Annotated in this window: 100 protein-coding genes and 1 pseudogene; 34 read left to right on the top strand and 67 right to left on the bottom strand. The window is 45.7% G+C overall.

The features are described 5' to 3' along the window. From HMPREF1139_RS06770 to dut, 3 genes are all read right to left on the bottom strand, one after another. Positions 1 to 1,077, bottom strand: a 1,077-nt coding sequence (locus HMPREF1139_RS06770; protein WP_009650749.1) for a retention module-containing protein, incomplete at its 3' end; no start/stop codon positions are given. Between the two features lie 79 nt (positions 1,078 to 1,156). Further along, positions 1,157 to 1,897 (bottom strand): EI24 domain-containing protein, encoded by a 741-nt coding sequence (locus tag HMPREF1139_RS06775; protein WP_009650758.1) that lies wholly within the window; start codon positions 1,895 to 1,897, stop codon positions 1,157 to 1,159. Next, the gene (gene dut / locus HMPREF1139_RS06780) at positions 1,894 to 2,589 is read right to left on the bottom strand and encodes a dUTPase (RefSeq protein WP_009650678.1); all 696 of its coding nucleotides are present in this window, start codon (positions 2,587 to 2,589) and stop codon (positions 1,894 to 1,896) included. The genes HMPREF1139_RS06775 and dut overlap by 4 nt, the downstream gene beginning before the upstream one ends. Positions 2,590 to 2,722: 133 nt before the next feature. Between dut and HMPREF1139_RS06785 the strand changes: the two genes are divergently transcribed. Further along, positions 2,723 to 2,911 carry a hypothetical protein gene (locus HMPREF1139_RS06785; protein WP_011991851.1) on the top strand — a complete coding sequence of 63 codons (189 nt, stop codon included), beginning with the start codon at positions 2,723 to 2,725 and terminating at the stop codon, positions 2,909 to 2,911. Here the strand turns inward: HMPREF1139_RS06785 and HMPREF1139_RS06790 are convergent. Then, positions 2,908 to 5,130: a putative bifunctional diguanylate cyclase/phosphodiesterase gene (locus tag HMPREF1139_RS06790; RefSeq protein ID WP_232209610.1), complete on the bottom strand. Its 2,223-nt coding sequence runs from the start codon at positions 5,128 to 5,130 to the stop codon at positions 2,908 to 2,910. The two genes, HMPREF1139_RS06785 and HMPREF1139_RS06790, sit on opposite strands and share 4 nt — an antisense overlap. A gap of 221 nt (positions 5,131 to 5,351) precedes the next feature. Here HMPREF1139_RS06790 and HMPREF1139_RS06795 point away from each other — a divergent pair, with 221 nt between their 5' ends. Further along, the gene (locus tag HMPREF1139_RS06795; RefSeq protein WP_231931861.1) at positions 5,352 to 5,888 is read left to right on the top strand and encodes a hypothetical protein; all 537 of its coding nucleotides are present in this window, start codon (positions 5,352 to 5,354) and stop codon (positions 5,886 to 5,888) included. Here HMPREF1139_RS06795 and HMPREF1139_RS06800 read toward each other — a convergent pair. Both HMPREF1139_RS06800 and ciaB read right to left on the bottom strand, forming a co-directional pair. Next, positions 5,881 to 8,202 (bottom strand): EAL domain-containing protein, encoded by a 2,322-nt coding sequence (locus HMPREF1139_RS06800; protein ID WP_009650739.1) that lies wholly within the window; start codon positions 8,200 to 8,202, stop codon positions 5,881 to 5,883. The genes HMPREF1139_RS06795 and HMPREF1139_RS06800 overlap by 8 nt on opposite strands. 13 nt (positions 8,203 to 8,215) lie before the next feature. Then, a complete protein-coding gene (gene ciaB, locus HMPREF1139_RS06805; protein WP_009650731.1) occupies positions 8,216 to 10,042 on the bottom strand; it encodes an invasion protein CiaB in 1,827 nt (608 codons plus the stop codon). A gap of 271 nt (positions 10,043 to 10,313) precedes the next feature. On the opposite strand from ciaB, the gene HMPREF1139_RS06810 reads away from it, so the two are divergent. Together HMPREF1139_RS06810 and HMPREF1139_RS06815 are read left to right on the top strand one after the other, a co-directional pair. Next, complete coding sequence (locus HMPREF1139_RS06810; protein ID WP_009650725.1) at positions 10,314 to 10,727, top strand: acyl-CoA thioesterase; 414 nt, start codon at positions 10,314 to 10,316, stop codon at positions 10,725 to 10,727. 115 nt (positions 10,728 to 10,842) lie between these two features. Then, positions 10,843 to 11,490, top strand: a complete 648-nt coding sequence (locus tag HMPREF1139_RS06815; RefSeq protein ID WP_009650696.1) for a Crp/Fnr family transcriptional regulator — start codon at positions 10,843 to 10,845, stop codon at positions 11,488 to 11,490. A gap of 140 nt (positions 11,491 to 11,630) precedes the next feature. On the opposite strand, the gene HMPREF1139_RS06820 is transcribed toward HMPREF1139_RS06815, so the two are convergent. The 11 genes from HMPREF1139_RS06820 to HMPREF1139_RS06870 form a co-directional block, all read right to left on the bottom strand. Further along, positions 11,631 to 12,497 carry a formate/nitrite transporter family protein gene (locus HMPREF1139_RS06820; RefSeq protein WP_009650692.1) on the bottom strand — a complete coding sequence of 289 codons (867 nt, stop codon included), beginning with the start codon at positions 12,495 to 12,497 and terminating at the stop codon, positions 11,631 to 11,633. A 167-nt stretch (positions 12,498 to 12,664) separates the two neighbouring features. Beyond that, complete coding sequence (locus HMPREF1139_RS06825) at positions 12,665 to 13,117, bottom strand: hydrogenase 3 maturation endopeptidase HyCI (RefSeq protein WP_009650730.1); 453 nt, start codon at positions 13,115 to 13,117, stop codon at positions 12,665 to 12,667. Continuing rightward, complete coding sequence (locus tag HMPREF1139_RS06830; protein ID WP_009650684.1) at positions 13,117 to 13,461, bottom strand: formate hydrogenlyase maturation HycH family protein; 345 nt, start codon at positions 13,459 to 13,461, stop codon at positions 13,117 to 13,119. Before HMPREF1139_RS06830 ends, HMPREF1139_RS06825 begins: the two co-directional genes overlap by 1 nt. Then, complete coding sequence (locus HMPREF1139_RS06835) at positions 13,458 to 14,282, bottom strand: NADH-quinone oxidoreductase subunit B family protein (RefSeq protein ID WP_009650704.1); 825 nt, start codon at positions 14,280 to 14,282, stop codon at positions 13,458 to 13,460. The genes HMPREF1139_RS06830 and HMPREF1139_RS06835 overlap by 4 nt, the downstream gene beginning before the upstream one ends. Continuing rightward, entirely contained in the window at positions 14,279 to 14,818 is a 540-nt protein-coding gene (locus HMPREF1139_RS06840) for a formate hydrogenlyase complex iron-sulfur subunit (protein WP_009650701.1), read from the bottom strand. The genes HMPREF1139_RS06835 and HMPREF1139_RS06840 overlap by 4 nt, the downstream gene beginning before the upstream one ends. Continuing rightward, positions 14,815 to 16,551 carry a hydrogenase large subunit gene (locus HMPREF1139_RS06845; RefSeq protein ID WP_009650660.1) on the bottom strand — a complete coding sequence of 579 codons (1,737 nt, stop codon included), beginning with the start codon at positions 16,549 to 16,551 and terminating at the stop codon, positions 14,815 to 14,817. The genes HMPREF1139_RS06840 and HMPREF1139_RS06845 overlap by 4 nt, the downstream gene beginning before the upstream one ends. A 2-nt stretch (positions 16,552 to 16,553) precedes the next feature. Then, a complete protein-coding gene (locus HMPREF1139_RS06850; protein ID WP_009650669.1) occupies positions 16,554 to 18,029 on the bottom strand; it encodes a hydrogenase 4 subunit F in 1,476 nt (491 codons plus the stop codon). A gap of 2 nt (positions 18,030 to 18,031) precedes the next feature. Further along, positions 18,032 to 18,676: a hydrogenase 4 membrane subunit gene (gene hyfE, locus HMPREF1139_RS06855; RefSeq protein ID WP_169767380.1), complete on the bottom strand. Its 645-nt coding sequence runs from the start codon at positions 18,674 to 18,676 to the stop codon at positions 18,032 to 18,034. Between the two features lies 1 nt (position 18,677). Further along, positions 18,678 to 19,598: a respiratory chain complex I subunit 1 family protein gene (locus HMPREF1139_RS06860; RefSeq protein ID WP_009650736.1), complete on the bottom strand. Its 921-nt coding sequence runs from the start codon at positions 19,596 to 19,598 to the stop codon at positions 18,678 to 18,680. A 9-nt stretch (positions 19,599 to 19,607) separates the two neighbouring features. Next, on the bottom strand, positions 19,608 to 21,575 hold the full coding sequence (locus tag HMPREF1139_RS06865; protein ID WP_009650740.1) for a proton-conducting transporter transmembrane domain-containing protein: 1,968 nt from the start codon (positions 21,573 to 21,575) through the stop codon (positions 19,608 to 19,610). Between the two features lies 1 nt (position 21,576). Beyond that, positions 21,577 to 22,146, bottom strand: coding sequence for a 4Fe-4S dicluster domain-containing protein (locus HMPREF1139_RS06870; RefSeq protein ID WP_009650659.1), 570 nt, complete (start codon positions 22,144 to 22,146; stop codon positions 21,577 to 21,579). Positions 22,147 to 22,665: 519 nt separating this feature from the next. On the opposite strand from HMPREF1139_RS06870, the gene mnmG reads away from it, so the two are divergent. The 6 genes from mnmG to HMPREF1139_RS06900 all read left to right on the top strand — a co-directional run bounded on the left by mnmG (position 22,666) and on the right by HMPREF1139_RS06900 (position 33,411). Next, on the top strand, positions 22,666 to 24,525 hold the full coding sequence (gene mnmG, locus HMPREF1139_RS06875) for a tRNA uridine-5-carboxymethylaminomethyl(34) synthesis enzyme MnmG (protein ID WP_050998743.1): 1,860 nt from the start codon (positions 22,666 to 22,668) through the stop codon (positions 24,523 to 24,525). A 25-nt stretch (positions 24,526 to 24,550) separates the two neighbouring features. Continuing rightward, the gene (locus tag HMPREF1139_RS06880) at positions 24,551 to 25,720 is read left to right on the top strand and encodes an MFS transporter (protein ID WP_009650661.1); all 1,170 of its coding nucleotides are present in this window, start codon (positions 24,551 to 24,553) and stop codon (positions 25,718 to 25,720) included. 99 nt (positions 25,721 to 25,819) lie between these two features. Then, the gene (fumC, locus tag HMPREF1139_RS06885; protein ID WP_009650676.1) at positions 25,820 to 27,217 is read left to right on the top strand and encodes a class II fumarate hydratase; all 1,398 of its coding nucleotides are present in this window, start codon (positions 25,820 to 25,822) and stop codon (positions 27,215 to 27,217) included. Positions 27,218 to 27,444: 227 nt separating this feature from the next. After that, a complete protein-coding gene (locus HMPREF1139_RS06890; protein ID WP_009650721.1) occupies positions 27,445 to 31,668 on the top strand; it encodes a 2-hydroxyacyl-CoA dehydratase in 4,224 nt (1,407 codons plus the stop codon). A gap of 104 nt (positions 31,669 to 31,772) precedes the next feature. Beyond that, on the top strand, positions 31,773 to 32,693 hold the full coding sequence (locus tag HMPREF1139_RS06895; RefSeq protein ID WP_009650713.1) for a DUF1176 domain-containing protein: 921 nt from the start codon (positions 31,773 to 31,775) through the stop codon (positions 32,691 to 32,693). A gap of 22 nt (positions 32,694 to 32,715) precedes the next feature. Further along, positions 32,716 to 33,411, top strand: coding sequence for a suppressor of fused domain protein (locus HMPREF1139_RS06900; RefSeq protein ID WP_009650735.1), 696 nt, complete (start codon positions 32,716 to 32,718; stop codon positions 33,409 to 33,411). An 81-nt stretch (positions 33,412 to 33,492) separates the two neighbouring features. On the opposite strand, the gene HMPREF1139_RS06905 is transcribed toward HMPREF1139_RS06900, so the two are convergent. Further along, positions 33,493 to 34,659 (bottom strand): PepSY-associated TM helix domain-containing protein, encoded by a 1,167-nt coding sequence (locus tag HMPREF1139_RS06905; protein ID WP_009650673.1) that lies wholly within the window; start codon positions 34,657 to 34,659, stop codon positions 33,493 to 33,495. Further along, positions 34,659 to 36,623: a TonB-dependent receptor domain-containing protein gene (locus HMPREF1139_RS06910; protein WP_009650738.1), complete on the bottom strand. Its 1,965-nt coding sequence runs from the start codon at positions 36,621 to 36,623 to the stop codon at positions 34,659 to 34,661. The genes HMPREF1139_RS06905 and HMPREF1139_RS06910 overlap by 1 nt, the downstream gene beginning before the upstream one ends. A 106-nt stretch (positions 36,624 to 36,729) precedes the next feature. Between HMPREF1139_RS06910 and HMPREF1139_RS06915 the strand changes: the two genes are divergently transcribed. Beyond that, positions 36,730 to 37,668, top strand: a complete 939-nt coding sequence (locus HMPREF1139_RS06915) for a helix-turn-helix domain-containing protein (RefSeq protein WP_009650677.1) — start codon at positions 36,730 to 36,732, stop codon at positions 37,666 to 37,668. Here HMPREF1139_RS06915 and HMPREF1139_RS06920 read toward each other — a convergent pair. Then, positions 37,635 to 39,413 carry a sensor histidine kinase gene (locus HMPREF1139_RS06920; RefSeq protein WP_009650708.1) on the bottom strand — a complete coding sequence of 593 codons (1,779 nt, stop codon included), beginning with the start codon at positions 39,411 to 39,413 and terminating at the stop codon, positions 37,635 to 37,637. The two genes, HMPREF1139_RS06915 and HMPREF1139_RS06920, sit on opposite strands and share 34 nt — an antisense overlap. Continuing rightward, complete coding sequence (locus tag HMPREF1139_RS06925; RefSeq protein WP_009650691.1) at positions 39,400 to 40,062, bottom strand: response regulator transcription factor; 663 nt, start codon at positions 40,060 to 40,062, stop codon at positions 39,400 to 39,402. Before HMPREF1139_RS06925 ends, HMPREF1139_RS06920 begins: the two co-directional genes overlap by 14 nt. A gap of 167 nt (positions 40,063 to 40,229) precedes the next feature. On the opposite strand from HMPREF1139_RS06925, the gene HMPREF1139_RS06930 reads away from it, so the two are divergent. From HMPREF1139_RS06930 to HMPREF1139_RS06940, 3 genes are read left to right on the top strand one after another with little or no spacing between them, the layout of a single operon-like run. Continuing rightward, complete coding sequence (locus HMPREF1139_RS06930; RefSeq protein WP_009650743.1) at positions 40,230 to 42,602, top strand: hypothetical protein; 2,373 nt, start codon at positions 40,230 to 40,232, stop codon at positions 42,600 to 42,602. A 41-nt stretch (positions 42,603 to 42,643) separates the two neighbouring features. Further along, entirely contained in the window at positions 42,644 to 43,264 is a 621-nt protein-coding gene (locus tag HMPREF1139_RS06935) for a thioredoxin fold domain-containing protein (protein WP_009650732.1), read from the top strand. Continuing rightward, entirely contained in the window at positions 43,261 to 43,728 is a 468-nt protein-coding gene (locus HMPREF1139_RS06940; RefSeq protein ID WP_009650670.1) for a thioredoxin family protein, read from the top strand. The genes HMPREF1139_RS06935 and HMPREF1139_RS06940 overlap by 4 nt, the downstream gene beginning before the upstream one ends. Before the next feature lie 103 nt (positions 43,729 to 43,831). Here HMPREF1139_RS06940 and HMPREF1139_RS06945 read toward each other — a convergent pair whose 3' ends face one another. Then, positions 43,832 to 44,938 (bottom strand): PepSY-associated TM helix domain-containing protein, encoded by a 1,107-nt coding sequence (locus tag HMPREF1139_RS06945; protein ID WP_018137520.1) that lies wholly within the window; start codon positions 44,936 to 44,938, stop codon positions 43,832 to 43,834. A gap of 15 nt (positions 44,939 to 44,953) precedes the next feature. Next, positions 44,954 to 46,852, bottom strand: a pseudogene (locus HMPREF1139_RS06950) (TonB-dependent receptor domain-containing protein). Positions 46,853 to 47,193: 341 nt separating this feature from the next. Between HMPREF1139_RS06950 and petA the strand changes: the two are divergent. Genes petA through HMPREF1139_RS06965 form a run of 3 tightly spaced genes read left to right on the top strand, consistent with a single transcriptional unit; the run spans position 47,194 to position 50,003 of the window. Further along, complete coding sequence (gene petA / locus HMPREF1139_RS06955) at positions 47,194 to 47,697, top strand: ubiquinol-cytochrome c reductase iron-sulfur subunit (RefSeq protein ID WP_009650717.1); 504 nt, start codon at positions 47,194 to 47,196, stop codon at positions 47,695 to 47,697. A 9-nt stretch (positions 47,698 to 47,706) separates the two neighbouring features. Further along, positions 47,707 to 48,951, top strand: coding sequence for a cytochrome b (locus HMPREF1139_RS06960; RefSeq protein ID WP_009650694.1), 1,245 nt, complete (start codon positions 47,707 to 47,709; stop codon positions 48,949 to 48,951). 2 nt (positions 48,952 to 48,953) lie between these two features. Beyond that, positions 48,954 to 50,003 (top strand): c-type cytochrome, encoded by a 1,050-nt coding sequence (locus tag HMPREF1139_RS06965; RefSeq protein WP_009650712.1) that lies wholly within the window; start codon positions 48,954 to 48,956, stop codon positions 50,001 to 50,003. A gap of 146 nt (positions 50,004 to 50,149) precedes the next feature. Here the strand turns inward: HMPREF1139_RS06965 and HMPREF1139_RS06970 are convergent, their stop codons facing one another. From HMPREF1139_RS06970 to nifJ, 10 genes are all read right to left on the bottom strand, one after another. Then, entirely contained in the window at positions 50,150 to 51,703 is a 1,554-nt protein-coding gene (locus tag HMPREF1139_RS06970; RefSeq protein ID WP_009650759.1) for an ABC transporter ATP-binding protein, read from the bottom strand. After that, positions 51,684 to 52,517: a nickel ABC transporter permease subunit NikC gene (nikC, locus tag HMPREF1139_RS06975; protein WP_009650711.1), complete on the bottom strand. Its 834-nt coding sequence runs from the start codon at positions 52,515 to 52,517 to the stop codon at positions 51,684 to 51,686. The genes HMPREF1139_RS06970 and nikC overlap by 20 nt, the downstream gene beginning before the upstream one ends. Further along, positions 52,514 to 53,446 (bottom strand): ABC transporter permease subunit, encoded by a 933-nt coding sequence (locus HMPREF1139_RS06980; RefSeq protein WP_009650683.1) that lies wholly within the window; start codon positions 53,444 to 53,446, stop codon positions 52,514 to 52,516. The genes nikC and HMPREF1139_RS06980 overlap by 4 nt, the downstream gene beginning before the upstream one ends. Then, a complete protein-coding gene (gene nikA / locus HMPREF1139_RS06985) occupies positions 53,443 to 54,984 on the bottom strand; it encodes a nickel ABC transporter substrate-binding protein (protein ID WP_009650733.1) in 1,542 nt (513 codons plus the stop codon). The genes HMPREF1139_RS06980 and nikA overlap by 4 nt, the downstream gene beginning before the upstream one ends. Positions 54,985 to 55,185: 201 nt before the next feature. After that, positions 55,186 to 55,677, bottom strand: coding sequence for a flavodoxin FldA (gene fldA, locus HMPREF1139_RS06990; RefSeq protein WP_009650744.1), 492 nt, complete (start codon positions 55,675 to 55,677; stop codon positions 55,186 to 55,188). Positions 55,678 to 55,688: 11 nt separating this feature from the next. Next, positions 55,689 to 56,408 (bottom strand): hypothetical protein, encoded by a 720-nt coding sequence (locus HMPREF1139_RS06995; RefSeq protein ID WP_009650745.1) that lies wholly within the window; start codon positions 56,406 to 56,408, stop codon positions 55,689 to 55,691. A gap of 3 nt (positions 56,409 to 56,411) precedes the next feature. Then, complete coding sequence (locus HMPREF1139_RS07000; protein ID WP_009650746.1) at positions 56,412 to 56,726, bottom strand: DUF2325 domain-containing protein; 315 nt, start codon at positions 56,724 to 56,726, stop codon at positions 56,412 to 56,414. A gap of 132 nt (positions 56,727 to 56,858) precedes the next feature. Beyond that, complete coding sequence (locus HMPREF1139_RS07005; RefSeq protein WP_009650718.1) at positions 56,859 to 58,574, bottom strand: hypothetical protein; 1,716 nt, start codon at positions 58,572 to 58,574, stop codon at positions 56,859 to 56,861. Positions 58,575 to 58,947: 373 nt separating this feature from the next. Further along, positions 58,948 to 59,640: an aspartate/glutamate racemase family protein gene (locus HMPREF1139_RS07010; protein WP_009650714.1), complete on the bottom strand. Its 693-nt coding sequence runs from the start codon at positions 59,638 to 59,640 to the stop codon at positions 58,948 to 58,950. 282 nt (positions 59,641 to 59,922) lie between these two features. Next, positions 59,923 to 63,537: a pyruvate:ferredoxin (flavodoxin) oxidoreductase gene (nifJ, locus tag HMPREF1139_RS07015; RefSeq protein ID WP_009650761.1), complete on the bottom strand. Its 3,615-nt coding sequence runs from the start codon at positions 63,535 to 63,537 to the stop codon at positions 59,923 to 59,925. Between the two features lie 637 nt (positions 63,538 to 64,174). Here nifJ and HMPREF1139_RS07020 point away from each other — a divergent pair. The 8 genes from HMPREF1139_RS07020 to HMPREF1139_RS07055 all read left to right on the top strand — a co-directional run bounded on the left by HMPREF1139_RS07020 (position 64,175) and on the right by HMPREF1139_RS07055 (position 73,523). Further along, complete coding sequence (locus tag HMPREF1139_RS07020) at positions 64,175 to 65,347, top strand: sugar transporter (RefSeq protein WP_009650667.1); 1,173 nt, start codon at positions 64,175 to 64,177, stop codon at positions 65,345 to 65,347. A gap of 484 nt (positions 65,348 to 65,831) precedes the next feature. Then, the gene (locus HMPREF1139_RS07025; RefSeq protein ID WP_009650705.1) at positions 65,832 to 67,454 is read left to right on the top strand and encodes an HAL/PAL/TAL family ammonia-lyase; all 1,623 of its coding nucleotides are present in this window, start codon (positions 65,832 to 65,834) and stop codon (positions 67,452 to 67,454) included. Positions 67,455 to 67,465: 11 nt separating this feature from the next. Beyond that, positions 67,466 to 68,626: an Opr family porin gene (locus HMPREF1139_RS07030; RefSeq protein ID WP_009650672.1), complete on the top strand. Its 1,161-nt coding sequence runs from the start codon at positions 67,466 to 67,468 to the stop codon at positions 68,624 to 68,626. A 109-nt stretch (positions 68,627 to 68,735) separates the two neighbouring features. Further along, positions 68,736 to 70,298: a flavocytochrome c gene (locus HMPREF1139_RS07035; RefSeq protein WP_009650716.1), complete on the top strand. Its 1,563-nt coding sequence runs from the start codon at positions 68,736 to 68,738 to the stop codon at positions 70,296 to 70,298. Further along, on the top strand, positions 70,292 to 70,684 hold the full coding sequence (locus HMPREF1139_RS07040) for a cytochrome c3 family protein (RefSeq protein ID WP_009650671.1): 393 nt from the start codon (positions 70,292 to 70,294) through the stop codon (positions 70,682 to 70,684). Before HMPREF1139_RS07035 ends, HMPREF1139_RS07040 begins: the two co-directional genes overlap by 7 nt. Positions 70,685 to 70,694: 10 nt before the next feature. Further along, on the top strand, positions 70,695 to 71,264 hold the full coding sequence (locus HMPREF1139_RS07045; protein ID WP_009650662.1) for a cytochrome c3 family protein: 570 nt from the start codon (positions 70,695 to 70,697) through the stop codon (positions 71,262 to 71,264). 8 nt (positions 71,265 to 71,272) lie between these two features. Continuing rightward, positions 71,273 to 72,850, top strand: coding sequence for a sensor histidine kinase (locus HMPREF1139_RS07050; protein ID WP_009650698.1), 1,578 nt, complete (start codon positions 71,273 to 71,275; stop codon positions 72,848 to 72,850). Beyond that, positions 72,840 to 73,523 (top strand): response regulator transcription factor, encoded by a 684-nt coding sequence (locus tag HMPREF1139_RS07055; RefSeq protein WP_009650748.1) that lies wholly within the window; start codon positions 72,840 to 72,842, stop codon positions 73,521 to 73,523. Before HMPREF1139_RS07050 ends, HMPREF1139_RS07055 begins: the two co-directional genes overlap by 11 nt. 474 nt (positions 73,524 to 73,997) lie before the next feature. Here the strand turns inward: HMPREF1139_RS07055 and HMPREF1139_RS07060 are convergent, their stop codons facing one another. From HMPREF1139_RS07060 to HMPREF1139_RS07150, 20 genes are all read right to left on the bottom strand, one after another. Next, the gene (locus HMPREF1139_RS07060) at positions 73,998 to 74,648 is read right to left on the bottom strand and encodes an HAD family hydrolase (RefSeq protein ID WP_009650682.1); all 651 of its coding nucleotides are present in this window, start codon (positions 74,646 to 74,648) and stop codon (positions 73,998 to 74,000) included. A gap of 69 nt (positions 74,649 to 74,717) precedes the next feature. Continuing rightward, on the bottom strand, positions 74,718 to 75,731 hold the full coding sequence (locus HMPREF1139_RS07065; RefSeq protein WP_009650658.1) for an OmpA family protein: 1,014 nt from the start codon (positions 75,729 to 75,731) through the stop codon (positions 74,718 to 74,720). Between the two features lie 169 nt (positions 75,732 to 75,900). Further along, a complete protein-coding gene (gene rpsI / locus HMPREF1139_RS07070; protein WP_009650750.1) occupies positions 75,901 to 76,290 on the bottom strand; it encodes a 30S ribosomal protein S9 in 390 nt (129 codons plus the stop codon). 2 nt (positions 76,291 to 76,292) lie between these two features. Beyond that, positions 76,293 to 76,721, bottom strand: coding sequence for a 50S ribosomal protein L13 (rplM, locus tag HMPREF1139_RS07075; protein ID WP_009650679.1), 429 nt, complete (start codon positions 76,719 to 76,721; stop codon positions 76,293 to 76,295). Between the two features lie 80 nt (positions 76,722 to 76,801). Continuing rightward, the gene (locus HMPREF1139_RS07080) at positions 76,802 to 79,603 is read right to left on the bottom strand and encodes a RecB-like helicase (RefSeq protein WP_009650734.1); all 2,802 of its coding nucleotides are present in this window, start codon (positions 79,601 to 79,603) and stop codon (positions 76,802 to 76,804) included. Then, positions 79,600 to 81,951 carry a PD-(D/E)XK nuclease family protein gene (locus tag HMPREF1139_RS07085; protein WP_009650742.1) on the bottom strand — a complete coding sequence of 784 codons (2,352 nt, stop codon included), beginning with the start codon at positions 81,949 to 81,951 and terminating at the stop codon, positions 79,600 to 79,602. The genes HMPREF1139_RS07080 and HMPREF1139_RS07085 overlap by 4 nt, the downstream gene beginning before the upstream one ends. 261 nt (positions 81,952 to 82,212) lie before the next feature. Beyond that, positions 82,213 to 82,695: a 4-hydroxy-3-methylbut-2-en-1-yl diphosphate synthase gene (locus HMPREF1139_RS07090; protein ID WP_009650710.1), complete on the bottom strand. Its 483-nt coding sequence runs from the start codon at positions 82,693 to 82,695 to the stop codon at positions 82,213 to 82,215. After that, positions 82,688 to 83,269 (bottom strand): hypothetical protein, encoded by a 582-nt coding sequence (locus HMPREF1139_RS07095; protein WP_009650680.1) that lies wholly within the window; start codon positions 83,267 to 83,269, stop codon positions 82,688 to 82,690. The genes HMPREF1139_RS07090 and HMPREF1139_RS07095 overlap by 8 nt, the downstream gene beginning before the upstream one ends. After that, positions 83,266 to 83,367, bottom strand: a complete 102-nt coding sequence (locus HMPREF1139_RS11880; protein WP_018137494.1) for a hypothetical protein — start codon at positions 83,365 to 83,367, stop codon at positions 83,266 to 83,268. Before HMPREF1139_RS11880 ends, HMPREF1139_RS07095 begins: the two co-directional genes overlap by 4 nt. A gap of 2 nt (positions 83,368 to 83,369) precedes the next feature. Next, on the bottom strand, positions 83,370 to 83,582 hold the full coding sequence (locus tag HMPREF1139_RS07100; protein WP_009650715.1) for a DUF4006 family protein: 213 nt from the start codon (positions 83,580 to 83,582) through the stop codon (positions 83,370 to 83,372). Next, positions 83,582 to 84,445, bottom strand: a complete 864-nt coding sequence (locus HMPREF1139_RS07105) for a c-type cytochrome (RefSeq protein ID WP_009650755.1) — start codon at positions 84,443 to 84,445, stop codon at positions 83,582 to 83,584. Before HMPREF1139_RS07105 ends, HMPREF1139_RS07100 begins: the two co-directional genes overlap by 1 nt. After that, positions 84,445 to 84,645 carry a cytochrome c oxidase, cbb3-type, CcoQ subunit gene (locus HMPREF1139_RS07110; RefSeq protein ID WP_009650665.1) on the bottom strand — a complete coding sequence of 67 codons (201 nt, stop codon included), beginning with the start codon at positions 84,643 to 84,645 and terminating at the stop codon, positions 84,445 to 84,447. Before HMPREF1139_RS07110 ends, HMPREF1139_RS07105 begins: the two co-directional genes overlap by 1 nt. 9 nt (positions 84,646 to 84,654) lie before the next feature. After that, the gene (ccoO, locus tag HMPREF1139_RS07115) at positions 84,655 to 85,320 is read right to left on the bottom strand and encodes a cytochrome-c oxidase, cbb3-type subunit II (RefSeq protein ID WP_009650729.1); all 666 of its coding nucleotides are present in this window, start codon (positions 85,318 to 85,320) and stop codon (positions 84,655 to 84,657) included. Further along, complete coding sequence (gene ccoN, locus HMPREF1139_RS07120) at positions 85,320 to 86,804, bottom strand: cytochrome-c oxidase, cbb3-type subunit I (protein ID WP_009650757.1); 1,485 nt, start codon at positions 86,802 to 86,804, stop codon at positions 85,320 to 85,322. Before ccoN ends, ccoO begins: the two co-directional genes overlap by 1 nt. A 113-nt stretch (positions 86,805 to 86,917) precedes the next feature. Beyond that, positions 86,918 to 87,598 (bottom strand): response regulator transcription factor, encoded by a 681-nt coding sequence (locus tag HMPREF1139_RS07125; protein WP_009650656.1) that lies wholly within the window; start codon positions 87,596 to 87,598, stop codon positions 86,918 to 86,920. Then, positions 87,591 to 88,820 (bottom strand): PAS domain-containing sensor histidine kinase, encoded by a 1,230-nt coding sequence (locus tag HMPREF1139_RS07130; protein ID WP_009650756.1) that lies wholly within the window; start codon positions 88,818 to 88,820, stop codon positions 87,591 to 87,593. The genes HMPREF1139_RS07125 and HMPREF1139_RS07130 overlap by 8 nt, the downstream gene beginning before the upstream one ends. Then, entirely contained in the window at positions 88,813 to 89,478 is a 666-nt protein-coding gene (locus HMPREF1139_RS07135; protein WP_034966304.1) for a sulfite exporter TauE/SafE family protein, read from the bottom strand. The genes HMPREF1139_RS07130 and HMPREF1139_RS07135 overlap by 8 nt, the downstream gene beginning before the upstream one ends. A 4-nt stretch (positions 89,479 to 89,482) precedes the next feature. Next, a complete protein-coding gene (gene carA, locus HMPREF1139_RS07140; protein ID WP_009650697.1) occupies positions 89,483 to 90,601 on the bottom strand; it encodes a glutamine-hydrolyzing carbamoyl-phosphate synthase small subunit in 1,119 nt (372 codons plus the stop codon). Beyond that, positions 90,601 to 91,152 (bottom strand): DUF507 family protein, encoded by a 552-nt coding sequence (locus HMPREF1139_RS07145; RefSeq protein WP_009650666.1) that lies wholly within the window; start codon positions 91,150 to 91,152, stop codon positions 90,601 to 90,603. Before HMPREF1139_RS07145 ends, carA begins: the two co-directional genes overlap by 1 nt. A 62-nt stretch (positions 91,153 to 91,214) precedes the next feature. After that, positions 91,215 to 91,655: a hypothetical protein gene (locus tag HMPREF1139_RS07150; RefSeq protein WP_034966307.1), complete on the bottom strand. Its 441-nt coding sequence runs from the start codon at positions 91,653 to 91,655 to the stop codon at positions 91,215 to 91,217. 316 nt (positions 91,656 to 91,971) lie between these two features. Here HMPREF1139_RS07150 and HMPREF1139_RS07155 point away from each other — a divergent pair, with 316 nt between their 5' ends. Then, positions 91,972 to 92,214 carry a helix-turn-helix domain-containing protein gene (locus tag HMPREF1139_RS07155; RefSeq protein WP_009650702.1) on the top strand — a complete coding sequence of 81 codons (243 nt, stop codon included), beginning with the start codon at positions 91,972 to 91,974 and terminating at the stop codon, positions 92,212 to 92,214. A 473-nt stretch (positions 92,215 to 92,687) separates the two neighbouring features. Then, the gene (locus HMPREF1139_RS07160; RefSeq protein WP_009650719.1) at positions 92,688 to 93,287 is read left to right on the top strand and encodes a hypothetical protein; all 600 of its coding nucleotides are present in this window, start codon (positions 92,688 to 92,690) and stop codon (positions 93,285 to 93,287) included. Positions 93,288 to 93,310: 23 nt separating this feature from the next. Here the strand turns inward: HMPREF1139_RS07160 and HMPREF1139_RS07165 are convergent, their stop codons facing one another. From HMPREF1139_RS07165 to HMPREF1139_RS07175, 3 genes are read right to left on the bottom strand one after another with little or no spacing between them, the layout of a single operon-like run. Further along, entirely contained in the window at positions 93,311 to 94,075 is a 765-nt protein-coding gene (locus HMPREF1139_RS07165; protein ID WP_009650753.1) for an ABC transporter ATP-binding protein, read from the bottom strand. Beyond that, a complete protein-coding gene (locus tag HMPREF1139_RS07170) occupies positions 94,059 to 95,033 on the bottom strand; it encodes a FecCD family ABC transporter permease (protein WP_009650689.1) in 975 nt (324 codons plus the stop codon). Before HMPREF1139_RS07170 ends, HMPREF1139_RS07165 begins: the two co-directional genes overlap by 17 nt. Further along, positions 95,033 to 96,067 (bottom strand): ABC transporter substrate-binding protein, encoded by a 1,035-nt coding sequence (locus HMPREF1139_RS07175; protein ID WP_009650695.1) that lies wholly within the window; start codon positions 96,065 to 96,067, stop codon positions 95,033 to 95,035. The genes HMPREF1139_RS07170 and HMPREF1139_RS07175 overlap by 1 nt, the downstream gene beginning before the upstream one ends. A gap of 239 nt (positions 96,068 to 96,306) precedes the next feature. Between HMPREF1139_RS07175 and HMPREF1139_RS07180 the strand changes: the two genes are divergently transcribed. From HMPREF1139_RS07180 to HMPREF1139_RS07190, 3 genes are read left to right on the top strand one after another with little or no spacing between them, the layout of a single operon-like run. Further along, positions 96,307 to 96,951: a MerR family transcriptional regulator gene (locus HMPREF1139_RS07180; RefSeq protein ID WP_009650709.1), complete on the top strand. Its 645-nt coding sequence runs from the start codon at positions 96,307 to 96,309 to the stop codon at positions 96,949 to 96,951. Then, the gene (locus tag HMPREF1139_RS07185) at positions 96,948 to 100,406 is read left to right on the top strand and encodes an acyl-[ACP]--phospholipid O-acyltransferase (RefSeq protein WP_009650681.1); all 3,459 of its coding nucleotides are present in this window, start codon (positions 96,948 to 96,950) and stop codon (positions 100,404 to 100,406) included. The genes HMPREF1139_RS07180 and HMPREF1139_RS07185 overlap by 4 nt, the downstream gene beginning before the upstream one ends. Then, positions 100,403 to 101,386, top strand: coding sequence for an amidohydrolase family protein (locus HMPREF1139_RS07190; RefSeq protein WP_009650726.1), 984 nt, complete (start codon positions 100,403 to 100,405; stop codon positions 101,384 to 101,386). The genes HMPREF1139_RS07185 and HMPREF1139_RS07190 overlap by 4 nt, the downstream gene beginning before the upstream one ends. A 54-nt stretch (positions 101,387 to 101,440) precedes the next feature. Here HMPREF1139_RS07190 and gdhA read toward each other — a convergent pair whose 3' ends face one another. The 7 genes from gdhA to HMPREF1139_RS07225 form a co-directional block, all read right to left on the bottom strand. Next, a complete protein-coding gene (gdhA, locus tag HMPREF1139_RS07195) occupies positions 101,441 to 102,799 on the bottom strand; it encodes an NADP-specific glutamate dehydrogenase (protein WP_009650722.1) in 1,359 nt (452 codons plus the stop codon). A gap of 79 nt (positions 102,800 to 102,878) precedes the next feature. Beyond that, positions 102,879 to 103,301 carry a hypothetical protein gene (locus tag HMPREF1139_RS07200; RefSeq protein WP_009650724.1) on the bottom strand — a complete coding sequence of 141 codons (423 nt, stop codon included), beginning with the start codon at positions 103,299 to 103,301 and terminating at the stop codon, positions 102,879 to 102,881. A 21-nt stretch (positions 103,302 to 103,322) separates the two neighbouring features. After that, entirely contained in the window at positions 103,323 to 104,222 is a 900-nt protein-coding gene (locus HMPREF1139_RS07205) for a DMT family transporter (protein WP_009650703.1), read from the bottom strand. After that, positions 104,206 to 104,715 carry a hypothetical protein gene (locus HMPREF1139_RS07210; RefSeq protein WP_009650655.1) on the bottom strand — a complete coding sequence of 170 codons (510 nt, stop codon included), beginning with the start codon at positions 104,713 to 104,715 and terminating at the stop codon, positions 104,206 to 104,208. The genes HMPREF1139_RS07205 and HMPREF1139_RS07210 overlap by 17 nt, the downstream gene beginning before the upstream one ends. Before the next feature lie 44 nt (positions 104,716 to 104,759). Further along, on the bottom strand, positions 104,760 to 105,431 hold the full coding sequence (locus HMPREF1139_RS07215; protein WP_009650699.1) for a DUF799 domain-containing protein: 672 nt from the start codon (positions 105,429 to 105,431) through the stop codon (positions 104,760 to 104,762). After that, the gene (locus tag HMPREF1139_RS07220) at positions 105,421 to 105,828 is read right to left on the bottom strand and encodes a DUF4810 domain-containing protein (protein ID WP_009650685.1); all 408 of its coding nucleotides are present in this window, start codon (positions 105,826 to 105,828) and stop codon (positions 105,421 to 105,423) included. Before HMPREF1139_RS07220 ends, HMPREF1139_RS07215 begins: the two co-directional genes overlap by 11 nt. Then, a complete protein-coding gene (locus HMPREF1139_RS07225; protein WP_009650664.1) occupies positions 105,813 to 106,487 on the bottom strand; it encodes a CsgG/HfaB family protein in 675 nt (224 codons plus the stop codon). Before HMPREF1139_RS07225 ends, HMPREF1139_RS07220 begins: the two co-directional genes overlap by 16 nt. A 436-nt stretch (positions 106,488 to 106,923) precedes the next feature. Between HMPREF1139_RS07225 and HMPREF1139_RS07230 the strand changes: the two genes are divergently transcribed. Next, positions 106,924 to 108,003, top strand: coding sequence for a DegT/DnrJ/EryC1/StrS family aminotransferase (locus tag HMPREF1139_RS07230; RefSeq protein WP_009650693.1), 1,080 nt, complete (start codon positions 106,924 to 106,926; stop codon positions 108,001 to 108,003). Beyond that, on the top strand, positions 107,996 to 108,928 hold the full coding sequence (locus HMPREF1139_RS07235; protein ID WP_009650707.1) for a Gfo/Idh/MocA family protein: 933 nt from the start codon (positions 107,996 to 107,998) through the stop codon (positions 108,926 to 108,928). The genes HMPREF1139_RS07230 and HMPREF1139_RS07235 overlap by 8 nt, the downstream gene beginning before the upstream one ends. Before the next feature lie 478 nt (positions 108,929 to 109,406). Here the strand turns inward: HMPREF1139_RS07235 and HMPREF1139_RS07240 are convergent, their stop codons facing one another. From HMPREF1139_RS07240 to HMPREF1139_RS07250, 3 genes are all read right to left on the bottom strand, one after another. Beyond that, the gene (locus HMPREF1139_RS07240; RefSeq protein WP_009650688.1) at positions 109,407 to 109,979 is read right to left on the bottom strand and encodes an NAD-dependent epimerase/dehydratase family protein; all 573 of its coding nucleotides are present in this window, start codon (positions 109,977 to 109,979) and stop codon (positions 109,407 to 109,409) included. After that, positions 109,976 to 110,293, bottom strand: a complete 318-nt coding sequence (locus HMPREF1139_RS07245; RefSeq protein WP_009650686.1) for an ArsR/SmtB family transcription factor — start codon at positions 110,291 to 110,293, stop codon at positions 109,976 to 109,978. Before HMPREF1139_RS07245 ends, HMPREF1139_RS07240 begins: the two co-directional genes overlap by 4 nt. Before the next feature lie 368 nt (positions 110,294 to 110,661). Next, positions 110,662 to 112,002, bottom strand: a complete 1,341-nt coding sequence (locus HMPREF1139_RS07250) for an MATE family efflux transporter (RefSeq protein WP_009650706.1) — start codon at positions 112,000 to 112,002, stop codon at positions 110,662 to 110,664. A 438-nt stretch (positions 112,003 to 112,440) separates the two neighbouring features. Here HMPREF1139_RS07250 and HMPREF1139_RS07255 point away from each other — a divergent pair, with 438 nt between their 5' ends. Both HMPREF1139_RS07255 and HMPREF1139_RS07260 read left to right on the top strand, forming a co-directional pair. Further along, on the top strand, positions 112,441 to 113,220 hold the full coding sequence (locus HMPREF1139_RS07255; protein ID WP_009650752.1) for an acyl-CoA dehydratase activase: 780 nt from the start codon (positions 112,441 to 112,443) through the stop codon (positions 113,218 to 113,220). Then, positions 113,207 to 114,364: a double-cubane-cluster-containing anaerobic reductase gene (locus HMPREF1139_RS07260; protein WP_009650723.1), complete on the top strand. Its 1,158-nt coding sequence runs from the start codon at positions 113,207 to 113,209 to the stop codon at positions 114,362 to 114,364. Before HMPREF1139_RS07255 ends, HMPREF1139_RS07260 begins: the two co-directional genes overlap by 14 nt. Before the next feature lie 93 nt (positions 114,365 to 114,457). Here the strand turns inward: HMPREF1139_RS07260 and HMPREF1139_RS07265 are convergent. Beyond that, the coding region (locus tag HMPREF1139_RS07265; RefSeq protein ID WP_156795029.1) for a restriction endonuclease subunit S at positions 114,458 to 115,028 on the bottom strand (571 nt) is incomplete at its 5' end.

Below are 115,028 nucleotides of genomic sequence, written 5' to 3' on the forward strand. Positions count from 1 at the left end.
CTCGTTACCTGCTTTATCAGTAGCTTTAATCGTTACGGTGTCATCTTTACTTAATGGAGTAGTAAAGGTAGCTGTGTAATCTCCATTAGCATCAGGTCCAGTCACTGTGGCTGTCTCACCGTGTGGGCCAGTGACAGTTACGGTAGCTGTAGGATCATCTACTTTAAATTTAACCTTGGTCTCATCAGGTGTGCCATCAGCTGGGGTATTAGTATCGGTATTAGTTACCACTACATTGCTTACTACAGGAGCTGTGGTATCTATATTAAATCCATCGCTCACAGGTACAGAGCTGTTGCCTGCCGCATCCGTAGCTACAATGGTAACCGTGTAATCTCCATCGGCAGCCAAAGGATGAGACGGAGTCACCGAGTATGTGCCGTTTGCCGTTTGAGCCGGAGTCAAATTTATGGTATCTACTACCGCTCCGTTAGCGTCTTTTATCTGAATGACCGCGCTTGCATTAGGCTCGATCGCTCCAGTGATAGTAGGAGTAGCGCTGTTGCCGTCTTCTACGTTTATAGTGACGAAAGGAGGCGTAGTGTCGAGCGCTTGAGCACTGGCCGGGTTTCTATTTGTGCCGCCTATACCGCCACCAACGCCAGCATCATTGTAAATTCCACCGTTTCCTTGAGACGACCCGCTTAAATTTTCAAAATTCGCAGAGATATTGCTCTCGTGACCGCCTGTCTCAAACACTCCGGCAGCCAAAGACACTCCGCCGCCTGTCGATCCGCCGCCTGCGCCTGCGCCACCTGCTGCAGTCTCTTCTAGCTTACTTAGATCATCACCTGCCAAGATAGCCTGCTGAAGCGCGCTCGCATCGGCAAACGCCTCCGCTCCGAAGCTCTCTACTTGAGCCACGCTTTGATCGATCTTTATCGTATCGTCGCCAAGGAGCGTAAATTCCTTACCATTGTTCATGCTGACCACTACGCTTGAGTCGCTACCCTCAGTATGCACGACCTCGCCCAGCATTATTTCGTCGCCGACTCTTAGCACCCTTTGGTTGCCCTGTACGTCTATCGCAACGACCGTGCCACTTACTTGTTTTACGATACCTACTGCATTTGCCATGATTATCCTTTTTGAAATTTTCCCTTATTTTATAAAAAATGAGGCGGGTTGTCTATTGGACCTAGGTACAATAAAGCGACTAAAATTTCAAAACGGCTTGTCTTCGATAGAGCAGATGAGATAAAAATATAACGAAAAATAGCTGCAAAAACAGCCCCGCAAGCGGCACGAGGGAGACTAGATAAAACGCTACGCAAGCAAGCATGAAGCTAAGCCCTCCGCCCTCTAGCCAAAGCAGCTCGAATTTTGGCGCATCGAGTGTGTTTGAGCCCACGTCGATAAGCAGCAGTTTATAATACAAATAAAAAAACGGCAAATTTATGATGAAAAGATTTAAAAACGGCACCAAAAGCAGCGGCAGGCAAATGAGCAAGATCCCGAGAAAATTCAGCACGACTTTAAGGCTTAAATTCAGCACCCTTGCAGTTGAAATTTCGCTTTGTCTGACGATGTCGTAGTGTCTTTTGTTTATCTCTTTTGTCACGACCGGAGTCATGAAGCCCGCTACGATAAGGGCGATGACGACGCTAAAAATTACCACTAAAAACGAGCTTAGGATATAAAAAAACGCGCTTATCACCCATTTTGTCGCGCTAAAGCTCAAAATTTTAAGCCAAAAAGAAAGATATGGCGTATCCTCGCTCAAAAACGAGTAATCGCCAGTGCTAGCGCCCTCTTGTAGCGCGCTAAAAAGCTCGCCGCCTCCAAAAAACATCAGCCAAGTAAGCAACCCTGCGCTCAAAAACAGCGGCAACAGCGACAAGCTTATAAATTTCGCCGTCCAAAAGTCCCTAAAGCTAAGGCGAAAAAGCTCTATCATTTTACCTTGTCGTATTCGCTTTGAAGCGCCTTGTAAATTTCATCGATGCTGGTGACGCCGGAGCTTAAAATTTCGCTCATTACGGTGTTGTCTTCGCGGCCGTTCCAGACTTTTTGATACGTGCCTTCTTTGTAGCCGTTGTTTTGACGGAAGCGATTTAGCACGTTTTTAGCGATGTAGCACTCATAAAGCGAATACAAATTTACCCCGCATTTTAGCGACATCGCGAAGTAAATTTTGAGCATATCGTAGATGTTGTATTCAAAGCCGCTGCACTCGTGGATCAGCATCTCGACGTCGTTCATTATCTCATAGATACTTTCGCTAGCGACGTCTAGGGGCTCTTTGCAAAACTCGGCAAATCCGCTAGCCGCGCAGATATTTTGCGCCAGATCCTCGATGCTGCCCAGCTTTTTTAGATAATAAGTCTGCAACATCAAGCTCATTATAAAGTGCCATATATCAACAACCTCGACACGTAAATTTTGCTCGTCGGTCTTGGCCTCTATGCTTTTCCAGTGTTTCCACGCAAAGCTGTCGATGAGCTCGGCACACTCCATATAGATGCAGCGCCTCCAGCTGATGAGCTTGTTTTTGTTCGTGTATCCGTTCTCCCAGCCCTCGCCGTTAGTTTCGTCGTTTAGGCTTTGCTGAAGTTTTAGCATTTGCAGTATTATTTCAAATTCGCTCATTTCAAACCTTTAAAATTTTAGTCGATTATAACAAAATTTGTTAAATGAAGCCGAGCTTGCCAAGCTTGACGCAAATCATCATAATCATAAAATTTTAAAGATAAAATACGCCAAATTTTCAAAAGGAGAAAAAATGAGAGAAAAAGAGATGGTAGTTTGCAACGTTTGCGGACTAAAAAGCACGGAAGATACCAACGCAGTCTTCATCCGCGCTCACAAAAACGGCGAAGAGGTCGATATCTGCACGAGCTGCGTCCCTAGCGTGATCCACGGCTCCGGGATGGTCGTAAAATCAAACGAAGAGATAAAGGCTGAAATTTAAACCGCATTTATGATTTGAGGATTTTGTCTTAAAAATTCCTCAAATTCTTCCGCGCTCATCGGACGAGCCAGATAGTATCCTTGACCTTCTTTGCACTTTAGCTGTCTTAGCTCATCTAAAATTTCAACATCCTGCACGCCTTTAGCCGCGCTCGTTAGCTTCATGGAATTTGCCAGATTTATTATGCCAGCGACGATCTGTGCGTCTATCTTGCTAAATGCCATCTGAGTAACGAAGTCGGCTGCTATTTTCAGGCGGTTTATGCTGTATTTTCTGATATACATCAGCGAGGTGTAGCCCGAGCCGAAGTCATCGATACAAACGTCTATCTCGTTGCTTTTTAAAAGCTCGAAAATTTTATCTAAAATTTCAGGCGGGTTCATCCACAGCGCTTCGCAAAATTCAAGCTCGAAAGATCTCGGGCTCACACCAAAATTTTTTGTCATCTGCAAAAAGCTGTGTATGAAATTTTCAGACGTACTCTGCGTCGTAGCCACGTTTATGCTGATTTTGGGGATATTTAGCACGTCTTTTTTCCAGCGGCTGACATGCTCGATCGTCTTTAAGGTCGCGTTCATGCAAATAGTGTTTAATATATCGCCGCTGCCTCTAGCTATACCCATAAAATCGCTCGCCTCCATCAGCCCGTAGTCTTTTGAATACCACCTAAGCAGCGCCTCTGCGCAAACGATCCTTGATGTATCCAGGTCAAAGACGGGTTGAAAATACATCTGAAAATCTTTTTGTAAATTCGCCTTTCTAAGCGCGATCTCAAGCATCGAGTCAAGATGTATCTTGTTGTCTATCTCGTCGTTATAGACCATCGGGTTTGAGGCTGGATTTTCCTTGGCGTAATACATCGCCCTATCGGCATTTTTGATGATGGCTCTAGGCTCGGCCTTGCTCTTTTGCGTGACGATATGTATGCCTATGACGCATTTTATCGCGAAGTGATAACGATCTATTTGCATAGGCTCTTCTATCGCGTCCTTTAGCGAGATGCCAAATTTCATGCGCTTAGTCTCGCTACCAAGCTCCATTTTAGATATCACGATAAACTCGTCCGCACCTATCCTGGCCGTAGTCTCTTGCCTGTTGCAGATGCCAGTTATCCTCCTGGCTGCTGTCTTTAAAATTTTATCTCCGACCTCGTGGCCGTATGAGGCGTTTATGGCTTTAAAGTGGCTTATGTTGATGTAATAAACCGCCAGCTCCTCATTTGCTTGCAGCTCATCGCTCGCTCTTTTTAGCTCGTTCATCAAAAAGCTCCTGCTGCCAAGCCCGGTGAGATAGTCTTTGTCCGATATGTCTTGAAGCCTTAAATTCGCAAGCATGAGCTCGTTCGTGCGCTCATGCACGAGCTTTTCCATCTCCTGATGTAAAATTTTCTCGTGTTCTAGCATCTTTTTACTAGCCATCGCGCTTTTGATGTAGTAGCTAATAAGCGCGTTTGAAACAAGGAAAAATAACGCCAGTAGCGACAGCATCGAGCCAAAGTCACTTTGTAGCAAAAGAGGCAAGACGGCGATGATAGGCAGCCATTTAGAGCCGGTCATCAGGCCTATGTCTGCGGTCGTGACGCGCTTATTTTCGGTCTTTAGATAAAACGAGCCGATCATGAGGATGATAAAAGGGATCATATATAAAGAGGAGTAGCTAAAGTCATAATTTTCTATCGTGATTTTGTTGTAAGCTACGTATAAATTTATCATCGTAAATAAGATCCCAAATACGATGAGATAAAAGCCGCTGACCCTGATATAAAGCAGGTTGCTAGTAAAAAGCTCGCTTAACACAATGAACAAAATGGCGAAATTTAAAGCCATGGCGCACAAAGCAGCGGTACTAGTCACGCTGTTTAGGGCTTTTAGGATATCGATGTCGCCCACGATGCTGTATGAGAGCGTGCTAACCAACAGTAAAACGCTCACGATATCAAGAAGCACGACCGATTTTTCCTCGGTGTTTGAAAATTTTATGAAAAGAAAGACGCCAACCGCGCAAAATACACCAAACATCGGCAAAAGATACGAGACGTTCAGATAGGCATACTCGCTTTGCGGCCTTATGAGCACGCTTGACTCAAGTGTCCACAAGGCCTCGCAGACCGTCCAAAGAAGCACGCTAAAGCAGGCGATTATCCAGTGGATCCTGGGATTTACGGGCTCTATCATCGCGCGGTAGATGTTTGCCGTGATAATGCCAAGACCGATTAGCATGAGTAGATTTTGAACAAGCCCGTAGCCCAAAAACGCTGAAATTTGCGCGGCTATGAATAAAATCCCCGATAGATAAACGGCTTGTTTTTGGCTCTTTGTAAGCGGCGTTTGCGATGCTAGAAAAATGGCTTTTCTCCTGCGTGAATTAAGCTCAAATTATACTAAGTCAATCCTTGCTTTTAGATATAATTATGCAAAATTTTAAATTTCAAGGCAAGCACATGCAAAAAGACATCGTTTTAAAAAGTGAAAATTTACTGGACTATCAGGCTTTCATACTCTTTTTCTCAAGACAGGCCAGGAAGCAATACCTGCTAAATACCTTTGGGATTTCAGGCGAGGCGATGCTCGCCGGATTTATCGTAGATATGCTCGCAAAGACGCAAATTTTTACTATCGTCGGCATAGTATTCGGGCTATTTTGGCTCGTTTTTTACCCGATATTTTTAAAAAATAGGCGAAAAGCGGCGCTTAAAAATTTATCCCTCACGCACAATGAAAAGCATATGAAATTCGAAGTCAATGAAAATTTCATCGCCTTTTATGAAAATGAGCCCTCAGAAAATGAGAAATTCAGCTTTGCAAGCGTGAGTGAAATTTACGAGCTTAAAAATATCTTCATCATATTTTTATACGAAAAGATCCACCTCATCATCCCAAAAGACGCAGACAGCGCGAAGATGATCGGCCTCGTGGCCAAAAACGCGAACAAGCATATATTAAGGCTTGAAAATTTTGAGTTCAAAAGCCTCAAATAGAGCTTTTGATAAGCTCTTCAAACTCCGCGGCGCTCATAGGCTTGCCCCAAAAATACCCCTGCACCTCGTCGCAGCCGCAGCTTTTTAAAATTTCAAGCTGCGTCGCGTCCTCGACGCCTTCTGCGATAGTTTTTACGTTTATGTTCTTTGCCAGCGAGATGATGCTGGTCGCCACGTCCTTGTCTATCTCGTTGCTGGCGATGTTATCGACTAGCTCTTTAGCGATTTTTAGCTTATTGATAGCGTATTTTTTGATGTAGCTCATCGACGAAAAGCCCGTGCCAAAGTCATCTATCGAGATGCTTATGCCGTTTTGAGAAAATACGCCCAGCACACTTTGCATTATCTCCTCGGCATTTACGAGGCTAGCCTCGGTTATCTCGATATCAACGCATCTTGGATCGATGTTAAATTCCTTTATGAAGCCCAGGATATCCGAGGCGAAATTTACGTTATCTACCTGCTTTGGCGAGACGTTTATGCCGATTTTTAGGGCGGTGGCGTATTTTTGATTCCATGCGCTCATTTGCTTGATCGCCTCTTTGGCGACCCATTTGCCGATAGAATTTATAATGGAGCTTTGCTCGGCGATCGGGATGAAAAGAGCGGGCGAAACAAAGCCTTTTATCGGCGAATTCCACCGTATGAGCGCCTCGGCGCCGATCAGCTTTTTGCCTTCTATCAGATACTGCGGCTGGAAATTTAGCCTGAATTCTCTGTCAAAATTTATGGAATTTAGCAAAATTTCTATGTAGTTTTGCTCTTGTATCATATCCTTGATATCATCGTAAAATACATGCTCGCAAAGCGTGTTTTTCTTGGCGGAATTTAGCGCTACGCCCGCTTGAGCGATGAGATCCTCGGCTAAAATTTCACTAGTTGCGGTCGTGCTTATACCTATCTTGGCGCTAAGTGAAATTTTATAGCTTTCGATGAGGATAGGCTGACTTATGGCTGCATGCAGGCGGGTCAAAAACTCCCTGAAATACCCGTCGCCCTTTTGCTTAGCCACCACCATGAAGTCATCTCCGCCAAATCTAGCCAGCAGCGAATTTTTAGGCAAAACGGACTTGATGTTTTTCACCACGCGTGCCAGCACCTCGTCGCCCACATAGTGACCGTAAGAGTCGTTCACGCTTTTAAAATGGTTTATATCGATGCTGTAAATATCGATATTTTCGCCAAGAGCTTTGGTCTTTATCATCTCCTCGAGCTTAAGCAGGAAAAACGGGCGGTTGAGAGCGCCTGTTAGAAAGTCATATTCGCTGAGCTGCTTTAGGCGTTTGTTCGTCTGACTAAGCTCCTGCACGCGCTCTTCTATCATTTTATCCAGCTTTTGTTTGACGTTTTGCTCTTTGGCGATTAGGAGTTGGTTATTTCTCACGCTTGAGATACTATGCGTCAAAACGGCGTAAGCTAGCATCAAGATCATTATAAATATCCCCCAAGACAGGTCTATCTTGCCCGATATCACGATCGCAAAAGCCAGGACGACAAACAGCAGCAAAAGCTTGTTTATCAAAATTCTATGAAAATCCTCCCTGTTTTTGCGAAATTTCAGCCTCGCCTCGCCTCTTTTTAGATGAAGTGCGGCTAGGAAAAATAAAACGAAAACGAGCTCTAAAACCAGCTCGTAGTTCGTATTTGTAAGATCTTTGCCGTTTGCAGTCATCACGGAGTAATACATATCATAAACGCAAAACAGCCCGAGTGCAGCAAGACATAAAAAGAAAGAGAGTCGTCTTTTCATGGTGTGCACCGAGAAATACACGATAAAAACGATACAAAACATAACGATATCTACGAAAATATAAACCAAGTGAAAGGCAAAATCAGTGCTTAGCACGAAGCTTAGATCGCGGTCAAACACCACAAACCAAAAAAAGCTCGCATATATCATCAAGATCACGCCCGCATCGATGAGCGCCTGCGTCCAAAGGCCGCTTTTGTTGCTGCGGATAAAGATCGCCACCGAAGCTGCTAAAAACAAGATGAAAGGGATAAAGTAGATGACCTGGATAAAAAATAGCGCCTCAAGCGAGCTGTTTTCGTGGCTCATGTTGTAACCCGCCCACAGCACATCGGCTACGACCCAGCCTATCACGCCTAAAACTATCCACACCCAATACGAATTTAAATTTTTAGTCATTTTTAGGCGATATAGCATGATCAGCGCTATCGAGACGTTTAGCAAGATAGAGGTCACGTCGCAGTAAAGCTGCTTGCCGAAATTTAAAACCACTGCGTATGCGCAAAATAAGACCCCGATATATAAAAACGCCGCCTGGTGGCCGTTGCTTATCTTTTTTAGCATTTAGTTCGCTTCCTTAGGCTTTGATATTTTGCCATCTTTCCCACTCGCCGCTCTCGTCAAGCTCGTTGCCGATAGCCTCGTATCGCTCATAAAAATGCAAAACGAATTCGCGCGTCGCGTCATCTTTTGGCAAGAAGCTAACACCGTCTTTTTGGCAAAATTTAGCTAAAAATTCGCTCGCATCGGCCTTTTTGGCATAATGTCCAGCTAGGCGCAGATAGTTTTGCAAGCATGCGGCTTTGAAATTTTGATACGCCGCCTCACTCATATCTACTTGCAAGCTTTTACCGTCAAATTTAAGCACTTTGCATGAAAAAAGCAAGCTTAGATGTATGAGCCCCTCGCAGTAATACGCCCTCACCTCATCAACCTTCCTCCAGCCAATAAGCCCCACGGCACGCGCTATGAGCTCGTGAAAAACGGCCTTTATAAAGCGCTCGTCCTCATGCATAAAAAAATTCACCAGCCCGCCGGTCGTGGCCTTATATTCCTCGATAAATTTAAACACACCGCTTTGATTCATCGCAGCTTCGGTATCCTCGGCGATGAAAAGTATATGACCAAACTCATGACCGATAGTCGAGATCTCATAGACTTTTTTCCAAATTTCAGGCTTTAAAAATAAAATTTCGCGACCAAAGTCCAAAAATTCACGACTGAAAATTTCACTGCTAAGCTTCATAAAAGGCTTTGCTTTCGCACTCTCATATACGTGATCTACAAAAGCGAAAATTTTCTTACCGCATTTTGCGCTCACGCTCTCGTCGTTTGGCACGACCTGCGCGCTAAAAAGCCCGTTTAGCTCTGCAGCGTAATAAATCATCGGTACGCTGATATAAAGCTGCGTGCGCTCGATATTTTCGTTCACCTGCTCGTTCATCTGCATATCGGCTAAGCCGATCTGCTCGCAGACATTTGCGTAGGTTTGCTTCATATTTTGCTTAAATTCCGCCTCATTCACGCCGCTTTGACCCGCCAGCCTGATGTCCCACTCAAGGGCGACTGCGTGCGTGTATGCGTCCTCGTAGTATTCTAGCGGATGACCCGGCTGCAAAGCGCCCCTTACGCTCATCCACGCTATCTCGGCCTCCTGCCATGCGGCGATGACACGGTCGTTTTCACGCTCGCAAAAGGCGTCTTTTAGCCTTTCAAGATACCTTATATAGGCGTTTTGATCGTCATTTTTGGCTAAAATTTTTAAATTTTTTATAGCCTCTTCAAAAGCCGCCCTCACGCGTGCGACCTCTTTTTCAAACGCCACGGCGTAAGGTACGAAACTAAAATTTTCGCCGTTTTTGACGACTGCACCGTAGCTCCTGTCGGCGCGCTTGCCCTCGGGGTCTGGCTGAAAAAGCGAATTTCGTAAGATAAATTCGTTCGCCTCGTCAAGACTAGGGAATTTCGCCTCGAATTCTTTGTTCGTACCGTCTATGATACGCTCTTGCCAGCTTACTTGCCAGATATTTAGCGCTAGACCGATCTCGTGCATGCCCTGGATGAAAGCAACGCTGAAATCGTCTAAAATTTTCTCCTCTTTTATGCGTTTGATGAGCTCTGCGTGGCGCTTTTCGTATAGATCTTTCACGAAGTCGAACATGCGCCCCAATATGCACTTTTGCTCATCGTCGCTGAAATTTAGCTTTTTTAGCTCGTTTTGTAAGGGGTCGACTTTGAGATCGACTATACGCCTAAGTAGCGCCACTCGCTCGCTCTTTTGACCTTTTAGCCCGCAAAGTGCGAGGGCTGCATTTACTATTTCGTTGTCTAAATCTTTATAAAGTGCGTTCATTTGGGCTTTTTGCTCACGCACGAGCTCGTTTAGTCTTTTAAAATCGTTCATTTTTCAACCTTCAAAAAAGAGAAATTTTATCATAAAGCGTCAAAATTTGCTACAATTTGCGAAAAATATAAAATTTAGGCTTTTTGACGATATAAATTTGCCAACCTTTAAGCGTAGCCAAATAGGATGAGCGGCGACATTGCCCTCCGAAAATCAGGGAAGCTGTAAGGCTGACCGCGATTTTCGTGCTACACGTTAGGCACTCTGTCGCAAGCTCATCTTATTTGCGAAGCTTCTAGAAAATCGTCAAAAGGCCCATCAAAGGTCAAAAATGCAAAATTTAGAGGATTTTGGCGAGCCGCGTATAAAGCTGGTCGCACTCCCAAAAGACACCAACTCCGCAGGAAACATCTTTGGCGGCTGGATAATGAGTCAGATCGACCTTGCCGGCGCACAAGCCGCTCGCGAGGTAGCGCCCGAGCGCGTGGTGACGATCTCGATGAAAGAGGTGATCTTTAAACAGCCGGTATTTGTGGGCGATGTCGTCAGCTGCTACGCCAAGATCATCGGCGTAGGCAAGACCTCTATCACGACGCAGATCGAGGTGACGGCGCTTAGGCTAAATAAGGGCGGCTTTAGAGAAAGCGTGCATGTAACAAGCGCCACTGCGACTTACGTGAGCGTGACGAAAGACGGCGAGAAAAAGCCGATAGATGAGAACCTAAAAAGGCTTCATGGGTTTTAAAATTTCATCGTTTGCGCTACTTGGTAAATTCAGATATTTACGACATAAATTTAAAATTTCAACTGCTTTGAATGATAAATAATGTAAAATCCGAGTTTATATCCAGAGAAAGAACATGAAAAAATCACGCTTAGGCCTACTGCAAACGCAAATTTTGGAAATTTTGAATAAAAGCGAACTTGATAAATTCGAGCTCGAGAATTTGCCAAAGGCAAGTACGATCTATACCGACGACATAAAGGTAGTCATACTAAAAAGCGGACTGGCAAAGCTATCGTTTTTTGAAGAGGGAGAGGAATTTATCCTTTATCATCTGCAAAACGACAATATCGCGGTGCTTGACGAAAACTGCGTGATAGAGATACTAGAAGACAGCAAAATTTACCTCATAGACGCCGAGAAATCGGCTGAAATTTTAGGCAACGCCGACTTTGCCAGAGCCTTTTACAAGGCGCTTTTAAACGTCATAACCCTGCAAAATCAAATCATAAAGTCCATACTATTTGAGGACGCGAAGGGCAGGATCGCAAATTTCCTCATTGAGCTTGCAAACGAACAAGACCTAAAGCAAAACGGCTATCACTACGTATTTTTGCCATTTTCTCTAAAGGTGCTCTCAAGCTTTGTCGGACTCAAACGCCAAAGCGCATCGACTGCGTTTAACGAGCTCATAAAAGATGACATCATCAGGAAAATCACTCCGCACGAGTTTCTCATAATCGACTATCAAAAACTACAAAGCTATACCAGCTCGAATATCTGAGCGCTTGTAACAAATAAATTTGAGTGTAAATTTAGTAGTTTACTCTGCTTCGTTGTATTCGCAGCTTTCAAAGGATCAAAATAGCAAGTCTATACCCGCCGGCTAGCATGTAGCCAAGGCGAGTATAGATGAAATTTAGATCAAGCTTTCTTTTTCATATCGAATTTATTTGCCATAAATCCGACTAGACCGACAAAGAATAGTCCGCCGACGATGTTGCCAAGCGTGACAGGGACGAGGTTCTTACCGATGAAGTTGCCCCAGTTTATCACGTCTAGCTTTTCAGCGCTCATACCATGTCCCAAAGCCGTAGCAGTCGCTACCAGATCGCCTCCATTAGCGGCTAGATAGTGTCCTTTTGCGATGATGGCTTCTGTGATGATGAACATATTTGCCACGCAGTGCTCCATCGAGCAAGCGACGAATGCGCCGATCATCCACATAATGGCAAAAAATTTGCCAGCAAGGTCGTTTTCAGAGGTCGCAGTCCAAATAGACATACAAACAAAGACGTTACAAAAGATACCGCGCAAAAACAGCTCATGAAATGGTGCGTTAATCTTGCCCACAGCCGCAGGGATGAAGTGCTGGAGTATGTAGCCGTCGTATTTTAACGGCAAGCCCGAGTAATAATACATATAAGCGATCAGCGCGCCACCTACGAAGTTAAACACCCAAACGATAGCCCAGTAGCTAAAGGTTTTGCCTAAATTTAGCTTGCCCTCATATGCGCTAACGCCGCTTAGCACGGAGCTCGTGAAAAGATGCCCGCCGTAGAAAACGACCATCATAAGACCACAGCTAAATGTGATACCGCCTATGAAATTTGACAGGCCGATGGACTGATTTTCAGCCATGCCAACGGTCGAGTGAGCCCAGAAAATATCGCCCATCGCGATCGCAGCGCCCGCCATGATCGCTAGGAAGATCACGGTCGGCAAGGGCGAATGCGCCTTGTGTTCCATCGAGCTAGATACGGCTTGCGCGGTGTCTGCAGGATTTAACATGTTATCTCCTTTTATTGTTCTTTAAATGGCTTAAAGACTGAATTTACGGCTTTAGACCGCAAATCTACCAACAGGTCTGCTTTGAGATTTGACTAAATTTACAAACAAGATAAATTTAGCCAAACCATCAAGGCAAACCGACTACCTTAAACGAATCAAAGCCAAATTCAGCCCTGCTCGCTTAAATTCCTCTCGATCTCCAAAATTCTCTCGTAAGCTTTTTGGGCACTATTTTTCGCGCTCTTGCTCAGGCCTTCTTTAAAATCAAGCACGTTCTCAAGTAGCACGCTAATGCCTAAAAAAAGCGTCTTAGGACAAATTTTACGCAAATAGCTAAGCAGCACCGGAGTAGGCAGGTTGTGCGTCGAGTAGATATAGTCACGTTCGTCACTAAGGTCGAAAAACTCGATCTTGCCGTCGTCAAATCCACTCATCGCATCGACTACGATAAGAACGTCCGGAGCAAATTCGCGGATATTTGCAAATTCGTTCTCAGGCACGTCCTCGCCGTAAAATACTCTCCAGTCGCTTAAATTTTGCGTGACTATCCGTCCGACCTCATTTCCAACGTCATCATCACCACGCAGAGGATTTCCTATGCAAAGAAGGGCTTTTCTCATCAAAAATCCTTTCTAAGCACAAGATATCCTTCGCGTAAATTCATCAAAACCTCTTTAAGCTTACACTCGCAAAGCTCGGGCAATAGCTTGGCTATATGCTCGGCAAAAATTTCGACTTCGAAATATTTGCTTAAATTTCCGATCTTGAATTTCACGTATTCGCCGGAATTTTGCAAGATCCTCTCAAACTCGGCGTCGTCGATCTCCAGGACCTTCTCGCTAAAGTCGATCGTGCCTACGCCGTGCCCTACGCAAGTGGAGAAAATTTTGATCTCCTTTAGCTCGCGCGGGAGCTTGTCATTATCGTCCATATGGCGTTTAGTAAGCTTAAAAACTTGTATCATCTCTTGCTCCAAACCTCGCTATCTACGTCGATAGCAAACTGAGCGCCGGCTTTGGCGTATTTTAGATAGACGTCGTTATGTAAAAGCGCCATGCACTCGGCATATCTTGGATCTTCCTCTTTCTTGATCGCCTCGAGCATAGCCGTGCGAGCGGAATTTGGATCATGCACGTCGCTGGCAGTTTTTATGGCAACCATGTATTTATCAAAGAGCGTCCTACCAAATATATAGCTCATCAGCCTCTTGCTCTCGGCTTGTAAATCGCGCTCGAAGAGGATGTCTCCGATGACTGACTTTTCTACCGGAGGCGGCAAGGTGCTGTCATCTTCGTAGCTTTTTTTATGAAGCTTTTGATCGATGATGCCAAGAGCCATGCCAAGTCCGTAGATCACACTTGCCGGATGAGGAGGACAGCCCGGGATATAGACATCTACCGGGATGATCTTGTCTATGCCGCCCCAAACGCTGTATGCGTCGTGGAAAATTCCGCCGCTGCTACCGCAAGCTCCAAACGCTACCACGATCTTTGGATCGGGTGCCGCCTCGTAAGCGCGAAGGAGCGGATAATACATCTGCCTAGTCACAGGGCCCGAGCAGATCAAGATATCTGCGTGGCGAGGGTTGGCTACTAGCTTGAAGCCAAAGCGCTCAGGGTCCCACATCGGCGTGATGGCGGCGAAAATTTCTATCTCGCAGCCGTTGCAGCTGCCGCAGTCTATCCTGTAAACGCTGAAGCTTCGTTTGATATTTTTTAAATGCTCTAACTTCGCAGTTAGGTCGTTTACCGTTTTAATGTCCTGCGGGACTTGATACATACTCATTTTATCGCCTCCTCTATGCCCCTTGTGAGTCTGTGAGCAGACTGCGCTTTTTTGCACTCAGGGCAGGTAAAAAGATATTCGTTCGCGTCATCTAGTCTGCCGGGGAGTAAATTTGCCGTTTGTAATTTCTCAAGCGTGAAATTTATCAGCCTTTTTGGCGTGAAAGGCTTGCCGCAGCACTTGCAAGTTTGCATCTCCAGCTCGCCTCGTTGTATGAGCGCACTTTTGTCAAATTTCACCGCTAGCTCGAAGCTATCGCTTAGCCTCACCGCTCCGGTCGGACAAACCTCGTCGCAGCGTCCGCAAAATATGCAGCGTCCGCAGTCAAATTCCCAAACGAGCCTATCTTGAGTCTCGTTCATCTTTAGCTCGATAGCGTTTGACGGACACGCTATACCACACGCCGCGCAGCCTATACAAAGCTCGTAAGTGTAGTTTGGCTGACCGCGGAAATTTTCAGGCACGATGTATGGCTCAAAAGGATACGCATAGGTCGCTTTGCCGTATTTTTCGGTTATGTCAAATAACTTCATCATCTTAAATCCTTTTTACTAACCCCGCCGATCTGGCAGAATTTCTTAAGGTCTTTTTCGGTCAAAATTTTGCTCTTTTTGCTCCTTACATCCACTACCGTGACACGCTCGGTGCATGAGTAGCAAGGATCGAGCGAACAAACGATGAGCGCAGCGTCGGAGATGTTGTTTCCGCGGAATTGATAGCGAAGGCTCGGCCAGTTGTTATACGTAGCCGCGCGGCATCTCCAGCGATAAACCTTTTGCGCGCTTCCTTGCATGATCCAGTGCACATTTTCGCCGCGTGGCGCTTCGTCGTGGCCAAGGGCAAAATTTTCAGGCTTGATCATCGTTTTTGGATCGATCATTATCGGTGTTTGAGGCATCATTTCAAAGCACTGACGTATGATGTGGATGGACTGCTTGAGCTCTTTATACCTTACGATCTCGCGGCTAAGCACGTCGCAGCCATGCTCGACGGCGACTTCAAATTCTATTTGCTTAAAGAAATCATACGGATGATCGTAGCGGTTGTCGCGCTTAAAGCCAGAGCCGCGCATATTAGGACCTACCGTGCTAAAGTCGCGGGCTATGTTACGATCTAATATACCAACGCCTCTCCAGCGTCCGATCTGGCGCTTATCCTCCATCACGGCATCCCAAATTTCAGAAATTTGAACGTCAAGTTTGTTGATGATCTCGATGCCCTTTTTGATCTCGTGATTTGTCATATCGCGTCTTAGTCCACCCATGATGACGTTGCCGTATGTCTTACGACCGCCAGTAACAAGCTGAGCTAGCTCCATAGAGTACTCGCGCACCCTAAAGATATGCATGAAAGCGTTGTAGTTGCCCGTTACTTCGCAGGCTAGGCCGATATTTAAAAGGTGGCTGTGAAGGCGCTCGATCTCAAGGCAGATGACGCGGATAGCTTGTGCGCGAAGTGGAATTTCAAGCTTGATAGCCTTTTCTGCAGCCTCGATACAAGCGATCGCGTGAGCGTAACCGCAAATTCCGCAGACGCGCTCTGCTAGATAGCCCATTTGATCATAGTTCATACGATTTTCTGCGAGCTTTTCCATACCGCGATGCTGATAGAAAAGGCGGTAGTCGGCGTCTATGATCTCATCACCGTCGCAAAATAGCCTGAAGTGTCCAGGCTCGTCGCTCGTGACGTGTAAAGGTCCAAGCGGTACGTCTACTACGGCATCTCCCGTCGGAAATAAAAATTCCGCATCAGGCTCGTCTCTGTGATCGACCGGATCAGGGCGGTAGCGGTAGTCCATCGCATCTTTTCTAAGCGGGTGAAGGCCGTCCGGCCAGTCATCGCTTAAGACCAAGCGGCGGCGATCAGGCAAGCCCTCGGCTACTAAACCAAACATATCAAAGGCCTCTCTCTCATACCAAACGCAAGCTGGCACTAGCGGAGTGACCGAAGGAAATGTCGGATCTACGCCCGGTATCAATGTCTTTACGGTTATGAAGCATTTATCCTCGGGCGCAAAATCATCGTCCGCAGTCATCTTCGAGCCTTCCATAGATAAGGCGTAATAAAGCGCGAAACAGCCGTTTATCTCGCGCTCATCGTTTGGTATCATCGTGCTTATAAAGCCGCCGATATCGTAATACAGCGTCTTTACAGCCAAAGGCAGATCGTTGCGCTCTACGAGGACGGTCACTTGATCGTCGGCTTGGCGAGTCACTTCGAGGATCTTTACCTTCGTTCTTAAAATTTCTATAAATTTATCACCACGCATTTTTAAGCTCCCATCATTATTTTAACGCCGTTTTCGACCAAGGTGTAAAAGCTATCTACATGCCATACACCAAAGATGATAATAAGCGCACAAAGCGCGATAAGCGGTAAATTTTCCATGAAGCTCATCTCTTTGTTATGGACTATCACGCCTTTTGGTTCGCCAAAGCTCGCCATATTAAAGTGCGCGAAGTCAGCGACGAAGATAACGACAAGCGCGATGGCAAACAGCGCTACGGCGACGTATTGGCCGCTCATTATCGCGCCTTTAAAGACCGTAAATTCGCTGACGAATATCGCGAATGCAGGCACACCGACTAGCGAACAGACAGCAGCGCCAAACATCACGGTAGTTATCGGAGCGATCTTTATCATGCCGCCCATTTTGCTCATATCCTTGTGTCCGTAAATTCTAGCGATGTTGCCGGTAGAGCAAAACGCTAGCGCTTTAGTGAAGCTGTGAGCTAAGCAGTGGAATATCGCTGCAAAAAGCCCGAACGCTCCGCCGATACCAAGAGCAAATGCTATAACGCCCATGTGAACGATAGAGTGATACGCGAACATCCTCTTTACGTTGTGCTGTCTGATAAGGAAAAAGCCCGCTATGAAAAGCGTGATAGTTCCTGAAACCAGCATGACACCTTGAACGAACTCAGGACCTACGGCTTGAGCTGTGATAGCGTAGTATCTTAAAAGCGCGAGCATCGCACATTTTAAAAGCACACCTGAAAGCAAGGCTGAAATAGGAGCCGGGCCTTCGGCATGCACGTCAGGCAGCCAAGTATGTGTAGGCGCAAGGCCCGCTTTCGTTCCAAAGCCGATAAGTGCGAAAACAAAGATGAGCTTTGCCGCATCGGGATTTAAATTTTTAGCGTTGCTCATTATGCTGGTAAAGAGCATAGACCCTTTGCCGTCTGCAAGCGTGCTAAACGTAGCAGAGTAAAGAAGCACGGTCGCATAAAGTGCAAAAGCCAGACCGATAGAGCAAAGAACGATGTATTTATAGCCGCTCTCTGTCGATTTTTGATCTTTATGGATGGCGACGAGAAATACTGAAGCCAAAGTCGTAGCCTCGATCGCAGCCCACATAAAGGCGACGTTGTTACAAATGACGCTTAATGTCATCGTAAAGATGAAAACATGGCAAAGAGCGTAGTATTTTCTAAGCTCGCTTGTGTGGATGTGTCCGTCCTCGAGCTCCCATTTCATATAGTAGATCGAATACAAATTCACCAAAAAGCCGGTTACGGCGATGAGGATCAAGAACACACAGCCAAGGCTGTCTAAAAATAAAAATTTGTCGTAGCTATATAGTGTGCCTTCGCTTAAGACCTTAGCCACATTGCTAAGCAAAGCCACAGACGTAATAGCCGAAACCACCACGTGAAGAGTGCTTAAAATTCCGTAGCTTTTAGGACTTAGGAACAAAAGCAACGCACCAAGGAGCGGTAAGATAAGTATCAAAGTCAAACTATCCATCTCTAACCCCTTAAATTTGACGCCTTAGACGTATCAAGGCTGTCATAAGCTTTATAAAATCTGATAGCAAGAACGCTCATTATGATGACGGCGAATATCGCATCTGTCAAAATTCCAAGCTCAACTAGCTCGTGTGAGTTGTAAGCCATCAAAGCAAGGCTTAGATGTATGCCGTTTTCAAACAAGCAGTAAGCCAAAATTTGCTTGATGAAAGAATTTCTTAGCATGAAGCCAAAAATTCCCATCATGAAAATCGTTCCGGCTGCGATGAGCATGATCTCCTCTTTGATAAGAGAAAATTTCAAAAATATCGGATGGATGCTCATAGAAAGCGCCAAAGAAAATCCCATCGCTATGATAGGACTTACGAAAAATCCCGCTACCGGCTCGTCCTCGCTGACTACATTTAGTTTTTTGATGAGCCAAAGCAAGATACCAGGCACCAAGATGACTTTCGTAAAGAAAGCTACGATCGCCCACATGCTTAGCTGCTCGGCGTCAAATTTCTTTGAAAGCAAGAAAAATATGCTCACAAGAAGCAAGGTCTGAATAGCATAAACGATGACGGAGAGCTTTAAATTTCTAAGCCCGAATACCGCTAGGGATGTCACTATCATACAAATCGCTAATGTATCTAATACTCCCATCTCACACCCCCACAACATAAAGCGTTAAAGCTACAAACGAGATCGCTAGAGCACCAAGAGCGTTTCTGCGTAAGCTCGATGTCATTTTAAAGCGCGGTCCGAAGTTGTCGATAAAGACCGCAGCGACGTAAAAGACTCCGGTTTTGATCACAAATACTATGATGGCTAGGAATGGATTGCTAAAATTCCAAGGCTCGAAAATAGTAAGGAAAAGGCCGATCATCGCAAATTGTTTTAAGATAAGCGCTGCTTGAACCAGCCCAAGATCGCTACCTGCATACTCGCCAAGCAGGCCTTCTTGAAGCTCTTGCTCGGCCTCTGCCAGGTCAAACGGCTTTCTGCCGGTCTCAACATACATACACCACAAAAATGCGATAGAAGCGACCGCGAAACTTGGGATCTGATATCCGATCACGCCGTTTCTTACCATCTCTTGAATTTCGACTAAATTTGAAGTCTTAGCCGCTAACATCACGACGATGAGGCACATTATCATGACTGGCTCGACATAAACGGCTAGCATTTGCTCCCTACCGCCACCGGTAGCAGCAAAAGGGTTGCCGCTATCAAGCGAAGCCGCACCGAAAACGAAACGTAGCAACGCACCTAGATAGAGGATGACAAAGATATCCGAATACGCTCCAAATACCGTCTCTTTGCTGTATGTTATAGGTATAGCCGCCAGTATAGCCGCAGATGTTGCGAACAAGAAAAACGGCGCCCATCTAAATACCCAGTGAGAGCACTCAGGAACAGTCCTTGAGCGTCTAAATAGCTTTATGATGTCGCGATATGTTTGGAAAAAGTCGCTACCTTGTTTTGACTGGAGTTTAGCACGAAGCTTTCTTGCCATGCCGTCAAACAAAGGCGCGACTAAAACGATAACTACGACTTGAAATATCATTAAAAGTATAGTTTGCATGTTCGCCTCCTAAACCAAAAAGTAGCCGATGGCAAGTATAGCGCAGAGATAAACAAGGATATAAAGCGTATATACGTTCGTATAGCCGCTTTGGACTATGCCTATCTTGTCGGCAAATTTCATGCACCATTTGATGACCGGCTCATATATCATTCCCCACCAGATATCTTTTGGATGGTTGTGATACTCTATCGCGTCGAAATAATTTCTGGTAACGACTTTTTTGTTGCCTTTAAAGAGCCACTCCATTATCTTTCTAAGATCGCCGGTGAAAGGACCGCCTGTCATTTGCATGCGAGGGCTGTATTTAAATCCGCAAGCCCAAGGATCAGTCTCTCTTGGTTTGCTTCTGTTCGCTTTCATAACGGCAAGGATGATAAATGGCAGTATCATAGTAGAACACAAGATGATAGCAATGAGCGGAGTAGAGACTACACTTCCTAAAGGCGAAGTGATAGCTGTTGAGCCAAGGCTAGCGTCATATCCGCTTACTGTGATGGAATTTACAGCTTTCATGATGTAATCAACTATCACGTTAGCACCCACGCCAAAGCCAACGCAGCCTATCATCAAAACGACCATTCCAAGCACCATGCCTATCGGGCTTTCTTTAGCATTTTCCCAAATTTTCTTATCGCGCGGTGTGCCTGCGAAGATGACTGCATAAAGCTTCAAGTGCATACCGACCAATACGCCGGTCAATGCAAGCGCTACGACTGAAAGCGTAAATGCGTATCTGACTAAAATGCTATCTCCCATCGCACCTTGAAGCATACCTTGATATGTGAGCCACTCTGAGACGAAGCCATTTACCGGTGGGAGTGCGGCGATACCCATGATACCTATAAACATACCAACAGCCGTCCAAGGCATCTTTTTAGCTAGACCGCCAAGGATGTCCATGTTTTGAGTATGTGTCGCATGGATAACCGAACCCGCGCAAAGAAACAATAAACCTTTGAATATCGCGTGGTTTACTACGTGATAGCAGCCTGCTAAAAAGCCGATGGCGGCTAATGTCATATTTCCTGCTGCAAGACCGTAAATTCCGGTGCCTAGACCAAGCAAAATGATACCGATATTTTCGACTGAGTGATAGGCAAGAAGTGCCTTGAAGTCGTGTTGGCAAAGTGCGTATAAAACGCCAAATAGCGAACTGGCCGCACCAAGTATAAGAATAGCTAAACCAAAATAGATGCTAAGCGGCAAATAAAGCGTAAATTTAACTAAAGTGAATAACGCGACCTTTATCATAACGCCACTCATGAGAGCTGAGACGTTTGACGGAGCGGCCGGGTGAGCTTGCGGTAGCCAAACATGAAAAGGCCACATACCGGCTTTACTACCAAATCCTACTAAAAATAGTATGAATGTAGCCGCAGATGCGCCCATCGGCATTTTGACGTTCATAAATGTGCTAAATTCTGAGCTACCGGCGTAATAAGCGATGATGAGCAGACCACAGGTTATACAAAACGCACCGATTTGCGCGATACCAAGATAAACCATGACCGCTTTTAGCGTATTTTTACCATCGTTTACCAGGATAAGGAACGACGAAACCAGCGTCATAAGCTCCCATAAAACGACAAAGCAAAATACATTGTCCGCGCTGATTACTAAGAGCATAGACAAAATGAACGTGCTGAATAAACACGCAAAGACGCCTACATTTGCTTTTTTGACGTATTCATCAGCGTAGCTCATGCCGTATACGCTACTGGCAAAGCCGATGAAAACGACGACGAAACTAAAGAAATTTCCAAGCGGGGTCAATGCAAATTTCGGTGCATAGAGGAAATCTCCGATCAGCGTGAAGCTGTCGTTCATACCCATATTCGCCACGAAATGGCACATCGCATAAAAGCAGCTTAACGCGCTAAGGCCAAAGCCCACTTTCACAGCCGCTTTTGGCGCACCGTAAAGCAAGATACTGATGACGGCGCTGACAACAAATAGCATATAAACAGTTACCATCTTATGCTCCTTGTCCGTTTAGAATTTTTTGCGCGAAGGCGTTTGCGACTTCGTATTCTATTCTATTGCCGAGTTTATGTTTGCCGCTTTCAGGATCGATCATGATGATCGCACTGGTCGGACAAACATCGACGCATGCAGGGCCGTTCTCGCGTCCGTAGCACATATCGCATTTTATAGCGATATTTTTTGCGCCTGATTGACTCTCGATCTCAAGGTAGTATTTTGGCTCGACTGCGTAATTAACAGAAGGCATGAGCTCAGCACTGGAGCTTATCGCACCGTAAGGACAAGCGATGGTACACATCTTACAGCCTATACAGATCTCCTCGTGAAGCTCGATGCAGTTATCGTCAAAGCGTAACGCGCCGGTAGGACAGACGTTCGCACAAGGCCCGTCGTCGCACTGCCTGCACTGAACAGGCATGACACCGCCTGCTTGCCTTAGCACGCTCAGCCTCGCTTTTGAAAGCTTGCCGCGTTCGTATGCGCTTTTAAAACAAGCCGCCATACACGTAGCACAGCCTATACAGCGCTTCGCATCGGCTATCACAAATTTATGTTGTTTCATAAATTCCTCCTAATACAACAAGGCTGTTACGCCTTGATTACTTGTAACTTGATTTTTAATCACCTGATTTGAAGAGATATGTAAATTTTTTCTTGCAGACTGGAATTTCACCCTTTTGCTAGCGGTTTGGGTGCAACAGGTCTTGCAAGAGAGGTTAGAATTTAACATATCTCAAGCACTCCTTCCTAAAATATTTACGGTAATTTTATACTTTTTCGCGATCAAATTCTGTCAGCTATCTGACGAATTTTATATTTTTCAAACTAAATTTTTATTTTATATTATTTTAAGAATATAGCTTTAAATAGCTATATTTAGGGGCTATACTATAAATATGCTATTTTTATAGTATCTATATTTTACTTTATGGTTACAAGTAAATGACATTTTCTTTAAGATAAAATATTAAGTCTATAAGCAAGGCTTAAATTTCATAATAGTAAATACCAACAAGATCAAATTTATTCGCTCGTCAGCCATTTTTTGTTAAAATCGCTTCATTTTTTCAAAGGTAAATTTATGGATAAATTTGACGTGATAGTCGTTGGCGGCGGGCATGCAGGTATCGAAGCCAGTCTGGCGGCTGCAAAAATGGGTAAAAAAACGCTTTTAATAACGATCCTAGCCGAGCAAATCGGTGCAGCCAGCTGTAATCCCGCAATAGGAGGCCTCGCCAAAGGGCATCTGGTAAAAGAGATCGACGCGCTGGGCGGGCAAATGGGGCTCACGACCGACGCCGTTGGCATCCAGTTTCGCGTGCTAAATGAGAGCAAAGGCCCGGCAGTGCGCGGCTCGCGCGCTCAGATCGATATGGATCGCTACCGCGTGTATATGCGAAATTTGCTGCTAAATACGCCAAATTTAGAAATTTCCCAAGAGATCGCGACTGAAATTTTAAGCGCAAACGAGCAAATTACGGGCGTAAAAACCCATCTTGGCAACGTCTATGAGACTACAAAGCTCATCATCACGACTGGCACGTTTTTAAACGGGCTCATCCACGTGGGATTTAATAAGCTTAAGGCCGGTCGCGTCGGCGAGCTAAGCTCTATAAATTTAAGCCAAAGCCTGCGAAATTTAGGGCTTGAAATGGGACGGCTAAAAACGGGCACATGTCCTAGGATCGACGCGAAGACAATCGATTTTAGCGTGCTTGAAAGGCAAGAGGGCGACGCGAAGCCGGCGGCATTTTCATTTAGGACGCAGCACTTCGCCCCCGAGCAACTGCCCTGCTACATCGCCTACACGAACGAGACCACGCACGAAATCATCCGCTCAAATTTTGACAAAGCACCGCTCTTTACGGGGCAGATCGAGGGTATCGGGCCTCGCTACTGTCCGAGCATAGAGGATAAGATCAATCGCTTTGGAGACCGCGACAGACATCATCTTTTCATCGAGCCACAGACCCGCGAGGCGAGCGAATACTACATCAACGGCTTTTCAACGAGCCTGCCTTACGACGTTCAAGTCGCGATGCTGCGCTCCGTGAGGGGCTTTGAAAACGCGCGCATCGTGCGGCATGGATACGCGATCGAATACGACTACGTCGTGCCTACGGAGCTAAAACACAGCTTAGAGACCAAAAAAGTGCGCGGGCTGTATCTAGCCGGGCAGATAAACGGCACGACAGGCTACGAGGAGGCGGCGGCTCAGGGGCTGATGGCGGGCATAAACGCCGCGCTAAATTTAGACGCCAAAGACCCGCTCGTTTTGCGCCGCGATGAGGCGTATATCGGTGTTTTGATCGACGATCTAGTCACCAAAGGCACGAAAGAGCCCTACCGCATGTTCACGAGCCGTGCGGAGTATCGCCTGCTGCTACGCGAGGACAACGCAATCTTGCGCCTTGGCGGATACGGCAGGGAGCTCGGGCTCATTGACGATGAAACGCACGCTAGGATCGAGCAGATCCGCGTAAATTTAGCCAAAGGGCTTGAAATTTTAAACACGAGAGAATTTACGCCATCAAAGCAAAATTTAGAATTCCTTGCGGGGCTGGACGAGGACGTCATCAGCGAGAAAGTCACACTGCAAAAGATCGTCGCCAGAAAGAGCTTCACGAGCGAAAAGCTACGAAAGCTGGACGCGTTTTTTGAAAATTTGGACGAGGCGAGCTTGGAGCAAATTTTAACAGAGTGCAAATACAGCCACTACATCGCCGAGCAAAAAAATCAGATCGATAAAATGAAGGATATGATGAGCGTGAAGATCCCTGAAAATTTCAGCTTCCGCGGTATCAGCGGGCTAAGCAACGAGGTCGTGGAAAAGCTCGAGAAATTCGCCCCTCCGACACTCTTTGCCGCGAGTGAAATTTCAGGCATTACGCCGGCTGCGATCGATATTTTGCATATTTATATCAAGATGAGTCAAAGATAGCCGCCAAGCGGCACAGGAGCGAAGCATGGCGAAAAATCACATATACTTGCTCACGCTTGGGCACGCCGCAAACGACATGTGTCAGGGCGCTTTGCCCGCACTCTTGCCATTTTTCATCAAGGCCTACTCGCTAAGCTACGAATCAGCCGCCACGCTGATCTTTGCCTCTACGGTATTTTCATCGATCCTGCAGCCCGTTTTTGGCTATTTCTCGGACAAAATTTCAAGATCCGCGCTCATATCACTAGGTCTCGTGCTCTCCGGACTTGGTATCTACACGATGGGATTTGTAAGCTCATACGGCGCACTCCTCAGCGCTGCGATCGTCTCTAGCATAGGAAGTGCGCTGTTTCACCCGGAGGCTGCAAAAATGGCAAATGCGATTTCAAGCGCCGATAAAAAGGCAAAAGGCATCAGCATATTTGCCGTAGGCGGCAACATCGGCTTTGCCGTAGGTCCGCTGATCGCCGGCTTTTGCGCATATCACGCCGGACTGCACGGACTTTTGGTATTTGGCGTCATCACGACTCTGGTTGCGTTCGCATTTTTACTTGCGATGCCCGCTATAAAAAATCTAGCCAAAGATGTCGCAAGCAGCGAGCCAAAAGGCCAAAATTTAGCCAAAAACGACTGGCGCTCGTTCTCAAAGCTGACAGCGGTCATATTCTCGCGCTCGGTCATATTTTTCACGCTAAACACCTTCATACCGATATACTGGGTGCATGTATTACATCAAAGTGAGAGTAGCGCGAGCATGGCGCTGACGATACTCTTTTCGTTTGGCGTCGTGGTGACTTTAGCAGGCGGCGCGCTGTCTGATAAATTTGGTCATATAAAAACGCTAAGATACGCCTACATAGCGATGGTGCCGATATTGTTTGCATTTACTCAAAGCACGGACGCCACGCTTTGCACGATATTATTATTTTTCGTCGGCATTGCGATATTCGTGCCGTATTCGCCTACGGTGCTACTAGGGCAAAGATACCTCGCCAAAAACATAGGCTTTGCCTCAGGCGTCACACTGGGACTTGGCGTGAGTGTGGGCGGCATCGTCACGCCGGCAGTGGGCGTGATAGCCGATAAATTCGGTCTTTATGCAGCTATGCAAATTTTATGGATGACCGCTATTATCGGGCTTGTTTTTTCATTTATGCTTACACCAAGCTCGCAGCGTCCGCAGGCTCATATATAAGGGCAGGCACTTCATTTTCTAATAACAAACATCAAAATTATAAGCATGATTTTATAAAATTCTTAATATACTTTTTTAAAATTTTCTAAAGGAGAAGCAATGGATTTTCGCATGGAAAAAGACACGATGGGCGAGATCAAAGTCCCAAACGACAAGTATTGGGGCGCACAAACGCAGCGTAGTTTTGAAAATTTCAAGATCGGCACAGAAAAGATGCCAAGCGAAGTGATCGAGGGCTTTGCGTATCTAAAAAAGGCGTGCGCACTCGTAAATAACAAGCTTGGACGGCTTGACGAGCCTAAAAGCAAAGCCATAGCGCAGGCATGCGATGAGATTTTAAACGGCAAGCTGTGCGGAAATTTCCCGCTTGCAGTCTGGCAGACGGGCTCTGGCACGCAGTCAAATATGAACCTAAACGAGGTCATCGCAAACCGCGCGAGCGAAATTTTAGGCGAGGACTTTCGCGCGAAAAAGCTCGTGCATCCAAACGACGACGTAAATAAGGGGCAAAGCAGCAACGACACCTATCCGACCGCGATGAGAGTGGCGTTTGTGCTGGAGCTTGCCAAGAGATTTTTCCCATCGATAGAAAAGCTAAAAAAGAGCTTAGAAGCAAAGAGCGAGGAGTTTAAAGACATCGTAAAGATCGGGCGCACGCACCTGCAAGACGCCACGCCACTCACGCTCGGGCAGGAATTTAGCGGCTACGCGCACATGCTGGCTAAAAGCGAGCTTTTAGTAAAGGACGCGGTAAAATACCTCTGCGAGCTAGCCATCGGCGGCACGGCGGTGGGCACGGGGCTAAACACGCACCCGCAATTTAGCGAAATGGTAAGCGAGGAGCTAAACGAGCTCACAAAAAGCCCGTTTAAATTTATCTCGCACCCGAATAAATTTCACGGGCTCACCAGCCACGACGGCGAGGTGTTTTTAAGCGGTGCGCTAAATGCACTGGCGGCCGATCTCATGAAGATCGCAAACGATATCCGCTGGCTGGCAAGCGGGCCAAGGTGCGGCATCGGCGAGCTAAATTTACCTGAAAACGAGCCCGGCAGCTCGATAATGCCCGGCAAAGTAAATCCGACGCAGTGCGAGGCGGTGACGATGGTCGCCGTGCAGGTCATGGCAAACCACGTGGCGGTCTCTATGGGCGCGTCGCAGGGAAATTTCGAGCTAAACGTCTTTAAGCCGGTCATCGCCTATAATCTTTTGCAATCAATCCGCCTGCTAAGCGACGTGTTGGTGAGCTTCAACGACAATTGTGCGGTCGGCATCACGCCAAATCGCAAGGTGATCGATGGCTACTTGCATGGCTCGCTTATGCTAGTAACCGCGCTAAATCCATACATCGGCTACGAAAATGCCGCAAAGATCGCCAAAACAGCGCACAAAAATGGCACGACACTTCGCGAAGAGGCGATAAATTTGGGCATCTTGACCGGCGAACAGTTTGACAGCTACGTAAAACCAGAGGAGATGACGCATCCGAAAAAGTAAATTCAAATAAGGAGGCGAACGCCTCCTTTAAGTATAAATGCGCCGCTTTGATAGCCGCTCTATCAATTTGACACCGTTAAACGAACGATTTATTAAACACAGCCAAAATTTAAAATTTCATCTTTTATAGATACGGGATAAATTTAAATTAAAAATCAGCTTCATGATGTAATAATTATTATTTATTGACCGCGCGATCAATGAGCCAAAATTTACCAGGAGAGTTTATGGGTTCAAAATTTAAAGTAGGCATCGACATAGGCTCGACGACGATAAAGTTAGTCGTCCTGGATCATGAAAATAAAATTTTATACAAAAACTACGCACGCCATTTTTCAGAGATCACGTCCGCACTACAAGAAAATTTAAAACAGCTAAAAAATATAATAAAAGACGATAAATTTTCCTTTGCTATGACCGGCTCTGCCGGTATGGGTATCGCCGAGGGGCTCGGGCTTGCCTTCGTGCAAGAGGTCATCGCCTGCGCGGCTGCGGTGCGCGCCTTTATCCCGCAGACCGACACAGTCGTCGAGCTTGGAGGAGAGGACGCAAAGGTGACTTACTTCGGCGACGCTCCGGAGCAGAGGATGAACGGCGTTTGTGCGGGCGGCACGGGCTCATTTATCGATCACATGGCGACTCTGCTCTCTACCGACGCGCTTGGACTAAACGAGCTAGCCGGCAAAGGCGAGCGAATTTACACTATCGCCTCAAGGTGCGGGGTCTTTGCAAAGACCGACGTGCAGGCGCTGATGAACGACGGGGCGCAAAAGTCCGACATCGCGCTTTCCGTGCTGCAAGCGGTGGTGAATCAAACCATCTCAAACCTCGCTCAAGGTCGCCCGATCGGCGGCAAGGTCGCATTTTTAGGCGGTCCTTTGCACTTTTTGTCCGTGCTTAGACAGCGTTTCATAGAGACGCTAAAGCTCACCCCCGAAAATACCGTAGAAGTCGAGGATGGCAACTACTTCGTCGCTATCGGCGCGGCACTTTACAAAGAGGCTAAAGAGCTTGATGTAAAGCAGCTCGAGCTTAGTCTGGCAAAAGCCGAGCAGGCGGCGGCAAAAGAGAGCAGACAGGCGGATTTCACACTCTTTGAAACGCAGCAAGAGTATGAAAATTTCAAAGCTCGCCACGACAAGGACAAGGTAAAACGCGGAAATTTAGCGAGCTATCAAGGAGCGATCTTTGTCGGCATAGACGGCGGCTCGACGACGACGAAGCTGGCTGCTATCGGCAAGGACAAGGAGCTGCTTTACACCGCCTACGGCAGCAACCACGGCTCGCCGTTAAATTCCGTCATCAAAGAGTTAAATGAGCTTTACGCCGCGATGAATGAAAACACGCATATCGGCGCGGTGATGACGACTGGATACGGCGAAGCGATCGTAAAAGCCGCTATCCACGCAGACGGCGGAGAGGTCGAGACCTTCGCACATCTGCGAGCGGCGCAGGAATTTTGCCCCGATGTCACGTTTGTGATGGATATCGGCGGCCAGGATATGAAGTGCTTTTACGTAAAAGACGGCAGTATCGGCAACATAACGCTAAATGAGGCCTGCTCGGCGGGATGCGGCTCGTTTATCGAGACCTTTGCGCACGGGCTTAAAATGAGTGCGGGCGAATTTGCGCAAAAGGCGATCGTCTCAAAGGCCCCTGTCGATCTTGGCACGCGCTGCACGGTGTTTATGAACTCCAAGGTCAAACAAGCGCAAAAAGAGGGCGCGTCCGTGAGCGACATCTCGGCAGGCATAGCATTTTCCGTCATCAAAAACGCCCTTTTTAAGGTCATGCAGCTAAAAGACGTGAGCGATCTAGGAGATCACATCGTGGTGCAAGGCGGCACGTTTTACAACGACGCGGTACTTCGCTCAATGGAAAAGCTCTTAGCTCGCGACGTGATAAGACCCGACATCTCGGGCATCATGGGAGCTTACGGAGCAGCTATCTTAGCGCTTGAAACGGGCATAGAAAGCTCAAGCGTGCTCCTAGCAAACGAGCTGGCAAATTTTGAGGTCACGACGAGCTCATATCGGTGTAAAAAATGCGGCAATCAATGCCTGATCACAAAGCAGGCCTTTAAAGACGGAGGCTGCTATTTTACGGGCAATCGCTGCGAAAAAGGCATCGGCGTGACTTTAAAACAAGAAGAAAAAGCCCCAAATATCTACGACTTCAAATACAAACGCCTATTTTCATACTACAAGCCGCTAAAAGACACCGCACGCGGCCGTATAGGGCTGCCTAGAAGCCTAAATATGTATGAAGACTATCCGTTTTGGTTTACCTTTTTCACAAAGCTTGGCTACGAGGTCGTCCTCTCCGGCAAATCCTCCGCGCAGCTTTATTACAAAGGCATGGCGACCGTGCCCTCAGACTCGCTTTGCTACCCGGCAAAGCTCGTTCACGGGCATATCATGGATCTGATAGAAAAAGGCGTGCAGACGATATTTTATCCTTGTGCGCCGCACGATATCTGCGACCACTCGGCGGAGGCCAAATTCAACTGCCCGATCGTCGCCTCATACGCTGAAAATATCCGCACGAATATGGACATACTAAAAGAGAAAAACATCCGCTTCCTTCAGCCGTTTTTGCCGCTAAATGACAAGGCGCGACTCATAGAGCGTTTGGCGGAAGAATTTGGCGAATTTAAAATTTCTAGTAAGGAGATAAAAGCAGCGGTCGAGGCCGGGTTTGAAGAGCTTGAACACTACAAAAACGATGTGCGTGAATTTGCCCTAAGCGTGCTAGAGGAGCTTGAAAAAAGAGGCAAGTCTGCCATCTTGCTCGCCGGGCGTCCTTATCACATCGACCCTGAGATCAATCACGGCATCCCGGAGATGATCCAGTCGTACGGCCTGCCGGTGCTCTCGGAAGATGCCATTTATCACATCCCGATAAATTCTGAAAATTTAAAGATCGTAAATCAATGGAGCTACCATGCAAGGATCTATCATGCCGCTCATTACGTAGCCCAGCATGATAACATCACTCTTATCCAGCTTAGCTCCTTTGGGTGCGGGCTTGACGCGATCACCACGGGACAGGTCAAAGCTACCCTGGAAGAAAATCATAAAATTTACACGATGATAAAGCTGGATGAAGTAAGCAACCTAGGCGCTGCGCGCATCCGCCTGCGCTCACTGATCGCCGCACTCGCGCGTAAGCAAAAGGTAGCATTCACGCCGGCTGCTAAAACAGATAGACCGCGCTTCACACCGGAGTGCATACAAACGCACACGATACTGGCCCCGCAAATGGCGCCTATACATTTTGAGCTTCTAACCTGCGCACTAAACAAGCACGGCTACAACGTCGTGATCCCGCAAATGCCCGAAAAAGCGGCTATCGACCTTGGGCTTCGCTACGTGAACAACGATATGTGCTACCCCGCTATCGTCATCATCGGGCAGCTCATTGCCGCGCTCAAATCAGGCGAGTGCGACCCGGATCACACGTCCATAATGCTCTTTCAAACATGTGGAGCGTGCCGTGCGACGAACTACCTTAGCGTCTTGCGTCAGGCGCTAAGATACGCGGGTTTTGCACAAGTGCCCGTGTTTGCGTGCTGGGGGCTGGAGACGGACGCGTTTGAGCTAAACAGGAGCTGCATGCTAGACGCCGTCAAAGCCGGAGTTTATGGTGATCTTTTACAAAACGTCCGCAACCGCACCCTGCCCTACGAGATCGTGCCAGGCTCGGCGCAGCGGCTATACGATAAATGGATGAAGCGCTGCGCGGACGAGATAAAAAACGGCAATTATTTTAAATTCAGCAAAAACATCAAAGCTATCGTCAAAGATTTTGAGGCGCTGCCGATATATGAGCATCTTTGGAAGCCAAAAGTAGGCGTAGTGGGTGAAATTCTAGTCAAATATCACCCGGTCGCGAACAATCACATCGAAAAAATTTTGATAGACGAAGGCGCCGAGGTCATCATGCCTGAATTCGTCGATTTTTTCCTCTATCTGGCATACGATTCGGTCGTCGAGCACAAGCTTTTGGCGGGCAAATTCAAGGATAAATTTTTCTCGCAGATATTTATCAGCGTGCTTGAGTTTTTCCGCCGTCCGATGAAAAACGCCCTGCAAAAAAGCTCTCGTTTCCGCGCTCCGCTAAGCATAGACGAGATAGCGCGCCTAGCTAGCAGGCACGTCTCGCTTGGCAATATGGCTGGCGAAGGGTGGTTTCTCACCGGCGAAATGGTAAAGCTCATCCACGAGGGCGTGCCAAACATCGTCTGCCTACAGCCTTTTGGCTGCCTACCAAACCACATCACGGGCAAAGGCGTCATACACGAGCTTAGAAACTCCTACGAGGGTGCAAATATCGTCGCTATCGACTGCGACGCCGGCTCAAGCGAGGTAAATCAGCTAAACCGCATAAAACTGATGCTGGCCCTCGCCAAAGAAAAAGAGCCCGGCAAGCAAGAAAAAGAGGTCATTTAAGGCAAAATGAAAATTTTCATCAAAATTTTACTGCTATTAGCCATGATATTTGCCGTTTCTAACGCCAAAGACGAGACGCTTGAATTTTTTATAAAGACTGGTTCGTGATCTGTGACAACACCACCACATGCCGTATATTTGGCGAGCAAGTAACCAACTGGGGCTACACGCTTTCAGTGCTTTTCACGCGCCCAGCTGGAGCGGATTCCAAGATTACGGGCGAAGTAAAGTATAACTACTACGAGAGAGATGATTTTGACGTGAAGCTTTTCATAAATGGCAAAAATCACGGAGAGGTCGAGCCAAAAGAGGTCAAAGATAAATTTGGCAGCGAGATGGTAAATACCCTAGATGACGATCAGGTGCATGCGCTTATCGCCGCACTCAAGGGCTCGCCTAAGATCGAATTTAAAAATTTAGACCAAGATATCTCCATGCAGCTTTCGGCCGAGGGCTTTAACGCCGTTTGGCTAAAAATGCGCGAGTGGCAGGGGCTTTTGAAGGGACAAAGACCGCGCGAGCCAAAGCCAGAGCCCGTGATAAAAAAGGTCAAATTTATAGGCGAGCTACAAAACGTGACGAGGGATGACCTGAGATTTGAGCAAATTTTTAAAATTCTAAAAAAGCTGCCCGAGTCCGAGAAGTGCGATATTTTTGACAGCGACTCGCCGTGGTTTAAAGACGACTCTTTTATGCAGATACAAGAAATAGACGAAAACCGCACGCTAGTGCAAGCCAGATGTCAGATGACCGGATATATCCCAACCGCGTTGGTCGTCGTGGTCATGGACGATGATCTTAGCCAAGTGAGCTTTGTTACGACTGATTTTAACGGCACAGATGAAAACGGCGATCTAAGGCACGAAAGCAAAGTCTGTGGTGGTAGCGAGTGGTATCATAAGACGGCGGTCTGGGATGGTGAGAAATTCGTCGTCGTAGAAGATCGTTTTAGCGGACCTTGCAGTAGCGGTGAAGCAGGCGGAGCGTGGAACTTTCCTATCATCACGGGCAAGGTGGCGGAATAAATTTAAGCCAGAAGGAAACAAAATGACGCAAGAGGAGTACAAAGCAAAATTCAAAGAAGACAATGCGGTCGGCTGGGACGCAATAGATACGGCGCTAGCTAAAATTTACGACAAGAGCAAAGAGCGCCACTACGCCTCGAGGCTACCAGCCAGGATCGGCGGGGAAGACCACTTAGACGGCGTGAGCATATTTGACTGTGACGAACAGGCGTTTCACCGCCATATCATCAGCTTTGGCATGAGCGAGCTGTATTACGAGCCAGAGAGTGCGGGCAAAGATTTTAGTCACTGGGGGTTTGAATTTACCATGCGAGTCGTGCCGTTTGCGCTTGATCAAGACGCTAAAACCCCCGACGGCTCAGTAGTAAAAAACGAGCCACACTGGATCACAAACGTCATGCTAAACCTCGCAAGATACGTCGATAAAAGCGGGAAATGGTTCGAGGCGTATCACTTCATCCCTGCAAATTCGCCTATCAGACTCGACACCGACACCAAGCTAGTGGGCTTTGCCTTTGCACCAGACCCAGTGCTAGGTAGCATAGACACGCCAAACGGCGGAGTGGATTTCCTCCAAATGGTAGGCATCACGCAAAGTGAGCTAGACTGGCTACTACAAGATCCAAAGACCACGCGCGTAAAGCAGCTCATCGACAAAATGCGCGCGGACGATCCGCTACTGATCACCGATCTAACGCGAGTGAGAGAATATGCGTGAATTTAGCTTTAAAGCGTAGGCGGACGCGCCCAAATTTTGCCATGAGATTTGCCGAGCGCTGGCTTGCAGCATAGCTTAAATTTATCGCGGCGCGCCTTTCTTGCGTATGCGCTTTAAACTCATCCAAAATCCGCTCACTATAAAAACCACGACCAAAAGTGACGCGACGCAAAAGATAAATTTACCCGCCTCGCCGAAGGTGTAGCCAGCGTGCAAATTTAGGACACCTTTATGCAGCAAAAATGCTCTGGGCATCCTATTTTGCGCGTCGTCGTATCTGGCATGACGTAAAATTTTGCTCTGCCCCGCGTCAATGCTCATCATGCTAAATTTCGTGTCGTCCGCCGCGTCCTTGTCAGTGTAGCGAAGGCTGTAAATTTCGCCCTTTGGCGGGATCATCACGTTAAGCATCTCGTAGTTTTCGCCGCGCTCTTTTTTAAACAGCTCAAAAACGGCGTCAAGCTCTTTTAGCTTTTTAGCGTCCGTTAGCGCAAAGCCCTTAGCCTGCGTAAATTTAGGCGCTTTATAAATTTGCTCCTCACCAAACGCCCTATTTGTGAGCTTTGCCAGCCATTCGTAGGAAAAATATAGCCCCGTCACGCTTATCACAAAAAGCACCGCCACCGCACTCATACCAAGGCTGCCGTGCAGCTGATAAAGCAGCGTGTAGCCTCTGGCGCGTAAATTTATCCTAAACGCACGGGTAAATTTACGCCTGAAATTTGGATAGTAGATGACGACGCCAGAGACTAAAAGCAAGATGAGCGCGACAGTCGAGACCGCCACGATGTGCTTGCCAATTAGCCTTAAATTTTCATCCCCGCTTAGCCCAAGTCCTAAATTTACGTGTAAATTTAAGATAAGCCCGATAAATTTATTGCCAAAATTTTCGCCCAGCGTCTCGCCAGTGAATGGATCTAAAAAATATGAGTCAAATTTGCCATCTTTATCGATGCCAGAGATCACGATAGCCGCGTCTTCATCGCTCTTTCGTCCGATAAAGCTAAGGTAAAACTCGCCCTTTTGTGCGCTAAATTTAGCCAGCACTTCGCTTACTTTCATCCGGCTAGGCAAGAGTGCTTTTACGTGCGAATTTCTGGCATTTAGCGCGTCAATGATCTCGTCGTGATAGGAGATGATCGCGCCCGTGACGGCGACGATGAAAAGCGGCACGCAGCAAATCAGCGTCAAAACAAGATGCAGATTAAACCAAAATTTATTTTTCTTTAAAAGCGTCAAATTTGCCATCAGAAATTTACGTTAAAGCCAAGTTGAAATTTCGTGCCATCGACAATGAGCAGGTCATATCTGCCAGAGCGCGTCGTGACAAATTCGTTGAAAAGATTATAAACGCTAAAATTTATGCTCGTATTTTTGCTTAGTTTGTAGCTCGCACCCGCGTCAAACAGCGCATACGAGCGGATGTCCTCGTCGTAGCTTAGGCTATCGCGCGATTTGCTCATGTAGTTTAGCTGTGTCCAGAGATTTAGCTCCTTGCTCGCGTCGTAGTCAAGCCCGATTTTTAGGACATGCACGGGCAGATTGTTTAGCGTTTTGCCTTTTTCGCTACCCGTTTTTTGCTCCGAGTGGGTGTAGGTGTAGCTCGAATTTAGGGCTAAATTTGAGAGTATCTGCCACTGGGATGAGAGCTCGATGCCCTTTATATCAGCCTTGCCGATGTTTATCGTATCCCAGATGCCCCTTGCGTAGGTCTTGCCATTATGCACGCACGGCGTACCAGGGCGCGGGACGCAGATACGCTGCGTGCTGATGCCGTCTTTTAGCCTAGTGTAAAAGCCCATGAGCGCGAAGCTAAATTTTTCATTATCGTCATACGCCACGCCAGCTTCGTAGCTTACGCTGCTTTCTGGTTTTAGATCGCTCCTGCCTAGCTGCGCGCCCATACCGCCAGCAAATGGCAGTGCAAGCCCGTCGGTGCGCTGCTTGATGTCGGGGGTCGCATAGCCAGTGGAGACGCCGCCTTTAAATGAAAAATTTTCGTTTAGATGATAGACCACATAAGCGCGCGGCGAGACATGCCCGCCATAGTCTTTGTCGTGATTATACCTCACGCCAGCGGTCAAATTTAGCCTATCCGTGAGGTAAAACTCATCTTCACCAAATACCGAAAAATCATGCCTCTTTACATTTGCCGCGTCCGCTGTGGTCGCCTTTTCGTTTAGCTTTTCGTGTCTAAACTGACCGCCAAGGCTTAGGGTGTTTGAGTCAAAAAAATATGTCCCCTTTGAGTTTAGCGTCGTGGTTTTTAGCGTCAAATTTTGCTGTCCGTTTTCTTTCATTTTATCATGCGTCAGGCAGCTTTCTAGCAGGAGCTTGTCGTATTTGCCAGTGTGTGCTAGCGAAGCGGTGAAGCCCTTCATCTCCTCGCGTGCGACATCGTTGTTTGAGCCGCTAGCCCCTAGCGTCTTGCCCGCTGTTCTTTTGTATTTATTTGTGATCTTTGCAAGATCTAGCGTGATCTCGTCATTTGGCGTGGCGTTATACATAAATTTGACGCCAAAATTTTCATCGCTGTTTTGCCTGTTGCCATAGCTTAACGTATCTTCAAATTTTTTAAAATATCTACCATAAAGTGCGACGCCAAATACGTCTGGCACGAGCGCGCCGTTTAGATAAAAGCCCGTTTGAAAGTCGTTTTTTATCTCACTTCGTTTAGCAAACGTATAGTAGCCATTTACGTTACCCACAAGCTCGTTTGAAAAGCCCTTGGTGATGATATTTATGACCCCGCCTATCGCGTCCGTGCCATATAGCGAGCTCATCGGTCCTCGCACAACCTCGACACGCTCGATCGTGTTTGCGGGCGGTAAGAAATTTTGCGAGCTACCGATAGCTCTAAGCCCCTTATATGCGCTATCGCTGGTCGCTGGTCGTCCATCGATCAAAATTTTAGTGTATCGCGACCCAAAGCCTCGCACCGTGATACCGCGCCTGCTCGCCGCACCCAAGGTCATACCAAACACGCCAGGCACGTCCTTTACGATACTTTCGACATCTTGGTGATTTTTCTTAGCGATTTGCTTTTGCGTGATTACAGAGATCGAGGCTGGCGCGTCTTTTATGTTTTGCTCAAATCCAGTCGCGCTCACGACTGTGACCTCATCTAGTCTCACCTCGGTCGGCTCGTCGCCATAAACAAATCCGCTCGTCACGCTTAAAAGCGCAAGTGAAATTTTAAGCCCTTTACGCATGAAAACCCCTTATAAAAATTTAAATTTCATTTTACTATAATGAGATAATTATTATCAATACTATCTGAACACCGCAGGGATAAAATTCAAACGCTGGAGGGATAAAATGGATTTTAAAGATATTTTAAACGCAGGACCCAATCAAAAATATATCGAACGAGTGTTTGAAGATAGCGACAAAAGGTGCAAGGTCGAGCTTTTTGCAAACAGAGACGACATAGGCTACTGTAAGAGCGACATCCTATGCAACGACCACATAAGGCGTTATCACGAAAAGGGGCTTGAGTACGCATTTTTATTTTTCAACGATACGCTAGATCCCTTGTGCTTCAAAGTCGGTCAAAGCTCTTTCGTATTAAACGGCGGTGAGTTTTGGATAGGCAGAGTAAATAGCGAATTCTCAGGTGTTTTCGAGTATCAAAACAAGCGATACGGCGGGCAATGCATATTTATGGATAAAGCTCTTGCCGATCAGATAGAGGCGTTTAAAAATTTAGACTGTAAAAACGGCATGGCGATAAAAAACCTCAAAGCAGCTCCTATGCAAATTTTGATACTAAAAGAGCTTGCAAGCTCTAAAATTTATGGTGGGAAGATGAGAGAGATCTTCATGGAGGCTAAAATTCTAGAGATGATTTATAGATGCTTTGGTGAGGCTAGGAGTGATGAAAGAGGCGAATTTAGTGCAGATGAGGTCAAAATTTTAAACAAAGCACGGCAAATTTTACTAAGCGACCTGCAAAATCCTCCGTCAATAAAAGAGCTCGCACGCCTTTGCGCAACGAACGAATTCAAGCTAAAAACGAGCTTTAAAAAGTACTTTGGAACGACCATTTACGCACTTTTGGCAAACGAGCGACTGGGCGTTGCAAAAGAGCTTTTAAACCAAAACGACATCAGTGTAAAAGAGGCGGCAAATATGGTCGGATACGCGAGTGCACCGCACTTTGCTAAGATCTTTAAAGCAAAATTCGGCGTGCTACCAAACGAGCTTTTAAAGCAAAGGAATTACTACGAGACGACCTCGTCATCTACGTCGTTTTGAACGAAAGAGCCCTTTAAAACTATCCTAAATACCGCTCCGTCGTTTGTATTTTGCACGCTCAAAGAGCCGCCAAGCCTCTCTTTTACGATCGTATTTGCGATGTATAGGCCTATGCCCGTGCCTTTGTCTTTTTTGGTGGTGAAATAAGGATCGAAAATTTTCTGCATTATCGCGGCGTCAATGCCGCCGGCGTTATCTTCGATCTGTATTAAAATTTCATCCTCTTTTTTCGTGGCGGTTATCTTTATGAGCCCGTTTTTAAGGGCTCTTTCGTCGATAGCGTCTTTTGCATTTATGAGGATATTCATCAAAACTTGTGAGAATTCGTTCTTGTTTGCAAGGATGAAAATATCCTCCGCGCAGGATACTTCTAGCCTTATGTGGCTGTGCTCGATGATCGCACCGATGATGCCCAGGATGTCCTCTACCGCGCTTTTTACGCTAAATTCTCTCTTTGCATCGTCCTTTTTATAAAAATTCCTGAAATTTTCTACCGTGCTCGTCATAAATTCTATCTGGCGGAGCGAATTTTCGACCGCCTCGTAAAAGCTCTCGTCGCTCATCTTGTTTTTTCTCTTAAAGGCTCTTAAATTTTGCAGTATCAAGGAAAGTCTCGTAAGCGGCTGCCTCCACTGATGAGCGATGTTGCCGATGAGCTCGCCAAGCTCGGCAAATTTGTTTTGATTTTGCAAGAGCCTATCTTTTTGAGCGATCTCAAGCGTCTTTAGAGTGATCGTGTTGTCTAAATTTGTAGCCAGCTCGCCAAGCTCGTCGGCACGCTTAGCGACTGCGGCAAAGATCTCTCTGATAGGCCTCGTCAAAACGAAGGTGAAAATGACCGACATAATGGTCGCAAAAATGAGGATGGAGGCTATCATTTTGTTGTTTTCCATGTCGTTTAGGCTAGGTTTCGAGCCCTCCATAACAAGGTAAAATTTTTGCTTGCCGATGAAAAACGGCTGAACAAATACGTTTTCATATATGAAACCGTCCGCACCGGAGCGATAAATTTCGCCCGCAAGCTCCTTTTTAAAGTCATCTTCTATCTTTCTTTTGTCGGCGTAAAGCGACCAGTCGAATTTAGGATCTTTATGCTTTATGTAATACCCCTCGCTATCGATCAAAAACACATCGTAGATCATCGACATCGTGAGACTATCGATAAAGCCATCCATAAAGGCGTCTATAACGAGCTCGCCTTTAAATTCATCGTCCGCGTATATCGGTACCTCAAGCCTGAGAGATGGTCTTTTAAATTTCTCGTCAAGCCTGAAATTTAAGGCTATCTCTCCCTCTTTCGCCTTATTTGAGTGAAATTCCTCTTTGAATTTTGAAATTTTATAAGCTTCGCATCCTTCGCTCGTTCGCTCATACCCTAAAATTTTATATCCGGTTTTGCTGACATAGACGATACGCGTATAGTCTTTATTGGCCTGCATGATCGCTGAAAACAGCAGATTTAGATAATCTTGATCGCCGCTTACGCACTCTAAAAATTTTTTATCCGCCGCTACGGCTTTTATCGCGCCCTCTTTGGATTTTAGATAGGCCTGAGCTTTCATTATCTTGTCGCTGCTTTGCATCGAGATTTCGCGCTCGAATTTTTTGTAGTTTAGATCGTATGAAAAGTAGATATGGATGCCGATTATCGAGGCCATCAAGATCACCGTAAATACGATATACGAGACGAAGAGCTTGATACTGAAATTTCTTTTTTGGTTGGAGAGTTTTTTAAATTCGATCATATTTTTCTATCTTGTATCCTATGTTTCTTACGTTGATGATGAAATTTTCGCCCAGTTTTTCTCTGATCTTTTTTATCTGCGTCCTTAGAGTATTGTCGCAGACGTCCTTATCCTCCCAAACGTAATCCTTTATCACCTCGGGGCTCATCGTAAGCCCGATATTTTTTACCAAAATATATAAGAGCTTCTTTTCTTGTTTATTCAGCTCGACCGGCGCGCCATCGCAAAAGAGCGTCATATTGGCGACGTTAAAACTGTAAGATCGCGTTATCTTCACCATGTCGTGATCGGCGTTTTTATAAAGTATGTTGTTTATCCTGATCTCAAGCTCTTCTAGCATGAAGGGCTTTTTGATATAGTCGTTGCAACCTAGATCAAAGCCTTGCTTGACGTGCTCAAGATCACTTTGCGCGGTGACGTAAATGACCGGAGTATCGATGCCCTCTTTTCTGATCGCTTTTAGGGTCTCAAAGCCGTTTAAGATGGGCGTATTTATATCAAATAAAAATATGTCGAAATTTGACAAAACGGCATTGTCTAAAAGCTCCTGTCCGTTAGCGTAAAATTCTAGCTCGTGCCCCTCAAGCTCGAAGTAGTTTTTCAGCTGATCGCAGATGATTTGATCATCTTCAAGAATAAGTATTTTCATGCCCCGCTCCTAGCCTCTTTTTAGTAAAAATTTTAGCACATTTTTTACTAGCCATATTATAGATAGTAAAAGTGCTTTAAAAGTGCTCGGCGAAATTTGAGCGAGGCACTTTTAAAGCACTTTGATATTTTAATATTTCGATAATAAATTTTCACAAGGAGGAACAGATGAAAAATATGGCTTTAAGATGCTTTCTTGGCGCTTTATTTTTGATCGCATCTCCTCTTTTTGGGGCGCAGAGCATGGACGCTCCGAAAGAAAAGATGCAGGTTCAAAGCGTCGAAGGCGGCGATAGCTGCGTCAAATGCCATGAGGGTATCGAGTCCATCAGAGATGCGAAATCGGACATGATGGCGCAAATTCTCGCCATGGGGCAGGCATTTAACGACAGCGGAGGCTGTGCGGTGTGCCACGGCGGCGATCCGGATAAAGGCACTTTCGAGGAAGCTCACAAGGGCGCTCCTGCGGCTCATCCGGGCGGGTTAAAGGACTTTGTAAGAGACCCGGGCTCCATCTGGATAGCCGATAAAACCTGCGGGATGTGTCACGCAGATACGTTAGCAAACGTCCAAAAGTCTTTGATGATGACCGAGGCCGGTAAAATTCAAGGAAATTTACACTCCTGGGGAAGTCAAAAATCACAAAAAGTGATATATGGCAACCACGCCGTCAAGGACGAGGACGGCAAAGAGCCTGCGTGGGGCACGAAAGAATACAAAGAGTATATGGTGCGCCTAATCGACAAATATCCAAATCAGTTCCCGACCGAGCTTAAACAAATCCCACTTGCGCCTCAGGGGGCGGATGATTTTAAAGGCAAGAGCGAAGATGAAATTTCATATATGGCCTCGCTCACCTATCAGCGCTCGGGCTGCCAGGCCTGTCACGTGGGCGTAAGGGGCAGGAAGATAAGGGGCGATTGGCGAGGTATGGGATGCTCGGCCTGTCATATACCTTACGGCATAGAGGCGTTTTACGAGGGCAAAGACCCGACCATCGACAAGAGCGAAAAAGGGCACTTGCTGACTCACCAAATGCAATCAAGCAGAGAGGTCAAGGTAAAAACCGCAAAGGGCGTAGAATTTAGCGGTATCCATCCGGTTACCTGCGGCAGTTGCCACAGCGGCGGCAAGAGGATCGGCGTATCTTATCTTGGACTCATGGAGCAGCCTTACGGCACGCCGTTTAAAGACGGAGTCAAAGACCAAGACGCATATCACGGCTCAAAGTATAAACACATCAAAGAAGACCTGCACTTTGAAGCGGGCATGACCTGCCAAGACTGCCACACTTCGATCGACGTGCATGGCGACGGAACGATATTTGGAACGACCTTGGCACAAGTGGAGATCGAGTGCTCCGACTGCCACGGCACGAATGATAAATTCCCGTGGGAGTTAAGGCTAGGATATGGCGAGAATTTCAAGATCAAAACATCTGACAAGCCAAGAGGTCTGGCTCAAAATTTACAAGATTGGATGAAACAAGGAACGGTCTATGACAAAGAGGGCGGATATCTACTCTCTGCAAGGGGCAATCCTCTAGGCAACGTCGTAAAAGTAAAGGGCGAAACTAAGGTCATCGCTCACCTTGCAAGCGGAAAAGACCTTGAAGTGCCGCTCGTAAAAAATCAGGTCCAAAAGAAAATTTGCAAGTCAAAAGCCGCCTATGTCGCGATGAATGATGTAAAAGCTCATATGAATCAAATGGAGTGCTACACCTGCCACGCTACTTGGGCGCCGCAATGCTACGGCTGCCACGTAAAGATGGACTATGGCTCCGGCAAAACCAAAACCGACTGGATAGCCTCGGCTTCAACCCACTTTGCAAACGGCGAAACGAGCGAATCTACTATCGGGGCTAAGGGCAATCAACTCTTTGGAACATTTAGTCAGTCAAGGACATACACCAGGTGGGAAAACCCTGCTCTTGGCGTAAATGGCGAAGGTCTCATAACCCCGATAATCCCGGGCTGCCAAGTCATTTACAGCATCATAGGACCTGACGGCAAAACGGTCACGCTAAACAAACGCGCAAAAGTCGCCGACGACGGAGCTATGCTACCGCCTGACATGTCGCCTACTCAGCCACACACTATAAGTAAGGTCGCAAGGACTTGCGAGTCGTGCCACTCCGACCCTAAAGCCATAGGATATGGTATAAATGACGGGCAGTATATGACGGATGCGGATAAAGACTTGCACCTGGATATCCAAGATCTGCGCACGAAAGAATTTGCGACCGAGCACACGGCGCTTCAGCTAAAAGGTATCGAGGGGCTAAACTACGACTTATCGCAAGTCGTTACCAGAGACGGCAAGCTGCTTCAATCAGTCGGCACTCACTGGCCAGACGCCAGAGCGCTTGACAAGGCACAAAGAGACAAGATCGAAAAAGTGGGCGTTTGCATAGGATGTCACCAAAATATGTCTAAAAAGGAAATTTGGGACAACCTCAGCACGAACAAGACCTTAAACGCCGACGAGCACGTCCAAAAGATGAACGAGCTGGCCACCAAAGCCGCCAAGGTCAAAAAATAATGTAAAGGGAGCCGTGCGCTCCCTTTTTCAAGGAAAGAGATATGAAGCTAAATTTAGGCGTATTACCGGTTTTGCTAGCCATTTTGATAGCGGGCTGCAACGACGTTAAAGCAACACAGCAAACCACGAAGCAGGCGGATCAGCTCGTAAAACAAAAGCCCGTCATCTACGATAAAAATGACGCCGTCATAAACGAGGTCTTTAAAGACGTAGCCAAAATAGCGCCGTCTGATAAGCCAATGATAATCATCTTTGGCACGAATACCGATCCCTACACCGACAAGCTAAAGTCCGACATAAACGCATCGACGCAGCTTAAAGAAAAGCTGAAAAACGAATTTTCGTCGTATTATCTAAAGGCGCATAAAAATTTAAATCATAAATTTTACCACGACGGCGAGTTTATGGACGTAGATACGAAGACGCTACTATCTATCTACGCTATCGACGCGACTCCTAGTATCATCTTTTGCGACAAAAGAGGCAAAACCATCCTGATCGTGCCGGGATACATGCCGCCAAAGCAGTTTTTACAGACTATGAATTTCATCAAAAGTGGCATATGGGAAGGCAAGAATAGGAAAAACGGCGAAATTTATGAGGCGCTAAGGCAATACTACATAAAAAACGGCATCGACGTGACTAAAAAGGCGGACAGATGAGAGCTCTTGCGCTTTTTCTCGCGTCGCTTTGTCTTGCCTTTTGCGCCGATATGCAAAATTTAACGAGGCTTGCTGCGGACGGTAAAGGCATGGTCTTGATATTTGAGAGCAAAGACTGCGGCTACTGCGAAATTTTAAAAAATGACTTTGAAAAGGACGAACGCTTACTAAATTTGGTGGGTGATTTTAATATCTATCGTATTGACATAAACGAGGACAAAAGCTACATCTTTGCAAACGATAAAAGAGCCAAGAGCACGAAGGAGTTAAAATACTATCTTTACGTAAATTCCGCGCCTTGCGTCATGATCTTTGATAAAGATTACAACAAAATTTTCGCGTTTCAAGGCTATGCCGATCCGCAGCAGATGAGTGTTTTTATGAAATTCGTAAAAGGGCTCAATGAGGGTAAATACAAAGCTAGCCAATGGCAAAAATTTCTAAACGAAAACGGAGTGCTGTAAAACAATAAATACCCACTAGAGTGCTAAAATTTGGCTTTACCAACTTTTACGATCACCTGACATGCGCTGATTTTAGTAGCTTTGTACAAGCGGGTGCATAAATTTAGCCGATTCTCACTCTGCCTTTTAGGCGCTTCAAACTCATCAAAAATCCGCTTACGATAAAAACTACGACCAAAAGAGATGCGATGCAAAAGATAAATTTGCCCGCCTCGCCAAAGCTGCGCCCCGTGTGTAAATTTAACATCGTTTTTCGTAGCCAAAGGGCGTCTTTACCGCCGCTACTAGCTCGCACGCGCTTTAAAAGTGCGCCGTTTCTTGCGTCTATCAAAATCTCACCTACGTTTTCTTTGTCGGTTTCATTTAACGGCACGTAAAAGATCCTAAATTTGCCCTCTCCTTGCGCAAATAGGCTAAATTCCTCGAAATTTTCGCCGACCTCGCTTCTAAAAATTCGCTCCGCCGTGTCAAATTCGCTTAAATTTAGCTGTGCGACCTTTTTCGCCTCGGGCGGGACGAAGTCGCTTTTTGGCGCGGACAGATCAAAAGCGCCGTTTATGAAATTTGACGCCGTGCGCGAGCTGAGATAAACGCCACTTAACGTCACTAAAACGAGCACCGCCGAAGCGTAAATGCCAAGCGAGCCGTGAAGTTTGTATAAATTTTTGCCGATAAAAAGCCTTGCGCTCCGCCTAAAAAACGGAAAATATAGCCAGATGCCAGAAAGTGCTAGCAAAAATAAAGCCAGAGTGGCAAGTAGCACGATGTCTTCACCAAGCGTGGCTAGCTCGCCGTTTATCAGCCCAAAGCCTAAATTTACGTGTAAATTTACGAGAATTTTCTCAAATTTATCGCCCGCGTCCGCACCGATCATCTCGCCCGTGTAAGGATCTATCAAAAAAGCGTCGAAATTTGCGTCATAAACGTCGGCGGCTAAATTTAAGCCATTTCTAACGAGCAAAATTTTAAAAGAAAAATCCCTGTTTTTCTCGCCGAAGCGGTTTAAAATTTCTGAAATTTTTGGCGGATCGCTGACGCCTCGGGCTAAATTTAGCGTCAAATTTTCGCGGTTTAAGACTTCTGAAATCTCATCCGCGTATGAAAGTAGCGCGCCCGAGATCGCCACCACCAAAAGCGGCAGCGAAAAGACGAGAGCTAGGATAAGATGAGCGTTAAAGCAAAATTTACCGCGTTTAAAGATCCGCCTCACGCCCACCCTTTAAATTTAGAAATTTACGTTAAAGCCAAGCTGGAATTTGCGTCCGTCCATCACGATCGCTTTGACCGGCTTTTGATCTATGAGCTTTTTATCGAAAAGATTATAGACGCTAAAATTTATACTCGCGTTTTTGGTGATTTTATAATTCACCCCGATATCGGTCAATGTGTAAGAATTCGTGCTTAAATTTACGCCGTTTTTGATCTTGCCTATGTAATCGACCTGCGCCCAGAAATTTAGCTCTTTATTAAAGTCGTAATCAAGCCCTGTTTTTAGCATATGACGTGGCAGATCGTTTAGAGATTTACCCTCGTTGGAGCCACTTTTTTGCTTTGACTGTGTATAGGTGTAGTTTGTGTGAAGGGCTAAATCCCGGAGGATATCCCAGTCAGCGGTGAGCTCTACGGCGTTTATCTCGGACTTGCCGACATTTACCTTTTCATAGATAGAAAAATAGGTCTTACCTTTGTAGGTGCAAGTCCAAGTGGCGGGATTGTAAAAATTAGCCCCGCTTCCCCAGCCACCGCATAATACGGCGTCGTCGATCTTATCTTTAAAGTCGGTGTGAAACGCCATCGCCTAAAATTTTAAATTTTGATTGTTGTCAAATGAAAATCCCGCTTCGTAATTCACGCTGGACTCCGACTTTAAGCTGCTTCTGCCTAGCCTTATGCCACGCCCTTGGTTGATCGGTATAGTTATACCATCGGCTCTATCGTCGATATTTGGCGTAGAGTATCCGGCCGAAACGCCGCCTTTTAGCGAGAAGTTATCGTTTATATGATAGACGATATATCCGCGCGGCGCGATGTGCCCGCCGTAGTCTTTGTCGTGATTGTATCTTAGCCCTGCTAATAGCGTGAGTGCGTCAGTGACGTAAAACTCATCCTCACCGAATATAGAAAAATCCCAGCGTGATAGGCTGTTGTCATCAACGAGGCTTTTTGACTTTTGTTTATAGTCGATCTTTTCATGACGATACTGCACGCCAAGTGTTAAGGTGTTCGAGTCGAAAAAATACGAGCCCTGAGAGTTAAAAACGCTGGAACGCAGCTTTATATCGTTTTGCGCGTGGTCGGAGTCTGATTTTGTGAGGTCTTGCATGATGTAGGTATCAAGGGCTAGCTTGTCGTTGTATCTGCCACTATGAGAGAGTGAAATTTGCGTATTTTCGTCGTTTTCGTGCGACTTGTAGCCAAGGTACGATGTCCTGCCGACCGTCCTTGTATTGATGCCTTTGGCACGCTTTAGATCAAGTACCAGCGCATCGTCATCAGTAACGTTATAAATGAGCTTTGCACCGTAGTTTTGTTCGGAATTTTTTGGATTTTCGTAGTCGTATTTATCCTCGAATTTATGAAAATATCTGTCGTAAAGCGAAAAGCCCAAGACATCGGGAATTAACGCGCCACTTAGATAGATACCCGTGGAGTAGTCATTGCCTATATCTTTATGCTTTGCTAGCGTGTAGTAGCTGTTTATATTGCCTGTAAATTCGTTTGAAAAGCCCTTGGTGATGATGTTGATGACGCCACCCATCGCGTCAGTACCGTAAAGCGAGCTCATCGGACCCCTGATAACTTCCACTCTTTGGATGGTGTTTGCAGGTGGTAAAAAGCCCTGAATCCCGCCCTGCGAGCCAAAGCCAGGAAAGCCGCTTTCATTTGAGATCGGACGACCGTCGATCAAAATTTTAGTATATTTTGAGTCCATGCCGCGCATCCTGATGTCGCTTTTGCCCTTCATAGAGCTGTTTCTAGGTGCGGCAAATACGCCCGGAGAGTCCTTTACGATGTCTGCTAAGTCTTTGTGATTTTTCTTTTCGATCTCTTTTTGGTTGATGACCGAGATAGACGCGGGCGCGTCTTTGATATTTTGTGCGAAACCGGTCGCACTGACGACCACCTCATCAAGCTTGACGTCCTTTACTTCGTCGGCTAAAAGGTAGCCGCTAAAGACATGTGAAATTTACGCATTTTTTGCCTTTAGTTTAAATTTGATTAGAAATTATAATTCACAAAATATTAATCTTTTATAAAATAATGAGACATATTATTAATATCGTTAAATATTTTCTAAGCCTTATGGCTTCCTTGATTTTTGGTAGCAATAGCGTCTAAACATTGATACCTTTTGAAACAAAGTCTAAATTTTTATTTGCTTTAAAATTCTAATAATACAAGATTATACTTTTTTTAATTTTAGCGCAGTATAATTGTTTAAATTTCATTATAGAAAGGAAATTAATGTCAGTAAAGCAAGAAAGACGGGATTTTATCGGTCTTGCGTTCGGTGCGGTCGCGGCTGTGGGCGGCGCACTCTCGCTGGTAGCCGTTAAAAAGACTTGGGATCCGCTTCCTAGCGTGAAAGCGGCGGGTTTTACGACGGTCGATCTAAGCCCGATGAAAGAGGGGGAGATGAGACAGGTCGAATGGCGCAAAAAGCCTATTTTCATCCTGAAAAAGAGCACGAGCATGGCTGCAAACGACAATCGCGATGTCGTCGTCGGCGACGCTAGATATATCGTCGTCATCGGACTTTGCACACACCTAGGCTGTATCCCCGAGTATAAAGCCAGCAAGCAAGAATTCATCTGTGCCTGTCACGGCGGCATATTCAATGTCGATGGAATCCAGACCTACGGACCGCCGCCAAGACCGCTTGACATACCTCCATTCAAGATAGACGGCACAAAGCTCGTTTTGGGCGAAACTAGCCCCGAATACGAAAAACTCGTAGCAAAAGCATAGGAGGCAAAGATGGCACAAATTCATAAATCAAGCGGCGTCATCGACTGGCTGGATCAAAGACTGGCATTTACCAAGCTGATGAAAGTGCTCGTCAGCGAGTACTGGATACCAAAAAACATAAATTTCCTTTGGGCGATGGGTGTTATCCTAACGACACTCTTTTTGTTACTTATCGTTACAGGCTTCTTACTTTTGATGTATTATAAACCGGATGTAAATTTAGCATTCGACAGTGTGAACTATACCATAATGCAAGAGGTCGAATACGGCTGGCTGTGGCGACATATACACGCGATCTCGGCATCGGTCGTCTTTCTCATAATGTACATCCACCTTCTTACCGGACTTTACTACGGCTCATATAAAAGAGGCCGCGAGGTCATCTGGATAAGCGGCATGGTGCTTTTCATCTGTTTTTCAGCTGAGGCCTTTAGCGGATATATGCTACCATGGGGACAGATGAGCTACTGGGCGGCGACTGTGATCACCCAGCTATTTGGCGGCGTGCCTGTCATCGGCGATGCACTGGTCGAGTGGATACGCGGAGACTACGCGGTAGGCGACTCCACACTGACACGATTTTTCATGCTTCACGTGTGCTTGCTACCGTTAGTCACGATAGTGGTTTTAGTCATCCACTTTTACTCGCTTCGCGTCCCGCACGTAAATAACCTAGACAGCGAGGAGATCGACTTTGAGCTAGAAGCTAACGAATACCTAAACGGCGACAGGAGCAAAGCCAAGGTCATACCGTTTTGGCCGGGCTTTTTGGCTAAAGACTTTATGTATGTCTCGTTTTTCATGATATTTTTCATATACCTTGTGTGCTATCACTTCAACTTTGCGATGGATCCGATAAATTTCGAGCCGGCAAACGCGCTCAAAACTCCGCCGCACATCTATCCGGAGTGGTATTTCCTCTGGCAATATGAAATTTTACGCGGATTTTTCTTTGACATACTTGGAATTTCAGCCTACAATATCGGTCTGATGGCATTTGCCTTTGCAGGAGTGGCGTTCATGCTGATCCCGCTACTCGATCGAAGCGACGTAGTAGCTCCGGCACATCGCCGCCCGCTATTTTTCGTATGGTTTTGGGTACTAGTCATCGACCTCATCGTGCTTTCTATCTACGGCAAGCTACCTACCGGCGGCATCAGCGACTGGATAGGATTTTTCTCGTCGCTACTATTTTTGTTTTTATTCATCGTCGCCTTGCCTACGATCACTATACTTGAAAGAAAAAGGGGATAATTATGAAAGAGCTTAAAATTTTTGCCATAGTTGTCGTCCTTTCGGGAGTTTTATACTGGGGTATCGAGCCTTACGCTCACAGCAAGCTTCATCCGCATACTGCGGCCGCCGAATACAACTTCTCGGCAGAAGATACCGACTACGCGAAGCATTTTTTAGAGGAAAAGATAAAGGCGCTTGACGAGGCTAAAAAAAGCGGCAATGAAAACGCAGTGCAAGCGGCACAAAAAGATGTCGATACCGCACAGAAAATTTTAGACGATTACACCGCATTTTGGGCTGATATAAACGCGATCGATCTAAGTAAGGGCGACGCGGCCAAAGGCGCTGAGACATTTACGGCCGGAGGCTGTGTCGGCTGTCACGGGGTAGAGGTCGCTGGTATGCCTGCACCTATGGATAACGAAACGGCTAGCCAGACATTTGGCGTAGTGCCGCCTGATCTTAGCACTGCGGGTAAAATTTACGACGATAAATTCCTGGCCGCACTCATCAAAAATCCTACGATGGCGCTCAAGCTGGCTCATAAATTTAACGACGAAAAGCCTTTCCCTATGACTGCATTTTTCGGAGCCGGTGGCGAGGATATGAACAAAGAGATAGCCGATATCGTGGCCTATCTAAAGTCTGTTTCCGCAGAGTATGAGAAGCAACACGGCGCCATAAGCGACGCAAAGCTCTTTGAGGACGCATGCCAAAGATGTCACGATATGAAATACGACAAAAAATACGCCCTTAGCAACAAAGTGAATCTAGCCGCCTACATGGGCTCTAACCCTCCCGATCTTTCGATGATGATCCGCTCTAAGAACTCGGATAATTATCTGGCTAAATTCATCAACAATACGCAAAAGATGCTACCGGGTACCTCTATGCCGCGTGTGGGTCTGGATAAAGCCGCTGAGGACCAGATCGTATCCTACATACAAAAAGTGGGTGATAGCAAGAAAGATGAGCGCGAGAGCCTCGGAATTTACGTGATGATCTACTTTTTCATACTTGGAATTTTCGCTTGGCTTTGGAAGCGTAAAGTCTGGAGCGAGCTTCACTAAAATTTTACGGCTTGTCTTAAGGGGCAAGCCGTGAGATACATAGTGTTACCAGATTTTGAAAGGTCCTGTTTAGATGCCTTTAAAGAAACGCTTCATAAAATTTGACTACGCTAGAGTGCTTAAAATTTTAAAAAATCAACAATCCGCTAAAACAAAGCCGCACTTTCCAGCTCTTTTCCAAACTCGGTGCTAAATTTCTCATCGGCGCTTATCTTTTCTGCGATCCTGCCCTCATCAAGCAATATGATCTCATCGCAAAATATCCTTGCAAGCGCGATGTCATGCGTGATAAAAAGAAACGACAGCTCGTTTTTGAGTGCCAAAAGTAGCTGTAAAATTTGTATCCGAAGTGTCAGATCGAGGTTTGAAAGCGTCTCGTCAAGTATCAAAATTTTAGGCTTTATCGCTAGGGCGCGAGCTAGGCAAACGCGCTGGATCTGCCCTCCGCTGAGGCTAGTGGCTTTACGCTGCAAAAATCTCGGCTCAAGCTGCACGAAGCTAAGCATCTCAAGCACGCGCGTCTTGATCTCTTGCGCGCTAAATTCGCCAAGATACATAAGTGGCTCTTTTATCACGTCAAACACGCTTGAAGCGGGATTTACCGAGCTTAGTGGGTCTTGAAAGACGATTTGCACGTTTTTGTAAAGCTCTCTTCTGCTTGCCAGCGTATCGACACGCAGTTTTTCACCAAGAATCTTCACCTCGCCAAAGCTAGGGCGCATCAGCCCCATGATGATGTTTGCTAGCGTGCTTTTGCCACATCCCGATCTGCCAAGTAGCCCGAGCGCACGGTTTTTACGCAGATTAAAGCTAACGTTTTTTAAAATTTCACTCTCTTTTTTGCCGCCAAAGAGCGTATAGCTGGCGTAGGAGTGACTTAGGCCCGATATCTCGATAGCAGTCGGTGCGTCTAAATTTACATTTGCTTTGACACCGTCTGAGGCAGGAGTAAATTTCATCAGGTATTCAAAAGCCCCCACCAGCTCGCGACTAGCAGGGTGAGTCGGACGCTCAAAAATTTCCCTCGTATCGCCGCTTTCTACGATGCGCCCTTCGCTCATCACGGCAAGTCGGTCAGCCACTTTCGCCACCACGCCAAAATCATGAGTGACAAGCAACATGCCGATATTTCGCTCTTTGACTAGTCGCTTTAAAAGCTCTAAAATTTTATCTTGCGTCAGCAGATCAAGATCGGTCGTAGGCTCGTCGGCTATTATAAATTTAGGAGAGACCAGCAGTGCGAGCGCTATCATAGCGCGCTGGAGCATACCCCCGCTCATCTGGAAAGGATACATATCATAAACTAGCTCCCCAAGCCCGACATCAGCAAGCGTGCTTACGATGAGCTCTTTAAAATTTCGATCCGCCCTGCCGACCGCCCTTAGCGAGTGTAGCGCATGAGTGCCGATGGTGAGGATAGGATTAAAGGCTGTTTTTGGGTTTTGCATGATGATAGAGATAGGGCGTAGGCGCATATCGCGGCTATTTAGCTTGGTGCCGTTATATAAAATTTCGCCGCTCGTTTTTTTGAGCGTAGCGGGTAAAAAGCCAAGCACGGACATCGCGCTTAGTGTCTTTCCGCTGCCACTCTTGCCCACAAGGGCTAAAATTTCGCCCTGACCTAGCTTAAAGCTCACGCCCTTCACCAGCTCGTGCTCGCCGTTAGTTATGTTTAAATTTTTAAGCTCGAGCGTATTCATCGCAAACCTCTAAATTTTGCCCCGCATCAAGCTTGTCGCGAAGATGATCGCCTATGATGTTAAAGCTAGCCACGCATAAAAACAGCGCCACGCCAGGATAGAGCATGAGCTCTGAGTGAGTGAATATAAAGTCCTTTGCATCGCTTATCATTATGCCCCACTCGGCCTTTGGTGCACGCACGCCAAGCCCAAGGAAGCTAAGGGCCGAGATATGAAGCATGATGTGTCCGATGTCTAGCGTGCCAAGTATCACGCACTGTGAAAGTATCGGGCGCAGCATATTTTTCTTAAAATTTACAGTCTCGCTCGCGCCGCTGATACGTGTTATGAGGATGTATTCTTTGTTTTTTAAAGACAGCACGACAGATCGCACCATCCTAGCGTACCATGCCCAGTGCGATACGGCGATCGCGATGATGACGTTTATGAGCCCGGTGCCTAAAACGCCCACCAAAAACAGTGCCAAAATGATAGTCGGAACGCTAAAAAACACATCGCAAATTCTCATCAACACCTGATCTATCCTGCCACCCACAAAGCCGCTGATGGCACCCACTAGCACGCCTATTAAAAGGATCAGCCCAAGCGTAGCAAACGTCGAGCCAAGAGAGACGCTAGAGCCGTAAAGAAGCCTGGAGAACACATCTCTGCCAAGATGATCGGTGCCTAAAATATGCTCGCTGCAAGCAGGCATAAATTTAGCCGACAAATCGATCGCCTCCGGATCATAAGGTGCGATGATGGGCGCGAATACGCAAAATATCACCATCAAAGCCGCCACTACGAAAGCAAGCTTTAAAACAAGCCCTCTCATACCGCAAGCCTCACGCGAGGGTCGATGTATGCGTAGATTATGTCGATTATGAGGTTGCTTACTATAAACACCAGCGCCATGAAAAGGATGAAGCTTTGGATGACCGGATAGTCGTTGTTTATGATAGCAGCGACCGTGTATCTACCTATGCCCGCGTATGCAAAGACGTTTTCGATCACCATCGCAGAGCCCACGAGCTCGCCAAGGTGCATGCCAAGAGCCGTGACGATAGGTATGAGCGCGTTTTTCAGAACGTAATGGACGATGACTTGAAATTTAGCGATGCCACGCATATTTGCGTATAAAACATGCCTTGAATGCATGAGCTCTAGCATATTTGTACGTATGAGCCGCGCATTTATGGCTATACTCATGAACGAGATCGCAAAGGCGGGCATGATGATATGGCTAAGCCCACCCGTGCCAAACGGAGGCAAAATTTTAAATTTCACCGAAAAAACGCTGATTAGTATGAGCGCCAGCCAAAAATTCGGCGTGCTCACGCCCAAAAACGATATGAACCTCACGATATGATCGACCCATTTGTCCTTATAAAGCGCGGACAAAATTCCAAGCGGCAAAGAGACCGCGACCGTAAGAAGCAAAGCAAAGCCGATCAGCTTTAGCGTGTTTGGCAGATAATACGCCATATCCGCACTTACCTGCGAGCCCGTGATATACGAGCGTCCAAAGTCAAGCGTGAGCGCCTTTTTAAGCCATAAGAGGTATTGCTGTAAGAGCGGTTTATCTAGCCCTAACACCTCTTTGGCGTGGGCTAGAGCTTGATCGCTTGGCGAGATACCAGAGGCGTTTAGATAGCTCATCGCTGCGTCAGTGCCGTTTAGACGGAGTATCAAAAATATAAAAACCGACACCACCAAGAGCATCGGCACGATATAGGCAGTCCGTCTAAAGATATAGCTTTTCATTTAGGATAAATTTCGTTGAATGGGTAGTGATTTTGAAAGATACTAGTCCTTGCTCCGCCTACTTTGTCGTTTGATATCCAGATCATGCTCTCATGTGAGATAGGCAGATATACGGCCTCGTCATGAAGCCTTGTAAGGACGTTTTTTATGAGCGAGCCTTTTTTGTTCTCATCGAAAGTCTTTAAAATTTCACTTATATTTTCATCTATCCAAGCTTTGTCTTTTAGTCCAAGCTGAGCTTGATAGTCCGCGTGAGAAGGCAGTCTCATCGAGGCTAGAAACATCACAGGATCATAAGGTACGCCCCAAGTGGAGTTAAATATCATGCCAAAATCGCCACTGCGTTGCTTTTTATAAAATATCGTAGATTCATCGGCATTTAGCTGTAAATTTACGCCGATTTGCTTCAGCTCGGCTTGTAAAATTTCGCCGATGCTCTTAAACGTGGCGTTAGTACCGATATAAACCAGCTCGATCTTAAGCTCCTTGCCGCCTTTGTATCTTATGCCGTCTTTGCCCATCTCCCAGCCGCCTTTTTGCAAAATTTCATTTGCGGCCTTTTTATCGAATTTATACGGCTTAAGCTCTATGTCACAATACGGCAACTTACTGTAAAATAAGGCGTCAGCGCTCTTTTGAACGCTAAAAAATATGGAATTTGCGATCGCGTTTTTATCGACGGCTAAATTTAGCGCCTCCCTCACGGCGCGATCGTTTGTCGGGGATTTATTAGAATTTAGCGCCAAAACGAGCGTGTTCATAGGCTCCGAGACCTTGACCTCGTAGCTTTTTTTGAGCTCGTTTATCATATCAAAAGAGATCTGCCCGTTGCCGTAGATGAGATCGACCTCACCCGTCTGAAGCGCGACGACCTTTGTGTTTGGATCGGGTATCACCTTTGCGACTATCTCGTCAAATTTTGGCTTTTGGCCCCAGTAGTTTTCATTTTTTACGAAAATATCGTTTATGCCAAGCTTGGTAGAGGCCAGCTTCCACGCACCGGTGCCCACGGGAGCGATGATGCCGTCTTTTGTGCTGTTAGTGTCCTTCATCGCTAAAGGCGAGATAAATCTAAACGGACGCACCAAAGAGAGCTCTTTTAATGTCGGCTCGTAAGCGTTTTGCAGGTGCAAAGCGATGGTTTTATCGTCTATTATCTCGCAGTCTTTTAAGATATTTGCAAGCTCCAGCCATTTGTGTCGGTCGCGATTTGCCAGTATCGCGTCAAAATTTAGCTTTACGGCCTTTGCGTCAAAGCTCGCTCCGTCGCTAAATTTCACCCCTTCTCGTAGCGTGAAAACGTATGTTTTGCCCTCATCGGCGATCCTCCAGCTAACGGCTAGCTTAGGCACTATTTTGCCATCCTCGCTATACTCGACAAGGCTCTCATAAAGCATATCTTGCGCCCACATCTCGTTTGGCGAGTAAAGGTGCGGATTTAGCGGGCCTACGTTTTTTGATGTAGCGAAATTCAGCGTATTTTTAGCCTCTGCAAAAGACAAAAGCAATACCAACGCCAAAAAAATATTTTTAATCATTCCTACCCCCTTAAATAATACTGAAAATATATTTGTAGTATTTTAATGGAATTTAGCTGCGATTGTCAAGTAAATTTTATCTCGTTATTTCAAAAACGCAAAAGTCAAAGTAGCGAAGCGACTAGAATTTAAAAAATTTAAAAGCAAGCCGACGCCCCACATAAGCAGGGCGTCAAATTTAAAGAATTTTAGTTTAGGGTCTTAAGCAAAAAATGGCTTTATCTGCTCTATCCAAGCAAGGATCCTGCCTTCGGTCTTGTCGCTTTCATTATCCGCATCGAGTGCAAGACCTATAAATTTACCGTTTCTTACGGCATCAGAGCCGTCAAATGTGTATCCGTCGGTGCTCACTTCGCCTACCGGCTTTGCACCTTGCGCCACTACTGCGTCATAAAGCTTAGCCATGCCGTTGCAGTATTCGTCCGAGTAGCTCTCGCTGTCGCCCATACCAAAAAATGCGGCCGTCTTACCGCTAAGCTTTAATGCGCTAAAATCAAATGCGTCCCAGTCGTCTTGTAAGTCGCCGCTACCCCATGTAGAGGTGCCAAATATCAGCTTATCAAAGCTATTTATCTTTTGCGCATCGATGTCACAGATATTTAAGACTTCATTCTCAAGGCCTAAATTTTCGCCTAGAAACTGAGCCGCCTCTTCAGTATTTCCCATACTGCTTCCGTAGATTATACCTATCATCTCTTTCCTTTTTAAAAAATTTTATTACTAATCGTATAAGGCACGAGCTTTAAAGAGCCTTGCATGCAGCCGCAATGCCTAACCTCAACATGATGTTTAAACTCTTTATTTCGCGGGAAAACGATGTAAATTCTCTCGTGATTTTTAGAATTTAAAACGCCCACAGCACGATTTATCTCGTCGCTAAGATTTCGCATGTCATCAAGATTTACGTATTTAAAGCTTGGCATAACGCTAAGAAGCTCTCTGCCGCCTTGTCTGATCGAGATGATACCGTTTTCAAAAGCGACCTCTTTGTCGTGATGTTTGGCGGCTATTTTATCATAAACAAACTGAGAAAACATATCGTTTGCGTCAAGACAAATTTCAAACTCCCCCTTTGCATAAAGCATCTTTATCATCTTTGCAGCCACGTGTTTTGGCTGCTTTGCGATAAATTTCAGCGAGCTGAATTCATTTTTTAAATATGCGCTTATAATGGCATTTGAGGCCAGGCAAAGGCTATTTGCGCATTTGGAATTTAAAAATTTAGGCTTTAAAAGCGTGTTTATGCGAGCGTTAAAAATATCTTTGATGTTCAAAAATTTCGCGTAGCTAAGCGGGATAGCCAGATCCCGCTCGACGCTAGCGTTGTAAAGCGTGATGAAAATTCTAGCTTGCGAGAGCTTGTCAAGCCCTGCAAAAATACTTGGAGTTATTTCGCCAATATCTGATGAATGCCCGAATTTCATCGATTATTCTGCTTTGCATCCAAATTCCTTATCCAGTCCAAAGACCTTGCAGTATTCGCAAAATACGCAGCTGACGCTTCGTTTTGCACAGACTATCGGGATGTTGCGTTTTTTGGCTTGAGTTTTTATCGTTTTCATCGTGTTGTGATTTAAAAAACTAGTCAGCATCACGACGCACTCGGTATCTTGAGGGATAGGCTTGCGATTTACGCGGTTTTCGTTTCTGGCATCCCAGTGCTCGATCTTTTCTGCGCCCAAATCATGCAAAACGGCTTTTATTGGCGTTATCTCATCTGCTCCGATTACTAAAACTGACATATCAAACTCCTAAACTAAATTTTATTGATAGTGATTATAAGTTATCTTAGCTAAATTATTTCTTAGTTATGAAATTTATTATCAATTTATGAGAAGAATCGTAACATGAAATTTAAAGGCTTTGTTTTACCTTTAGGCTAGCTTATCGACTTTAGGATAAAATCTATCCTTCCTGTCCGCTTTAAAATTTTCATCGCCGTTTAGAAATTTATCTATGTAGGTTATGTTGTAAAATTCCTTTGCGACCATGATATTGCCGTTACTTAGATAGATCGCGTATTTGTTGTCCGTGAGCCTTGAGACTAGCTTCGCACCAAGCTCTTTTAGGCTTTTAAACTCATTTTTGGCTTCATCGGCTTTGACCGCTATCTTGTCAAAATCAAGCGAATTTATCTGTTCCTCACTCATCGTTTGTATCTCTTGGTTCGGGCTGATGCGTTTGTCTTTGCTGAGGGAATTTAGACTGCCCGTGTCAGAGTAAAGCTCATTCACCACGATCTCGCGTCCGCTGTCAAATCTAAGCGTGATAAACCCGCTCTTGTTAAGCTTCATCGCTACGACCGCATCGGTATCTTTTAGCGCGTATGCGGTGGCCTTCTCGTCATTTTCAAAGCCAAATTTCACCCTTTGCAAATTCTTTTGGCTAAAGCTCATTCCCGTTGCAGCTTTAAACTCGTTTTCGATGCTTACCATACGCGAGGATTTGGTCGTTCGCAGCTTTGCTATCAGCACATCGGCATCTGGCGCACCGCTATCTTTTAAATTTTTGATCAGCTCATCGACTCTCTCGTAATGCTCGCTTGAGGCAGCCATGTAATCCTCATAAAGCTTTTTAAAATTTTGCTTTTGATACTTCGTGTAGGAGAAGTCCTCGCTAAGGCCCTCATGCGTCTTTACGATCGGGTTGAATTCCGCCAGGCGCGCGTTGCCGTCCAGGCTCTTTTTAAGATAGGCAAAATTTATTAGCTTACTGGTTTTGTTAAAGACTTTGTTGTCTCTTAAATCGACCCAGCCGTCCGCTCCGGCATATTTTTGAAAGAAATTTTGCACTTCGTCGTTTTGCAGCCTCTCGTATCGATATTCGGCCTTTACGAGCGTGTAAGGGTTTGACGCGTTGCGTGTTTGGCGGTAGTCGAGATAATCTATATTTTTCTTTTCGAGTAGATATTTTTTAGCATTATTTTTTGGTAGCGCATCGATCTTGGCGTTATATTCGTCCGTCTCTTTTTGCGCGTAGTTTATTATCTCGTCTTTTATAAATTTCGTGAGGTCTATGCCGTTAAGCAGATCGCTAAGCCTTGAAATTTTCTCATTCCCGTCTTTATCGTAGCCCTTGATCTTTATCTTGTAAAACAGCTCGTCCTCTGACGAGAGCGTCCCGTCCTTGTTGCTATCAAGCCCAAATAATGCACTAGCACCGTTTAGCTCCAAGGTATTCGTCCCGTCATCATAAAAGTCTAAAAACAGCTTCACATCACCGTAAGCGTTCTTTAAGGCTTTTAAAACGCCATCATCGTTTAAATTTTTATATTTTTTGTCAGACACCGCCCAAAGATCGCTTTTTACATCTCCCGAAAAGGACTTGTCTTTATCCATGAAAGCTTGTGCGTTTATGGAGTTGAAATACAAATTTTCATTTATGCCGTTCGTGCCGAGCTTATATCCGGCTGCCTCGGCACTTATGTATTCAGAAATCAGCCTTTGCGCCTCTTTTTGCAAGCTCTCTCTTTGATTTAAAAGTATAGGATCTATCTTTTGCGCACCGGACGCATTTAGCTGTAAATTTTTGATATCCGTATCGATAGCGTAAGTATCGCGAGCTAAATTTAAAGTGCCGACGATGTTCATTTAACATCCTTTTAAATGAATTTCTTTTTATATCGGCAAAAATATATAAAAATTTTAGACTCTATTAAAATATTTCATTGATTTTCAGCTTTCAAAGCAGGAGAATGCGAACAACATACCTGTAAAAACTTTATGAAGCGGATGCTATTGCCACCGATTTTTGCTTCGTGCTATGCACTCGTAACGAGACTTCGCTACGAGGACAGGAAAGCGGTAGCTGACCACGTAAATCGTGCTATATGTTCGGCGTCTTACGGAGTGAACAAGGTTTTTGCTTTACTTCGTTCGCAACTGCAAAGCAGAAGCGAAGCAAGTGTCAATGATTTATTATAAAAGAGTCTTTCTTTTTATATCGACAAAAATATATAAAATTTTACTGAGCCAAAGCCAAATTCACAGCCTCGCTGATATGTATCAAAGTGGTGTCAAAGAGTCTCGCGTCCGTATCCTTTTGCGCTACCAAAAGCCCTATTTCGGTGCAACCAAGTATTACACCCTTTGCGCCGCAAGCCTTTAAATTTACAATGATAGAGAGAAATTTTTGCTTTGAAGCGGGTGAAATTTCACCATGGCAAAGCTCGTCAAAGATGACGTCATTTACGAGTTTCATCTCGTCCGCGTTAGGAGTAATGACCTCTACACCGCCACGCATTAGCTCATCTTTATAAAAAGGCTCGCTCATCGTGTAGATCGTGCCAAGCAGTCCCACTTTATCTATATCGCATCTTTTTAGCTCCTTTAGTGTCGCAGTGGCGATATGCACTACGGGCACGCTCACAGCGCTTTGCACCGCGTCATAGACCTTGTGCATGGTGTTCGTGCAAATAAATATCGCGTCCGCACCGCCTCTTTGTAAAATTCTAGCGTGAGCGGCTAAAATTTCGCCCGCCTCGTCCCATTTGTCAAGCCTTTGGCACTCTTCGATATGCTCGAAATTCACGCTACTTAGCAAAATTTCGCCGCTATTTAGCCCGCCAAGCCTTTCGTTTATCTTTTTGTTGATGAGCTGGTAATAAGCGATCGTCGATTCGTAGCTCATACCACCGATAAGACCTATCTTTTTCATTTTAGCTCCTTTAAATTTAGAACGAATTTTAGCCAAATTTAATAATAAAGTCAGAAAACGATGAGGTAAAATTTCACATGGCAACGAGGGTCAAGCTGATTTTTAAACCTGCCGTTAGGCAAGTAGCAGGTCATGAGCGAAATTCTAACCAGCCAAAATCAGACAGGCGAAAGCATAGCCGCGATTTTCGTTCGTGATGAGCGAGCGATTTACAAACACCATAAATAAAATTTTAAACCAAAATCCGCACAAACCAGCATCCATGCGGCTTAAATTTTAAATTTACGCCTCTACCGCCATGTCGGTAGCGGTCTCGCTCGTCTGCGCGTCAGCAGAAATTTCTTGCTCCACCTCATCGCTAAAATCAGCCATTGCAAGGCGTTTTAGCTGGCGGTAGCGACGTTTGGCGTCCTCTTTATTTTTGCGTAGTAGCTCGTCTGCGTGCTCGGGGTTTGTCTTTTTGAGCGAGTTGTAGCGCACCTCGTTTAGCAAAAACTCCTCGTAAAGCGTCCAGTCAGGCTCTTTTGACGTCATTTTCAGAGGATTTTTGCCCTCTTTCATGAGGCGCGGGTCGTAGGTGTAGGTCGGCCAGTAGCCGCACTTCGTCGCTAGCTCACCCTGTCCGCCAGAGTGCGCCATGCCGCCTTTGATACCATGCGCGATACACGGCGAGTAGGCGATGACGAGACTTGGACCTTCGTAAGCCTCCGCCGCCATGATCGCTTTTATCGTGTTTGCTTGGCTGGCGTTGGAGTTTATCTGCGTGACGAAGATGTTGCCGTAGGTCATCGCGATGTAGCCCAGATCCTTTTTTTGCATCGGTTTGCCCGAGGCGGTAAATTGCGCGATCGAGCCAGCGCGGCTTGATTTGGAGCTTTGACCGCCTGTGTTTGAATACACCTCTGTGTCAAGCACCAGCACATTGACGTTTTCACCGCTTGCTAGCACGTGGTCTAGCCCGCCAAAGCCGATGTCATACGCCCAGCCGTCGCCACCGATGATCCATTGCGATTTTTTGGCGAGATATTTTTTGAGGCTTAAAATTTCGCGCACGCCAGGAGCGCCCAAATTTTGCTCTAAAATTTTAACTAGCATATCGCGGATCTGCGCGCTCTTTTCGCCGTCGTTTTTGAAATTTATCCAGTCGGTGTAAAGTGCGGCGAGTGCGTTTGGCACGGCATCCTTGGTGCGAAGCATGATGTCTTCGATGCGGTGGCGGATGGTCTCGACCGCTACGTTCATACCCATGCCAAATTCGGCGTTATCCTCAAATAGCGAATTTCCCCACGCCACGCCGTGTCCGTCTTTGTTCGTCGTGTATGGCGTGCTAGGCGCGCTACCTCCATAAATAGAGCTACATCCTGTGGCGTTTGCCACGATCATGCGCTCGCCAAAAAGGCGCGTGATGAGCCCGATATATGGCGTCTCGCCGCACCCCGGACACGCTCCGTGAAACTCAAACAGCGGCTGTGCGAAGCTCGATCCTTTCACGCTTTCTTTGCTCATGAGATCGTCTTTGTAGCTCACATTTTTAAATAAATAATCAGCGCTAATTTGCTCGTTTTTATCAAGCTCCTCGCCAAGAGGCACCATCACGAGCGACTTTTCCTTGCTCGGGCAGTTTTGCGCGCAAAGCTCGCAGCCGGTGCAGTCAAGCGGACTGACTTGAATTTTATATTTTAGCCCTTTGAGCTCTTTGCCTTTTGCGTCCAGGACGTGATCTTTGACGCTTTGCGGGGCGGAATTTAACTCCTCGTCATTGATGAGAAACGGGCGGATGACCGCGTGCGGACAGACGAAGGCACACTGGTTGCACTGGATACAGTTGCCCTCGATCCACTTTGGCACCATGACGCCGATACCGCGCTTCTCGTAAGCTGTCGAGCCGTTTTCAAAATGTCCGTCCTCAAAACCCAAAAACGCCGAGACCGGCAGGCTGTCGCCCTGCGCGGCATTGATCGGTTTAACGATATTTTCGATAAATTTATTGCCCCTATACGCACTCACGCCGCTATGGTTGTCCTCGCTTAAATTTACCCACGCAGGATCGATCGCGACCTTCACCAGTCCGTCAGCGCCCACGTCGATCGCCTTGTAGTTCATCTCCACGATCGCTTCGCCCTTTTTGGCGTAGGCTTTGTGGGCGTATTCTTTCATGTATTTTTGCGCGTCTTCAAAAGGGATGATGTCTGCAAGCTTGAAAAACGCCGACTGCATGATCGTGTTCGTGCGGTTTTTGAGCCCTATTTCGCGGGCGAGTTTGGTGGCGTTGATGATGTAAAAATTTACGCTTCGCTGGGCTAAAATTTTCTTTACTTTATTTGGTAGCTTCGCCACAGTTTCAGCCGCGTCCCAGATGGAATTTAAAAGAAACGTTCCGCCCTGTCTGATACCGCCGATCACGTCGTAGATGTCAAGATACGCCGCGACCGAGCAGGCGACAAAATGCGGGTTTGAGACGAGGTAGGTCGAGCGGATCGGGTTTTTACCAAAGCGTAGGTGCGAGCGCGTGTAGCCACCTGATTTTTTGCTGTCGTAGGCAAAATACGCCTGCGCGTAAAGCGGGGTCTTGTCGCCGATGATTTTGATGGAGTTTTTATTCGCTCCGACCGTGCCGTCCGCGCCAAGTCCGTAAAATAGGCACTCTTTGACGCTCTCGTCACTTAGTGAAATTTTCTCCCCGACAGGTAATGATGTAAATGTCACATCATCGACGATACCGACGGTAAAGCCGTCCTTTGGTCGCTCTAAATTTAAATTTTCAAACACGGCCAGCATTTGTGCGGGATCAACGTCCTTTGAGCTTAGACCGTATCTGCCGCCCACGATCACGGGCTGGTTTTCGCGTCCGTAAAATGCCGCTTTGATGTCAAGATATAGCGGCTCGCCCAGGCTACCGGGCTCTTTCGTGCGGTCTAGCACGGCGATGCTTCGCACGCTTTTTGGCATCACATCAAAGAGATATTTCACGCTAAACGGACGATAGAGATGCACTTTGATGACGCCCACCTTTTCGCCCTTTGCGCGTAGATGATCGACCACTTCTTCAAGTGTCTGCGTCACCGAACCCATCGCCACCACAACGCGCGTCGCGTCAGGATCGCCGTAGTAGTTAAAGGGCTTATACTCGCGTCCGGTTATAGCTGAAATTTCACGCAGATACTCCGCCACGATGTCAGGCACGGCGTCGTAGAAGCGATTGCTAAGCTCTCTTGTCTGGAAGTAGATGTCATCGTTTTGCGCTGTGCCGCGGGTTTTTGGGCTTTCTGGATTTAGCGACTCGTCTCTAAATTTTTGCACCGCGTCTTTATCAAGAAGCCTATCAAAGTGAGAATAATCCATCACCTCGACTTTTTGTATCTCGTGGCTCGTGCGAAAGCCGTCAAAAAAGTGCAAAAACGGCACGCGCCCCTTTATCGCGGCAAGGTGAGCGACGCCCGCGATATCCATCACCTCTTGCACCGAGCCGCTAGCTAGCATCGCCCAGCCCGTTTGGCGACAGGCGTAGATGTCTTGGTGATCGCCAAAGATCGATAACGCCTGAGCCGCCAAGGAGCGCGCGCTAACGTGGATGACGCCAGGCAGCAGCTGCCCCGCGATCTTATACATATTTGGGATCTTTAAAAGCAAGCCCTGCGAAGCCGTGTAGGTCGTGGTCAGTGCGCCTACTTGCAGTGAGCCATGCACCGTGCCCGCAGCTCCGCCCTCGCTTTGCATTTCGACGACTTTAACGGGCATACCAAATAGATTTTTCTTGCCCTGAGCCGCCCACATATCGGTGTAGTCCGCCATCGGCGAGCTAGGAGTGATCGGGTAGATGCCTGCGACCTCCGTAAATGCGTAAGCCGCGTGCGCCGCAGCCTCGTTTCCGTCCATAGTTTTCATTATTTTACTCATTATTTGCCCTATTTTGAAAATCTTTAATTATAAGATTAAATCCTAAAAATTTACCTTAACGCGCCGATGTGATTTTAAAATTTAGCGTTTTGTAAATTTAGCAAAGTCCAAAATTTAGGGATTTTGACGCGAATTTAAAATTTTGCTTTCGGACGATTTTGATAAAAGGTAAGTGCAAATTTAGGTTTAAATTTGGACTTTGTTTTGGTAAATGTTTAATATACTAAACGCTTCGCAAATCTTATTTGCTGTGAATTTTTAAATTTAACGTTGCAGCGCCGTCAGGCACGAATGCAACCTCTTAGGCGTGCAGTGAGCGAACACGTTTGCAGACACGAGCAGTGTCTGTCGTGTGAGCGAAAAATGGCAAGGGCGGAAAGGGGCGATACTCGAACGCTGGTCGCGTTCTTCCGCAAGTAGAAACACCATTCCTCTCCTTGAAAAAATAATAATGGAATAACGCGCATATTTGCGGATACAACCAGCGTCCGCTTTTCGCTACTTGCTCGCATCTTAAATTTTTACACTTCACTTAAATTTACAACACCGCGTCAAATCCAAAAATTTACAACCCAAATTCCCACCCTCGCCCATCATAAATTTTGCTAAAATAGACATTTCAAAAGGAAAAATTTTAATGATAAACGTTCATCGTATCGCCTATTTTAGGGTCATCGCGCTTGCATTTGCCGCATTTATCTTTAACACCACCGAATTTGTTCCTGTCGCCCTACTTAGCGATATTGCGAGCGATTTTAGCATGCGGGTTTCAGACACCGGGCTCATTATCACGATCTACGCGTGGATGGTCACGATCTTGTCGCTACCTTTCATGCTGATGACCGCGAAATTGGAGCGCAAAAGGCTGCTTTTAAACGTATTTTTGCTCTTCGTCGCCTGTCACGTTTTATCTGCCGTGGCGTGGGATTTTTGGGTGCTGGTACTCGCTCGTATCGGTATCGCCGCCTCGCACGCGATATTTTGGTCGATCACCGCATCGCTCGCCGTCAGGGTCGCGCCGATAAACAAAGGCTCGCAAGCAATCGGACTGCTCGCACTTGGCACGTCGCTTGCGATGGTGCTGGGGCTGCCGCTTGGGCGCGTCGTGGGCGATACCTTTGGCTGGCGCGTCACGTTTGGCTTGCTTGCGGCGTTTGCGGCGGCGGAAACGCTGCTGCTTTATAAAATTTTGCCTCTTTTGCCAAGCAGGCGCGCGGGCTCGCTCAAAAGCCTGCCGCTGCTAGCCAAAAAGCCGCTTTTGATGACGCTTTACGCCCTTACGGTGCTCATCGTGAGCGCGCATTTTACGGCGTATAGCTACATCGAGCCCTTTATCAAGCAGCTTGGCGCGAACGGGGGTGGCTTCATCACGATATTTTTGCTGATTTTTGGCTTTTCAGGCATCGTGGCGAGCCTGCTTTTTGGCAAATTTTACAAACTCATACCAAACGGCTTTCTGATAGTCTCGATCCTCTTTATCACGGCTTCGCTGCTGGCGCTAAATTTGCTCATCAAAAACGAGACGCAAATGCTGCTGTTAGCCTTTGTTTGGGGGCTTGGGATCTCCGGCATCGGGCTAAGTATGCAGATAAAGGTGCTAAATTTAGCTCCAGAGGCGACGGACGTGGCGATGTCGATATATTCGGCGATTTATAACATCGGCATCGGCGGTGGCGCGCTCATAGGGCATCAGGTGATGACGCACCTTGGGCTAGCGCGTGTAGGCGACGCGGGAGCGGTATTTGGAGCGTGCGGACTGGTTTTGTTTTGCGCCGCACTGCGGAAATTTAAACCCGCCGGCAAAGGGTAAATTTGGCTTTGAATTTATTGCCGCAAAGGGATAAATTTGCTTTGGGGATGTAAATTTAGCCCGCTAACTTTGTGAAATTTGATTGCACCGCCTTTCTTGTCCGTCTCGTTAAACGATAGAATCAGGCGCGAAGTCGTAGTTTCTCCGCCTTTGCGCCAATTATTTTCAGCCCTTGTCCTTTACAAAACTCGCAAAGCACGAACCGCTTCGCTTCGGTGCGGGTAGCAGAGAAAATAATAAATTTTACACGCACTCAAAAATATTTTTCTTTCATAATAGCTTTAAATTTTGCAAATTTTAGTCGCGACAAATTTAAACAAACCGACAAAATCCCAAAAATAAACGCTTCAAAATCAAATTTAGAAATTTAAACCCGGCAAATATAAACATTTTAACAACACATAAAATCTAAATTTAACAAAAAAATTACTTTTTAGAAATTATATTTTTTTAAAATTACGTAAAATTTTTTAGGAGGATCAAAATGAAAATGCTTAAATGCTTGTCATTAGCAGCTGTGTTGGCGTTAAGTATAAACGCCCGGGATGTCGTATTAAACGGCGAAAACGTAACTCCGGCTCAGATCGTGGAAATTTCAAACGGAGCCAAGGTCGCAATCGATAAAAAAGCGATGCAAAAGGCGCGAAAAGCTCATGAAATTTTGCTTGACGCCGCAAAGGACGGACAGAAAATTTACGGACTGACCGTTGGCGTGGGGCTAAATAAAGATAAAAAATTCGTCGATGCGAAAGGAAATTTAGACTCCGAGGTCATCAAGGCTTCTACTGCGTTTAACATCGGGCTCATACATGCGCACTGTGGCGGTGTGGATGAGGATATGCCGCTGGCTACGGCTCGCGCGGTGCTTGCCACAAGGCTAAATAACATGCTGTTTGCCGGTGCGGGCGTGCAAGAAGACGTGATAAATTTGTATAAAGAATTTTTAAATCAAGACATCATCCCGGCTATGCCAAGCCGCGGCTCGATGGGCGAAGCCGACATCACGATCCTAGGGCACGTCGGGCTTGCGATGCTGGGCGAAGGGTATGTGTATTACAAAGGCGAAAAGATGCAAGCCGCCGAGGCGTTAAAACGTGCCGGGCTTAAAAAACTCTCTCCTTTTGGAAAGGACAGCCTCTCGATCTTAAGCTCGAACGCCTACTCAGCCGCGCTTGGCATGATAGCGCTAGAAGATATGAAGCAAGTGTTAAAAGTATCAAAGCTAGTGTTTGCGCTAAGTCTTGAAGCTCTAAACGGCAACGTCGCTCCATTTTCAAAAGAAGCCGCCAGCCTAAGACCTTTCCCGCAGTTTGAGGCGACCGCAAAGGAGATGAGAGAGATATTAAAAGACAGCTATTTGTGGGACGAGGACGGCGAGCGAGCGTTGCAAGATCCGCTTAGCTACCGCGACGCGTCATACTTTTTTGCAAGTTTAAAAGGCAGCATTGAAACCTTGGAAAATTTGATGAAAATTCAACTTAATTCATCCGACGATAATCCCGGAATTTTTATCGGAGATAAGCCTGCGAATACAAAATTTCAAGAAAGCAAACTCTTTACAAAGGACGGCGCAGTCGTGCCTACGTCAAATTTCGAGCCGCTTTTGTGGGTCGTGGAGTTTGAAAAGGCCTCCATCGTGCTAGCTCACAACTCAAAGGCTTCTAGCCTGCGCACCATCAAGCTTTCGGATGATAATTTCACTCATCTAAGCCGCTTTTTAGGCACTGACAAGACCGTGCATGCGTTTGGCGCGATGCAAAAGCCTTTCGTTAGCCTCGCAGGAGAGAATGAATTTTTAGCAAATCCCGCCTCACTTGATTACGTTCCGGTCGCCGGAAATATCGAGGATGTCGCGACGAATGCGCCGTTTGTGATGCAAAAGCTTCAAAAGCAGATCGACAACTACTATTACATCCTGGGTATGGAGCTCATCCACGCAGCCCAAGCCATCGACCTACGCAAGGCTAAAAATCCGAATTTAAAGCTCTCGCCGGCAACGCAAAAGCTATATGACGAATATCGTAAGGCGGTTAAATTTATGGATACGGACCGCGTTTTGACGGAAGATTTTAGAAATTCGGCTAAATTTTTAAAAGCGTATAAATAAAAGGCGGCGAAATGAAAAAGTTATTTTTACTTAGCGCTATCGCATGTGCGGCGTTAGCCGGTAGCGATACTCTCGCAGATGCACTTAAAAACGGCAAGGCAAGCGGCGATGTAACGGCATTTTCCGAAGGCCGCCACATCAACAAAGGCAATAAAAATTTATATTACAACAACACCTCTTACGTCGTGGGCTCGGTAGGACTAGGATATGAGAGCGATTACTATCAAAATTTTAAAGCCGTAGTCGGTTTTCGCGGTGCGGCGCCACTTTATGAAAGACATAGAAATCAAAAAACGCTTCACGGCACGGGAGATAGCACGGAGAGGATTTACGAGAACGACCGCTTTTTGATGTCGCAGCTATATCTTGAATATAACGCCTTCGATACGGTCGTAAAGGTCGGGCGCCAAAATATGTATAGCGACTGGCTTGGCAGATACAACGACGGCGTTAGCATCGTGAATAACTCCATTTCGAATTTGACGTTAGAGGGCTTTTACACGCGCGCTCAGGGCAGGGCTTCACACAAAGAGATGTGGGGCTTTACCAGCCGCAACAAAGAGCATGGCGGCGTGTTTAATGCCGGGGCGACGTATAAATTTACGGACGGGCTAAGCGCTAAAATTTACGGGCTTTACGCGAGCGAAGTATTTTCCGCCCTTGGCGGCAAGCTGATGTATGACGGGCATATCAGCGAGGAATTTAGCGCGGGCGGTATGATCCACTACGCTCAAAGCGACGAAAAGAAGCGAAAAGACGATGGCAAGATGTTTGAAGCGACCGCATACGCGAAATTTAACGAGCATAAATTTACGCTTGGCTACGCGCGCTCGGGTAAAGCTATCGGCTGGGGAAGTTTAAATTTAACCGGCGATCACATCGTGCCGTTTGAGGAGGGCGACGTGATGTATGAGCGTGACGCGAGGACGCTTTATGCGATGGTTGATACCAGCATAGAAAAGCTAAATTTGACCGTGCTTGCAGGTACGACCAAATACAAGCTAAAAGGCGGCGACTATAAAAACTACAAACAGCACGAGGTGAGCGTATGGGCTAGCTATCCGTTGATGGAAAATTTAAAAGCGTTTGTCATATACGATCAGGTGTTTAAAGCGCAACCGGGCTATCCGAGCTTAACGCAAATCGGCGCGGGGCTGACGTATAGTTTTTAAAATTTAATGTTTTTTATTTTGGCAGGTATGGGTGGTTTGTGTAAAAAATGCTTAGCAAATTTTAATCCATACTTAGCCAAAGAGGCGAATTAAGGAAAAAGGTAACGAAATGAAAAGCAGAAGAGATTTTTTAGGCGCTCTTTGCGGTATCACGGCGGCAGCGGCGATACCGACGTTTGCCGGTGCGAACGAGAGCGCGGAAAATATAAAATGGGACGAGGAGTGGGACGTGCTTGTCGTTGGCTCGGGCTTTGCGGGCTCGGCGGCGACCTGTCAAGCTCTAGACGAGGGCGCAAAGACGCTGATGATCGATAAGATGCCCGTTCTTGGCGGGAATTCGGCGATCAACGGCGGAGCAATAGCGGTCGTGGGGTCGAAATTTCAAAAAGAACGAAATATCGAGGACTCCTACGAGCTTTACGTCAAGGACATCTTAAAGGCGGGGCTAAATTTAAACAGGATGGATCTGGTTGAGGTCATCGCCAAAAACGGCAACGACGCATACGAATGGACGCTTAAAAAGGGTGTTTTTTACCGCGACGCCTTGGGGCAGTTTGGCGGACACAGCGTGCCGCGCACGATCTGGCCGGAGATAAACTCGGGCGGCAAGATCACCATCCCGCTTCAAGAATACGCGATGAAAAACGGCGCGACCATCCGCACGCGCGTGATTTTAGACGATTTTGTCAGGGATGAGAGCGGTAAGATCATCGGCGCAAAGGTCAGAGAAAACTACGACTTCGTATTCGATCCGCTATTTGACGAGGCGGATAACAAAAGCGGCGTAGTCAAATTTTACAAAATCAACGGCGGTATCGTGATGGCAAGCGGCGGCTTTTCTTACGACGTCAAATTTAGACAAACGATCGATCCCAAGCTCACCGCCGATCTTGACTGCACGAACCACTACGGAGCGACGGCATACGCGCTAAAAACGATGATGAGAAACGGCGCGGCGACCGTGGATCTAAACTGGATACAGCTTGGGCCTTGGGGCAGCCCGGACGAAAAGGGCTTTGGTATCGCGCCGGTGTTTGCCATTCCTGCGTTTAGCTACGGCGTGATGGTCGACGCAAGGACGGGGAAAAGATTTATCAACGAGCTAGCCGACCGTAAAATCCGCTCGGATGCGATACTTAAAATCCACAAAAACCCCGACGGCAGCCTCACTCACCCCGTCGTCATCTGCGATAGTATCGGCGCGCAGGGCACGACAAAGGCAAATGTGTATCGCGGCATCCACAAAAAGGTCATCCGCGTGTTTGACACCATAGAGGAGTTGGCTAAATTTTATAAAATCCCGTATGACGGGCTTAAAAAGACGATTGATGATTACACCAGATACGCTCATAACCAAAAGGACGAGGAGTTTGGCAAGCCTTTCTTTAAATTTAAAGGCATGATCCCGGATCTTACAAAGCCGCCGTTTTACGCGTGGCAAGCGCTACCAAAGGTTCATCACACTATGGGCGGCGTAGTGATAGACAAAGAGGCGCAAGTCTATGACAAAGACAATAAGCCGATCGCCGGGCTCTTTGCCGCGGGTGAAGCGGTGGGCGGACCGCACGGGGCTAGCAGGCTTGGCAGCTGCGCGATACCCGATTGTTTGGTATTTGGCAGGATCGCCGGCAGAAATGCTGCAAATTTGGCCAAAAAGGAGAGAAAATGCTAAAAATTTTAAAGATATTTTTAGCACTCACTCTTTGCTTCGGCGCGGCTTTGTTCGCTCAAAATTTAGACGCCAGCAAATACACGAAGCAAAACTATCCGATCAAAGAGCACCACGAAAGGCTAAATTTCACCTGTGCAAACTGCCACAAGGAAGCTGACCCCAAAGACTACAAAGCTCTTAGCACGAATGAATGCCTAAGCTGCCACAAAAGCTACGAAAAGCTAGCCGAGCGCAGCGGACATCTGGGATATGACGATAACGTGCATGCTAGCCCGCACTATCCGAACATGGACTGCAACATCTGCCACAAGTCGCACAAGCCTTCGCAAAACTACTGCGTGATGTGCCATTCGCAAGAGACGATGAAAAAAATATTGGTGCCATAAAGGAGAAGCGATGAAAAATTTATTTATAAAAATTTGCCTTTTGGCGCTGTTTGCGTTCGTGGTATTTTTTGGCGGCAATGCGCTCGTTCACAGCACCGGCGACGATAAATTCTGCACGCTTTGCCACGAATGGATGGATCCGATGGTGCAGGCGTATCAGCACAGCAAGCATGGCGGCGCGAACCGCAAGGGCGTAAAAGTAAAATGCGTGGATTGCCACTTGCCGCACGATAGCTACGTGAGCTACGTATTTCAAAAAGGTCTTAACGGCTTTAACGAAGTAACGCACATGATATTTAACGACGCGGACAAAATGGACTGGCAAGAGCACAGGAAAAATAGAGCTAAATTTGTGTATGATAGCGGTTGTGTTAGCTGTCACGAGAGGATCCTCGACATAAATTCCACCAATCAAAACATAAACGATATGCATAAAATTTATGCGGAATTTAAAGCGCAGGATGCGAACAAAATCAGCTGTGTCGGCTGCCACAAAAACGTCGGTCATAAAAATTTGGGTAAAATTCTTTACGAGATCAAAAATCCCCCTGTCGGAAACTGGGAGGACGATAAGAAATAAAGGATAAAATGTTTTCTAAAAACAAGCTTTTCATTATCTTTTCCGTTATTTTCCTATCTTTGATGGTAGGAAACTACACGCTTAACCGCTCGTTTGCAAAAGAAATTTTGATAAACGAGCAGCTAAGCATACTAAAAAGCTCGAGCTCCAGGATCGAAAAATGGCTCGAAAATAAAAAATCGAGCCTGCAAGCTATAAATTCTCTCATCGCTAAATTTGACCCCGTGCGCGACGAAGCCACGATAAAAGATATATTTGAAAAGAGCCAAGAGATCGCGAATTTTTCAAGCGTTTATGCAGGCTATGAAAACAACGTTACCATTTCGGGTAAAATTTTTAACCGACCGCCTGATTACATCCCGACTCTGCGCCCGTGGTATATAAACACTGCGCGCGAAGATAAAATTTACATCACGCGTCCGTATGTGGATGTGGGACTTCAAATCAGCGTCATTTCCATCTGCGAGAGCATAAAAGAGGGTAAAGTTTTAAAAGGCGTTTTGTGCGGGATCTTATCGTTTAGCGATATAAAAAACGAGATCTTAGACCTGCGCCTTGATGACGGGTTTATATTTTTAATAGATGAAAATTTCAACATCCTGCTTCACCCCGATAGCAAATTCGAGCTTACAAAGGCTAAATTTGACGTGCCGGATTTAGACATCCTAAAAACCTCGAACTACGAAACGAACGATGAAATTTTAACATTTAATCCCATCGAAAACTCGAAGCTGACCCTGGTCGCAAAAACGCCTAAAAAGGACATCTATAAAAAGATAAACGAGCAATTTATCATAAATTTAGCCATCTACGTCGCGAGTGCCGTTTCATTTTTGCTGCTTATGTATTTTTACAACAAAAAAGACAAAGAAAGCGAGCGGATGCTCTTTCAACAAACCAAGATGGCGGAGCTTGGCGAGATGATCGCGGCGATCTCGCACCAGTGGATACAGCCGCTAAATTCACTCGGAATTTTCCTTGGGAATTTGGTGCAGTTTAAGAGGCTTGGCAAGCTAAGCGACGAGGTCTTTTACGAAAATATAAAAAGATCGCTTAGCAACATCGATTATATGGCAAATACGATGGATATATTTAAAAATTTTTACCGCTTCGAAGCTAGCCCGCAAAGCTTTGATATCAAACAAGCGATCGAAGAGACCGTCTTTATACTCTTTTCGCAAAAGAGCAAGATAGAAGTGAAGATAAATTTAAAGCGCGGAGTGGATACGGCATGCCTAAACTACATCAACGAATTTAAACAAATCATCGCCTGTCTCATCCAAAACTCAAAGCAAGCGCTGCAAACTAGCAAAAACAAAAAACGCGCCAAGATCGTGGTGTCTATAAGGCAAAACGACACGCACTTTGAGATCCGCGTGATCGACAACGCAGACGGCATAGACAGGGCGTATCGGGATAAAATTTTCACCCCTTTTCTTAGCACCAAAGGCGGTGGCGGGCTTGGGCTATATATATCAAAGCTCATCGCGAATAAAAAGCTAAACGGCGATCTGATGCTTGTCAAAAGCAAAAATCCGACGATTTTCATGCTAAAAATTTCAAAAAAGGTAAAAGATGATCGATGAGAGCATCCTTTCGAAACTAAAAAACATCTCCGTGCTTTTGGTAGAGGACGACGAGGGCACGAGAGCGGCGATAACGCAGTCGCTTGAGTTTTACTGCAAGCACATCAAAAGCGTCTCTGGCGGGCTGGAGGGCTTTGACGAATACTTCAAAAACGACTTTGACATCATCGTGACCGATATAAATTTGCCCGGTCTAAACGGGTTTGAGATGCTTGACGAGATCAAAAAGCGCGCCCCGCACGTAGCCTCCATCATCATGACCTCATACGACACGAGCGAAAACATGCTCGCATCCATCGAGCTTGGCGCATACAACTACCTAAGAAAGCCCTTTAAGATCGAGGAGCTACAAACCAGCATCCTGATGGCGACGAAAAATTTATATGAAAATAAAATCTCACTTAAAGGCATCTACGAATACGACACGGCGAGCAAAACGCTGCTTAAAAACGGCGAAGCGGTGAGCTTTACGAAGATAGAATCGAAGCTATTTTTCCTGCTCGTTAGTAACCTAAACAAGATCACAAGCTACGAAGTGATCGAAAATTTCGTCTGGAACGAAAAACCGATGAGCAACGAAGCCCTGCGCATGGTCGTCAAAAAAATCAGACTCAAAACCGACCCGGAGCTCGTGGAAAATCTCTCGGGGATTGGGTATCGCATATGCGGATAGGGCGTAAATTTGCCCCATCGACAGACATACAAAATCTACTAAAATGCCAGAGTATAAATTTAGCCCTAATCGGTAAAATTTACTCCGCGAGATTTGTAAATTTACCGCACCGGCGAAGTTGTAAAAATACACTCCGCTTCATCAAGGTGCGGGTAAATTTGACATATCGCGATGCAAAGTCAAGGTGTCTTGAAAAGTTACAGGCAAAGCGATGTAAATGTCGCTTCTTAAATTTAACCTCGCAAAATACACTCGAACCTTGTCGATCGGCGGCGGCTTTATTTTATCAATCGCTGTTTTTAATAAGGTATTTAAGCTTTATAAATTTTATTTGTTCCAAAAGCAAACAACACTGCAACCAACCTGCACGGAAACAACATAAAGCGTCTTGAAAAAGAAAAATGCAAACAGTGTTTAAGCAGGCGTTGTCACCGAAACGTTAAATTTAAATACCGATGCCTTTACGATAAAAGCCTACAAACCGGCGGCATACTCGGTCGCTTTTAGCGCATTTTCAAATATCAAATCCGTGCATTTTTGCAAATCCGCGAGCGTCCCGTAGCCGCAAAGCAGCCCAAGCCCCGTGACGCCAGCCGCCTTTGCTGCGAGCATATCCATAGGCGTATCGCCTATCATAAAGGCGTTTTGGCGGTGCTCCGCGCTATCCTTACCAAGCCGTACGAGAGCTAAATTTACGGGCTCGGGATCTGGTTTTGGACGCTTGACATCGTCTCTGCCGATTACTATATCGATATACTGCATAACGCCTAAATGTTTTAATAAAATAGCTGAAAATTTTGATGTTTTTGTGGTTACTATGCCTACATCAGCAAACGAATCCGCAAGCTTTAACGCATCTTTTGCGGATCCCAAAAGAGTCGTTTGATCAAGATAAATTTGCTCATAACGCTTTTTATAGGCTCCGATATAGTCAGTGACGAGATCCTTAGGCGCCCCAAGCCCTTCAAACATCACATCAAGAGGATAGCCAACTAAAGATTTTATCTTTTCATGATCCGGCAGAGGTTGTCCGTGGGTTTTAAAGGCAGTATCAAAGCCATCTAATATAGCAGGAGTCGAGTCGATGAGTGTGCCATCAAGGTCAAAAAGTATCGTTTTTCTCAAAATTTACCTTACAAATAAAAAAGGGCTTGACCTAAGCCAAGCCCCGTGATTAGTTGAATGAGTAGTGAATTACTTATTGAAAGTAGCTTCGACACGTCTATTTTGAGCGCGACCCTCTTTTGTGCTGTTTGTAGCGATAGGTCTAAGCTCGCCATATCCGATAGTAGATATCTTTTTCTTCTCTACGCCGTATCCTTCAAGGACTTCAGCGACAGCTTTCGCTCTTTTCTCGGATAGTTTTTGGTTGTAAGCCTCTTTACCTACGCTATCAGTATGTCCCGCAAGAACGACTCTATATTCTGGGTGTTCTCCCATAAAGTCGGCAACTTTTTTGATCTCGGCAGCATAACTCGGTCCAACCTTATAGCTGTCAAACGCAAAATTTACGTCTAAGTCTCTAAGAATGATAACTTTCTCGCAACCTGTCTCGTCTACTACGACACCAGCCGGGGTATTAGGGCATTTGTCGATATCGTTTGGCACGCCGTCATTGTCATCATCAAGAATAACGACCTCTGTAACAGTCGCAACAGGAGCTGCAGCTACCACAGGAGCGGCTTTTGAATCTAGACCGATGCCAAATCCTAGTGAGTAGAATAGGTTATGGTCTGCATGCTCAAATTTGATAGCGTCTCTAGCCTCAGCTTTAAGAGCAAATCTATCAGTGACTTGATATCTTAGTCCAAGACCGTATTGACCAAAGCCACCGTCTTCATTGTCTACGAATTGTTTTGGAAGATCCTCGTATCCAACGCCAAGAAGGCCATAAACGCCAAAAGCATCAGTGAAGTTGAATATATCTTTTACAAGATTTACGTGATATCTAAGTGCGCGTCCCTCTCTTGATACGCCATTTACTGTTTCTTTTGCCTTATGAGTATAATCAACGCCAAGCTCTAATTGATCGAAGAATATATTCTCAAGGTTTCTAGCAGCTCTAATACCGACAGTCACATGATCGTTGATACCAAGGTTACCTTCTGGGTGGACTCCGCCAACAGTTGGAGTAACTTCGTAGTTGTATGCTGCATTAGATGCAAAAAGTGCAGTTGCAGCTACCATAGCTAAAGCAATCTTTTTCATAATAGAATTCCTTTCTTTAATAAATTTTCTTTTATGAAAGACAATCGTTATTGTAACAAAAATTTTATAAACTATCTGTAAATTATAGTTTAATACCTAAAATACGAACTTCCAAAATTTCAACTCGCAAAACCCAAGCAAAAAGCGCTTGGAATTTTGCAAAAACACATTAACGTTTTGAGAATTGCGGGCTACGTCTTGCTTTTCTCTTACCGAATTTCTTACGTTCGACGACGCGTGCATCGCGAGTTAGTAAGCCTTTTGGTTTCAAAGCCGCTCTAAAGTCAGCGTCCATAGCCGCCAAAGCGCGCGAGATCCCGTGCCTTAAAGCCTCAGCTTGCGCCGAATATCCGCCGCCTAATGTCGTAGCGGTAACATCTACCAAGCTCTCTTGCTTCGTGACTAATAGCGGCTGAACGACTTTTAGCTTTATCGCTTCATGTCCGCCGAGCCAAGTGTTAAGATCCATTCCGTTTACTACGATTTTCCCGCTTCCTGATTTTACCCAAACCTTCGCTACGGCAGTTTTTCTTTTACCTGTTGCATAAACTTTTGCCATTATTATTTTCCTTCTTTTTTAGCGATTTGTGCTGTGTGAGGATGCTCACTGCCAGCATAAACTTTTAGTTTTTTTATCATCTCTCTGCCTAGCTTTGTTTTTGGAAGCATTCCGCGAACGGCAAGCTTGAAGAGCTTCTCAGGCTTGTTTGCGATCAGATCGCCAAATTTCTCACTCTTTACGCTGCCAAAATATCCTGAATGTCTGTGATAAAGCTTGTCTTCAGCTTTGTTGTTGCCTGTAAATTCTACCTTTGAAGCGTTTATGATGATGACGTAATCGCCGCAATCAACGTTTGGAGTAAAGCATGGTTTGTTTTTGCCGCGAAGTATAGTCGCAACTTCAGTCAGCAATCTACCAAAACGCTTACCAGACGCATCAAGCACGATCCACTCTCGCTTAACTTCGTTTGGCTTTGTTATTTTTGTCATTTTCTTACCTTTGCCAAGTTAATTTTTGAAGTGTGATTTTATTTAAAGATGACTTATATATAGCTTAAATTAAGTATTATTTAAACTTCGATATATGAAATTTTATCCCTAAGCGCATAAAAAATCACCGCACGGACGCTCGAATTCGGATAAAATTCAGCGATTGCTTTTTTATATTCACTTACTTGAAACACATTTTCATCGATATTTTTATCCGAGCTTTTGTAGTCTATGACGCAAATTTCGCTTTCGCCCACACAAAGCAGATCGATCTGCCTCAATGCCCCTTGAAATTTAAACGGCTGCTCTTTATATATCTCTTTTGCATCCGTAAATTCTCTGAATTTAGCGTCATTTATGAGCTTCAGTCCTCTTTTAAAAACATCATCCAAATCATCGGCACATAAAAATTTATGAAATTTATTCTGCATGGAATCTCTAGCTGCGATCAGACTGACTTCGTCAAATTTCGCCGCCATCTCAAGCAGGTAGTGAAAGGCCAGACCGATATAGATCGCCCTTAAATTCGTGCCTTCCTCCTTGTCTGTGCTTTGAGTCTCCTGTCTTGAGATCTGTGCGATTTGAGGCAAAATTTCGCTATTTTCTTTTGGCGCTTGCGTTGACGTATCGGCTAAAATTTTACCAAAGGTGAAATCCTTTAGATCAAGATACTCGACCCTCTCGCCCGTTTTCTTCTCGTAAGCGCTAAAAAAGCTCGGGTTCCTGCCGCCGGGATCGGCATTTTTCACGACGACTAGCGAGCGAGTAGCCCTTGTAAAGGCGACATAAATTTTATTCATATCCTCCTCTTTTTCAAGCTCTTTGGCCCTATTTTTAAGTGTCCTAAAATCCTCGTCGAAATTTTCCTTGCCCTTGACCTTATGCATGATCTGCCAGCCGTTTTTCACGTCGTATTCAGCCAAAAAGCTTGAAGTATCGGCCCTGTCCGCACCCATTTTATCGCAAACTATGACGTGAGAAAATTCTAGCCCCTTTGACTTGTGCACGGTCATTATCTTCACACCCCGGCTACTTTTTGGCATGGCAAGCCCCTCAAAGCTATCAAGCTTAAAGATGAAATCGGCTAAATTTTCATACTCGCTCGTTAGCTCAAAAAGCCTCAAAACATCGCTGTTTGAGGTATCCACACCAAGCCTCATAGCTAGATAATGCAAGCTCTCAAAGGCCGTACTTTCAGCCCTTATCTCAAGTCTAGGCGCATTTGCTTTGATTATAGCTTGGGTGTTGAATTTATAAATTTTATCGCCAAAAAGGCAAAATTTCGCGTATTCTACCAGCGCTCTGGCGTAAGGACTAGCGAGCAGACCCAGACTGCCCTCGCTCACGCTATTTATGCCTTGCTCGCTAAGGGCGTTTGCGAGCTTGTTTATATCCTCGTTTTTCCAGCAAAGTAGGGTTATATCGCTTGGTTCTACGCCGTTTTGGATGAAATTTTTTACCTCGCTAATTGCGCCACTTACGATATCTTCGCTACTAACGACCTTTAAAAAGCCGTGATCATCGGCCTCGCTCTCAAAATACTCGCACTCTTGGCTAACGGTGAAATTTAGCCTCTCATTATCTTTTTTGGACGCCTTTTGCTCGATAAAATTTAAAATTTTATCTTTAAAAACGGTATTCGTGAATTTAACGAGTCCCTTTAGGCTACGGTAGTTCGTATCGAGCCCGTCACTAGCGATCTGCGTGAATTGGGCTTTTAGCTTATCAAAAAGCTCCTTTTTGCCGCCGCGAAACCTATAAATACTTTGCTTCGTATCACCCACGTAAAAAAAGCTTCCAAGCCCATTTTGGCCGTATCCGGAGACGATTTCGGCAACGAGGGGCAAGATGATCTCGTATTGCGTCACATTTGTGTCTTGAAATTCGTCGATCAAGAGGTGGTTTATACGCCCGTCAAGCCTAAAATAAAGCATCTGCTTGTCGATATTTTTAGTCAAAAGCTCGTAAGCAAGCCTGTTTATATCGCTAAAGCTAAGGCTGTTTTGCTCTTTGTCAAGCTCGAGCTTGGCCTCTTTATAAAGAGCCAAAAAGCGGTTCAGCTCATTTAGCTTATACTCCTCAAACTGCCTAAAATAGCTCCTTAAAGCCTCTTTTAGCTCGCCAAAGAGCTCATCTAGCTTCGGTGTGTAAATTTTAGAAAATGTCCTATATTCCAGGCTTTTGTGCTCTAAAAACCCGCGCTGAGCGATCTGAGCCGGCGAGCCCGGCAAAAAGGCGTTCTGAGCCGTTTGAGAGCCACCGTTTGAAACGGCGTAATCAAGCAAATTCCCTAATGCCGTCCGCACCGCCTCATCGTTTGGAAATTTCGCGTCTTTATCGGCATTTACACTGTCAAAATTTTCATAAAACCTCTCAAGCGTTTCAAAAAAGCTGTTTTGACTCTTTTCCGCCGCCACGATAAATTCAGCCAAGGAGCGCAAAAGCGATGGATCGCGGCTTATTTTTTCTACAAATTTTTGACGCTGCAGGTTCGTAAGATCGCTGCTTACGCTAAAGTCCGCACTAAGGCCTAAATTTAGGCTAAACTGGCGTAAAATCCCGGTAAAAAACGAATCGAAAGTGCCGATCTTAAGATCGCTTTGTAAAAAATCAGCCATCCTCTCGTCTCTAAGGGCTAAAATTTCATCCTCGCCAAGCTCTAAAATTTCGCGCATCGCGGCTAGTTCGCTCGGCTTTTTTTCGAGGTTCAAAAAGGTCTCGACCACCCGCTCTTTCATCTCGTTGGCGGCCTTTTTCGTAAAGGTCAGAGCCACGATCTCGGCGATGTTCGCACCACTTAAGATAAGCGCGATGAAACGCACGCTAAGTGCGAAGGTCTTGCCGCTTCCTGCGCTGGCTTTTAGGGCTAGATACCGCTTCATAGCTCGCCTTTACAAAGGATCTTATACGAGCAGTATCTGCACTGCTGACCGGGGTTAGGGGCGAAATTTATCCTCGTTTTGTTTATGCTTTTTAGCCCTTCTATCGTGGCTCTTAGCTCCTCAAGCGACGATCTTGAGGGCACTAGCGTCATCTCACCGCCTAGATCGTAGTAAAACGTCTCACAGCGCTCGCCCAAAAGCGCTTGATAAAACGGCAACTGAAGCGATTTGTCCTCAAATTTGCCGCTTTTGTAATCGATTATCATCTTTTGTCCCGAAAGCTCGTCCACGCGGTCTATCACGCCCCTTATCTTGACGCCTTCAAACTCCACGCCGCTTACGTTTTTCTCGCATTCTAGCACCCTGACGCCCTCTTTTAGGCGTTCGTTTTCATACTGTGCGTAAATGTCGAATTTCACAGTCAAAATTTCAAACTCAAGCGATGAGAGGGCGAATTTACCAAGACATTTTTTAAACTCAGTCACGTCAAAGCGCTGCGAGCGTCTAAAAAACTCACCTTGATAATACTCACAAAGCGCCTTATGAACGGCCTCGCCTAGCCTAGAAGCTGGCGCAGTGCCGATAGTTTTGGGCTCGGGGATGGCTAGGATTTTAGCGTAGTAGTATTTTCTGGGGCAGCTAAGGTATAAATTCAGAGTCGAAAACGATAGCTCCTGTGCGAAAAAATCATGCTCCAAAACGATCTCTTCAGGCTCTAAATTTAGCGCTACGCCCGGTTTGCCAAGCAAGTTCGCATAGGCCTCGTCGCTAAATCTCGCATCTTTAACGAAGCTAAATTCCTTTAAAAATCTCGAGGCGATGCTCTCATCGTTTGAAACGTAGCTTATAGCGACCTTTTTTGCGCCGTTTATGAGGCTCTCGTAGTAAAATCTCTGCAAATTTTCGCGTTGTGCGTAGCTGATTAGCCCCGCCTTTTCTCTCACGCGCGAGTTTAAAAACATCTCGTTTATGCTGCGCTTTGGTATCAGCTCGTCGTTAAAATCAACGATAATGGCGCCGTCAAATCGCATGCCGCGACTCTCCAAAACGCCCATCACGCCAACCTTTCCACCACCCACATCATCGAGACTAAGACGAGATAGACCCATCAAAAATATCTCGCAAATTTGCCTAAGACTAAATTTAAAATATCTTGCTAGATTGCCGAGCATGAAAAGCTCGTTTTGCACCTTTTTGCCGACTCTTTTGTCCTCTTGTAAGGCCAAAATTTCATTTACGAGCCCTTCAAACATCTCAAATTCGCAAGGCAGCTCGTAAGCGGCTTTAAATCTCTCAAAAAGCTCCTTTTTCACTCCCAACAAGCCGAGGATAAAGCCCTCTTCATCGTAGCTTTGCGCATTTTCATAGTCAAAATCAGGCGAAATTTCCTCATTTATAGTGCGCGTGATGCGGCTTAAAATTTGAAAAAATTTCGTTCGCTTTAAATTTTCGCCCATCGCGTAGTTGAACATCCGACCGCTATCGTGTAGCCTAAGTATCTCGCTAAAGCTTTCATCAGGCAAGATAACCACGATATTTTCGGGCTTTAAGCCATCTTTGACAAACTCGCTCACCTTTGCCATCACGTAAGCGCACTGCAAGCTTCTAAGCCCAAATTCACGCACTTGCACTACATTTTGGCGATTTACCCAGTCCGTTTGCGTTAGCGACATATCGTTGAAATTTAGCTCGAATTTTTGATACAAGCTGAAATTTTGCGGCGCTAGCCCAGAGATCTGCGAGATCTTTTCTACCAGCTTTTGATTGAATTTACTCGTTTGAAACCTGATCTTAAGCGTAACAAGCTTTGAAATCTTTAAAATAAGCTTCCACTCGAATTCGCTCAAAAAGCCGTCTATGTCGATGACGATCTCGTCAAATCCTCTCACATAGCTTTCATTTAGGCTGTAAATTTCAGGCAAAAGGATGTCATCATATAAATTTTCAGCCTCAAGCAGCCTCTTATACTCGCTTAGCACGGCCTGCAGGATAGATAGGTGCTCCTCAAAATCAGCGTAAATATCGCTAAATTTTATATCTGCGACGCTCTTTTTACTGATGGCTAGCTCTTTGAAAAACGAGAAAAGATAGTCGTTGTTTTTCAAAAAAGCGAAAAATTCGTTCGGGATCTTTAGCACCGAATTCGCCTCTTTGACGGCGGTACAAGCGCGTTGCATCAGTACAAGTAAATAAGCCGCATCCGCCTCGAACCTGTCCGCTACGAAAACGGCTTTTTTCTCGAATTCCGCGATAGTTATGCTCTTAGCGATGAGCCCGTTTTCAAATGCAGCGTTGAAACTGCGTATCTTGCGCGAGTTGGTAAAGACAAAAAGCGTATTTTCTTTCATTGATATTCTTTGACTTTGTTCTAGCAAGGCGTCGATGCCTAAAATTTACGAAATGATAGCAAAATTTTAGGCTCCGTTTAATAAATCATTGACGCTTACTTCGCTTTTGCTTTGTAGTTGCGAACGCATAGCGTGAAGCAAAAATCGGCGGCGATAAGCTCGCTAGCAAGGTTTGACTTCGCTTTGAGGGCTAAAAATCAATGAAATAATGAAATATTGTAACAGAGCCAATTTATTAAAACCCACCAAATCGATATAAATTTAGCGCGTGGCGTTAAAGTCGAATCTATAAAATCCCGTATCGTTGCCGTCGTTTAGCTTCAGCAAAATTTGCCATCTACCCTCTTTTGGCAGTGAAATTTCATCGGTTTTTAAAATTTGCCCCTCAAAGCTAGAGCCAAGCTCTTTGTTAAATTCGTTCGTTTCAGGACGCGTGAGTAAAATTTTGGCGTTTAGGTTTGAGAGCTCGCCTGATTTTGAAGCGATCATAAACTCAAAACGACCTTGTAAATTTTTAAATTCAGCACCGCCAAATCCTACGCTAAATTTCTCCTCAAATCGCCCTTGAGCGGCCTTGATCTCGTTTATGTTTTCATCGACGTTTTGGTATCTGTCCATATAAAAGCTATCAAGCTGTACGGGGTGATTTAGCGAGATGATGATGGTCGCCACGCACGCAGCCACGCAAAAGACGATGGCTAAGAGGATGCCGTAGGGCCAAAAGCTCTTTTGCTTCTCAGCCATTTTTCGCTCTTAGCTTTTTGTAGATGATGAAAATAACAACGACCGCTAAAAAGCCATATATCAACGCTCTTAGGAAATTTAGCGTGTTTTTGTTTGCATTTCCAAGCCCATTTACGAGAGTGATACCTAAATTTGCCGCGATCTGCTCGGCGATATCGGCATAGCCGTTTAAAATGGCTGCGTTATAGACGTCTTTGCCGTTTTTGGAGACTAATATCGGCAGTATCGTGCCACTTTCTGGATGAGGGCTTAAGACCTGCTCTTTGTCAAAGAGCTTTAGCGTATCTTCATCGGCGAAAATTTCTATCTTTTTGGGCTTTACGGCGAGTATCAAAAGGGCATAAGGCGCTTTGAAATTTAGCCTTTTAGCTCGCTCGCTAAGCCCTTCTTCACCGATATCTTCGTAGGCTGCGACGCTTAAAACGATGCCGCTTTTTTCATAAAGCTCCTCGCCTATGCTTTGCAGCTTCGCGCTTACTCTATCGCTTAAAATTTTATCGTCATTTATCACGAAATTTTGCGCGCAAAGTAAATTCGCACAAAACATAAGCGCTAAAACCGGAGCAAATTTCATCCGACGAAAAGGTGATTTGGCGTCAAGACCGACCACGCGCAGATAGCGGCGGCGGCGATTATCAACAAGACGATGGCTTTTTTTAAAATGCCAAGCATCACTACTCCTTTATCTTCACGTGTTTGGCGTTATCTAGACTTTTCATCTGGATGCCACTTGGATCTTGTATCGTGTAAGGTTTGGTCGCGACATCTTTTTGAGCCGATATCCCAAGGCACGTCAAGACCGCCAAAATAACTAGCAAAAGCGCGGTCGCTACGAGCATGCCGGTCAGGCCGTTTAACGCAAAAACGTTTCTATTGGTATTTTCCATCATTCTCCCCTTGAAAGCGACAAAACATACTCGCCCACGGCCTTTTGCTGCACGGAATTTAGCCTACCGTCGCTAAATTTAGGCATCGTGCCGATAGCGCCCTTTTTACCTCGCTGCAAGACATCCACGACAAAGTCTGCGGTGCCGTATCTGCTAAGATCGGGGCTCATACCGTCCATGCCTTTGCCATCCTCGCCGTGGCAGGCTGCACAGGCTGCAAACATCGCCTTGCCCGTCTCTACCAAATCCTCGTTAGGCGTTTGTTTGATGCCGCTTATATCCTTAGCCACGTAGGCTGCGATGGCCTTGGCGCTCTCCTCATCAACCAGCCCTCCTGGCATCTCGCCCATAGGGTAGTCAAGTCCCTTTGAGCCGTTCATGATGACATCATAGATCGCCTTTTGGCTACCCCAAATTTTTAGATCGGCAGCCTTGCCGTTTATGCCATCGCCCGTGATGCCGTGACATGCGGCGCATTGGACCAGATACACGCCCTCGCCCATCGAGTGAAGCGTCTTTGCGTCAGGGTTTGCATACTCTTTTTCAAATTTCGCGTTCATCGCCTTGACTTCGTCGTTGTATTCGCCGATCTGGGAGTAAGAATTCAAAGGATATCCAAGCAGATAATACCAAATCGCCCAAACTAGCGTCAGCACGAACACTATCGCCCAGCCAAGCGGGACGTCGTTTTTGTATTCGCCTATGCCGTCCCAGCTGTGCTCGCTAAGCGGTGCGGCGCTGTCTTTTGCCACCTTCATCTGACTGACATATCTGCCGGCGACTGCTATCGTCAAAATAATGATGACGAGCGCTCCGATCAAGGAGAGTAAATTTACATTATCTTGTAGGTTGAACCACTGCATCATCGTCCTTTCTCGTCGCTGTTTCGCTCTAAAATTTCACTTTCAAATTCATCGTTTAGCGCTAAATTCGAGTATCTCTCATAGTCTCGCCTGCCCGTGCGCTCGGACTTGTAAAGATGATAAAAATATCCGTATAAAACGAGCACTAAAAAAACGGTGAAGAAAAAATATCCGTAAGCTTGAAATTCTCTGATATCCATTTCTAGCTCCTATTTTAAGCTATTTAGATAGGCGATGAGAGCCACTATCTGGCGTATCTCGCCGTTTTCGTAGGCCTTTTTCACCTCTTCATCTTTCATCTGCTCTACTATCGCGCCGGCTTCTTCTTTCACGGCGGTGCTTGCTTGCTCGAAAGTGCCAAGAGCGGGCATATCCTGCGTATCGTAAGGTGCGCCAAAGACCTTTTTGACGGTAAGCGCCTCGGCGTAGGCCGTATCGATGTCGGCATTTTTCTTAAACATATGCCCATACGTCGGCATTATCGAGCCCGGCACGACTGAAGTCGGCTCTTTCATGTGGTTTTCATGCCAGTCGGTCGTGCGGTAGTTGCCCACGCGCTTTAGATCAGGGCCTGTGCGCTTCGAGCCCCAAAGATGCGGGCGATCGTATGCGTATTCGCCGCTTAGCGAATACATGCCGTATCTATCGGTCTCTGACTTAAACGGACGTATCATTTGCGAATGGCAGGTGTTACAGCCATCTTGCATATATATGTTTTTGCCGGCAAGCTGCAAAACGCTATACGGCTTCACTCCCTCAAGCGGCCTGGCGCGATTTGCAAAATCAGGCAAAATTTCGATCACGCCTGCGTATGCGATGACGATAAAAACGCCCACGGCAAAGAAGAAGGGATTTTTTTCCAACCAAGCAAACATCACATCACCTCCGCACTGGCGCGTGCGCCCATAGGCGAAGCGCTCTTAGGCTCCGCGCTTATTTTAGGCGCGGACATGGATTTATAGATATTATAAACGAACATCAAAAAGCCGATGAGATAGAGCAGTCCTCCGATCGCTCTTATCCAATAATACGGTATCAAAACGACGACCGTATCGATGAAAGAGTAAAGCAAGCTACCGTAGCTGTCAGTCGCCCGCCACATCATACCCTGTGTGATACCAGCTATCCACATAGAGGCAAAATACAGCACGATGCCGGTCGTTTGCACCCAAAACTGCGCCTCCATGATGGACTTTGAGTAAATTTCGCGTTTGAAAAATCTTGGTGTCATGTGATACATCGCAGCCATTATCATAAAGCCGACCCAGCCAAGCGCGCCATCATGCACGTGACCTGGCACCCAGTCCGTAAAGTGCGCGAGAGCATTGACCGATTTTATCGAGAGTATCGGCCCTTCAAGCGTTGAGAACATATAAAACGTCGAAGCTAGGACCATAAATTTTATGAGCGGGCTCTCTCTAAGTTGCGTCCATTCGCCCTTCATCGTTAGAAGGATATTTATCGCCGATCCCCAAGACGGCAGTATCAAGACGACGGAAAATACCGAGCCCATCGTCTGCATCCAATCAGGCGTCGCAGAGTAGATGAGATGGTGTCCGCCCGCCCAAAGGTAGATGAACATCAGCCCCCAAAACGAAAAGAGCGATAATTTATACGAAAATATCGGCTGACCGCTCTCTTTTGGCAAAAAGTAGTAAATTTGAGCGATTATGGCGACGGTAAAGACGAACGCAACGGCGTTATGTCCGTACCACCACTGAACGAGCGCGTCATTTGAGCCTGCATACATCGAGACCGAGTGCAACCACGAACCGTATCCGCTGACTAGACGAGTCGGAATTTCCATATTATTAAAAAGATAAAGCATCGCAACGCCAAGGAACGTCGCTATATAGTACCAAACCGAGATATAAAGCGTCTTCTCGCGGCGAATCCCGATGAGCCCGAATATACTGACCCCCCAAAGCACCCAAACTAGCACGACACCTATATCGATAGGCCACTCCAGCTCGGCATACTCCTTTGCGGTGCTAAATCCGGCAAAAAGGCTCACCACGGCAACTACCATGACGAGCATATAAAGCCAAAAGTGAAATTTACCTATAAACATCAAAAAGGGTGATTCGTTCATCGAAACCTTCAAAACGCGCTGTCCGATGTAGTACCAAGTAGAAAAAATACCAGAAAGCATAAAGCCAAAGATGATGCCATTCGTGTGAAGCGGGCGCAATCTACCAAAAGCCGAGTATTCGCCGGCGATATGATTTATATCCGGACAGGCCATCTCAAAGGCTATGATAACGCCGATAGCCATGCCGACAATGCCAAATATTATCGTCGAAAACATAAATAGCTTCGCCACGCTGTAGTCATAATGCAGCATATCAGACGGTCGCATCAAATTCCTCCTTATTTATCTCGCATTAATCAAAAATATAATCGACGTTATTTTAAAATATTAACTATATAAAGAAACTTAAATGATATAAATTTATATTATTCTAAGCTACGTCATAAATTTATATCGATCTTATAGCCAAGTCCCGGGATATTTTTTATGAAGTCGCTACCGACCTTATCTCGCACGCGCTTTACAAAGGTTCTTATCGCAGCTTCCGTGACGTTTTCGCCGACCCAAACTACATTTTTTATCTCATCATGCAGCACAAGCGTACCAAGCCTCTTTATCAAAAGCGAGATGAACGCGAGCTCTTTTTTAGTCAGCGCGATCTCAACGCCATCTCTGATGAGCACGCGTTTGATCTTGTTGAAGCTATATCCGTTTGCGATCTCAATGATATTCGTGGTCTCTATCTTGCTCTTGGCTACTATCTCAAGCGTTGTCAAAAACTCGTCCATATCGATAGGCTTTATGACATATTTGTCTATACCTACATCGATGGCTTTTAGGAGCTTTTCTTTTTCGCTATGAGCGCTCAGCACGACTACCGGCGTATCTTTTGATATCTCTTTTATCTGCATAGCCATATCAAGTCCGTCGGATATAGGCATCGCTATATCGGTGACTACGATATCTGGGTTATATTTTTTAAATTTTTTCAGCCCTTCATCACCGTTTTGTGCGCTCACGATCTTGGCGAATTCGCCCTGCATGACATCTTGCATGAGTTTTCTGGTCTCATTTTCATCCTCTACGATCAAGATCGTCAAATTTTCTAAAATTTTACTCATCATCCTCTCCTTTGCACGGAAGCTTTAGTATAAATGAAGCTCCCCCGTTTTCGTTCATCACCTCTATGGCTCCTTTAAATTTATCGATTATCAGCTTTGACATATATAGCCCGATGCCAGTCCCTCTTGAAGCATGCTTGGTTGTGAAATAAGGCTCGAAAATTTTATCCTTCACGTCGCCCTCTATCCCGCCGCCGTTATCATGCACTTTTAAAACGCCGAGCCCAGCCTCCTTATAAACGCTTATATCGATGCGCTTATCTTTCACGTTTCGCTCGTTTAGCGCGTCTCTTGCGTTATTTAGCAAATTTATGACGACTTGCTCGAGCTGACGTTTGTGGCCGTAAATTTTAGCGTCGTCTTTAAAGTCTAAATTTAGTCGCACGCCATCTTTTTCAAGCATGCCTTGTATCATAAAGATCGAGTCCTTTACCACGCTTTCAAGGCCGAAATTTTCATTTGGCTGATTTACCGAGAAAAATCCCCTGAAATCCTCGATCGTATTTGACATATTTTTTATGATGTTTTTACAGCGGTTGTAGGAATTTTCAAATTCCGACCCGCCCTCTTGGACGAGCTTTTTCATTTTAAAAAGTACGATGCCAAGCTCGTTTAGAGGCTGTCTCCACTGATGAGCGATATTTGCTATCATCTCGCCCATACTGGCAAATCTGGACTGAACGAGTAAAATTTTAGTCTTTTCCTCGTTTTTGGCGATCTCAGTCTTTACGATATCTTGTAAATTTTCATTAAGCTGCCTAAGCTCCTTAGTCTGCTCTCTCACTCGCTCTTCAAGTCCTAAATTTAGCGCTCTAAGCTCATCTTGCGCCTTTAAAAGCTGCTCGTTTAGCTCGATGACCTTAGTCACGTCGTGGCGGATCGCTAAAAATTCCTCTATCTCACCCTTTAAATTTAGGATCGGGATGATTGTCGTGTTTAGATAGATCACTCGCCCTTCTTTAGTCAGGTTTTTGGCGATGGTTTTATAGACTTTTTTATCAAGTATCGTATCCCAAAGCTCTTTAAACCTCTGCGCAGGCTCGTCGGGGTGGCGAACGATGTTGTGGTTTGCACCTATGAGCTCATTTTTGCTGTATCCGCTGATCTTGCAAAATTCGTCGTTTACAAAGGTAATAATGCCGTTCACATCGGTTTTTGATACGATATTGCTTTCTTCTATCGCATTTTGATACTGTCTAAATCTCGCCTTTACATTATCCATTGGCCATATATCCCAAAAATGTAAGATAAATTCCGTTTGATATTATGATTACTAATGATATTTTAAACATTATTTGCTTAAATCTTTCACTAACCAGCCCAAAAAACAGAGCGACCGACATCATCGCCGGTATCGTGCAAAGCCCGAAAACGAGCATTATCGCCGCACCGTTTAGCGCCGACATACTAGCCACCGCCATAGCCGCGAAATAATACACCACTCCGCATGGCAACAAGCCGTTTAAAAAGCCAAGAGCGATGAAATTTAAAAGGCCGGGGGTTTTACCGACATTAAGCGCGCACGAGGCTATGAATTTTGAAATTTTATCGTTTTCTACGAGTTTTAAAAGCCCGCCCCTGACCCAAAGCGCAACGCCAAGTGCCACGAGCAAAATTCCAACGATGAAAAATATCGCCGCACGCCAAGTGCCTGAGAGTGCCAAAGCTCCTCCAAACGCCCCAAATAGCGCGCCCAGCAAGGCATAAGCTAAAATTCTGGCTAGATGATAAAGCGCTAGTAAAAGGATCGTTTGAGGTTTATTTTTGTTTCTTAAAAAGAGCAATTGCAGGCTCAAAAAGCCGCCGCACATCCCGATGCAATGGCTAAAACTGCTAAAAAAAGCGACGCTCACGACGCTCAAGTAATTCACAAGATCCATAAATTTAAAGAATTTGTAAAAACTGTTTGAATATATATTTGCTTTCGTTAGGGCCGCTACTGGCCTCTGGGTGATGCTGTACCGAAAATACCGGATACTCCTTGTATCTCACGCCCTCGATCGTGTCGTCAAAGAGGTTTCTGTGCGTTATATGAGCGACCTGAGCGATACTTTCTGGTACGTTGTAATTGTGATTTTGCGCGGTTATTTCTATGGTTTTGGTCTCTAAATTCAGCACAGGATGGTTTGCGCCGTGCTGGCCGAATTTCAGTTTATAAGTCTCATAGCCCATCGCATTTGATAACAGCTGATGACCAAGGCAGATACCAAAAATAGGAATTCTAGCCTCCACCATCTTTTTTATCTCGGCGATCTCGGACTTCAGGCTCTTTGGCTCGCCGGGCCCGTTTGATAAAAACACGCCGTTTATCTCGCCGCTTTTAAATTTAGCGATGAGCGTATCGGCCTTAGTATCGTGTGGCACGACGATCACCTCAAGCCCTATCTCGCAAAGCTCGTTTAATATGTTTCGCTTTACGCCAAAGTCGAGCACTGCGATCTTTTTACCGATGCTTTTTAGCGGTTTATACGTCTGCGCACCTTTGTCCCAGGCGGCGTTTTTGTGTTCGTATTCGTTTATGGCGCTGATAGTTTTTACGTAGTTTATCTCTTCTATGCGCTTGCTTGCCTCTAGGTGGCGCTTGAGCTCGGCTTTATCGCTGATTTGCGTCGAGATATAGGCCATCAAAGCCCCCTCGTCGCGAAGCATTTTTGTCAAAAACCTGGTGTCTATATCATAAACGCCGAATTTACCCTGCTCTTCAAAAAATTTACCCAAGGATCTTTGCGAGCGGTAGTTTGAGGGATCGTCGTTATAACTTCTCATTATCACGCCGCTTGCATGAATTTTAGAGCTCTCCATATCATCGTCGTTTATGCCCACGATACCGATCTCAGGCATGGTAAAGACGATAAACTGCCCAGCGTAGCTTGGATCGCTCATTATCTCCTCATAGCCTGTCATCGAGGTGTTGAAAACCAGCTCGCCGGCGCATTCACCAGGTGCGCCAAAGGCCTTAGCCTGCAAGAACACGCCGTTTTCGATATAGATATAAGCGTTCATTAAAGCATGCCTCTTTTTCTAAGCTCGTCTTGATAGAGCCGCTCGAATACCAGATCGTATTCCTCGGTGCCAGGGATGAGTTTGCGCTTGTAATTATCGATCTTTTCAAGCACCTCGTCCTCTATCTTTTCATAAATTTTCAAATACTCGTCGATAGAGCCGTAGATCACGTTTTTGACGCGGTTTTCAGATACGTTGTAGTCGATAAGGCTACTTTTCCAAGTGGCCTCTAAAATTTTGTGCGCCACGTCGCTAAATCTATCTTCATGCGTCAAAATCACGCCAAAATCGTTTGCAAGCTTCTTTTTTATGAGCCAGAACATATTTTTACGATCGATCTGCATCGTTTGCATCTCGTCCTCGTTCTTTTCTAGCAGCTCGTTCACTCGCTCTTCAAGGGCGCGCTCTTTTTGCACGTCGGCAGTCAAAATTTCACTCGCTTTAGCCACTATCGGCTCGACGCCTTTATTTAATTTCACAAAGCCACAATTTAAAAGATCGATTGCTATTTTATGTGCGATATACGGGACATGTGGTAGTTTTATACGCATTTTAAACCTTTAAAATTTTACGCGTATTGTAACCAAACAAAAGTAAAATTCCGTTAAAATTTTTATTTGGGGATTTTTATGACCTTGTCGCTCCCATCAAGCAAAAAATAAATTTTATCTCGCCCGACATAAACGTCGCGTCCATTTAGTATGTGCGTGCCGTCCTTGGCTACGGAGATATCTTTTTCATAAGGTTCGCTCATAAAGATTTTCTCCCCTAGCAAAAGCCCGAATTTTGGATACCAGCTAAGGGCGCAAGCTAGTAAAAGCAACGCATAAAAGCCTCTGAAAATTTTCCTAAACGGCCCGTAAAACATCGCGTAGCCAAATATGAAATAAAGCGGAACGAGCCATAAAAACGGCACGTTATCGACAAAGATCGTATTGAAATATTCATTTACGCCGTAATGGGCGAAATAGTTGTTCTTAAGCCCCACAAATAACGTAAAAACGGGAGCCAAGACAAATAATATCCCGATAAAAAAAGTGTTTAAAAATTTCATACGCGTCCTTTTGAGAGATTATATTAAATTTAAACTTATACTACTAAATTTGCCTTTTCAAGCGCTCTTTAAGTATTTTTAGATAATATGTGAAAATTCTATTACAAAGGAAATTTCACTTTTATTATTTTATAGCCGAAGCGTTATAAATTAAATTAATATTACGATATGTACTGCTTACGACGAGCGCATAGCTTCTACTAATAAACTCCCTGTAATCACTACACACCATAAAATTGATTTGGATTTAAACAACAAGAAATCATACGTATAAAATAGTGATGTGTAATGGGAAATAAAATATAAGGACGAAACGATGGCAGAGAAAAATATCGTAAAAAGAGTCTGCGCAGAGCTTGGCATCACGCAAAAAGAACTGGCTCAAAGGCTGGGGATACATATAACGGCTGTGCAAAAATGGGTCGCAAACGCCGATAATCTGCCCGAACATACTATAAAAACGCTTGATTTGCTACTAGAAAATCATGAATTAAAAAACAAAGTCGAAAAGATAAATACCCTTTTGCAAATTATTTCCGAGCTTCAAAAAGAGCGCTGAAAAACACCTCTTAAACCTACCGCTTATGCAGAAAAACTCTGTATAAATTTTACACCTATATATAAATAATCTTGATATTGCTTGACATTACAAGAAATAATCTCTATAATACCAGCCACGATACAGAAAAAATCTGTAAAGTTCTTTTAAAAGCGACGTTGTTCAATTTAGATTAGTTTGCCAAAATACACTAAAATTGAGCTCAAACGAGTGCTACGATAAATTTAAGTAGCATGACGCAAACCCGAGTTTTGAAACCTAACAAGGCTTCATGAATCATCGCTTTTGCAAGCGAACGCATTTTTAGTTTAGCTTTGCTAACGACAAATCAAAGGAGATCAAATGGACATACTAGCGATAATTTCGATCATTTCAGCCACACTGGGCATGTAGCCCACTTGGTCTTAAAGACACTTTAGGCAAACGATCAAAAACAATTCCGCTTTTAAAGATAAAATTTTAAAGGCGGAATCATGCAAATCACGAACTCTATAACTTTTACCAGCAAAGAAGCGGCGATAAAATTTAGCACTACGGATCAAACCCTGGCCTACCTTAGGCACAAACATTCAGACGAACTCGTTCCTGGCATCCACTACTTCAAAAGCTACGATCACGCTAGCGGCAAACGTCAAGAGATCATAAAATGGACGCTAAGAGGCGTCGAGTTTTTAGGCTTTTTCATCCATGGTAAGGAGGCGAAATTCTTTCGTGTTTGGGCGAGCAGGGAGCTGGATGAAGAATTTCTTAGACAAACGCAGGAGCTAAAGGCCTTGAGGAAGCAAAATTTAGCTCTCACGAACCAAATAATCGACCTCAAAGATCAAATCGATAAAAACAGCGAATTTAACGGAAAGAGCGCAAAGTGGTGGTGGACGCAGTATGTCGAGCTAAAAGCGAGCAACAGCACTCTTAAAAAGGCGAACAAGCTTTTAAAAAAGGACGAGAAAGTACTGCCGATCTTGGTCAAAATTTTACAAAATTTAGAACAAGCACGCGATCACACGGGCACTTTGTATCGTTTTTTATTAAACAGCGACGCGTCGTCATCTTCTTATTTTAAAGACGAGTAAACCTACAGCAACGCAAACGACGCCTAGCTCTTTTGCGTTGTAAAAATTTGCGTTATGCTGGGGATCTGCGCGCCGTTTAGGCTAAAATTTATCGTCCTTACATCTACGTCGTAAAGCGAACTTAAATTTTCATCCGTTAGCACATCGTGACTCTTGCCAAATTCATAGCTTAGGTCGTTTTTTAGTATGAGCGTGTTGTTTGCGACGGCTAACGCGTGATTTGGCTGGTGAGTCGTAAAAACTATGCTCGCTTGGCTTTGCTCTTTTAAATTTTTGATGAGGCTTAGGACCCGGTCTTGGTTTTTAAGATCCAAAGCCGATGTGGGCTCATCCAAAAATAGTACATCACTGTTGCTGGCGATCGCTCTAGTAAAGAGCACGAGCTGTCTTTGACCGCCAGAAAGCGAGTTGAAGCTCTTTTTGATGAGGTGTGAGATCTCAAGCATATCAAGGCAATTTTTACAAATTTCGATATCTTTTGCACTAGGCTTTGAAAATATCGAAATTTCACGTATTCGCCCCATCAAAACGATATCCAAGACACTATAATCAAACGCGACGTTAAAGCTTTGAGGCAAAAATGCAAATTTAGCCTTCCCGCTTATCTCGCCCTCTTTTAATGCAAAAACTCCCATCATGCAAAACATCAGAGTGCTTTTGCCCTGTCCGTTTAGCCCTAAAATACTTAAAATTTCGCCCCTTTTGACGCTAAAATTTAGCCCGCGAAATAGAAATTTACCGCTTTCATAATAAAACGCGGCGTTTTTTATCTTAAGCAGATCTTCCACCCGCGCTCCTTTTTAGTAAAATCGCAAATATCGGACTTCCGATAAGCGCGCAAAGTATGCTAAGCGGTACTTCGGAGCTACTGATGCTCCTAGCTAGATCGTCCACAAAAAGCATGAATATCGCTCCGATGATGAAGCAGTTTGGCATCGATCTGACGTGGTCGCTGCCGCAGATGAGTCTCGTGATGTGAGGCACGACCAGCCCGACCCAGCCGATATTGCCGCTGACACTGACCTGAACGGCTATCAAAAGCGTGCAAACGATCAGGATAAATGAGCGTAGCAGAGTGATATTGACGCCAAGCACCTTTAGATCTTCGTCGTTTAGACTAAGCAGGTTGAATCTATATCTAATAAGCAAAAGTAACAAAACGCAAGGTGCCGAGACGATGGCGATCAGGATCAGCTTGTCGTAATTAGCGCTCACGAAGCTTCCAAGCAGCCAGTAGATGATGTTTGGCAGCACATCTTCGTTGTCGGCTAGATACTGCACGAGGCTAGTTAGTGCGGCAAATACGCCGTTTATCACGATGCCTGCTAAAATGAGTGAAAAAACGTCGGCGCGGGCGATGAATTTAGCTATGAAATAAAGCATCGCAAGCGCTACGAGCCCAAAAAGGAAGGCGAACGCGACGATGTAAAATTTCCAAAGCCCTATCAAAATGCAAAGCGCACCGCCAAAAGCCGCTGCAGTGCTGACGCCGATGATATGAGGGCCTACGAGTGGGTTTTTAAACACCGCTTGCAGGCTAAGACCGGAAAGTGCCAGTATCCCGCCGCAAAGGCTAGATAGCAATATCCGCGGGATCCTGATGTCAAAAACGACGCTGTTTGCTGTCTGGTCGCTGGAATTTAGCATCAAAATTTCAGCCAGCTCGTGAAAATTTAGCGAGTATTGCCCGCTCATCAGCGAAGCCAGACAGAGCAAGACCCAAATACCGATCAAGATTAGAGGCATTATTTATACGACGTTCTGTAAAATTTGTGGTAAAAATCCTCTACTTTTTTGTCAAAATCCACTCCGTTAAAAAGCTGTGGATAAAGCTTTATAGCCAGCCACTCCTCGCCAAGCGCCATCGCCTCGGCTGTCGGATAGCCCCAAGCTTTTGCGTATTCGGGCATCATGAAAATTTTGTCATCTTTTATCGCTTTTAAATTTTTAAGCGCGGCGTTGTCCTTCAGCTCGGCTGGCACTTGAGGGAAGCGCTCTTGGACGAATATCATATCAGGATCCCAAGCCAAAAGCTGCTCGGCTGAAATTTGCTTAGCTCCTACGATGTCCTTTTTGGCTACATTCTCTCCACCTGCTCGCTCAAAGAAAATTCCCGTGTATTTGCCGCTTCCATAGGTGTGCAAGTCTGAATTTGCCATGTAAATTTTGACTCTTTTGGCGCTCTTTAGGCCGGTCATTTTGGCTTTTAGCTCTGATTGCGATTTTTTGACATATTTGATGAGTTCGTCAGCCTCTTTCTCGCGGTTTGCGACCTTTCCAAGTAGCTCTATGCCCTCATAAAAGCCCTCTGTGTAGGCTACCTCGTCATCTTTGAAGGTAGGATTTAGCTTGTCTTTGACGCTGCTATCAGTCTTTTGAAAGCTCACGCCAACGACCGGGATTTTCAGCTCGTCCATTTTTGCCAGCTGATCTTTTGCGATGTAGTTTGTGACGATGACGACATCAGGCTTTAGCTTTAACACCGCCTCATAATTTATCGTTTTTAGATCGCCCGGAGTCGGCATATCTTTTAGGCTTGGAGCTAGCCTGAGATAGGCTTTGCCAAGCTGTTTTTCCCAGCTTTGCAAAACGCCCACGACCTTATCCATCGCGTTTATCTCGTTTAGCGCATTTAGGCTTTGGTGTTGCAAGACGACTATGCGTTTGACCTCATCTGGTAGCTTCACCTCTCTGCCAAGCTGATCTGTTATGGTGCGCTCGGCAAACAAAGACGATGCAAAAAGCGCAAACACCAACGTAAATTTAAGAATTTTATTCATTCTTTTTCTCCTAAAATTTAGTGTTTTATATTTTTAAAATTATATATTTGCTTATATAAAAGTATGATAAAAAGGTAAATTTAGAAATTTATCGTTTGTTCGCATATAAAATTTGGGCTATATTTTTACATGGCGTTTATATTTTTGATTATCTCACAAAGTGTAAAGTGTCACTTAACACTTTTTTAAGCTAAACCGGTGTAATATTTCACGAAATTTCAAAAAAAGGAGATCCGCAAATGCTAAAGATGAACGAGCTCATACAAAAAAGCGACACTCCCAAGTCCACGATCCTTTACTACGTGAAAGAGGGACTGCTGCCAGAGCCTGACAAACCAAAGCCAAACCTCTATCTATACGAGGAAAAATGCGTGCAGATCATCGAATTTATCAAATACCTTCAGATAAATTTCAACTCCTCGATCGCTCAGATAAAGGCGCTTTTTAGCCATCCAAGCTTTGATATGAATAACCCCTACGAGACGCTTTTTAAGACGCTCGAGCTCATAATGGGCGCAAATTTTACGAGAATTTATAGCATCGACGAGCTTGCCGGCGAGTTTAAGATCTCAAAAGATGAAATTTCAAAGCTGGTCGAAGATGGATTTTTGATGCCAAGAGACGGCGTATTCACAGGCAAAGAAAGAGAAATTTTATCTATCATCGTAAATTCTAGCAAGAGCGAACTTGGCATCATCAAAGCCTACGTAAATTTAGCGCAGCAGCTTTCAAAAGACGAAGTCGCGCTGACGATCGACTCGCTCAAAAACTCGACAAAAGGCACGAATGAGACGCTAAAGCATCTATTTGACATCTTACTCATCGTAAAGCCTTACATCCTAAACATGCATACATTAAATACTTATAAAAAGGAAACGAAATGAAAAATTTGCTGGCCATAAAGGGCTTTTTGCCGTATCTTGCCATCGCGTTCATAAACGCAAGCATCGATCTTGCGCACAAGATCACGATCCAAAACGTGCTTTTAAAAACCTACGAAGGCGACACGCTAGTCGTCCTGACCGCAGCGGTGAATGCAATGATCTTGCTGCCTTTCATACTGCTTTTCTCTCCCTCCGGCTTCATAAACGACAAATACTCAAAAACAAGGGTCATCAGAGTTGCCGCGTTAGCAGGCGTAGCGATAAGCGTGGCGATACTTTTTAGCTATTTGGCCGGGCTTTTTGAGGTCGCATTCTTGATGACGTTCATACTAGCGGTTCAAAGCGCGATATATTCGCCTGCAAAATACGGTATCGTAAAATCCCTCGTCGGTACCGAAAATTTAGGCATGGCAAACGGCATCATACAAGCGCTCACCATCGTTGCGATACTCTTTAGCTCGTTCGTGTTTTCATACGTTTTTGAAATTTCATACGCTCACTCGGACGATCCTTCGCAGATACTTTCAAGCATCTACATGATAGGAATTTTGCTAGTCGTCTTTAGTACGCTAGAGGCGTTTTTTGCCTACAAGCTGCCGTTTATAGAGGCTAACGAGGCTGAGTTCAAAGAGAAATTCGACGCTAAAAAATACTTCAAGCTCTCCTATCTGAAAGAAAATTTAAGCGCCATAAGGCAAAATCAAAACATCTGGCTTAGCATCATCGGGCTTAGCGTGTTTTGGGGCGTTTCACAGGTAGTGATCGCAGCCTTCCCGGCTCATTACAAGATGATATTTAACGACGACAACGCCCTTGCGATACAAGCCATCTTGGCAGTGAGCGCCATAGGCATCATCGCGGGCTCATATACGGCCGGTGCGATGAGTAAATTTCACATCGAGCTTGGCATAGTGCCGGTGGGTGCTTTTGGCATATTTTTATCGCTGTTTTTCTTTGGCTCGAGCTCGAGCATACTATCAGTCACGCTTTGCTCGTTTGCGTTTGGCTTTTTCGGCGGAATTTTTATCGTGCCGCTTAACGCGACGATCCAATACTTCGCGCCGGATAAAACGATGGGCAAGATCATGGCGGGGAACAACTTCTTGCAAAACATCTCGATGATCCTTTTCTTGCTGATTAGTATCGCGCTGGTTTATCTTCAAATTTCAACTACCGGGCTTTTCATCTTTGCCGCATTCGTTTGCTTTATAGGTAGTCTTTATGCGATCTTGCAGCTTCCGCACCTTTTTACCAGACTTTTGCTGATGCCTATTTTAAAGACGAACTACCGCTTCCACGTGGAAGGGCTCAAAAATTTACCTCAAAGCGGCGGGGCGCTGCTACTTGGCAACCACATCAGCTGGATAGACTGGCTCGTGCTTCAAATAGCAAGCCCAAGAGGGATAAAATTCGTGATGTATCGAGGCATCTACAACAAATGGTATCTAAGCTGGATATTTAAATTTTTTAAAGTGATCCCGATAGGCGCTGGTGCTAGCAAAGAGTCCATCGAGCTGATAAGAGAGCATCTAAAAAACGGCGAAGTAGTCGCGCTATTCCCCGAAGGTCACATCAGCTACAACGGCCAGATCAATGAATTTCAAAAGGGCTTTGAGCTAGTCATAAGGGAGCTTGAGGAAATTTGCATCGTGCCGTTTTATCTAAGGGGGCTTTGGGGTTCGAGTTTTTCAAGAGCGAGTGAATTTTACAAAGAGCTTACTAGAAAAAGGGGCAAAAGAGAGATCATCGTAGCCTTTGGAAAGCCTATAAGACACTTCATCGACAATGTGCAGATGAAGCAAAAAGTAGTTGAGCTCAGCTTCTCGTCGTGGGAAAATTTCATACAAAATCAAAAGCCACTCACTCATCACTGGCTTGAAATGGCAAAATCAGACCTCTTTAAAGAGTGCGTAGTAGACAGTATCGGCGTAAATTTGAGCAATCTAAAATTCATAACCGCCGTTTTGGTTTTCGCTAAAATTTTAAAACGCGAGCTAGCAGGCAAGAAGCATGTGGGCGTCTTGCTGCCTAGCTCATCTGTGGGTGCGATCGTCAATATGGCGCTCTTTGTCATCGGCAAAGTCCCTATAAATCTCAACTACACGCTAAGCGAACAAGCCATAAGCGCAGCTCTAAGAAAGGCTGACATCAGCCAGGTCATCACGTCGGAGAAATTCGTAGAAAAGCTTGCGGCAAAGGGGTTTGACTTTAAAAGCTCGCTTGATGGCAAGGTGCGCTACGTGGAAAATTTAAGCAAGCAAATTTCAAAATCGGCGAAATTCGGCTCGCTCCTAACGGCACTTTTAGCTCCGGCTTGGCTCATCAAGGCGCTAAATTTCAAAAAGGTCAGCCTGCAAGATACGGCGACTATATTATTTAGTAGCGGTAGCGAAGGAGAGCCAAAAGGCATCGAGCTAAGCCACAAGAATTTACTGGCAAACATCAAGCAAATAAGCGAGCTTTTAAATTTCAGAAAAGATGACGTGATATTAAATTCTCTGCCGATATTTCACTCCTTTGGACTAACCGTGACCACGCTCATGCCACTTTGCGAGGGCGTAAAGATGGTAAGTGTGCCAGATCCCACAGACGGCGCGATGATAGGCAAGATGGCCGCACGCCACAACGTCAGCATACTCTTTGGCACTTCGACGTTCTTTAGGCTTTATGCTAAAAACAAAAAGCTGCTTCCTTTGATGTTTCAAAGCGTGAGAATGGTCGTAGCGGGAGCCGAGAAGCTCAAAAAAGAGATAAAAGATGAATTCAAACTAAAATTCGGGATCGAAATTTTCGAGGGATACGGCACCACGGAGACCGCACCAGTCGTTGCCGTGAATATGCCAAATATCCTTGAAAAAGAGAGCCTTAAGGAGCTAAGCTTCAATAAGCCCGGCTCCGTAGGCCTGCCACTTCCGGGCACTATCATAAAGATCGTCGATCCAAATACGCTTGAAGAGCTCAACGTCGGCGAGGACGGTCTCATCATCATAGGCGGCTCACAGGTGATGAAGGGCTATCTAAACGACGAAGAGAAAACTGACGAAGTCATCGCCGTGATAGATGGCATCAGATACTACAAAACAGGCGATAAGGGGCACGTCGATGAGAACGGCTTTGTCAGTATCGTCGATAGATATTCACGCTTTGCTAAGATCGGCGGAGAGATGATAAGTCTAGGAAGCGTCGAGGAGGAGATCGCTAAGGTGCTTGGTGGCGAGGCGGTCTTTACGGCGGTAAATGTCCCTGACGATAAAAAGGGCGAGGCCGTCGCGCTTTTAGTGAAGCAAAGTAGCGCACCGCAGGACATCGAGCAGGTATTAAAAAGCTCGAATCTACCTGCTATAATGTTTCCAAGCTATGTGTTTTTAGTCGATGACGTGCCGATGCTTGGAAGCGGCAAGGTCGATTTCAAAGGCGCAAAAAGCCTAGCGGTCTCACTTTTAGGCGAGCGATGAAAACTGTCGATATCCACACGCATCTGCTTAGTAGCGAAGTGAAATTCGATAGAATTTTCGACAAATTCGCCATAACGCTTTTTGCCAAGAAATTCGGCCTAAACGCAAAAGAGCTTTACGAAAATCCTTACGAGTCCTATAAAGCTGGGCTCGTAAGAAACGTCAGGAGCTCGAAATTTATGGACAAGATCGTGCTTTTTGGCGTAGATGCGAAGGTCAATGAAAAAGGCGAAATTTTGCACAAAGACAAAACAGTCTGCGCCTCAAACGACGATGTTTTAGAAATTTACGAGCAAAACAAAGACATCATCGTGCCGTTTTTCTCCATCAACCCTCTGCGCCCAAACGCGCTTGATCTCATCGATCATTACTACGAAAAAGGCTTTAAGGGGGCGAAATTTTTGCAAAATTACTGGGGCGTGGATACGAGAGAGGATAGATTCACGCCATATTTTGAAAAGCTAAAGAAGCTTGATCTGCCGCTTGTGGTGCATATCGGCAGCGAAAGCTCGGTAAATTCCGATAAAAGCTGCGAGCAGATAAGCATGCTCTATCATCCCCTAAAAATAGGCGTCAAAACGATCTGCGCGCACATGGCGCTTGGCTATGAGGGCAGGCATATCTTTAGATCGCTTTCCAAAAATCCTCGAAATTTCAACAAAGAATACTTCGCGCTTTTGGAGCTTTTAAAAACGCACGATAACCTCTACGCCGACGTTTCGGCGCTGTTAACGCCGATTCGCGCCAAGGTACTAAGGCATCTAAGCCAAGAGACGAGCGTGCATGAAAAGCTGCTTTACGGCTCGGATTTCCCGGTGCCATACTCCGCAATCTACAACAGCTACGATCTAAAATTTCGCCAAAGGCTAAAGCTTCATAAAGAGCAAAATCCCTTCGATAGATACGCGAAAGGGATCTTGTCGTATTTTAGCGAAGATAACGCGATATGGAGCAACTATAAAAAGATCATCGCGGAGTGAAATTTCATGCAAAATTTTAAAAGGCGCGCCAAGCATGAAGCGCGCCATCGTTTCCTAGACATATCCTTGATCTATCATCGCATCGGCGACCTTTCTAAAGCCCGCGATATTCGCGCCTAGCACCAGATTGCCCTCGTCGCCAAATTCCTTACTCGTCTCATAAGAAAGCTCGAAAATGTGCTTCATTATGCCCTGCAAGCGCCTATCGACCTCATCAAAGCTCCATGAGTCCATGCCGGCATTTTGCATCATCTCTAGCCCGCTAGTCGCGACGCCACCGGCGTTTGCAGCCTTTGCGGGAGCGAAATAAAAATCCTTTTTGCCAAGCATAAATTCCATCGCTTCAAGCGTGCTTGGCATGTTCGCACCCTCGCTCACGAAGCGACAGCCGTTTGCGTAAAGGGTCTTGATATCGGCCAAATTCAGCTCGTTTTGCGTCGCGCAAGGAAAAGCTCCGTCACAAGGCACGCTCCACACGCCGTTTCGTCCGGCAGGATACCGCTCGATCGGCGTATATTTAGCATGCGGTCTAAATTTGACGTATTCGCTTAGGCGCGCACGCTTGAGCTCTTTTAGCTCTTTTATGAGCGCTACGTCGATGCCCTCTTCGTCATAGATAAAGCCGCCGGAGTCCGATGCCGTGATAGGCAGCGCGCCTACTTGGTAAAGTTTTTCTATCGTGTATATCGCGACGTTGCCCGAGCCGCTGACGCAGCACTTCTTGCCCTCCAGCCCAAGGCCGGCTCTTTTTAGCATCTGCTCGGTAAAATACGTGAGTCCATATCCCGTAGCCTCCGTCCTGGCGAGGCTGCCGCCCCAGCCCAGTCCTTTGCCGGTCAAAATCCCGTCAAACCTGCCCGTTAGCTTTTTATACTGACCGAAAAGATAGCCTATCTCGCGTCCGCCCACGCCTATGTCGCCGGCCGGAACGTCGGTGGTGTTGCCGATATGACGGTATAGCTCATCCATGAACGAATGGCAAAATTTCATTATCTCGCGGTCGCTCTTGCCTTTTGGGTCAAAGTCCGCACCGCCTTTTGCGCCGCCTATGGCTACTCCGGTTAGCGAATTTTTAAAAATTTGCTCAAAGCCTAGGAATTTCAGCACGCCGGCATTGACGCTGGGATGAAACCGCAGGCCGCCCTTATACGGGCCGATAGCGGAGTTAAACTGTATCCGCCAGCCGTTATGCACGCAAACGTTTTTGTTATCGTCTATGTATGTCACTCTAAAATGCACCGCGCGCTCGGGGATGGTGATGCGCTCCAGGATCGCGTGTTTTTGGTATTTTTCTTCCCTGCTTAAAAGCGGAGCAAGGCTATGAAGCACCTCGGTCGCCGCCTGGATGAAGATATCCTGGCCCGGGTTAGACTTTTTCAAGCCTTCCAAAATTTTATTTACGTATTCGCTCATAAATGCTCCTTGAGGTGAATTTATAGTCAAATACTAGCACGGCTATAATATTTTTTTGCTTAAGGATAATTTAATATAATTATCTTAGCCTTTTGATGTTTCGTATCGAAACTTTTAAAATTTTAGAGGCTACGCTCTCGTGAAATTCCTCGTCGACGACCTCGTCTGCGACGCTTCTGGCCCAACTCTCGTCAAATTTAGCTCCGTTTAAATTCGCACTGCTAGAGTAAAGCCAGCCGTGCATATCTAAAAATTTCGCGTGCCGACAGTCCTTCACGACCCTGATCGCCTTTGAATTCGGATACAAAAACGTGGTTTTTCTCGACTTTCTGACGCGGTTTTTAAATTTTGACGGCACTCGCACGAGGGTTTGCAAGACGCTAAATTTAGAGGTCGTTATAAGGCAAGGTTTCTCAAGCGGGCGCTCTTTAACGCGGTTGATCTCACCAAAATCCCTACTCAAAAACCCTGCCGTCGTATCAGTTTGTGCTAGATAGATCATAAATTTCCTTTGATTTAGGCATCAAGAATTTTGCTTTTTAGCCAGTAAAAATATGCAGCAAATGATAAGCGCAAATCCTACGAAATCCAAAAATACAAACTGCGTATCCAGCCAAAAATACGCGAAAAACGCCGCACTCACGGGCTCTATACAAGCAATTAGACTTGCTTTGCTAGCTCCGATAGTTTTAACACCGATCATATAAAAACTAAACGCAAATATCGTGCCTAGCGTGATGACCGCCCAAAATGCCAGCCATTGTTGCGCTGTGGCCGCTACTTCAAGCCGCCAAACTCGCATAAAAACGCACAAAACCACGCCCGCGATCACCATACCCCAGCCAAGCACGAGCACGACCGGATATTTTGCGTTTAGCTTTGCGGGAGCGAGGTTATATACGCAAACGCAAACCGTACTCACCAAGCACCAAAACAAGGCCCTAGCCGAGATCACTAAAGAGCCTAGATCTCCGTGAGTGGCTAAGATGACGACCCCTAGCATGGCTAAGATGAGTGCGACTAGCTCGTTTATCTTCGGCGCTCTTTTTTGCCTTATACAAACGACTGCTAGGATGAGAGCGGGGGCGGTGTATTGTATGACCGTAGCTACCGCGGCGTTTGAGAGCTCGATCGAGTAAAAGTAGCTATACTGCGTCATCATGAGCCCAAGCAAGGCGTAGATGAAAAGCTGAGGCAAAAGGCGCAGATCTTTTAGCGGTGCGAGCGCATTTTCCCAGCTTTTAAGCAGATAAAACGCGACTAAAATCGCACCTGATATCAGCAGTCTATAAGGCACGAGCCAGTCGGCGCTGATGCCTTGAGAGAAAAGATACTGCCCGCAAACTCCGCTAAAACCCCATAAAATGCCACCTGCAAGAGTTATTATGGTACCAAAGAGATCAGTTTTATACGAAATTTTCATCGAAGCAAAACATACTTTTGTTCGCAAAAACGCAAACAAGGAATACCCCAAAAAACAGCGGCCAAAGCAAAACTAAAATTTCAAATACGACCCCGACCTCGCTATTTATCGAGATATTCATACCAGAAACGATAAAAATGCAGACAAGAAACACAAAAAATGCAAAAACGATGAAATTTTCAAGCGCAAAAACAGCCAAAGAAAGGCGCGGCTTTTGCACGAAAAGCCTACTGTATCGCTTTATTTTATGCTTTTTTACGGACTTTGACGCAAATACGCCGCTAATGACAAAAGCTGCGATCATAAAGATACAAGAGATAAAAGAAGGCGCGTTTAAGTCCTCTAAAAAGAAAAATACGAACGAACCGAGCATAAACGAGCAAAGCAAAAACACGGTGCCCACACGCCTTATCAGGCGATGAAGATCGTAGCGCCTCTTTAAATTCGCGTCTATGGTGTCAAATTTCGCCTTCAATGCGTCGAATTCGCTCAAATTTCGCCCTTAAATTTTAAATTTGAAGCGGACTGGCCGCTTCGTTATTTAGCAAGCTGAGGGTCTTGCCCGTATTTAGGCGAATACGGCCCGTAAAGTATGCACTCGTTGCAGCCCGTAGCGAACAAATAAGCGTCCGCACTGACGGATAGGTCGTAGGACTTGTCAGCGACCGTGTTTGCGATCTGATTTAGGGCGGCAGTTATCAGCATGCCGAGCAGTCCGCCGCCGTTGCCGCTGTTTTGATCGTCGCTAGCGCTGGCCGAACCCTCCCAGAGCTTCGTGCCGGTCCTTGCATCGATCAAAGAGGCGCTTACCGATACGACGGTGCTGCTTGAAACGACCGCGTAGTTCGTGCCGTATCTTGTCACGTGCATGTAAAGCACGGCATCAGCGTCAAAGATCTGCCTGATCTTAGCCAGTGAAATTTTAGCGATCTCGTCGGCCTCATATATGCCGTTTCGCTTGAAAGTGTCATTTACAAGAGCCGGTGAAAATACATAATACCCGGCCTCTGCCAGCGGCCTGACTGCATTTGCCAGCACCGCAGGCGAGGCGTTTATCTCTGTCGTCTCATTAGTTGGCATCAGCACCAAGATAGACTTTGGCTTGCTTTGCAAAAGTGCTGAATAATCGTAAATTTTAGGCTCGGCGCAAGCTGAAAAAAACATCGCGACAAAGGCTGCTAAAAATATATTTCTAACGTTATTTTTCATTTTTATCGCCTTTTTTAGCTGCTTTTTTGGCACCGTGCATACGTAAAAACGTTATATACTCTTTTGACTCCGGGAAATTTTCTATCTCTTTGTCGAAATTTATATTCGCCTTCACGTTATCGCCGTTATTTGCGTATAAAAGCCCAAGATGCGCGTAAAGTCCGGGAGGCACTTTTTGAGCGTTTTCGTAGGCTTTTTGGATGGAATTTTCAAGCGCGCCTATTTGCTCGTTCACATCGCCCGTCTCGCTCATGTATTCGTAAAGCGAGCTTGAGTAAGAGCCGTCCCAATAATAAAGCGGCTTTGGCCTTTCAGAGCCGCAGCCTGCTAAAAAAACGCCAAGAGCGAGCGCGAAAAGCGTTTTAAAATTTAAAATTTCAGCTATTTTGCCTGCCATGCGCCGCTTTCAAGTCCGTTTACGAGGTTATTCACGGCTTCTCTTATAGCCAGGCCAAGCACCTTGCCATTTAGCGTCGAGTCGTAGCCCGCAGTGCCGCCAAAGCCGATGATCTCTCTGTTTGAGAGCTCGTATTCGCCTGCTCCTTGCACCGAAAATACAACCTCGGAGTCATCGACTGAGACTACGTTTAAATTTACCTTCGCGTAGGCGGTTTGAGTCTTGCCCTTGCCAAGGATGCCAAAGAGCTGATGATCGCCCGTCGTTTTTCTACCAAATTCTGTCACATCGCCCGTGATGACGTATTTTGCGCCTTTTAAATTTTGCGCTTTTTTATTGATCGTGCTTTCTTCTTTGATGGCTTTCATATTCGTGCGATCAAGCACCGAAAAGCGCCCGCTTTGCTGCAAGTCAGTCATCAAGATGCTTTGAGCTTGGTTGCCCAGACGATCCTCGCCGTCTGAAAATATGCCGTTTTGATAGGAGGACTGGTTGTTGAAGCGTCCGATCGAGACCGCGACTTTCGTGCCGTTATACGGCGTGCCAAAAGAGGCTACTTTCGGGGCTTCGATAGTCCTAGAGGACTCCGTCGCGCAGCCAGCCAGCAATGCTATAAAGCAGCCTGCAAGAGCCAGTTTTAATCCATTTTTTAAAATCATGTTCCGTCCTTTTAGTTGAAATTTATCAATGATATTAACAATTTAAGCTAAAAATTTTATAAATTTCCCGTTATCACCCTCGTCGTCATAAATTTAGGCTCTTTTATGACAAAATATTAGTTTTTTTTAAAATTTAAGCGAAGTCAAATCTTATGAAACGACGCTATCGCCGCCGATTTTTTGCTTCGCGCTTCGCGTTCGCAACGAGACTTCGCTACGAGGTAGGGAAGTCGCAAGACTGACCGCAAAAATCGTGCTATATGTTCGGCGCCTTGTGGAGTAAATAAGATTTGCGAAGCGTTCGTTTAAGGATATCAACACCTTATAAAAAAGAGCCTAAATTTATTATACGGCAGTAAATTTTCAATTGACATCGTAGCCAAATTTCAAGCAAATCGTAGTATAATCCAAAATTCATAAAACAAGGGGGGCAAAGATGAATTTCATAAATTTAAAAGCGCAGTATGAAGCGTATAAAGGCGAGATCGACGCGCAGATCCACGAGGTGCTCGATAGCGGCGTCTATATCGGTGGCAAGGTCGGCGAGCTGGAAGAAAATCTGGCTAAATTTACGGGCGCGAAGCACGCGATCGCTTGCAGCAGTGGCACGGACGCGCTATTGCTCGCATTTATGGCACTTGATATAAAGCCGGGCGATGAGGTCATTACGACGCCATTTACTTTTATCGCGACAGCCGAGATGATCGCCTTTATCGGCGCAAAGCCCGTATTTGTTGACATCGACGAGAGGACTTACAATATCGACACAAATTTAATCGAAGCGGCGATCACGCCGCGCACGAAGGCGGTCGTGCCGGTATCACTTTTTGGTCAGGCGGCGGATATGACGGCGATAAATAAGATCGCAACAAAGCACGGTATTACCGTCATCGAGGACGCGGCGCAAAGCTTTGGCGCGCAGCAAAACGGGCGCATGTCTTGCAATCTTTCCGAAATCGCCACGACCTCGTTTTTCCCGGCAAAGCCGCTTGGCTGCTACGGCGACGGGGGCGCGATATTTACGAGCGACGACGCACTGGCTGAGAAGATGCGAGTGCTGCTAAACCACGGTCAGACGCGCCGCTACATCCACACGCATATCGGTATAAACGGCAGGCTCGATGCGATCCAGGCCGCGGTGCTGAATGTAAAGCTAAAATATCTGGCAGCCGAGATAGAAAAACGCCAAGAGATCGCCAAAATTTACAACGAAAATTTACGCGGCGTCGTTACACCATTCGTCGCACAAGGCAACATCTCGGCGTGGGCGCAATACTGCATCCGCGTCAAAGACAGGCAAAAAATGCTTGAAGCATGCGCGCGTGAGGGCATGCCGACAGGGGTTTATTACCCTGTGCCGCTACATTTGCAAGAGGTATTCACGCCGCTTGGCTACGAGCGTGGCGACTTTGCCGTGAGCGAGCGTGTGAGCGAAGATATAATGGCTCTGCCGATGTCGGCGTTTTTGAGCGAACAGGAGCAAAAAAGGGTCATCGAGGTCGTGAATAATGCTTAAATTTGCTATCGTAGGGCTTGGCGTGATGGGTAAAAATCACTTCCGCGCACTGCAAAATGTCTTTGGCGTAAGGCTTGCCGCCGTGTGCGACCCATGTATATCGGACGCCGATGTGACGGTGCTTTGTGAGCCGTTTAAAGAGCAAAATTTAGCTCCTAAATTTTACCGCGACCTAGACGAAATGCTCGCAAGCGAGCCACTTGATGCCACAATCATCGCCACGCCAACATCGCTACACAAGGACGCCGCGCTAAAATGCATGCAAAAGGGTGTAAATTTGCTGGTAGAAAAGCCGGTCGCCTCAAACGCGGCTGACGCTCAAATTTTACTTGACGAGGCGCAAAAGCTAAATTTAAAGGTAGCAATCGGGCATATCGAGCGGTTTAACCCCGCTGTCGTCGCGCTAAAAAACGAACTTGCAAATGAGGAAATTTTTAGTATCCAAATCACGAGAAATGCGCCGTTTCCGCAGCGTATCGCAGATGTGGGCATACTCACCGACCTAGCCGTGCATGACATCGATCTCATAAGATACCTGAGCCAAAAAGAGATAAAAGATATGAGCGTGATGAGCTCAAAAAAGCTGCGTGCTAAATTTGAAGATAATGCAAATTTATCATTTTTGCTGGAGGGCGAAATTTTAGCTTCCATAAACACGAGCTGGCTTGCGCCAAAAAGAGAACGCAAGATCGAAGTAGCATGCAAGACAGCGTATTTTGAGGCGGATATGTTAGCTCAAACGCTCGTTAAATTCACTGAATTTGACGCGAACTCTTACCGCGTGCAAAACTGCTTTGTAAAGCGCGCCGATGCGCTAACGAGCGAGCTTGAAAGCTTTGTTCATCTACTAAATGGCGGCGAGCAAGAAAGTGCGACGATAAAAGACAGCTTAAAAACGCTAGAAATCATCGAACGGGCTAGTTAAATTTCCCGTTTAAGGTCACTGCAAATATGATTCCATAAATTTAAACGTTTGAGCGTAGTGAAATTTATGATGTGGCGCTATCGCCACCGATTTTTACTTCACGATACGCGTTTGCAATGCTCTGCTTGTAGGGAAAACGTACTCAGCGCCCCCATAGTGGAGTGTTGCGTCTTAAAAATGAAAAACGCGAACAAGTGTTTTGAGTAGCAACGCGAGACAGAAAAATCAGTAACAGGGATCGTAGGAGATTTCCTTGAAACCCTACTCGCTCCAAAGAGAGGGCTGACGCGAATAGCGTTTCAAAGAAATCTTTTTGCTTCGCTTGCTCGTAGCCCAAAGGGACACTTCGGTAACTCCCTATTCAAACGCTGCTCGAGAATTCCTTGAGAGCATATGTAAAAAATCAGCGACGATAAGCTTGCTAGCAGAGTTTTTACAGGGATACCATACCCCTGCTCTTGAAAGCTAAAACAAAGCCTTAAATTTTAGTCAGTTTATCGACCAGCTCTTTTGACACATCATCAACAAGTACGGGCTTAAATTTGCTTGAAAACAGCCCCAAAAATTTAAGCAACGGCACGAGCTTGCTCATAGCGTCATTTCTGCCGTTGCCATAAGCCAGCGTAGGCGAGACGACAGCGGTTGGGATGCCACTATCGCTTAGCATTTTGGCCAGTCGCACCTTGCCCTCGGTAAAGCTCTTTGGTCCTAATGCCCCGCCAATAAAGCCCATTGCACGCACTTTTTTAGCCCTTGCCATTTCTAGCATTGCCTTGGCTGGTAGGTCGTTTGCGCGGATAAATTCTGCCGCATCCTTCGCTGGATGCCCGACAAAGTCAATAATGCAATCAACCATCTCAGGAAGCACCGCCAAAACGGCGTTTGCGTCCGTCACATCAACGGCTATATTTGTTATTCGTTCATTTTCTAGCTTATTTTTGCCCGAGCGAGACAGCACGTAAAATTTCGCCTCTAAGTCGCGTTGTAGCCATAGACTTGTGACGTTTCGTCCGATGTAGCCGTTGCCGCCTAGCATTACGATATTTTTCATTTACTTTCCCTGTTTTTGATGTCATTTTCAAGCGAATTGGTTAAATTTTTTAGCCGTTGTAGCGTCGCCTCGGCTTTTAGGCGGTAGTATCGCTCCTTGCCCTCTTGTGCGACCTCGACAAGCTCAGCGTATAGCATCAGCTTTAAGTGATGCGAGACGGCTGGGCGAGAGAGGTGGATCATATCGGTTAGTTCACCCACGTTTAAGCGGTCGTTTGCAAAGAGCAAAATAGCGATATTTTGGCGGTTTTCATCGCCTAGCATCTCAAATATCGGCAGACAATCACGCAGATAGTTCATAGTTTGTTGGCTCATACGTTCTCCTGTTTAAAAATTTCGACGGATTATACAATTAAATTTTTAAACTTGTCAATATGAGAAGTGAAATTTATCCTGAATTTTAACAAAGTGTTGGTTTGAGGCTTTTTGGGGAAATAAATGGCTCTGTTGCAATATTTCATTGATTTTCAGATTTCAAAGCAGGGGAATGGCATCCCTGTAAAAACCTTGTGAAGCGATGCTGTCGCCACCGTTTTTTTTGCTTCGACTTCATCTCACAGCTTTTCAAGACGCTTCACGATACGCGTTTGCAACTGCAAGCAAAAGTGAAGCGAGCGTTAATTAGAACCAAATTTTAAAATCAAAACTTCGTTATAAAGCCACTCTTAATCTAAATTTTGCCCCTAGATCGCTCGAAATTCCATCCATTTGCCGTTAAGATACCTATAAACGAATATCGCCGCTTTCACGATCCAATCAACAAACATCGCAAACCACGTACCCATCATACCAAGCCCAAGCGTGAGGCTAAGGACATAAGCTAGCGCCACGCGGCAAACAAACATCGAGACGATGCTGACTATCATCGGATATTTCGCGTCTCCTGCAGCACGAAAGACAACTGGTAGCGTGTAGGCCAATGGCCAAAATACGATCGTCATCGCGCCGTGCCACCAGATTATCTGTGCGGTGAGTGCGCGAGCCTCGTTAGAAAGCGCGTATAAATTCAATATAGGCTCAAGCAGCAATATAACGACGACACAGCTTACAAACTGTGCCACATAGACTATCGCGGTTATGCGCTTGGTGTAAAATTTCGCCTGTTCGTAGTCGCTCGCACCCACGCAGCGCGAGATGACGACCGTCAGGCCCATGCCGATCGCCATACCGGGTAGCACCTGAAACATCGCGATCGTCCCGCCAACGGCATTTGCTGCGATAGCTGCCGTGCCAAACATAGTAACTAGGCTCAAAACGATGATGCGACCCACGTAAAACATCCCGTTTTCAAAGCCATAAGGCATGCCGATACTCAAGATCCTTTTTATCATCGCAAGGTCAAATTTATGCCTTAGCGTCTTTCTTATATGAAGCTTCAGCTTGATGTCTAAAAGCAAGTAAATAACGATGAAGCAAGCCAGACCCCTAGTTATCAAAGCGGCCGCGCCGATGCCAAAGACGCCGAATTTAAAAGCATAGATAAAAATGGCTGTTAAAATGACGTTGGTTATATTCATAACAAGCATGATATACATCGGCAGCTTGGAGTTCCCCATCGTCCTAAATATCGCCGCACCGCAAGCATAAAGCGCCAAAAAAGGTAGCGAAGGAAGCACTAATAAAAAATAATGGCTGGAATTTTGCCTGACCGTCTCAGTGATGTCGCCAAAAACGTAATCAAGCATCAAATCTTTCACAAGATAAAGCAAGATCATCACCGCTACGGAAAATACGAGGCTAAACCAGACGAGCTGATCCGTGACGTTTCTGGCGTTTCCTATCTGCTTATCGCCAAGATACTGCCCGGCGATGACCGCACCACCGGTAGCAAGAGCCGAGAACACGCTGATAAACAGCGCCATCACAAACTCGACCAGCGATACCGCCGAGACTGCGCTTTCGCTCACGTGAGCGGCCATTATGGAGCCAGCCAGCCCCACGGTGTATTCTAAAAACTGCTCGATCACGATAGGCAAAAACAGCTTTGCAAGGTCGATACTGGAAAATAGTCTTTGAGACGGCAAGCTCACTCCTAAATTTAAATTAGTTCTATTTTAAAAAGTATTGGATTTGAAATTTTAAACATTCTAGCGTAGTCAAATCTTATGCAGCGACACTATTTTGCTTCGCAACTGCAAGCAGACGCCGCCGATTTTGAGGGAAGCAGTAGCTGACCGCTGTCTGCTCGCAGTTGCAAGACGAAGTCGAAGCAAAAAATCGTGCTACATGTTCGGCACCTTGTGGAGCGAGTAAGATTTGTGAAGCGCTAGAGTTTGATATCAACGCTTTTTAAATAAAGTCTTTGAATTATATCCATTTTTAAAATTTCAAGGTAGAACGATCCTGCAAAATCCTTGCCCGATCCTACAAATTTAGGAGCGAAATTTTATTGACAAAGCGTCCTAAAAAATGTAAAATTCCCGCAGTTCTAAGTTTAGAAACACCCTTACAACGGATCAAAAATGCACTCAGTCGGCATCGACATAGGCTCTACCTCCGCAAAAGTCGCGGTATTTGACACGAACGAGAGCCGATTTTTAGAATTTTTCATCATGCCAACGGGCTGGAGTACGGCACAAACGGCTAAAGATATATTTGAAAAGATCAAGAGCCTAAATTTAAAAGAGACGTTTTTCGTAGCCACCGGATACGGTCGCGTGAGCGTGCCATACGCCAATAAAACGATCACCGAGATCACCTGTCACGCCCTGGGCGCACACCATCTTTTTGGCAAAGACTGCACCGTTATCGACATCGGCGGACAAGACACGAAGGCCATAAAGCTCGAATACGGCGCTGTCAGCGACTTTACGATGAACGATAAATGCTCGGCCGGAACGGGCAAATTCCTCGAAGTGATGTCAAACCGCCTGGGAGTTAGCTTTGAAGAGCTGACGGCTCTGGCGCGAAATTTCGACCAAGAGGTCGCGATAAGCTCGATGTGCACGGTCTTTGCAGAGTCCGAGATAATAAGCCTCATCGCGCAAAACATCTCACGAGAAAACATCGCAAACGCCGTCATAAACTCGGCTGTAAATAAAATCTCGAATTTAGTCAAAAAACAAAGCAATACGCTTTATTTTCTAAGCGGTGGCTTTAGTAAGAACTCTTACGTCAAAGAGTGCTTGCAAAAAGCCTTACAAAGCGAGGTCGCGACGCATGAAAATGCGATATATTGCGGAAGCATAGGCGCTGCACTCATCGGCGCAAAAGATCAAAGGAGAGAAAATGGCACTAAATGAAAATATGCGTATGAGCGAAATTTTCGCTACTTACGATACGGCAAAGCAAAATTTAGCCAAATCGGTCGAAGAGGTCAAAAACAGTGGTAAGCATATAGCCGCGATATTTTGCACCTACACGCCGCGCGAGGTCATACACGCAGCCGGCGCATACAGTGTGAGCGTCTGCGCCACAGGAGATGCGGCGGTCACGGAGGGCGAAAAATATCTGCCTAAAAATCTCTGCCCGCTGATAAAGGCAAGCTATGGGCTAGCAAGAGCCGGTAAATGCCCGTTTGTGAGGAATTCCGACTTAGTAATCGGCGAAACTACCTGTGACGGCAAGAAAAAGATGTATGAGCTGATGGGCGAATTTAAGGACATCCACGTGATGCACCTACCTCACGTCAAAAACGAAAAGAGCCTAGAGCTTTGGCGTGAAGAGGTCGCGAAGCTAAAAAGCAGGCTGGAGGAGAAATTTGGCACTACGGTAAATGACGACGAGCTACGAGAGGCGATCAAAATTTTCAACAAAGAACGCGAGCTGATGGATAAATTTCAAAGCTTTTCAAAGCTTGTCCCACCGCCTCTTAACGGCAAAGAGCTACATCAAATTTTATATGGCAACGGCTTTATCTTTGACAAAGAAGAGCAGCTAAAAGACCTTGAGATCATCATAAAAAGGCTCGAAGAGATGGTCAAAAACGGCGAAAGCGCGGTGCATAAAAGCGCCAAACGCATCATCATCACGGGCTGTCCGAGCGGTGGCATGTTTGATAAGATCGTGCCGCCTATCGAGGAGGCCGGCGGCGTGGTCGTGGCCTTTGAAAACTGCACAGGAAGTAAAAATTTCTCCAACCTGATAAACGAAGAAGACGAGCCTTTGATGGCGATCGCAAAGCGCTATATGAACATACCTTGCTCCATAATGTCACCAAACAAGGACCGCGAGCGCGTGATACAAGAGATGATAAAGGAATATAAGGCGGACGGCGTCATAGACGTGGTTTTACAAGCCTGTCACACCTATAATATCGAAACGATAAATATGAAGCGCGCTTGCAACGAGATCGGTACACCATACATGGCGCTAGAGACCGACTACTCGCCAAGCGACGCCGGACAGATCAGAACGCGCTTGGAGGCGTTTATAGAGATGCTGTAAAAACCTAGAATTTATATATCTCAAGTATCTTTAATTAATACTTGAGATTTAACCTAAACTACAAATTCTACTATTTATTAAATTTGATAATTTTCATAAATATTTATTTAGAATTTTACTATAAGCGTTTTGTGCTTGTTCTAGCTTGGTTTCTCGTACTTTGATCTGTGCTTCTAAAATTTCAAATTCAGCTATGATTTGAGATTGAATTTCAAGTGGTGGAGTACAAATCTCTAAATTTTTATAAAAATCAATAGGAACGCGCCTATGTCCACTAGCTCCTGTCATACGCTTGGCAGCTTGTTCTCTAATATCTCGCCTATTTAAAAATCCAAATAGAAATTTTGGTAAAATTTTATTTTTGTTGCATCTTAGCACATGAAATTCGCTACTTCCAAGTCCTATATCGGTTGATAAATTTTCTGCAAAAGCACATTTGCCATTCTCCATACAAGGTGTTATCTTTGCTAATACAATGTCATTTTTCTCAAAATAAGTATAACTACCACTTCGCAGCTGACCTAATGGCTTAATTTGCTGTTTTTGTATATATCCATCTTCGCTAAGACTTTGCATATCCACAAATGACACCAAAGTTTCATCACCAAGTTCCCTAATAAAAGCTTTTGAAGGATTAAAGATAATATCAAGATTTTTGAGTAAA

This window comes from Campylobacter sp. FOBRC14 (genome assembly GCF_000287855.1).
In the GTDB taxonomy this organism is placed as follows: Bacteria; Campylobacterota; Campylobacteria; order Campylobacterales; family Campylobacteraceae; genus Campylobacter_A; species Campylobacter_A curvus.

Bases quoted from the DNA above. Each gene is read 5' to 3' on its own strand.
- HMPREF1139_RS06775 (WP_009650758.1), bottom strand. From the start codon at position 1,897: ATGATAGAGCTTTTTCGCCTTAGCTTTAGGGACTTTTGGACGGCGAAA.
- dut (WP_009650678.1), bottom strand. From the start codon at position 2,589: ATGAGCGAATTTGAAATAATACTGCAAATGCTAAAACTTCAGCAAAGC.
- HMPREF1139_RS06785 (WP_011991851.1), top strand. From the start codon at position 2,723: ATGAGAGAAAAAGAGATGGTAGTTTGCAACGTTTGCGGACTAAAAAGC.
- HMPREF1139_RS06790 (WP_232209610.1), bottom strand. From the start codon at position 5,130: ATGCTAATCGGTCTTGGCATTATCACGGCAAACATCTACCGCGCGATG.
- HMPREF1139_RS06795 (WP_231931861.1), top strand. From the start codon at position 5,352: ATGCAAAAAGACATCGTTTTAAAAAGTGAAAATTTACTGGACTATCAG.
- HMPREF1139_RS06800 (WP_009650739.1), bottom strand. From the start codon at position 8,202: ATGCTAAAAAAGATAAGCAACGGCCACCAGGCGGCGTTTTTATATATC.
- ciaB (WP_009650731.1), bottom strand. From the start codon at position 10,042: ATGAACGATTTTAAAAGACTAAACGAGCTCGTGCGTGAGCAAAAAGCC.
- HMPREF1139_RS06810 (WP_009650725.1), top strand. From the start codon at position 10,314: ATGCAAAATTTAGAGGATTTTGGCGAGCCGCGTATAAAGCTGGTCGCA.
- HMPREF1139_RS06815 (WP_009650696.1), top strand. From the start codon at position 10,843: ATGAAAAAATCACGCTTAGGCCTACTGCAAACGCAAATTTTGGAAATT.
- HMPREF1139_RS06820 (WP_009650692.1), bottom strand. From the start codon at position 12,497: ATGTTAAATCCTGCAGACACCGCGCAAGCCGTATCTAGCTCGATGGAA.
- HMPREF1139_RS06825 (WP_009650730.1), bottom strand. From the start codon at position 13,117: ATGAGAAAAGCCCTTCTTTGCATAGGAAATCCTCTGCGTGGTGATGAT.
- HMPREF1139_RS06830 (WP_009650684.1), bottom strand. From the start codon at position 13,461: ATGATACAAGTTTTTAAGCTTACTAAACGCCATATGGACGATAATGAC.
- HMPREF1139_RS06835 (WP_009650704.1), bottom strand. From the start codon at position 14,282: ATGAGTATGTATCAAGTCCCGCAGGACATTAAAACGGTAAACGACCTA.
- HMPREF1139_RS06840 (WP_009650701.1), bottom strand. From the start codon at position 14,818: ATGATGAAGTTATTTGACATAACCGAAAAATACGGCAAAGCGACCTAT.
- HMPREF1139_RS06845 (WP_009650660.1), bottom strand. From the start codon at position 16,551: ATGCGTGGTGATAAATTTATAGAAATTTTAAGAACGAAGGTAAAGATC.
- HMPREF1139_RS06850 (WP_009650669.1), bottom strand. From the start codon at position 18,029: ATGGATAGTTTGACTTTGATACTTATCTTACCGCTCCTTGGTGCGTTG.
- hyfE (WP_169767380.1), bottom strand. From the start codon at position 18,676: ATGGGAGTATTAGATACATTAGCGATTTGTATGATAGTGACATCCCTA.
- HMPREF1139_RS06860 (WP_009650736.1), bottom strand. From the start codon at position 19,598: ATGCAAACTATACTTTTAATGATATTTCAAGTCGTAGTTATCGTTTTA.
- HMPREF1139_RS06865 (WP_009650740.1), bottom strand. From the start codon at position 21,575: ATGGTAACTGTTTATATGCTATTTGTTGTCAGCGCCGTCATCAGTATC.
- HMPREF1139_RS06870 (WP_009650659.1), bottom strand. From the start codon at position 22,146: ATGAAACAACATAAATTTGTGATAGCCGATGCGAAGCGCTGTATAGGC.
- mnmG (WP_050998743.1), top strand. From the start codon at position 22,666: ATGGATAAATTTGACGTGATAGTCGTTGGCGGCGGGCATGCAGGTATC.
- HMPREF1139_RS06880 (WP_009650661.1), top strand. From the start codon at position 24,551: ATGGCGAAAAATCACATATACTTGCTCACGCTTGGGCACGCCGCAAAC.
- fumC (WP_009650676.1), top strand. From the start codon at position 25,820: ATGGATTTTCGCATGGAAAAAGACACGATGGGCGAGATCAAAGTCCCA.
- HMPREF1139_RS06890 (WP_009650721.1), top strand. From the start codon at position 27,445: ATGGGTTCAAAATTTAAAGTAGGCATCGACATAGGCTCGACGACGATA.
- HMPREF1139_RS06900 (WP_009650735.1), top strand. From the start codon at position 32,716: ATGACGCAAGAGGAGTACAAAGCAAAATTCAAAGAAGACAATGCGGTC.
- HMPREF1139_RS06905 (WP_009650673.1), bottom strand. From the start codon at position 34,659: ATGGCAAATTTGACGCTTTTAAAGAAAAATAAATTTTGGTTTAATCTG.
- HMPREF1139_RS06910 (WP_009650738.1), bottom strand. From the start codon at position 36,623: ATGCGTAAAGGGCTTAAAATTTCACTTGCGCTTTTAAGCGTGACGAGC.
- HMPREF1139_RS06915 (WP_009650677.1), top strand. From the start codon at position 36,730: ATGGATTTTAAAGATATTTTAAACGCAGGACCCAATCAAAAATATATC.
- HMPREF1139_RS06920 (WP_009650708.1), bottom strand. From the start codon at position 39,413: ATGATCGAATTTAAAAAACTCTCCAACCAAAAAAGAAATTTCAGTATC.
- HMPREF1139_RS06925 (WP_009650691.1), bottom strand. From the start codon at position 40,062: ATGAAAATACTTATTCTTGAAGATGATCAAATCATCTGCGATCAGCTG.
- HMPREF1139_RS06930 (WP_009650743.1), top strand. From the start codon at position 40,230: ATGAAAAATATGGCTTTAAGATGCTTTCTTGGCGCTTTATTTTTGATC.
- HMPREF1139_RS06935 (WP_009650732.1), top strand. From the start codon at position 42,644: ATGAAGCTAAATTTAGGCGTATTACCGGTTTTGCTAGCCATTTTGATA.
- HMPREF1139_RS06940 (WP_009650670.1), top strand. From the start codon at position 43,261: ATGAGAGCTCTTGCGCTTTTTCTCGCGTCGCTTTGTCTTGCCTTTTGC.
- petA (WP_009650717.1), top strand. From the start codon at position 47,194: ATGTCAGTAAAGCAAGAAAGACGGGATTTTATCGGTCTTGCGTTCGGT.
- HMPREF1139_RS06960 (WP_009650694.1), top strand. From the start codon at position 47,707: ATGGCACAAATTCATAAATCAAGCGGCGTCATCGACTGGCTGGATCAA.
- HMPREF1139_RS06965 (WP_009650712.1), top strand. From the start codon at position 48,954: ATGAAAGAGCTTAAAATTTTTGCCATAGTTGTCGTCCTTTCGGGAGTT.
- HMPREF1139_RS06970 (WP_009650759.1), bottom strand. From the start codon at position 51,703: ATGAATACGCTCGAGCTTAAAAATTTAAACATAACTAACGGCGAGCAC.
- nikC (WP_009650711.1), bottom strand. From the start codon at position 52,517: ATGAGAGGGCTTGTTTTAAAGCTTGCTTTCGTAGTGGCGGCTTTGATG.
- HMPREF1139_RS06980 (WP_009650683.1), bottom strand. From the start codon at position 53,446: ATGAAAAGCTATATCTTTAGACGGACTGCCTATATCGTGCCGATGCTC.
- nikA (WP_009650733.1), bottom strand. From the start codon at position 54,984: ATGATTAAAAATATTTTTTTGGCGTTGGTATTGCTTTTGTCTTTTGCA.
- fldA (WP_009650744.1), bottom strand. From the start codon at position 55,677: ATGATAGGTATAATCTACGGAAGCAGTATGGGAAATACTGAAGAGGCG.
- HMPREF1139_RS06995 (WP_009650745.1), bottom strand. From the start codon at position 56,408: ATGAAATTCGGGCATTCATCAGATATTGGCGAAATAACTCCAAGTATT.
- HMPREF1139_RS07000 (WP_009650746.1), bottom strand. From the start codon at position 56,726: ATGTCAGTTTTAGTAATCGGAGCAGATGAGATAACGCCAATAAAAGCC.
- HMPREF1139_RS07005 (WP_009650718.1), bottom strand. From the start codon at position 58,574: ATGAACATCGTCGGCACTTTAAATTTAGCTCGCGATACTTACGCTATC.
- HMPREF1139_RS07010 (WP_009650714.1), bottom strand. From the start codon at position 59,640: ATGAAAAAGATAGGTCTTATCGGTGGTATGAGCTACGAATCGACGATC.
- nifJ (WP_009650761.1), bottom strand. From the start codon at position 63,537: ATGAGTAAAATAATGAAAACTATGGACGGAAACGAGGCTGCGGCGCAC.
- HMPREF1139_RS07020 (WP_009650667.1), top strand. From the start codon at position 64,175: ATGATAAACGTTCATCGTATCGCCTATTTTAGGGTCATCGCGCTTGCA.
- HMPREF1139_RS07025 (WP_009650705.1), top strand. From the start codon at position 65,832: ATGAAAATGCTTAAATGCTTGTCATTAGCAGCTGTGTTGGCGTTAAGT.
- HMPREF1139_RS07030 (WP_009650672.1), top strand. From the start codon at position 67,466: ATGAAAAAGTTATTTTTACTTAGCGCTATCGCATGTGCGGCGTTAGCC.
- HMPREF1139_RS07035 (WP_009650716.1), top strand. From the start codon at position 68,736: ATGAAAAGCAGAAGAGATTTTTTAGGCGCTCTTTGCGGTATCACGGCG.
- HMPREF1139_RS07040 (WP_009650671.1), top strand. From the start codon at position 70,292: ATGCTAAAAATTTTAAAGATATTTTTAGCACTCACTCTTTGCTTCGGC.
- HMPREF1139_RS07045 (WP_009650662.1), top strand. From the start codon at position 70,695: ATGAAAAATTTATTTATAAAAATTTGCCTTTTGGCGCTGTTTGCGTTC.
- HMPREF1139_RS07050 (WP_009650698.1), top strand. From the start codon at position 71,273: ATGTTTTCTAAAAACAAGCTTTTCATTATCTTTTCCGTTATTTTCCTA.
- HMPREF1139_RS07055 (WP_009650748.1), top strand. From the start codon at position 72,840: ATGATCGATGAGAGCATCCTTTCGAAACTAAAAAACATCTCCGTGCTT.
- HMPREF1139_RS07065 (WP_009650658.1), bottom strand. From the start codon at position 75,731: ATGAAAAAGATTGCTTTAGCTATGGTAGCTGCAACTGCACTTTTTGCA.
- rpsI (WP_009650750.1), bottom strand. From the start codon at position 76,290: ATGGCAAAAGTTTATGCAACAGGTAAAAGAAAAACTGCCGTAGCGAAG.
- rplM (WP_009650679.1), bottom strand. From the start codon at position 76,721: ATGACAAAAATAACAAAGCCAAACGAAGTTAAGCGAGAGTGGATCGTG.
- HMPREF1139_RS07080 (WP_009650734.1), bottom strand. From the start codon at position 79,603: ATGAAGCGGTATCTAGCCCTAAAAGCCAGCGCAGGAAGCGGCAAGACC.
- HMPREF1139_RS07085 (WP_009650742.1), bottom strand. From the start codon at position 81,951: ATGAAAGAAAATACGCTTTTTGTCTTTACCAACTCGCGCAAGATACGC.
- HMPREF1139_RS07090 (WP_009650710.1), bottom strand. From the start codon at position 82,695: ATGGCTGAGAAGCAAAAGAGCTTTTGGCCCTACGGCATCCTCTTAGCC.
- HMPREF1139_RS07095 (WP_009650680.1), bottom strand. From the start codon at position 83,269: ATGAAATTTGCTCCGGTTTTAGCGCTTATGTTTTGTGCGAATTTACTT.
- HMPREF1139_RS11880 (WP_018137494.1), bottom strand. From the start codon at position 83,367: ATGCTTGGCATTTTAAAAAAAGCCATCGTCTTGTTGATAATCGCCGCC.
- HMPREF1139_RS07100 (WP_009650715.1), bottom strand. From the start codon at position 83,582: ATGGAAAATACCAATAGAAACGTTTTTGCGTTAAACGGCCTGACCGGC.
- HMPREF1139_RS07105 (WP_009650755.1), bottom strand. From the start codon at position 84,445: ATGCAGTGGTTCAACCTACAAGATAATGTAAATTTACTCTCCTTGATC.
- HMPREF1139_RS07110 (WP_009650665.1), bottom strand. From the start codon at position 84,645: ATGGATATCAGAGAATTTCAAGCTTACGGATATTTTTTCTTCACCGTT.
- ccoO (WP_009650729.1), bottom strand. From the start codon at position 85,320: ATGTTTGCTTGGTTGGAAAAAAATCCCTTCTTCTTTGCCGTGGGCGTT.
- ccoN (WP_009650757.1), bottom strand. From the start codon at position 86,804: ATGCGACCGTCTGATATGCTGCATTATGACTACAGCGTGGCGAAGCTA.
- HMPREF1139_RS07125 (WP_009650656.1), bottom strand. From the start codon at position 87,598: ATGAGTAAAATTTTAGAAAATTTGACGATCTTGATCGTAGAGGATGAA.
- HMPREF1139_RS07130 (WP_009650756.1), bottom strand. From the start codon at position 88,820: ATGGATAATGTAAAGGCGAGATTTAGACAGTATCAAAATGCGATAGAA.
- HMPREF1139_RS07135 (WP_034966304.1), bottom strand. From the start codon at position 89,478: ATGGATCTTGTGAATTACTTGAGCGTCGTGAGCGTCGCTTTTTTTAGC.
- carA (WP_009650697.1), bottom strand. From the start codon at position 90,601: ATGAACGCTTATATCTATATCGAAAACGGCGTGTTCTTGCAGGCTAAG.
- HMPREF1139_RS07145 (WP_009650666.1), bottom strand. From the start codon at position 91,152: ATGCGTATAAAACTACCACATGTCCCGTATATCGCACATAAAATAGCA.
- HMPREF1139_RS07150 (WP_034966307.1), bottom strand. From the start codon at position 91,655: ATGAAATTTTTAAACACTTTTTTTATCGGGATATTATTTGTCTTGGCT.
- HMPREF1139_RS07155 (WP_009650702.1), top strand. From the start codon at position 91,972: ATGGCAGAGAAAAATATCGTAAAAAGAGTCTGCGCAGAGCTTGGCATC.
- HMPREF1139_RS07160 (WP_009650719.1), top strand. From the start codon at position 92,688: ATGCAAATCACGAACTCTATAACTTTTACCAGCAAAGAAGCGGCGATA.
- HMPREF1139_RS07170 (WP_009650689.1), bottom strand. From the start codon at position 95,033: ATGCCTCTAATCTTGATCGGTATTTGGGTCTTGCTCTGTCTGGCTTCG.
- HMPREF1139_RS07175 (WP_009650695.1), bottom strand. From the start codon at position 96,067: ATGAATAAAATTCTTAAATTTACGTTGGTGTTTGCGCTTTTTGCATCG.
- HMPREF1139_RS07180 (WP_009650709.1), top strand. From the start codon at position 96,307: ATGCTAAAGATGAACGAGCTCATACAAAAAAGCGACACTCCCAAGTCC.
- HMPREF1139_RS07185 (WP_009650681.1), top strand. From the start codon at position 96,948: ATGAAAAATTTGCTGGCCATAAAGGGCTTTTTGCCGTATCTTGCCATC.
- HMPREF1139_RS07190 (WP_009650726.1), top strand. From the start codon at position 100,403: ATGAAAACTGTCGATATCCACACGCATCTGCTTAGTAGCGAAGTGAAA.
- gdhA (WP_009650722.1), bottom strand. From the start codon at position 102,799: ATGAGCGAATACGTAAATAAAATTTTGGAAGGCTTGAAAAAGTCTAAC.
- HMPREF1139_RS07200 (WP_009650724.1), bottom strand. From the start codon at position 103,301: ATGATCTATCTAGCACAAACTGATACGACGGCAGGGTTTTTGAGTAGG.
- HMPREF1139_RS07205 (WP_009650703.1), bottom strand. From the start codon at position 104,222: ATGAAAATTTCGTATAAAACTGATCTCTTTGGTACCATAATAACTCTT.
- HMPREF1139_RS07215 (WP_009650699.1), bottom strand. From the start codon at position 105,431: ATGAAAAATAACGTTAGAAATATATTTTTAGCAGCCTTTGTCGCGATG.
- HMPREF1139_RS07220 (WP_009650685.1), bottom strand. From the start codon at position 105,828: ATGGCAGGCAAAATAGCTGAAATTTTAAATTTTAAAACGCTTTTCGCG.
- HMPREF1139_RS07225 (WP_009650664.1), bottom strand. From the start codon at position 106,487: ATGATTTTAAAAAATGGATTAAAACTGGCTCTTGCAGGCTGCTTTATA.
- HMPREF1139_RS07230 (WP_009650693.1), top strand. From the start codon at position 106,924: ATGAATTTCATAAATTTAAAAGCGCAGTATGAAGCGTATAAAGGCGAG.
- HMPREF1139_RS07235 (WP_009650707.1), top strand. From the start codon at position 107,996: ATGCTTAAATTTGCTATCGTAGGGCTTGGCGTGATGGGTAAAAATCAC.
- HMPREF1139_RS07240 (WP_009650688.1), bottom strand. From the start codon at position 109,979: ATGAAAAATATCGTAATGCTAGGCGGCAACGGCTACATCGGACGAAAC.
- HMPREF1139_RS07245 (WP_009650686.1), bottom strand. From the start codon at position 110,293: ATGAGCCAACAAACTATGAACTATCTGCGTGATTGTCTGCCGATATTT.
- HMPREF1139_RS07255 (WP_009650752.1), top strand. From the start codon at position 112,441: ATGCACTCAGTCGGCATCGACATAGGCTCTACCTCCGCAAAAGTCGCG.
- HMPREF1139_RS07260 (WP_009650723.1), top strand. From the start codon at position 113,207: ATGGCACTAAATGAAAATATGCGTATGAGCGAAATTTTCGCTACTTAC.